This is a genomic window from Serratia sp. LTN-2, assembly GCF_059740205.1.
In genome coordinates this window covers 115,458-229,523 of record NZ_JCAXDO010000003.1, presented here as the reverse complement: position 1 = coordinate 229,523, position 114,066 = coordinate 115,458, and the positions used below count along the sequence as shown (strand labels likewise).

Genomic DNA, 114,066 nt, shown 5'->3' with positions numbered 1-114,066 from the left:
GGCGACCAGCCAGGCCGGATCGACGCTGAAGGTGCGCGAGTAGCAGCCGGTGGGGTTGTCTTCCGGCACGCGTGGCGGATCGACCGGGAATGGATAGCGCACGTTGGTGTAGATCGGCGCGTCGTAGCCGGCGAGCTGCCAGTTGCCCGGCACCGCCAGCGGGGCGGCGTCCGGCAGATCCTGCTGCAGCCAGTCTTCCGGCGCCGCCTGCGGGCGCGGGAAATAGCTGAAGCGCCATTCGCCGTTCAGCGACTTGCGGCTGGCGCTGGGGGCATCGTCGCGCGCGTCCTCCACCGTGCGCCAGCTGGCGAACGGCGGGTGGGCGTCCAGCCGGCGGTAGTGGGTGCAGGCCGGGTTTTGCCAGTCACGGCGGGCGAGGATCTCGGTCAGGGAAGCAAGGGGCGCAGCAGGCATCGGCGATCGTCCAGTTGGCTAGGTGATGCTCACCAAGATGCTGACCGGCGCATAAAAAGTAAAGCGGTTACACGCAACCTTGCAAGGGCGATCAAATAACCGTTAATGCGGCTCGCCGGCGCGATAGATCCGCTGTGGGCGGCCCACCTTGCCGTAAATGATCTCGGCGCGCAGCTGCTGCGCGGCGGTGCAAAATTCCAGATAACGGCGCGCGGTGGTGCGGCTGAGCCCCATCTTTTGCGCAACGCTTTCAGCGGTGTGGCGCGCGGCGGGTTCGGCGAACAGCGCACGGATCTTGCCCAGCGTCAGCTCGTCGATGCCGGCGGGCAGCGCCGCCTGCTGTTCGCCGCGGGCATAGGTGTTGAACATCTCGTCAATGCGGCGTTGGTTGAGGCGCGCCTTGTCCTTCAGCGCTTCGCGGCGTTGGCTGAAGCGCTGAAGGGTTTGGCTCAGCCGGTCATAGGCCAGCGGTTTGATCAGGTAGTCGAACACGCCGTAACGCAAAGCCTCGGCCACGGTGGCCATGTCGCTGGCGGCGGTGATGAACACGATGCCGCCGCGATAGCCGCTCAGCGTCAGTTCGCGCAGCAGGGTGATGCCCTGGCCGTCGGGCAGAAAGTTGTCCAGCAAGATCAGGTCCGGCTTGAAGCGTTCGGTCATGGCGCGGGCCTGCGCCAGCGTACCGGCCAGCCAAATCTGGCGGCAGCCGCCGTTCTGGCGGATAAACTCCGCATGCATCTCCGCCAGCGGCGTTTCGTCTTCAACGATCAGGATGTTCAGCCATTCCATAATGAAACCTACTATTGCAATCAAGATGCTAAATGAATGTAAGTAAATTGCGGCGTCAAATAAAGATTATCTCAATAATAAACACCATAAGATTAATTAAGTAAATAAAGAACATTAAATAACTTATTAACCGGGGACGGTTTGTGAAATAGGTCAATAATCCGCGTTTTTTTTCTGTTTACCATTGGTTTATCGAGTGCGATGTCGTGTTTATCTTCATGGTTTTTAAGGTTTTAATTAACCTTGTCAATGTTAATTAAAAAGCCTTTTTGTATTTAACTTGTTGTTTGTCAGTTAACCCAGAGAGCGTGTTATGTTAGGCGATGCCGTATTTAATCGGGTAAAGCGATCGGATCATAAAGCGATTTCGGAAATAAGCGCCTTCTTGCGCAGTAACGATCTGAATATCGACACTACGGTTGAAATATTTATTACCGTTACCCAGCACGACAAATTGGTCGCCTGCGGCGGCATCGCCGACAATATTATCAAATGCGTCGCCATCAGTCCGCTGATGCGCGGCGAAGGGTTGGCGCTGGCGCTGGCGACCGAGCTGGTGAACCTGGCCTACGAGCGGCACCATACCCAGCTGTTTATCTACACCAAGGTGCAGAACGAGCCGCTGTTCCGCCAGTGCGGTTTCTACCCGATCGCCACCGTGCCAGGCATCGTGGTGCTGATGGAAAACAGCCCGTGCCGCCTGAAGCGCTATGCCGCCCAACTGGCGAGCCAGCGCCGGCCGGGCGACACCATCGGCAGCATCGTGATGAACGCCAACCCCTTCACCCGCGGGCATCAGTATCTGGTGCGTCAGGCGGCCAAGCGCTGCGACTGGCTGCACCTGTTTCTGGTGAAGGAAAACACCTCGCGCTTCAGCTATGAAGACCGCCGCCGACTGGTGTTGGCCGGCACCGCCGATATCCCCAACCTCAGGGTACACGAAGGCTCGCAGTACGTGATCTCGCGCGCCACCTTCCCCTGTTACTTCATCAAGGACCAGGGCGTGGCCGACGACTGTTACACCGAAATCGATCTGAAGATCTTCCGCCAGTATCTGGCGCCCGCGCTGGGCATTACGCACCGCTTCGTCGGCAACGAGCCGTTCTGCGCGGTGACCGCGAAATACAACCGCGACATGCGCTACTGGCTGGAAACGCCGGCGCTGCCCAGCCCGCCGATCGCGCTGGTGGAAATCGAGCGTTTGCAATATCAGGGCACGGCGATCTCCGCCTCCTGGGTGCGCAAGCTGCTGGCGGCGGGGGACTTCCACGCCGCCGCGCCGCTGGTGCCGCCGGACACCCTGTACTACCTGCAGGATCTGCAAACGCAGCGCCGGGCCAAGGCGGCCCCGCATCCTTTTGAGTCCGCACAATCAGGTGAATGATGAAAATTATCCGAGAAGCAATGGCCGGCACGCTGGAATCCAGCGATGTCATGGTGCGCATCGCGCCCGCCGAAGGGCCGCAGCACGATCTGCTGATCGCCAGCAGCGTGGAAAAACAGTTCGGCGCGGCGATCCGCCACACCCTGTTGGAGGTGCTGCAGCGCTATGAGGTGGAGCCGGTGCAGGTGATCGTTGACGACAAAGGCGCGCTGGACTGCGTGCTGCGCGCCCGGCTGGAAACCGCGCTGATGCGCGCCTGCGAGGGCGGCCAACTGCCGTGGGAGGCGAAAGATGAAAACGCTGAATAAAACCCGGCTGCGCCGCAGCATGCTGTTCGTTCCCGGCGCCAACGCGGCGATGGTCAGCAACGCCTTTATCTACCAGGCCGACGCGCTGATGTTCGATCTGGAAGACTCGGTGATCCTGCGTGAAAAAGACGCGGCGCGCCGGCTGGTGTACCACGCGCTGCAGCACCCGCTGTACCAGGAGGTGGAAACCATCGTGCGCGTCAATGCGCTCGACTCCGCCTACGGCCTGGCGGACCTGCAGGCGGTGGTGCGCGGCGGCGCAGACATCGTGCGTCTGCCTAAGACCGACAGCGCGCAGGACGTTATCGACATGGAGCGCGAGATTGCCGCCATCGAAGCGGCCTGCGGCCGGCCGGTCGGCAGCACCGGGCTGTTGGCGGCGATCGAATCGGCGCAGGGCATCACCAACGCGGTGGCGATCGCGCACGCTTCGCCGCGTCTTATCGGCATCGCGCTGGGGGCGGAAGACTATGTACGCAACCTGCGCACCGAACGCTCGCCGGAAGGCATCGAGCTGCTGTTCGCCCGTTGCTCGCTGCTGCAGGCGGCGCGCGCCGCCGGCATTCAGGCGTTCGACACCGTCTACTCCGACGCCAACAACGAGGCCGGTTTCCTGCAGGAGGCGGCGCTGATCAAACAGCTCGGCTTCGACGGCAAATCGCTGATCAACCCGCGCCAGATTGAGCTGCTGCACAACCTGTACGCGCCGACCGCCAAAGAGGTGGCGCACGCGCAGCGGGTGGTGGACGCCGCCGAAGCGGCGGAGCGGGAAGGACGCGGCGTGGTGTCGCTCAACGGAAAAATGGTCGACAGCCCGGTGATTGAACGCGCCCGGCTGGTGCTGGAGCGCGCCGCGCTGTCCGGCTTACGGGAAGAACCGGCGCAGCACGGGGAGGAAGCATGATGAACCGCCAACAACGATTGATGACCTTCGCCAACCCGGCGGATCTGCCGGGCTATCAGGACGTCTCCAAGGCCAATCTGCAGGCGCGCAAACCGCGCGATCTCAAGCTGTGCGATTCCTTGCAAGAGGCGGTGCGCCGCAGCGGATTGCAGGACGGCATGACTATCTCCTTCCACCATGCGTTTCGCGGCGGCGATTTGACCCTCAACCAGGTGATGGAGACGCTGGCGGCGATGGGGTTCCGCAACCTGACGCTGGCCTCCAGTTCGCTGACCGATTGCCACGCGCCGTTGGTTGAACACATTCGCCACGGCGTGGTGAGCCGCATTTACACTTCCGGGTTGCGTGGCCCGCTGGCGGACGCCGTTTCGCGCGGGCTGCTGGCGGAGCCGGTGCAAATTCATTCGCACGGCGGCCGGGTCAACCTGATCGAATCCGGCGAGCTGAAGATAGACGTGGCCTTCCTCGGCGTGCCGGCCTGCGATGAGTTCGGCAACGCCAACGGCTACAGCGGTGAAGCCTGCTGCGGCTCGCTCGGCTATGCGCGGGTGGACGCCGAGGCGGCGGGCACCGTGGTGCTGTTGACCGAGCAACTGGTGCCGTATCCGCATCATCCCGCCAGCCTGGCGCAGGATCGGGTGGACCTGATCGTGCAGCTGGAGCGGGTGGGGGACGCCGACAAGATCGGCGCCGACGCCACGCGCATGACCTCGAACCCGCGTGAGCTGCTGATCGCCCGCCGCGCCGCCGAGGTGATCGCTGGCTCCGGCTACTTCACCGAAGGCTTCTCGCTGCAAACCGGCACCGGCGGTGCCTCGTTGGCGGTGACCCGGTTCCTGGAGGACAAGATGCGCGCCCGCGGCATTCGCGCCGCGTTCGCCCTCGGCGGCATCACCTCGACCATGGTGGATCTGCACGAGAAAGGGCTAATCGGCAAGCTGCTGGACGTGCAGAGCTTCGATCGGGCGGCGGCGACCTCGCTGGCGCGCAACCCGCGCCATATCGAAATCAGCGCCAACCAGTACGCCAACTTCAGCTCCAAGGGGGCGTCGGTCGATCGGCTCGACGTGGTGGTGCTGAGCGCGCTCGAGATCGATACCGGTTTCAACGTTAACGTGCTGACCGGCTCCGACGGCGTGCTGCGCGGCGCGTCCGGCGGCCACTGCGACACCGCCGCCGCCGCGCGGCTGGCGATCATCGTCGCGCCGCTGGTGCGTGGGCGCATTCCGACGCTGGTGGAGCAGGTGACCACCTGCGTCACGCCGGGCTCCAGCATCGACATTCTGGTGACCGACCACGGCATCGCCGTCAACCCGGCGCGGCCGGAGCTGGCGCAGCGCCTGCGGGAGGCTGGGCTCGAGGTGGTGAGCATCGACTGGCTGCGCGCCCGCGCGCTGCAGCTGACCGGCGAACCGCAGCCGATCGCCTTTACCGACAAGGTGGTGGCGGTGGTGCGTTACCGCGACGGCTCGGTGATCGACGTGGTGCATCAGGTGGCGGAGTAACCGATGGCCGCCGTCGATCCCCAACTGGCCGCCGAACGCGCGGTCAGCCTGCCGGAGCTGCTCACCAGCCGCGAATGCCGCCAGGCGCGCCAGCAAGCGTGGCTGGCGCAGCACCAGTGCACGCTGCTGGTGCTGACGCTGGTGGTGCCCGGCCCGGTGAAGGACAGCGCGCTGACGCGCGGCATCTTCAACCTGGGGTGGGCGGCGCTGCTGCGGCTGTGCGCCGAACAGGGCTGGCCCAGCCCGCAGGCCGAAGCGCTGGCGCTCTCCACCGGCTGCGAAGGGTTTGTGGCACTGCGCACCGATGCCCAGCGGGTGAAGGACTGCGCCATGCAGCTGGAGGTGAGCCGCCCGATCGGCCGGCTGTGGGACATCGACGTGCTGGATACGCAGGGGCGCATTTTGTCGCGCCGCGATATCGGCCTGCCGGAACGGCGCTGTTTGCTGTGCGGCCAACCGGCCAAGATCTGCGCCCGCCAGCGGCGGCATAGCAGCGAGCAACTGCTGCATGAAATGGAAAGGATGTTCAACGATGCGATCTCTGCCGATTAATCTGCCCGCCCGCCGTGCCGAACCGGCCTGCGACTTCGCCCGCGCCGCCTTTCGCGCGCTGCTGGTGGAAGTCAACCTCACGCCCAAGCCGGGGCTGGTGGATCGCCATAACACCGGCGCCCACCGCGACATGGATCTCGGGCATTTTTACCGCAGCGCCCGCGCCATCGGCGTGTGGCTGCCGCGCTTTATCCAACGCGGGCGCGAAGACGCGGCTCTGCCGGCAGAGCAGCAGCTGGCGCGGCTGCGGCCGCTGGGCCTGGCCTGCGAAAACCAGATGTTTCGCGCCACCGGCGGCATTAACACCCACAAAGGCAGCGTGTTCTCGCTCGGGTTGCTGTGCGCCGCCTTCGGCCGTCTGCAGCAGCAGGGGCGCGCCATCGGCGCAGCGGCGCTGTGCGCCGAAACGGCGGCGATGTGTCGGGGGCTGGTGGAGCGCGAGCTGCGACGCAACAACGCCGGGCAGACCGCCGGCCAGCGGCTGTTCGCTGCCTACGGCCTCAGCGGCGCGCGCGGCGAGGCGGAAGCCGGTTTTCGGCTGGTGCTGGACGGCGCGCTGCCGCTGTATCGGCAACGGTTGGCCGCTGACGGCGACGAGCAGCGGGCGCTGCTGGACAGTCTGCTGTGGCTGATGGCCCACAACGGTGACACCAACGTCGCCTCGCGCGGCGGCATGCTCGGACTGCGCTGGCTACGGCGCCGGGCGGCGTTGCTGCTGGCGCAGGGTGGCTCGGCCGGGGAGGCTGGCCTGGCGCGCCTGCGGCGCTTCGATGCCGACTGCATTGCCCGCAACCTCAGCCCCGGCGGCAGCGCCGACTTGTTGATAGTGACCTGGCTGCTGGCGCAGCTGGGTGCCCAAGAATAATAACCAAGCCTTCAGGAGAGTCCCCATGTCCCAAACCCAGGAAAAGATCTGGAAAGCGATAGCGCCGCTGGCGGTGCTCGCGATCCTGTTATTGATACCGGTGCCCGACGGCATGCCGCCGCAGGCGTGGCACTACTTCGCCATCTTCGTGGCGATGATCGTCGGCATGATTCTGGAGCCGATCCCGGCCACCGCCATCAGCTTTATCGCGGTGACCGTCAGCGTGCTCAGCGCCAACTGGGTGCTGTTCGGCGCGCAGGAACTGGCGGAGCCGGGCTTCAAGGCCGGCAAAGAGGCGCTGAAATGGGGGCTGGCGGGTTTCTCCAGCACCACCGTCTGGCTGGTGTTCGGCGCCTTTATCTTCGCGCTGGGCTACGAGGCCACCGGGCTGGGGCGGCGCATCGCGCTGTTCCTGGTGAAGTTCATGGGCAAGCGCACGCTGACGCTGGGCTATGCGGTGGTGATCATCGATATCCTGCTGGCGCCGTTCACGCCGTCCAACACCGCGCGCACCGGCGGCACCGTGTTCCCGGTGGTGAAAAACCTGCCGCCGCTGTTCGACTCTTTCCCTAACGATCCCTCCTCGCGCCGCATCGGTGGTTACCTGATGTGGATGATGGTGGTCGGCACCAGCATCAGCTCCTCGATGTTCGTCACCGGCGCTGCGCCGAACGTGCTGGGCATCGAGTTCGTCGGCAAGATCGCCGGGGTGCACATCAGCTGGATGCAGTGGTTCCTGGCGTTCCTGCCGGTCGGTCTGCTGTTGCTGATCATCGCGCCGCTGATTTCCTATTACCTGTACAAACCGGGCGTGACCCACAGCAGCGAAGTGGCCGCCTGGGCGGATACCGCGCTGGGGGAAATGGGCAAGCTGACGCGCAAGGAATACACCCTGATCGGCCTGGTGCTGCTCAGCCTGTGCCTGTGGGTGTTTGGCGGCAAAATGCTGGACGCCACCGCGGTGTGTCTGCTGGCGGTGTCGCTGATGCTGGCGCTGCACGTGGTGTCGTGGAAAGAGATCACCAAATATTCCAGCGCCTGGAACACGCTGGTTAACCTGGCGACGCTGGTGGTGATGGCCAACGGCCTGACGCGCTCCGGCTTTATCGACTGGTTCGCTCAGACCATGAGCACCCATCTGGACGGCTTCTCGCCGAACATGACGGTGGTGGCGCTGGTGCTGGTGTTCTACTTTGCCCACTATCTGTTCGCCAGCCTGTCGGCGCACACCGCCACCATGCTGCCGGTGATCCTGGCGGTCGGGAAAGGGCTGCCGGGCGTGCCGATGGAGCAACTGTCGATGCTGCTGGTGCTGTCGATCGGCATCATGGGCGTGCTGACGCCGTACGCCACCGGGCCGGGGGTTATCATCTACGGCTGCGGCTACGTGAAATCGAAAGACTACTGGCGTCTGGGCGGCATTCTCGGCGTGGTGTACATCGCCGCGCTGCTGCTGATCGGCTGGCCGATCATGAGCCTGTGGTACTGAGTTGAACTACAGCGGCCGCCGCCCGGTGGCCGCTGGTACGATCTTTTCCCGTGAACCCTGTCACACACTTGTCACACTAACCCCGCCATCATACTCAGGCAAACGCTAACACCTTAAAAATAATCATTTTCCGGGAGCCTCTGCGGATGAGAAAAAAAACGTTATTGCTGTGCCTGCCTTTGTTATTCACCGGGAACGCGCTGGCGGAAGCCGGCGGTTATCAACTGGAACAGGTGCTGGTGATGAGCCGCCATAACCTGCGTGCGCCGCTGGCCAATAACGGCAGCGTGCTGGCGCAGTCTACGCCGAAGGCCTGGCCGGCCTGGGAAACGCCGGGCGGCCAGCTGACCACCAAGGGCGGGGTGCTGGAAGTGTACATGGGGCACTACTTCAATGCCTGGCTGAAGCAGACCGGCCTGTTGCCGCAAGAGGGCTGCCCGGCCGCCGGTAGCGTGTATGTCTATGCCAACAGTCTGCAGCGCACAGTGGCCACCGCGCAGTTCTTCAGCAACGGCGCGTTCCCGGGCTGCGACGTCAGCGTGCACCATCAGGACAAGATGGGCGAGATGGATCCGACCTTCAACCCGATCATTACCGACACCAGCGAAGCCTTCAACCAGCAGGCGCTGGCGGCGATGAACGCCGCGCTGGGATCGCTGAAGCTGGACGCCTCTTACCAACAGCTGGCGAAGATCATCGATTACAAGGATTCCGCCGCCTGCAAGACCGACAAACACTGCGATCTGACCAAAGAAGCCAGCGTGATGAGCGCGGTGCCGGGCAAAGAGCCGGGCGTCTCCGGCCCGCTGCGGGTGGGCAACTCGCTGGTGGACGCCTTTATGCTGCAGTACTACGAAGGTTTCCCGATGAAAGAGGTGGCCTGGGGCAAAATCGCCACCCCGCATCAGTGGAAACAGCTGGCGCAGCTGAAAGACGGCTATCAGGATTCGCTGTTCACCTCGCCGGTGGTGGCGCAAAACGTCGCCAAACCGCTGCTGACTTATATCAACAACGCGCTGCTCGGCGAGCGCAAACCGGACGCGCCGAAGCTGACGGTGCTGGTCGGCCACGACTCCAATATCGCTTCGCTGCTGTCGGCCATGCAGTTCCAGCCGTATCAGCTGCCGCAGCAGTATGAGAAAACGCCGATCGGCGGCAAGCTGGTGTTCCAACGCTGGCGCGACGCGCAGAACGACCGTGAATTGCTGAAGATCGAGTACGTCTATCAGTCCACCGAACAGCTGCGCAAGGCGACGCCGCTGACGCTGCAAACCCCGCCGCAGCGCGTAACGCTGGCGCTGAAAGGTTGCCCGATCGACAAGGACGGTTTCTGCGCCTGGAGCGATTTCGAAAAGACCATGAAGGGCATCTTGTAATGCCCAGCCTCTCTCCCGACCGCGGGGGAGAGGCCTCTTCCCATCCCGGCTAACGCGCCGCCGTGCCGGCCTTAACGCCATTTATTTTGCCCAGAGTCATTGTTGCAGGCCGTTTCGGGGGCTAACATCATCAGCCTGCCTGCTTATCATGGATACTGCCGTTGCCCACTTTTATCCGCAATATCGACTTTTTCACGCCGGACGGTTATCCGGGCCAGGTGGCGCGCTGCCAGTTTGCGTTGGCGGAGTATCACGACGACAGTTTTTCTGCATTGGGCTTTACGCTGCCGGATCATCTGGCGCGCGCGGTGCCGAAGCGCCGTGCGGAGTATCTGGCCGGACGCGTTCTGGCGCGGCAGCTGTTGGCGCCGCTCGGTTTCGTCGATTTCACTCTGGCGCGCGGCGAAGATCGCGCGCCGCAGTGGCCGGCTGGCATCGCCGGTGCGCTGAGCCATAATTCGAATACCGCGCTGTGCGCCGTGCACCGCGAGAGCGGGCTGGGCGGCGTTGGGCTGGATGTGGAGACGCTGCTGTCTGACGAGCGGGCGGAGGAGCTGTGGGGGGCGATCGTTTCGCCGACGGAGCGCGAGGCGTTGCTGCGCGAGGCGCTGCCGTTCAACGCGCTGCTGACTCTGACGTTTTCCGCCAAAGAGAGCCTGTTCAAGACGCTTTATCCGCAGGTGCGCTGTTACTTTGACTTTCTTGATGCGCGCATGACGGCCGTGGACGTGCAGCGGCAGACGTTCGTATTAGAGCTGCTTAAGACATTGACGCCGCATTGCCCCGCCGGGCGCCGGTTCAGCGGGCGTTTTTGGCGTGAAGGTGACGACGTCACGACCTTTATTTTTTGCTAAAACACAATAATAACAGTGTGTTATTTATTTCTGTGCCGTAACGCGGATTTGCCGCGGCGCGCCGAAAGATTCATTCACCGGTGATTGACCCACGGTGGGGATCCGGTGTAATTTACCATCCTTTTTATGGCTAATGATAATTATTCGCATAAACATTATCATTGGTGAGGCGCAACAAAGGAGTGGTCTTGTGGCGACACTGACGACAGAAAACCAAACCTTCCCCGGGTTTGTGTACGCCGAGCAATCGACCTTTTTGTACCGGTCCGAATTCCGTTCCCTTTCCGCCGACGGCGTGTTCGAGCGCATTGAGACGCCGGCGTTCGGCGGCGAACAGGAAGGCAGCGCGCTGGCGCAGCATATCCGCGAGGCGCTGGCGCGCGCCAAAGCCGCCGGCCAGGCGGCACCGGTGGTGGTGGGTGCCATTCCGTTCGATACGCGCCGGCCTTCCTGCCTGTATGTGCCTGAAAACTGCCAGTTTGTCGCCAACGACAGCTTTACCCACGCCGCGCGCCCGATGCTGCAACAGCCGCATCGTCTTGCTGCCTGCACCAGCATTCCGGACGAGCCGCGCTTCAAGCATGCGGTGGCGGAAGCGGTAAGCCGCTTTAAACAAGGCAAGCTGGACAAGGCGGTGCTGTCGCGCATCCTCGACATCGAGCTGGAGCAGCCGGTGGCGGGCCACCAGATCTTCAATAACCTGATGGTGCAGAACCCGACCGGTTATCACTTTTCCCTGCCGTTGGCCGATGGCGGCGTGCTGATCGGCGCCAGCCCGGAACTGCTGATCCGCAAGCAGGGCGGCGAGATCCACACCAATCCGCTGGCGGGCTCGGCGCGCCGTCAGGACGATGCGCAGCAGGATCGCCTCGGTAGCGAGCGCCTGATGCGCTCGACCAAAGACAAATACGAACACAAGCTGGTGATAGAGGATATTCGCCGGCATCTGGCACCGCTGTGCGCCAGCCTGAGCGTGCCCAGCGGCCCGTCGCTGCTCAGCACCGGCACCATGTGGCACCTGTCCACCCGCATTCGCGGCGAGTTGCTGAACCCGACGCTCAACGTGATGCAGCTGGCTTGTCTGCTGCATCCGACACCGGCGCTGTGCGGTTTCCCGACCGAGAGCGCCCGCCAGCTGATCGCCGATTTGGAGCCGCACGATCGTGGCCTGTTCAGCGGCATCGTCGGCTGGTGCGACGCCAACGGCGACGGCGAGTGGGCGATCGTCATCCGCAGCGGTCTGCTGCACGGTAACCGGGTGCGGCTGTTCGCCGGCGCGGGCATCGTCGCCGCTTCGACGCCGCAGTCCGAGTGGATGGAAACCGCCGCCAAACTGGGCACCATGCTCAACGCTTTCGGCCTGAACAGCGGCGCGCTGTAGGGCCTCTTTGCGGCGCAGTGTGCGCCGCGCCATACGCTTTCGCAGGAGACAACGATGAACAACAACATGACCCGGCTGTGCGCCCGGATGGCGGTGTGCGCATGAGCATTCAGATGGATTTCACCGGCAAACGGGTGTGGGTGACCGGCGCGGCGCGCGGCATCGGCGAGCAGATCGCCCGGCACTTTTTGGCTCAGGGTGCTGAGGTGGTGGGATTTGACCGCGAATTCGCCAACCCGGATCTGCCTTACCCTTGCGTGACGCTGGACATCAGCCGGCCGGAACAGGTGGAGGCGGTGTGCCGCCAACAGCTGGGGGAGAACCCGCGACTGGACGTGTTGGTCAACGCCGCCGGCATTTTGCGCATGGGCAATACCGAAGATCTGAGCGTGGATGACTGGCATCAGTGCATCAACGTCAACGCCTCGGGGGCGTTTTACCTGTTCCGCGCGCTGCTGCCGCACTTCAAGGCGCAGCGCAGTGGGGCGATCGTCAGCGTCGGCTCCAACGCTGCGCACGTGCCGCGCGCGCAGATGGCGGCCTACTGCGCCTCCAAGGCGGCGCTGACCAGCCTGAACCACTGCGTGGGGCTGGAGATGGCGCCGTTCGGCGTGCGCTGCAATCTGGTGTCGCCGGGCTCGACCGACACGCCGATGCAGCGCGGCATGTGGCAGACCGACGATGCGCAGCAGCGCACTATTGCCGGCCTCCCCGAGATGTTCAAACTGGGGATCCCGCTGGGTAAAATCGCCCGCCCGGACGAGATCGCCAACGCGGTGTTGTTCCTGGCCTCCGACTTGGCCAGCCACATCACCATGCAGGATATCGTGATCGACGGCGGCGCCACGCTGGCCGCCTGAGTCAGACCCGCTGGCGGCGCAGCAGGTGCTGCGCGCCTTCCGCCGCCAGCAGCAGCACCGCCAGCCAGATCGCCAGATAGGTCGGCCATTCGCTTTGGCTGATGCTCTCGCCGAGCAGCAGCGCGACGATCACCAGCAGCACCGGTTCCACATAGCTCAGCAGGCCGAACAGACTGAACGGCAGCAGGCGGCTGGCGAGGATGTAACACACCAGCGCCACGGCGCTGATGACGCCGAGCAACGGAATGCGCCAATACAGCTCGGCATTGACCTGCAGTGCCGCCGCGCCGTGGTCGCCGAAAGCGAACCAGGCCGCCGCCGGCAGCATCAGCGCCAGCTCGCACCACAGTCCGCCGAGGTTGTCGGTGCCGAAACGGCGCCGCAAAATAAAGTAGAGCGGATAGCCCAGCGCCACCACCAGCGTCGGCCATGAGACGCCGCCCGCCTGATACAGCTCATTGCCTACCCCTACCATAGCGCACGCCACCGCCAGTTTTTGCAGCAGCGACAGCCGATCGCGATAGATCAGGCGCCCCGCCAGCACCATGGTCAGCGGCAGCAGAAAATAGCCGAGCGACACGTCTAGCGCCTTGCCGTGCAGCGGCGCCCACAGGAACAGCCACAGCTGCACCCCCAGCAGCGCCGAGGTGAGCAGCAGGCCCAGCAGCCGCAGCGGCCGTTGGCCGATCCAGCCCAGCGTGTCGGCCACCTTGCGCCAATCGCCGGACAACGCCATGAATAGCGTCAGGAACGGCAGCGTCAGCAGCGTGCGCCAGCCGTAAACCTGTTCGCCGTTCAGCGGGGTGAGGGTAGAGGTGAAGTAATACATCGCGCCGAACAAGATGGAGGCGACGACCGAAAGAGTGATGCCCTTAATCACACGCATTCCTGGTGAGTGATTGATTTTATGGCGGCTACTGTAGAGAAATTTGCCGCCAACGACAATGGCGTTGCCGGGCGCTGGACAATCGACGGCAGCGGGTTACAATTAATACTGTGTATTCATACAGGCTTTGACGATGACAATCGATCTTTTTGAAGACGCACTGCCGCCGCCGTGGCGGGAAGAGATCGCTCCTGGCGCGGTGGTGATGCACGGCTTCGTGCGCGATCACGGGCCGGAACTGCTGGCGGCGGTGCAGGGCGTGGTGGCTCAGGTGCCATGGCGGCATTTGACCACCCCTGGCGGGCATGTGATGTCGGTGGCGATGAGCTGGTGCGGCAACGGCTGGACCAGCGACAGCCGTGGCTATCGCTATTCGGAGCGCGACGCGCGCAGCGGCAAGCGCTGGCCGGCTATTCCCCCCATCCTGATGGCGCTGGCCGACGAGGCCGCACAGCAGGCGGGCTTCGGCCCCTTCGTGCCGGACTCTTGCCTGATGAACCGCTACGATCCGGGCAGCAAGCTGTCGCTGCATCAGGATAAGGACGAACATGACTTCGGGGCGCCGATCGTCTCGGTTTCGCTCGGGCTGCCGGCGGTGTTTCAGTTCGGCGGCTTGCAGCGCAGCGACCGGGCGCGGCGCATCCCGTTGGCGCACGGCGACGTGGTGGTATGGGGCGGCCCGGCGCGGCTCTGCTTCCACGGCATCCTGCCGGTCAAAGAAGGCTACCACTCGCTGGTGGGGCCGCACCGCATCAACATTACGCTACGCAAGGCGCTGTAGCTGCGGTTCCTGCGCCAGGCAGGCGACGAGATAGTCGATGAATACCCGCAGTTTGGGCGGCAAATGCTGGTTGGGCACGTACAGCAACCACAGGCCGCCGTGATAGCTGCTGAGAAAATCCCATTCCGGCAACACTTGCACGATCTCGCCGTCTTCGAGCGCCTGGCGGGCGGTAAAGTACGGCAGGCTGCCGATGCCGATATGCTGTTTCACTGCGTCCAGCCGCACGCCGGTGTGGTTGGCGGCGTAGCGGCCGCGCACGTTGACCGTCACCGTTTTGCCGCTGCGGCGGAATTTCCATTGCGCATCGCTCGGCGTCTCTCCCAGATAGATGCAGCTGTGTGCCGTCAGATCGTGCGGGTGCTGCGGCGTGCCGTGCTGCGCCAGATAATCCGGCGTGGCGCACAGCAGATGGTCTATTCTCATCAACTGGCGGCCGATCAAACCGGGCGACGGGCGATCGGTAATGCGCAGCGCCAGATCGACCCGATCGTCGATAAGATCCATATAGCGATCTTCCAGCCGCAGCCTGACGTCTACCTTCGGGTAGCGCCGCAGAAACGCCGGCATGTGCGGATGTAGCACGAAACGACCCACCGCCTTGGGGACGCTGATGCTGACCAACCCTTCGGGCTCCGCGGCGCCGCGCCCGCCGATCGCCATCGCCGCCTCGGCCGCCGCCAGCATGGCGCGGCAGTGTTGAAACACCTCTTCGCCGCTTTCGCTAAGCCGCAGCTTGCGGGTGGTGCGGTGCAACAGCTGCAGCGCCAGCGCCTGCTCGAGTTTCGCCACGCTGCGGCTGACGGCGGAAGGCGAAGCACCCAGCTTACGGGCGGCGGCGGAAAAGCTGCCGCTCTCCACCACCTGGACGAAAACGGCCATTTCGGCCAACAGGGCGTAAGAAAGATTTGTGCTCATGACGCAAAGGTCCATTGTGATGGCGACGGATTATCCTCTGATTATGACATGAATATAATGGCTTCCTGAATCGAGGAGAAAAATGATGACCGAACGACGTTATTACTACAGCGACGAGTTACAGGGCCAGGCACAGGTGTTGAGCTGCGCGCCGGCCGAGGCGGGCGCTTACGCCGTAGAGCTCGACGCCACGCTATTTCACCCGCAGGGCGGCGGCCAGCCCTCCGACGTGGGAACGTTGGACAACGTCGCCGTCGTGCGGGTGCAGCAGCAGGGGGATAAGGTGGTGCACTTTACCGCCGCGCCGCTGCCGATCGGGCCGGTTACGATGCGCATCGATGAAGCGCAACGCCGGCTGCATGCCCGTTGGCACTCCGGCGGACATCTGATCGGCTGGCTGGGCGAAGGCCGGGGGTGGCGGCCAGTCAAGGCGCATCATTGGCCGGGGGAAGGCCGCATCACGTTTACGCCGGGGGCAGACGCGCAGACGATCGAGGCGGATGTTTTACAAGCGGAGCTGGCGCATCTGATCGCCGCCGATCTGCCGCGTCGCCAACAGGCGGTGGACGGCATGCGCCAGGTGGGTTTCGGCGAGCTGCCCGCTTACGGCTGCGGTGGCACCCATGTCGCCACGCTGGCCGAGATAGGGGCGGTGATCGTCACCGGCGTCAAAATGAAGAAAGGGCAGCTGATCGTGCAGTATGAGCTGGGTTGAATAAACTTGATTGTCGTACCCTGTACGAGTAGCCTGGAGGGAAAGATCGCAGGAGGCGACGATAATGGACTATCTGGAGTTTATCGAAACGACCGTTTTCAGCAGAAAGCGGGCCGAATTGATGAAGGATGATGACTTTCAGGCTTTCCAAAGCTGAATCACCATGACGGGGATACGATCAGCCACACGGGCGGATGCAAAAAGATACGCTGGGGGTTGGAAGGAAAGGGAAAACGCGGTGGCGTTAGAGTGATCTATTATCTGACGGCCGCCAGCGGCCGAGTGTACTTGTTATTGATATATCGTAAAAATGAAAAGGATGATTTATCCGAACAGGAAAAGGCGATATTGAGATCCATCGTTCAACAACTTGATTAGCGATGGCGAAACTGCGTGACGAAGGAATCAGGGCATTATGAAAAAAGAACTTTTCGACGATTTGGTCAGCAGCATGAGCGAAATGGTGGCGATCGAAAAGGGTAAGATGACGCCAAAGTCCGAGCATGTCCATCGTCATGCCATTCCGGACGTTAAGTTGCTGCGTAAATCCAGTGGAATGAAACAGGCCGAGTTTGCCAAAGCGGTGGGGGCCAGCGTGGGATTGGTGCAAAGCTGGGAGCAGGAACGCCGTATTCCCTCGGGCTCGGCCTTGAAGCTTCTGCTGCTGATTGAGCGGAATCCCGCTTTGCTTGATGAATTGCTGGTGATTTAAATCATGTTCAGCGCCCGGCCTGCCGCAGCTGGGTGCAGAACGTGCATTGGCATCCCGCCACTGGCACCGCCGCGCAGCTGCCGATGTTCACCGCCTGGGCGTCCATGGCGTGAAAGCCGTAAAACAGATTTTCGATGTTTTGCTCCGCCGCGCGCGCCTGCTCGGGACGCGGCTCGGGCACCTTCGACTGAAACGCCGCGGCCTTGCCGGCCAACAGGCTGAGAAACAGCAGCGACAGCTGGATTTTCATCGTCGTCTTCCCTTCGTTAATTTCTGATACATTATAACAGAATAAATGCCCTGCCAAGCGGCACCCGGAAACAAGGTAACGAAGAGAGGACAGGGCGCCGTCGCCTGCGCCGGGAGAGGAAAACGGCGTCATATCGCCGGCTTTTTTGTTGCACGACGGCGGTTTTTCGGCGGCAATCGTACCCCGCAGGGCCGTGATTGCCGCCAGACCGAGGCTCATCGGTTTGAGAGGATGCGTCTTTTGCGCATCGGTTCAGACACTGTCTTCAGAGATCAGCACTTCGGTAATATCAATTCGATGCAGCAGCTTTCTCAGCTTTTCATGGCTGATTTTTTTCATGCGGCGCAATCGATACAGTTCTTCCCTTTCTGCGTGCAAAGAAGCCAGGTACAGCTGCCTTTCGAGCCGTTTCAGCGCCACGATGTTTTTAATATCGTCCTTGGTCAGGATTTTTCGCTGCAGCACGTCCAACATCCGGCGCGTCGTTTCTTCAATCAACTCTGGCGTTGCGTCGTCCGGTGGAGTATCGATCAGCTTTTCCTTCGTTTCATTAACCGCTTTGATGGCGGCACTCGCCAGCGCCTCTGAGACTGAAAACGCTTCTTCCTGATCCTCTTCAGGCGGCGGGTTGCCGCGCAATAGCAAAGGCAAGGTGAGTATGCCGACGACGATCGACAGCAAGATGACGCCAGAAGCGATAAATACCAGCTGATAGCGCCCCGGGAATGGCGAACCGTCGAGCAAGAACAACGGGATCGACAACACGCCTGCCAACGTGACGGCCCCACGAACCCCGGCGAAGGACGCCACGAACAGATCGCGCGTGCTGAATTTCGAAAATAACAGCGGATCTTTGCGCATCAGCTTCGCGCTGCCGAATTTCATCAACCACAGCCAGATCAAACGTACCGCGATCAAACTGAAATAGATGATGGCCACGTAACCCAGCAGTTTCTCCAGACTGACGGAATGATCCATATCGGTTTGCGCCAGGGTGAAGTTCAGGATGCCCGGCAGCTGCAGCCCGAGCAAAATGAACACCATGCCGTTAAAGATAAACTCGAGCATTTCCCATATGTTATTGGTGCGCAAACGCACCAGCGGCATATTGTGATTCACTTTGGATTGGCCAATCATCATGCCGGCGCTGACGGCAGCCAGAATGCCGGAGACGCCGATCTTTTCCGCTATCAGGTAACAAGAAAAGGGGAGCAGCAAAGAGAAGACAATCTGCGTAGCCGAGTCGTTGTACATCCATCTGTGGATGAATTTAACCATTTGATTATATAAAACGACGATAACAATGCCGCAGAGCACCCCGCCAATAGAGACCTGCAGAAAGGTCAGAAAGGCGCTTTCCCAGGTGAAGGCCAATGCGCCGAGCGCAACGGCGATGGAAAAGTTAAGGGAAACCAAACCGGAAGCGTCGTTCATGAGCGCCTCGCCTTCGATCACGCGCATGACCGGCTTGGGCATGCGCCCTTTGCCGACGATGCCGGAAAGCGCGACGGCATCGGTAGGCGACAGGACGGCGGCCAGGGCAAACGCGGCCGCGAGAGGGATAGACGGAAGCAGCAAGTGAATCAGATAGCCCACCCCCACCACCGTGATGATCACCAGCACCAAAGCCAGGCTCAGTATTTCTCTGCCGTAATGAATAAACTCTTGCGCCGGCGTTTTCCATCCGTCGGCAAACAGCAGAGGAGGGATAAACAGCATCAAGAAAAGTTCGGGGTTGAAGTCGATGTGCAGGCCAAATTGCGGCCAGGCCAAAACGGCGCCGACGATGATTTGCACCAGCGGCAAGGGAATTTGGAATGGAAATATTCTCGTCACGATGCCGGACAACGAGACGGTGAGTAATAAGATTAATATGGTGAAGAATGTTTCCATCGTGAACCTTTGGTTGGTTAATTTTTCTCGCCGTTTTCAGGCGCTGCCTGCCTGGTGGCTGCCGCCCCGACAGGCCCGTCCTTCTGCAGGCGGATAAGCTATGTATGGCTCCAGGGCGGCCATCGATAGCGGCCGTCAGAGTATCGTGTAGTGTCCCCCGGCAGATTCGATCGGCCGGGGGAACGGGGTCAGGATTCAGGAAGCGCAAACGCCATGACGTAATCGCCGGTTTCTTGCGAGTGCGCCGCGCCGCCGACCACAATCACGATGTATTGCCGGCCGGTTTTCGGCGAAACATAGCTCATCGGCGTGGCGCTCGCGCCGACCGGCAGCGCGTACTTCCAGACCTCCTTACCGGTGCTGCTGTTGTAGGCCCGCAGATAGTAGTCCTGGAAGCCGGCGAAGAAGACCAGGCCGCCGGCTGTCGTCATGGTGCCCGCATAGGTGGGCATGCCGACGGGCATTGGCAGGTGTGACCTGATGCCCAACGGCCCCATTTTTTCGGCGGTGCCGGCAGGGATTTGCCAGGCAATTTTCTTGTTTTTGTAATCGACGGCGGTGATGGTGCCGTAAGGGGGCTGGTTACAAGGCACCTCGAGCGGCGACATCCACATCAGCGTGATCATACCGTATGGCGTGCCAATCATGGGCGATGGCCCATGGCCGTCGATCACTTTCTGCGGATACTGTTTCGCGACGCGCTCATAGTTATCGCGCGCCACTAACCAGAACACATTCGGGATCCGCACATCGTTCATGTAAGCCATGTGGTTCACCGGATCAATCGACATGCTGCCCCAGTTGAGACCGCCTATATTGCCGGGCTGCTCGAGCGTGGGCCGCGTGCTGATTGGGGTCATGGCCCCCTGATAATTCATCCGTTTGAACAAGATGCGGCATGCCATTTGATCAAACAGGGTGGTGCCCCACATTTTCTCTTCGGTAAGGTGTTCGGCGCCGATGGTCGGCATGCCGACAGAAAACGGCTGGGTCGGTGAGAGTTTTTCTTCCGGAACGGCGCCTTGGGTCGGTACGGCTTGCTCTTCAACCTGCGCCAGCGGCTGGCCTGTCTCACGGTTCAGGTAGAAAATCTGCCCGCGTTTAGTGCCCAACAGGAGGACGGGCACCGGATTATGCCGATCGTCGAAGCCGTCCACCAGGGCGGGCTGGGAGGCGAGATCGTAATCCCAGATATCGTGGTGGGTCGTTTGGAATTTCCAGCGCTCGCGGCCCGTTTCAATATCGATGGCGACAATGGATGAGTTGTAGTCGTCCGAGTTTTTAGGGCGGTTCATGCCGTAATAGTCGGGTGTCGCGTTGCCGAGCGGTGCGTACAACAAACCCAATTTGTCATCATAGGCGGCGGTGGTCCACATATTCGGGGTGCCGCGGGTATAGGTGCTTCCGGGCGGCGGCGTTTTGGCGATCGCCGGATTGCCTAAGTCCCACGCCCAGTCCAACTCGCCGGTTTTGGCGTCAAACGCTCTGATGACGCCGGAAGGCTCCCCTTTCATCACATTATCGATGACCCAACCGCCGACGATAATTTTCCCCCGGGCGATAGTTGGCGCTGACGTCTGGAAGTAAAATCCAGGTTCGATTTTCCCCATATGCTGGCCGAGGTTAACCTCGCCGTTTTGACCGAATGAGGGGCATTTCTGGCCTGTTTTGGCATCCAGCGCAATGATGCGGGCGTCGATTGTGGTATGAATGATCGTTTTTTCGCACACAGAGCCTGGCGCCGCATCCTCATTCTGGTAGTAACCCAGCCCGCGACAGCGCTGCCAGACCGGGGATGTGGAATGCGAGTCAAACTGCCAACGCGCTTTGCCCGTATCGGCATCGATGGCGGTAATCAGCCCGTTGGGCGTGCAGTTATAGACCAAATCATCAATGGCCAGCGGGGTGTTCTGATCGACGCCCGGCCTGAAATCGCCGGTCCGGTAAACCCAGGCGAGCTTGAGATCTTTGACTGTGGAACGGTTCACTTGATTAAACGGCGCATAGCGCGTTCCTTCCGTCGTGCGGCCATAGGCGCTCCAATCCGCAGGGGCATTATCGCTTTTGCTCTCGATAAAGGTTGCGTTGTCAGCAGGCGTTATCGCTCCATGGGGGAAAAAGGCGCCGCTAAAGAAAGCAACGAATGCAACGGATAAAACCGTACCGGCAACGTAAGCCTGTTTTTTTCCCTTAGCGCTGTACAGATGCGAGGGAAGTAAAAATGCGGCGATGATAGAAAGGCCCGCGGGAACCAGCAGACGAGGGAACAGCGCCCAGTAGTTGAGCCCGGATTCCCAAAGCGCCCACAGCGTCGTGATGAAGAACAGCGCAATGGTTAAGTGATAACCCTGTTTGTTGCGTTTAAACACCAGTATCGCGGCTGCGGCATAACCTATCCCTGCAATGGCATAGTAAAACGAGCCGCCGAGGGCAATGAGCCAAACGCCGCCCACGGTCAACGCAACGCCCGAAAAAACCAGCAAGCAAAAGAACGTGATTATTAAAGCTCTCTTTACAACCGATGTTCTAATCATATGTTTTCCTTTGACCTGTCAATCCCATTGGGATCATCATTCCATCGCTCTCAATACGCGAAAATGCCGGCATGAAAGGCACTTTCATCGCCTTGAGACGGTTCACTAACGCTTTATGGCTGTTAAGGTCTTGTTTCGTTTTCCATTTCATGGCGCAGAATGGCGGCCTGGATCCGCCGCCCGAGCGAGATAAAGGTTTTATTGAGCAATGAGGGCGCGTACGTGATTAACGTATGGCTTATCGCATCATTTAATACCGGGTTGAAAACCGTTGCTGAACGGCGCGGCTTTCAGTATTACGGCGAATTTAATACTCTGTTAGACGATATGTGCGCCTGATGAAAGGGCCTCTTTGGGCTAATTATTTAGAGTGATGCGCAATGCAGTGCTATTTTAAATAACAGGCTTTTACCGATTTTCATAACTCGATAAATTCAGTGTGAAACTTCATTCTTTATCAAGCCGGTGTCGATAAAAACGGCGAAAAAAATGATTCAACGCCATTCTCTCACCATCGACATAGACAATATAACCTTTCCCGCGGTCGCCGATAGTCACTTTTTCCACATTAACATCGGGGTAGTGTTTTTTTAAATTTTTTGACCATGCGTGAGTGCTCATAATTCTATTTTCCTGACGGGGTTTACTCTTGTTTAAGGCATGTTAATAGCACCGGTGAATACAGGCATCGTGGAAATAAAATATCTTCCCTGTTTAGGGATGTCTACAAGAGGGGGGAGCGGGGTAAAGCGGACGTCAGGCGGTATGATGCGATCGGGGTTTTTCAATAAATCCAATTAAAACAATAAGTTGTAACTCAGCCCGCACGAAAGGTAAATTAATATAACTCATTGATATATAAGGTATTGGTATGTTAGTCACATTGCGGTGATTTATCCGCAGATAAACGTTCAGCCATTACCATGGCCACAAGATAGAGACCGGGCTCGGTTTGCAAAATGATGTTGATGGGCTTTCCAATTGGATAAGTCCTAAAGTTTGCTCTGTTTTAACGTGCGCGCGTGATGCCGCTCGCAAGCTCAATATGATTTTTACTGATTGATATAGATTGCATTAGTAAAGCCTGAGGTCGACATTGACGTGCCGGTTATTCTGGCATTTTCGCTCCATTTATTTCTCTTTTCCTGGCAGGGAATAAAATAGGGATATAGGTCTTCATCGCTATTTCGCCATTGCCTATTGGACTAAGGATTTCGATGAGGAAGCGATCGACCATGCCCACTTTATTTATCGGGAATGATTTGGTGTAAATGCTTTGCGTGAACTGTTGCGCTTCATCGCTCGCGCCTTTAAAAGTGAATTCGGCAAACAGTTGCATATCCTTTTTTTCCTGAGCCTCGGCCAGCGAGGCAAGAACGCTGCTGATATCAGCGCCTTCAGGAACATAGGTCGTCTTCAAATAGATGCTAACGTGGTTCTCTTTGTTGGCACTTGCACCGAAGTTAAAAAAATTAATCATGCCGCCGTCTGTTGCTTGCATTTTATCAATTGCCGCCAATCGCAGCGCCGAAACCGCGGGGTGGAAGTGATAGATCTCAGCATCGATACAATCCCCTGATTCATCAAAAAATTTTGGCAGGTGGACATAGTGATGTTCGGGTATGCCATCGAGAAACAGCAAGGGGATGGCGGAGGAGACGTCCCAGGATTTGCTCTTGCGGTACTGCATCGGCGACGTTCTGAACTGCTTGCGAAACGCTCGGCCAAATGATTGATATGACTGAAATTTCAACTCATTAACGATATGGGAAATGGAGAGGTTTGTCGCTTTCAGCATAAATGCGGCGCGAATGAGTTTTCTGCCCCTCACATAGTTGCCGAAAGTCATTCCCGTTTCATCTTTAAAGGCTTTCTGGATATGCCCACGTGAGTATCCGCTTTTTTCTGAAAGCATCTCAACAGTGAGCTTCTCATTGAACCCACTTTCCTCGACCCAGGCGAGCAGCTCCTCAATGACTTTGGTTATAAACATGCGGGAGCTTCCTTTTAGTTATCTGCCTAATGGTTGCGTCAGGTAAAATAACGCTTTATCGGTAATCAGCGACAGCGGCCTGATTCATTCGCTTTTTTAGGCAATATCCTGAGTATAGAACGCACGCAATATTAACGCGGCAAACTGAGAAAAATGTACTCAAAAGTGTCATTTGGCAACTAACTGGGTAGGGCGAGAGACGGCAGATGGCGTGACTCAGATAGTGTGATTTTATAATTAATTGATTTTTATTTGTTTTTTGTCGTTGCGTCCGATCCTGACAGGATAGGGTACGGGGAGCAGAAGCGCACTTTTTATTCATTGATAGATAAAAACTCTATATGTCTGCCAATTTATTGACAGTAACATCTTTTACAATCGAAATAATTAACTATGCTATGTTTAAGGGTGAGTGGTTAAGGAGTAAATAGGCCTAAGGCTGCGCTGTAAAATAATATCTAATCCAAATTGGGTATCACGGAGGTAATTCCATAACGTGTTTTTGTCTTGATGCCATTATTGGCGTTATTAGATGCGACTTGCCTGAGAATTTCAACTTGCGCGAAAGGTGAATGGCCATCCTATGGTCATGGACAGGTTGTTCGCGCCGTCTGACGCATGGATATATTTGAACAAGTATGGGGATGCCATTTTTCAATAGGAAGCAAACTTAACGGTTTTCTGATGCTAAAAAAAGAGAAATGCATTCAATAATAAATATAGCAAGATGACAGGCTTTACTATGGATTGTTCTAACGAGTTCAGACGCAATATTTTAGACGAAATAATCTGCATCATTGAAAAGGCGATAGATACTCAAAGCCATGTTTCAATTAGAGCGTTATCCGTCAAGTCAGGATATTCCATTGGGCATTTGCAGCGGATGTTCTATTTATATCAAGGGATGAAGATAGGGACTTACATCAGAAAACGCAGGCTGAGCCGCTCGACGTTGCTGTTGAAACGTACGGATATGAAGATCTATGAAATTGCCTTACTGTCTGGATTTAGTTCTCAACAATCATTTAGCCGCGCCTTTTCAAATCAATTCGGTTGTCCGCCGCGAACATTTAGAACCATGAGCCACTGGCCTTTTGTCAATTATCAACCGATTATTGCTTTCGACAAAGAGCCCTTTCCCAGCAGTATCGTGCACTTGAATTTGCACGAGTATTACGAGAAAAAAAGGCAGGTGCAACTGTTGTCTCCGGTCATGATCCGGGGACAGATGAAGATAAACTACAAGGACCCAATAACCTGTGGTCTGTACAACTCATCGGCAAGGTACCTTGCAATCCGGCGTAATGAGCACAAGATGAGTGAAAGCGAGTTCATCCTGTCTGCCTATGAAGGTGTTCTGGCCTCATTGGATATCTCCATTACCGAGAGCGTCATCTTTAAAATCCACGATCATTGCCCGGGTGAAAAGGATGACATCAGCATGTGGTATTTCATACCGATTAAATGATCCGGGCTTGTTGCTCGGGCCGAAGCGCGCTGTCTGATTTTTGCCTTGATATCATTGACAATTTTTTTCAGGCCTCCCAATGCCCTATTGGGATGGCATGCGCGTAGCCTGGTGCTCAGGCTGCGGTGGGGAGAGCGAAAAAAAACCGACCGCGAGGGTCGGTAAGCATGGGGTATTCAATAGGTATGACAAACTACGGGTGAAATAGTAGCGCGCGTTGCCGTTTTTTCTTTACCGAAAAGTGTTCTCTGTTATCAACAAATAGGTAAAACGTGCTAATCCGGCTCCGCTGGAGATAGTGCTGAGGTCTGGCAAGGTAGTGATGAAATAAAAAAAGCCGGCGATAACGCCGGCGAATGAAACATCGATAATCTCTCTGGGATGCATGACCTACACACGGAAAATAAGGGCATGCACTGCGTATCTAACCTTATCGCTTCGGCATTTTCTTACCAAAAAACGGTATTTATGGTGGCGAACAAGGCGGATGAAATAAAAAAGCCGATCTTTACGATCGGCGAATGCGAAATAACAGGGTAACGTTGGTTGAAAGTGCACATAAAATGATAGCGAGTTAATCCTATCACCGTCGGTGGCTGCCTATTTTACCTAAAAATGTGTTTATCGCGCCTCCTGGCCAGGCGCTCTTGTTCAGGTAGGTTTTTAGTCGATATGCTATCCGTCCTCTGTGAACCTGCCGAGACAGCCGCAGGATAATGATCATGGCGTAAACCGCCGCCTAAGCGACGGGAGAATGGTGAGCTTTGGTTTTATTTTATATTTACTCGCTGAAACATTTTTTCATCTAATTAACGTCTGGACATATCTCTTGGCAATGCGTTGACGAATAATTCAAATTACAAAAATTGCCTCATTGAGCGAATATTCAGATACTCGCTGTACGGCCTGGCCAGCGCTGACACGTTATTAAATTCTGAGCATACAGAAAGATGCCCCTGTAGGTATCGTCACGCACTCTGGATAGGACATTGCCACCATGGGCTCTTTTTTTAAGCAGGTCTATCGCTATTCCCACCCTCGTCCTTATCGGCACAATGAAAATCTCTGGCCTTACATGAAGATCGTCCGCGCCCCCAGCGGGGAGATCGCCGAACTGTGGTATAAAAAGCGGCCGGTGCCGCTCGTTCCGCTCAGTGAGTTACGCGGCAGCTGCCAGGGCGACGTCTTGTTGACGGCGACCGGTCCTTCCATCAATGCCTTGCCTTTCGATGCGCTGCCCGCGATGCCCGCTATCGGCGTCAACGGCGCCTATTTTCTGCATCAACAGGTGGCATTCCGTTTTTACGTTATCGTCGACATGGGGTTTATCGACCAGCGGTCAGATATCGTGCGTGATATTGTACAAACGGCGGGATTAACGTTATTCACCACGGCGCACGGCGTGGCCCGAATTATCGATCGATTTACGCTTGCCGGGATCCGCTGCCGGCTGTCAGTGCTTGAAGATGCCGCGTTTAAAATATATTGCCCCCGCATTGCGCCTGAGGCGCTGTGGGATCACTATCGCCGCGAAGGGAGCATGTGCTTTTCTGCCGCCGATCGCCGGGTGGGCTTCAGCCAGGATATTCGCCGCGGCGTGTTTGATGCCGGTACGGTGAGCTACTGGGCGCTGCAGATTATTGCGTTTCTCGGTTTTAATCAGCTGTTTATCGCCGGGCTGGACATGAACAATTTTCACTTGCCGCGCTTTTATGAAACCAAAGACAACATGCAGCCGACTTATTTGCCGGAACAGGTCGATTCCATCGTGATGCCCGCTTTCCGCTTCGCCAGCGAAATCATGCGTAGCAAAGCCATGTCGATAAAAAACCTGTCGCCTACTAGTGCTATCAGCGGCGAGATCTTCGAAAAGGTCGATTGCCAGGCCTATTTTATGCCGGGTTAAGCCTCGTCGCTCAACACCGTGAGCGCCCGTTCCAACACCTGTTCAGCGTCGATGATGCTGAGCGGCTGGGCGAGCTGAGCCGGGTTCATTGGCTGTGTCTCGGCTGAAAAAGCGATAATCTGATGTAATTCGCGGTTTTGGTATGGCCCGCTGTAACGTGGGTTGGCGGTGACGAACAGGCTGATGGTGGGCGTTTTCAACGCGATGGCCAAATGCAGCGGCCCGGTGTCGCCGGTGATCAGCAGCCGCATGTCGGCGATAACCGCCAACAGTTGCAACAGGGTGGTGTTGCCGACATGGCTCACCACGCGCTGCCGCTGTTCCTCGCTTAAGCCAGCCATAAATTCATGTGCGATCGCCCGCTCTGCCGCGCTGCCAATAAGGGCTATTTGCACCGTTGCCGACTGCGCCAACAGCCGTTGCGCCAGCTGAACAAAACGCTCCACCGGCCAGCAGCGCAGCGTTTCGGAAGCCCCCATCTGGAAGCCAACGATCGGCTGGCCCGGCGGCGTTTCCCGTGGCGGGAAAGCGACGGGGATGAACATCTCGGGATTGTCGGTGCGGCAGCCCAGCTGGCCCACCATATCCAGCTTGCGCTGAATCAGGTGGCCGCCGGTGCTGTGGCTGACGCCGGTTAACCAGCGTTCCATGCCGCTCGGCTTGTTGCCATACAGGTCTTTGAACAGGTATTGGCAGCCGGCGGCGATGGCGGCGATGACGTCATAGGGCGCTTTCGAATGCAGGATGACCGCCAACTGCGGCCGGTTTTTGCGCAGCCGGCGGATCACGCTCAGTATGTCTTTGGCCTTGTGATCCCAATAAATCACGTCATAAAACCAGGGGCTGCCTGCAACCAGCGGTCGGTTCTTATGGCTGGAGACCAGCGTGATTTGCGCAGCGGGATACCGTTCACGCAGCGCGCGAATAGCGGGCGTATTGAGCATCAGATCGCCGAGCGCGGTAGTGGAGAAAATCACGATGCGCTCAAAGGAGTGCTGCGGATCGAAGCTCGCTGCTGGCCGGAAATTGCCCGCGATGCGGGTATAGAGACGTAAACCGGCGTTGGCCGCCGCTATTTTCCACTGTTTCGACATTGCAGTTCACTTCCGATTGAGAAAGGCGGCCACCGTCTGGCGCCGCGTCGTATCATACAAGCGCGGCAATGGCGGGCCAATGGCCCGCAACAGATTGCGACAGATGCTAACGTTATGCTTGCAATTGCTGCGCCGCGCCTACTCCTCCCAGACCTGCGTGCTGCGCGGGCTGTCCATCTGATAATCCGAGTAGGGGCGGGTGAAGATCTCGCGCCCCAGCGCGCGGGCGGCCTGCAGCGGGTTGCGCGGATCGCGGGCGATTTCGCCGCGTTGGTTGCCGGCGCCGTGCACCAGCCCGACGAATTCAGAGTGGGTGTAGCGGCTGAACTCCTGAAGTTGATGCACGATACCCAGCGCCGCGCCGGGGTAGGTCTCTTCCGATGCCACCGCCAGCCCAATGCGCTTGCCGCTCATGCGTTGATGCACCTCCGCCGCCTGAGGGTAGGCGTTGGAATAGAAACTGAACGAGCGATCGAAAAAGGCCTTGGTTTGTGCCGACATGCCGTACCAGTAAATCGGCGTGCAAAACACCGCGCCGTCGGCCGGCAGGAAGTGTTCCAGAAACAGCTCGGCGTAGCGATCGGCCGGCGCCGGCGTATGCCGCTCGTCGCTCAGAAAACCGCTCAGGTAATCATCGAGAAAATGCAGGCTGGCGGACGTGCCGGCTTCGGCGGCGCCCGCCACGATCGCCTGCGCCAGCGTGGCGCTGTTGCCATCGCGGCGCGGGCTGCCGACCAACACCACCAGACGCTTGGGTTGATGAGTTGTATTCATGTCATGTTCCTTTTTGTTAAGCGAGTTCAGCCTTACTCTAGAAACTAACGTCGGAAGACGACAAATGACGGCTTTTCTGCCAGGATGAATTCAATTCACCTGTAGGGGTTTCACCATGTTCGCCACGCTGCCCGTCAACGCACTGCGCACTTTTGAATCCGCCGCTCGTCTGCACAGCTTCAAGCTGGCGGCGGCCGAGCTGGCGGTAACGCCAACGGCGATTTCACACCAGATAAAAGCGCTGGAACAGCAGCTGGGATTTGCGCTGTTTCAGCGGCTACCGCGCGGCGTGCAGCTGACGGCGAAAGGGGAAACGCTGTTTGCCGGAGTGCACGGCGCGCTGCTGGACGTCGCCGCTACGCTCGAGGGCCTGCGGCCGCAGCCCAGCAGCGGATCGCTGTGCGTCTCGGTGACGCACTCTTTCGCTGCGCTGTGGCTGGTGCCGCGCCTGGGCCGTTTCTACCAGGCGCATCCGCACTATCTGGTGCGCCTGGAGGCCTGCGCCGAGGTGATCGATCTGCATCAGGACGCCAGCGTGGACGTGGCGGTGCGCTACAGCCGCGCGCATTATCCCGCGCTGCATCAGACGGCGCGCCTGGAGGAAAGCTTTGGCGTCTATGCCGCGCCGGGGCTGGCCGCCGCTCCGCCGGAAAATCCGGTGTTGATCACCGTCAAGTGGGGGGATTCTGCGCTGTACGACAGCGGCTGGCATGACTGGTGCCGAGCAGCGGACGTAGACTGGTGGCAGCGCCATGCGGCGATGCGCAGTTATCACGAGGAGCATTATGCCCTGCAGGCGGCGGTGGCCGGGCAGGGGCTGGTGCTCGCCAGTTCGGTGATGGTGTCCGATATGGTGGACAACGGTCTGTTGGTGGCGTATCGGCCGGAGGTGAGCGTACCGGGCGCCGCGTACAGCGTGTTGTGCGCGCCGGGGCGCGAACGGCATCCGCCGGTCAGGGCATTCCTCGCCTGGCTGCAGCAGGAACTGCCGCAGGGCAATGGCACGAAATAAAAGTTTTATCGTCCTAAGCTGTGGGAATATCAGCGAACTTTTGTTTTTACTTCACTGCGAGAACCTACCATGAGCCAGCCAAGAACTTCCGATTACCCGATTGATGCACAATTTATTGAACGCTGGTCGCCGCGTGCCATGGCCAACGACGCCATCGACGATCAGACGCTGCTCAGCTTCTTTGAAGCGGCGCGCTGGTCGCCTTCGGCCTACAACATTCAGCCGTGGCGCTTCGCCTACAGCAAGCACGGTTCCGACAGCTGGGAGAACTATCTGGAGTTTCTGATCGACTTCAACCGCGGCTGGGCGCAGCACGCCTCGGCGCTGGTGGTGATCGTCTCCAAAACCACCAGCCTGAACAGCGAGCGGCTGGTGGACAATCCGACTCATGCGTTTGATACCGGCGCCGCCTGGGCCAACCTGGCGCATCAGGCGCACCTGAAAGGCTGGCTGACCCACTGCATGAGCGGCATCCACCACGATAAGATCAAAGCGGCGCTGCAGCTGCCGGACGACTATGCGGTGCACGCCATGGTGGCGATCGGCAAACCGGGCGACAAAGCTCGCCTGCCGGATTTTCTGCAGGAAAAAGAAACGCCGTCGGGCCGTCTGCCGATCGGCAAGACCGTCAGCGAAGGGCTGAACTTCACGCTGTGATCGCTTGCGCTCGCCGAGGCCCGCCTGGCGGGCCTTTTTTATGCAGCGAGTAAAACTTTGGGAGTATATTCTCGCTCGCCTATTCGCTGTATATTTTGTTATATAGCGATTGCATAATGAGGAGGAAACCGTGGGGGATCATTTTGGCAAAGGGCTGTTGGCGGGGTTAAAGGCGGAGAATCTGCAGCCGGAGGCGGAGCTGTCGCGCTTTTGCTCCGACTACAAGCGCGGTTTCGTGCTCGGCTATGCGCACCATTTGGCGCAGCGCTGCGGCGACGAGAACCGGGCGGCGTTTGAGGCCGGGCAGCTCAGCCGCGCCTATGGCCTCGGCAGCGAGCCGATGAGCGAGTTCTTCTCTGGCGGCGATAACCGGCTGGCGGAGAAGTTTTTCCGCGCCGGCTATAACCGACCGATGCAAAGTTAACGCAGGCAAGCCGTCAGGCGGCGCTCAGCACCGCCACCATATACACGCACGGTTGGTCGCTACGGTTTTCAAAGCGGCAGTCCGCCGGTGGGCCGAGCTCCAGGCAGTCTCCCTCGGCCATTTGGTGGCGCGCCTCACCCTCGACAAACAGCAGCTCACCGGATAACACCCAGATTAGCTGACGCTTGAACGCATACACCGAGGCCGGCATCGGGATCGCCGCGCCGGCCGGCAGTTCGATGCGCACCAGATCGAGCGGCAGATCGGTGCGCGGCGAAACGTGGCGCCGCACGTAGCCACTCTCCGGATCGACCCACATCGGTTGTTCTTCCCGGCGCAGCAGTCGGCCTTCCTGCGTTTCCGCCCGAGCGATCAGCTTGGACATGCTGAGACCGAACGCGCCCGCCAGTCTGCCCAGCAGCATTGCCGTCGGGCTGCTCTCGCCGCGTTCGATCTTATGAACCATCGCCCGCGATACGCCCGCCCGTTCGGCCAGATCGGACAGCGACCAGTGGCGCGCCTCGCGTTCAATGCGAATGCGCGCGCCGATCAGCTGATTTAGATTGTCTAATTTAATATTCATATCGTAGTATTATAGTGGACAATTGGCCGGGGTAAACCATGATTATACGAAATGCGACGCTCAACGATAGCGCGGCGATTGCCGCTATCTATAACGACGCGGTGTTGAACAGCACCGCCATCTGGAATGAACAAACCGTGGATGCGGCCAACCGCGCAACCTGGATCGGCGAACGCCAGGCGGCGGGCTACCCGGTGCTGGTGGCGGTGAACGGTGCGGACGAGGCGATCGGCTATGCGTCGTTCGGTGATTGGCGCGCCTGGGACGGCTATCGGCATACCGTGGAACATTCGGTGTATGTCCATCAGGCGCATCGCGGAGAGGGGATTGGCAAAGCGCTGTTGATCGCCCTGATCGCACGGGCGCGGGAGATCGGCAAGCACGTGATGGTGGCCGGCATTGAATCAGGTAACCAGGCCTCCATCAAACTGCATTTGGCGCAGGGATTCCATGAGGTGGGGCGTATGGAGCAGGTGGGTGCCAAATTCGGCCAATGGCTGGATCTGACCTTCCTGCAGTTGAAACTGGACGAGCGGGCCACGCCGCCCGCGCGCTGATCCCGGGAGACAGAGCGATGAATATGCTGTTGCTGCTGGTGGCGGCGGGAATGGGGCTGGTGGTGCAGAATCTGCTGATGGTGCGCATTACCGAAAGCGTCTCGACCATCCTTATCACGCTGGTGATCAACTCCAGCGTCGGTTTGCTGCTGCTGATGGGGCTACTGCTGGCCAAAAACGGTCTCGGCGCGGTGGCGGAAGTGACCGGCGCCGCCAGGTGGTGGATGCTGTTGCCGGGGCTGTTGGGATCGCTGTTCGTGTTCGCCGGCATTTTGGGTTACCAAAAGCTGGGGGCGGCAGCGACCATCTCGATCCTGGTCGCCAGCCAGCTGTGCATGGGGCTGTTGGCCGATGCCTATCGCGCCGGTCCGGCGGCGCTGCGCGAGAATCTGCCGGCGTTGTTCGGCGCCTTGTTGCTGGTGGCGGGCGCTTATCTGGTGGCGAAACGCAGCTTTTGAGCGCGCCGTTTGCTGCCGCGCCTTGAGTGACGTTGCCTATTGTCGGGGGAGATTATTCCCCCGATAACAATCTAGTAAACATAGTCATACTTTATTTCTGCAACGTGGTTGTAGACGTTATCCCGGTTTTTCTTCACGTCTTTAATCAAAATTGAAATGTTTTGCTGAGCATTAATGCATCTTCCAAATTTATCCCAGCTTTTACAGGTGGTTGTGGTCGTTTCTGTGGTGAAGGACTTCATCACTTCTTTGCTGGTTAACTCTCTATCGTCGTTATCATAAGTAAAATCTTCAGTTGTTGCTCCCGAGATCATTCTTGTTAAACGATTTTTAGCGTCATAACTATAAACGGTGTTGCTACTGTCATTTCCTAACGTGCTAACCCGGCTTGAACCGGAGAGCCTGCCTGCATCATCCGTTGAGAATGTGGTTATTGCCTTGCCTGATTGATGATTTTTTCCAGCTGAAATATCGGATGTGTCCTCAGAGCGGATTATTTTGCCATTGAGGTCTGTCAGAAATGTCCCGCTCATTTTTTGTGTCATCAGTTCATGTTTGTCCGCTCCATTTTCAATCATTGACATCTTAAAAGTCATGTCGTAATCCCAGTTGTTATGATTTTTATCTATCGAACCCTGGAGTTGAGTTAGCAAAACGTTGTTATTAATCCGTGACTTGATGGTTTTGCTGCTGCGTGAACTTAACAACGCGCCGCATTCATCGAACTCCATCTGCGTATCAGCCTTTATATAATCATCTTTGCTTTCTATATGCATGCTGACTTTTTTGGGAATCTTCCTGGCTGAGGCGTCTTGCGTCAATATCATGTTATTGAAAGCATTAATGGCGGTGAGATGTTCAGGGCAGATCTTTTCATTTGCATAGACATTACACGAATAAATAATCGGCAGGCATAAACACAATAATTTTTTCACAGCGAACACTCCATGTAATAACGCATTATCGGTCAATAATTATACCTAAGCCCGATATCTGGCTGCAACGTTCAACCCGTGATGCATGCAGGGAAGGTGGAAAAATACGGTTATGGCGAGAAATTATTGTCCGGGCCGAATATTCAGCACCGTCGGCTTAGGGTATTGGCGGATAAAACCATTCTACCCGCAGGTGAGGGTTTCGCGTTTTTTGTGGATGAGGTGAACCTGAGGCGGGAGGGCAGCGGTACAGATGCAAAAAGCCCGCTCGGGTTTCCCTGAGCGGGCTTCTCTAAATATGGCTCCTCTGACTGGACTCGAACCAGTGACATACGGATTAACAGTCCGCCGTTCTACCGACTGAACTACAGAGGAATCGTGTGAACGGGGCGAATAATAGCGGGGCGGTTGCGGCTTGTAAAGCCTGAAAGCGCCCGATGCGTTCGTTTGCTGCAAGATTGCCCAACCTGCTGCTTTTTCTCGCTTTTGTCGCTTATCCCGCGCGCAGTGCCGGCGGATTGCCCGTTGTTTAAGGCCGTTGCCTGCCGATGGTGCAACGCCTGCCCTGCGTTGTGGCGCGTGCTGCCCGGCGAACGGCCGTTTGCCGCCGCGTATCCCGCTTCTCGGGGCATTTGCCGACTCTGGCCCGGATCTTGCTGCGATTGAATAACCGGATTTCGGCATTCTCAATTTAGCGGCTCGCTGGAGGCACTATGAATTTCAGACGTCTGAAGTACTTCGTGAAAATCGTCGATATTGGCAGCCTGACCCAGGCGGCGGAGGTGTTGCACATCGCCCAGCCGGCGCTCAGCCAGCAATTGGCAACGTTGGAAGGGGAGTTGAAGCAGCAGCTGCTGATCCGCACCAAGCGCGGTGTGCAGCCGACCGAGGCCGGCAATATTCTCTATGCCCACGCGCAGACCATTCTGCGCCAGTGCGAACAGGCGCAGAGTGCGGTCAACAGCGCCGGGCAGGCGATGAGCGGCCAGGTGTCTCTCGGGTTGGCGTCGGGCAGCACTGCGGCGCAGCTGGCGCTGCCGCTGCTGCAGACCCTGCGCGATCAGCAGCCGGGCATTCTGCTCAGCCTGCATGAAAACAGCGGCGCGGCATTGGCCGGGCAGGTAGCCAATCAGACGCTGGATATGGCGATGATCTACGGCGCCAAAATGCCCGCCGGTCAGCACGCCATTGCGCTGATGCGGGAAGATCTCTATCTGGTGGCGACGCGCGCGGTGCCGCATCCCGGCAACAGCGTCGAGCTGCTGGACGTGGCGCGGCTGAACCTGTTCCTGCCGCGCGAGGGGGATGCGGTGCGCAACCAGCTGGAAGAGGCGATGGCGCTGCGCAAGCTGGCGATCAACGTGGTGGGAGAGATTGAATCCTCAGGCGCGCTGAGCGCCGCGATCGCCAGCGGGTTGGGGGCGACCGTGCTGCCGGAATCGGTGGCGCGCGCGATGATCGGCCCGGCCAAGGCCTGGATGGCGCGCATCAATGCGCCGACGATGTCGGTGCCGCTGTCGCTGTGCATGTCGGGACAACAGGCGCTGTCCGCCCCGGCATTGCTGGTGAAAGACCTGCTGCTGTCGATCGCCGGCGGCCGCAGCCAGGAGAAGCGCGCGCTGGCGCTGGTGCGTTGAGGAAAAAACGGCCCGCCGCAGCGGGCCTGTGCACCGTTAGCGGAACGGCGGTTCGTTGAAGGTGCGCAGCTTGCGCGAATGCAGGCGATCGCCCTCGGCGCGCAGCAGATCGATGGCGCAGATGCCAATCTGCAGGTGCTCGGAGATCGCCCCTTCGTAGAAGCGGTTGGCCTGGCCCGGCAGTTTGATCTCGCCGTGCAGCGGTTTGTCGGAGACGCACAGCAGCGTGCCGTACGGCACCCGGAAGCGGTAACCCTGGGCGGCGATAGTGGCGCTCTCCATGTCGACCGCCACCGCGCGGCTGAGGTTGAAGCGGCGCGCCGAAGCGGAGTAGCGCAACTCCCAGTTGCGGTCGTCGGTGGTGACCACGGTGCCGGTGCGCAGGCGCTGTTTGACCTCTTCGCCGGGCATGCCGCTGACCATTTTGGTGGCGTCATACAGGGCGCGCTGCACTTCGGCGATGCTCGGGATCGGGATATCCGGCGGCAGCACCGCGTCCAGCACGTGATCGTCGCGCAGATAGGCGTGGGCCAGCACATAGTCGCCGATCGCCTGGCTTTCGCGCAGGCCGCCGCAGTGGCCGATCATCAGCCAGGCGCTCGGGCGCAGCACCGCCAGGTGATCGCAGATGGTCTTGGCGTTGGACGGGCCGACGCCGATGTTGATCAGCGTGATGCCCTGACCGGTGCGCGAGATCAGGTGATAGGCCGGCATCTGGTTGTTTTTCCAGGCCAGATCGGACACCGTCTGCTCGGGCGCGCTGGTTTCGGGCGTGATGTAGGCGCCGCCGGCGCTGGAGAGCGCGATATATGGGCTGGCCGGATCGGCGATCTGCGCGCAGGCCCAGCGCACGAACTCGTCCACATAGCGGGTGTAGTTGGTGAACAGCACGAACGGCTGGAAATGCTCCACCGGCGTGCCGGTGTAGTGCCGCAGGCGCGCCAGCGAGAAGTCCGCGCGCAGCGCATCGAAATGCGACAGCGGGAAATGATTGTCGGTGGCGTGGTACAGGCCATCGGCGGTTTCGTCACCGATCTGCGCCAGCTCGGTGGTCGGGAAATGCTGGGCGATGCCGGCGCTCATTGAGCGGTCGAGCGCCAGGCTGGAGCCGTCGATGACATAAGGGAACGGGATCTCCTGCTGCGACGGCGCCACTTCGATATGGGCGGCGTAATCGTGTTCCAGCATCGCCAGCTGCTCGGCCAGATAGTGGCGGAACAGCTGCGGCCGGGTCACGGTGGTACTGTAGCTGCCGGGATGGGTAAAGCGGCCGAAGGCGCGGGTTTTGCTCGGGCCGGATGGCTGCCCGTCCCAGCTGACGCGCAGCTCGGGGTACACGAACAGCCCGGCGGCGCGCGCCTGCGGATCCGGCAGCGTGCCGTGGCTGATAAAGTCGCTGACCGCCTGACGCAGCGCGTCTACCGCGGCGTCATACAGGGCTTCCAGTTGATCGAGTGCCTGATCGGCGCTGAGGCCACTGCGAGGTGGGGCATAGCTCATACTTTCTCCTTGGATGTCCCGGCTCTGTGGCGGGGCTGCGGCGTTTCACCGTCACAGGTTAGCCGAAGAAAGGCGTAAAAGCTTGGTCGAAATGACGGGCGCGGCAAAGAAAATACCGCGCCCGCGGCGCAGGGGGATCAGGAAGCGGGGTCGGCCGCTTCGACCTTCAGCGACACCAGCCCGATGCCCAGCTTCTTCGGCGTGAAGCCGCCGCTGGCGCTCTCTTTCGGCTCGGTCGGCGCCGGCGGCGTAATGCTGATGTTTTGCGCGCCGCGCGGGTTATCGAAGCGCAGGGTGACGGTGCTGTCCTGTTCGCCGAGCGACACGAAACGCTCTTCGTCGCCGACGCGCACCGAAATCGGTTCGCCGACGTTGTTGCCGTAGGCGCGGGCGCGCAGCACCAGATCGAAGGTTTTAGGCAGCGGATCGACGTAATCGATGTTCACCGCCGGCGCCAGATTGGCGTCGGACCAGCGGCCCCATTCCTCGACGGCGGAGACGCCGGTGATGGCCTTCACCTGTTCCGGCATGCCGGGCAGCATGAACTCGATGGCGTCCGCCCGGTATTTCACTGCCGCGTCGTCCACCTGCAGGCGGGCGACGGCGTTTTGGTAGTCGGCGACGTTGTCCGCCGTCGGGGCACCAAAGTTTACCTTGCCGCGAAAGCGCTCGCCGCTGGCCTGCGCGATCTGCGGCGGCGAGGCCAGGGTACCTGAGGCCACGCAGATGTCGGTGCTCAGCGCCAACTGCGGCGCCCAGACCCGGCCGATCTCGTAGCATTTATCGACCCAGACGAATTTCTCCCCCGCCCCCAGCCCGGCCAGCTGCTTGCGCAGCGGGGTGGAGAGATAGACGTTGAACATCGGTTCGATGCGGTTATCGCCCACCCGCAGGATGAACGGCACCTTATAGGTGACGCCGGAGAAGCTGAAGCTGCGCTGGCGTGTATCCACGCTGTAGTCGCTGATGCGGTTCGGCAGGCCCCACTGGTTGATCACCGCCGGTTTCCAGCCGTTGATCTTCTCTTCGATGTTCAGGAACACCGTAGACAGCGACGGCGCCGACAGGCTGCTGCGGCCGAGGCCGATATAGTTGTCGCCGCCCATCACGTCCAGCACCGTGGCGCCGTTATCCAGCGTGCTGCGCTTTTCGTGGCGCTGCTCCGCCTGCGGCCGGGTGCCGTCGATGATGAAGAACAGGTTGCGGCGCTTCTGCTTGGTCAGAATGTCGTAGGCGGTGTTGTTCATCGCCAGGTGGTCGGAAGACACCACGATCACGGTATTGCTGAAGTACGGCGAGCGTTTGATCTTGTCGATCAGCGCGGCGATGTGCTGCTGACTGCAGGCCACCGCGCTCAGCGAGCGGTTGTCCTTATTCTGCCAGGCGTAACTTTGCTTGCTGCAGCCGGCGGAGATAAAACCGTCCGGGTGATGGGTGTCGACGGTCAGGGTAAACAGCGAGAACGGTTGGCGCTGTTCGGACAGTTCGACAAACTTGCCGTACACCACGTCCAGCACGGTGTCGTCGTACCAGCCCCAGTCGTTTTTATAGCTTGGATCGGCGACCCGATCGCGCAGCTCTTTGAAGCCGTAAACGTGATCGAAGCCGTGGGATTTCAGGAAGGTGTCTTTACCGGCGAACGCCAGCTCGGCGCCCTGGTAGAAATAGTTGCTGTAGCCGGCGGCCTTCAGCACGTCGCCCAGGCAGACGTTCTCCGGGTAGAAGGTGGAGACCGCGCTGGAGGCGTTACCGTCGAAGGGCGCGAACAGCGGAATGCCGCACTGCGAGGCGACCATGCCGGCGATGGTGTAACCGGTACCCGGCAGCTGCTGGGTGTTGCTGAAGTCGATGCTGTCGGCGCGCAGGGCATTCAGTTCGTCGGCCAAACCGGGAAACAGCTCGGTGTCGAAGTAGGTGCGCTCCAGGCTCTCGGCATAGATATACACCAGGTTCGGCCGCTTGCCCTGCACGGTCTTTTTCGGCGCCTTGTAGTAGGTGGTGAAATCGGCGGTATCGCCGACGATCTGGCTCTTGACCAACAGCGAAATGTCCTGAAACGCCGGGGTGGTGCCGACCGAAAACAGCGCCAGCAGCACGGCGACGACGCTGTAGGCCACGCTGCTGCCTTTAGCCTTGCGGCGCAGCAGGCTGCGGGCCAGCACGGCGAAAATTCCCCCCAGCGCCGCCAGCAGGCCGATAAACGGCAGCACGTATTTGCTGACGCCGGCGCCCTTGAGGCTACTGGTGACGGTGTAGATCACCGCATCGGTGATGCCGTCGCCGGTAAAGTAGTTGCTGGCGATCAGGATGACGTTCAGCACCAGATAGCTGCCGAGCAGCGTCAGCAAAATGGCGAACCACCAGCGGTTGGCGGCGGCCCGGGTGCGATAAATCAAAATCGACGCCAAAAAGAGAACAAACGAAACGACTGCTAAAACCATCCGCCAAACCCTGTCTGATTGGAAAAAACGTTGCTGCCCTGGTCTGCGCCGCCGGCCGTGCCGCGGCGCGAAAAGTGAAGGGTATAGCCTATTGCCGGCGGCGGAACAACGCGCGATCTCCCGCTACGGCCGACGAGCGGCGGCTATTGTACATTTTTATGACGATAGTGTGACGTTAATCACGCCAGCGGCGGCCACGGCGGCGAAAGCTTGCTGGTCGGAGGTTTCGCTCTACGCTTAATGAGCGCCACGACGGCGCGCCCATCAGCCATTCAGGAGGAAGTATGCAGACGATTTCCGCAGCGGTACTCGAGGATTTGGCCCCGCAAGGCGTGTTGCGCGCGGCGATCAACTACGGTAATCCGGTGCTGGCGCAGGCGGGGGCCGGCGGCAAACCGCAGGGGGCTTCGGTGGAGCTGGCCACCGCGCTGGCTCAGGAACTGGGCGTGACGCTCGAGCTGGTGACCTATGACGCGGCGGGCAAGGTGTTCGCCGATCTGGACAGCGGCGCCTGGAACCTGGCGTTTATGGCCATCGAGCCGGTGCGCGCGGCGCAGATTGCGTTCAGCGAACCCTACGTGATCATTGAGGGGACTTACCTGGTGGTGAACGACGCGCCTTACTTTGAGGTGGCGCAGCTCGACAGGCCGGAAGTGCGCATTGCGGTCGGCCAGGGGGCGGCGTATGACCTGTTTTTATCGCGCACGCTGCAGCAGGCGCAACTGGTGCGGGCGGCAACCTCTGCCGAGGCGATCGCGCTGTTTTTCGAACGGGGGCTGGAGGCGGCGGCCGGCGTGCGTCAGCCGCTGCTGGCCGCCGCGGCCGCCCATCCGGGCTACCGGGTGCTGGAGGGGCATTTCACCGCCATCCGTCAGGCGATGGCGGTGCCGCGGCAAAAAACGCAGGGCGCCGCCTATGTGAACGGCTTTATTGAACGCTGCAAGGCCAACGGGCTGGTGAAGGCGGCATTGCAGCGCAGCGGCCAGGGTGAGGTGACGGTGGCGCCGCCGGCCGCCTCGACTACCTGAACGCGTCGGGATCGTTGCCGACATTGAGGCCGCGATCCAGTTTGTTTATTGCCGAAAGTTCGGATGTCGATAGGTTAAAGTCGAAGATATCAATATTTTCCCGTATTCTTTGCGGCGTGCTGGACTTCGGCAGCGCAATGATTTGGTTTTCATACAGCCAGCGTAATACGATCTGGGCCGGCGTTTTATGCTGCTGTTCGGCAATTTTCAAGATGACGGGGTGGGTCAATATATTCTGGTTGCCGTGGCCGAGCGGGCTCCAGGCTTGAGTAACAATCCCGTGGGCGTGTAACCAATCAACGCATTCTCGTTGCTGATTAAACGGGTGAATTTGCAGTTGATTGACGGCAGGCAGAACACCGGTTTCAGTTTCCAGGCGGCATATCTGCTCGATGGAAAAGTTGCTTACCCCGATATTTTTAACTCGCCCGCTGTCACGGAGTTTTATCATGGCATTCCAGGCAGAAACGAACAGGTTTTGCCCGGATACCGGCCAGTGAATCAAATACAGATCGACATAGTCGCAACCGAGCTTGGTCAAGCTTTCGTTGAAAGCGTTCTCAACGTCATCATGCCGATCGTTCCATAACTTGGTGGTGACGAAGATATCCTCCCGGCGCACGTCTGCAGCTTTTATTGCGGTGCCCACTTCAGATTCGTTGCCATAGATTGCGGCCGTATCGACGAGGCGGTAGCCCGCATCAAGCGCGCATTGAACGGCGCCGATCAATTCATCTCCTCGCGACTGCCAGACGCCGAATCCGATGGCAGGTATCGCGTTACCGTCATTGGTGAACAGGTGTTGTGAATTACGCATATTCATTACCCAATATGGCTGATGAATTTTAAATGTTCATGAGCAGGATTAATAAAGTGCACGTCAGAGGCTTCCCGACGAGGTGTATCGATAGATAAAAAATAAACGGGCTTGCCGTTAAAAGGTTTGATGCTGTGAACGGTGTTTCGCTTAAATATCACCATTTGGTTTTCGGCTAAAACTCTTTTTGCATCGTTGCCGGCCTGAAACTCCAGCGCACCTTCCACGATGATCAAGATTTCATCACATTGTTTGTGGTAGTGTGCGGGAACCTCGGCATAGACGCGGAACAGGCGGACGCTGCCCTGTGGCGAATCTTCAAGGTACATATCGACGATCAGAGAGTCGGCGGTGTCAGGAAAGTGTTTTTTCCTTTCTTCCAGATCAAAATATAATGCGTTCATACGGCACTCACTGTAAATGATGGGCGTGATTAACCGGTCACTGAAATAAAACATTCATGGCTCAAGCGGTGGTGTGGCTATGTTTTATCCCAGGCAGGATAATATTGCATGCGGACGAACACCATTATTCCGACGTTCCCGCACATCACTGACAGAATACTATACAATGCGTTGAATGTTTTTTGACGGAGCGTTGAGTCGATATCAACCAAGGGAGCGATGCTGCGCTTTTATCAGCGCAATCAAAGGCCGCAATCCAGGTTGCAACTGGCGACGGCTGGGGTAGTACATCATAAAGGGGGCGCTGAGATGTGACCAATGGGGCATGACGCATTGCAATTCACCAGTGCGCAAGTGTTCATCGATTTGCATTTCCAGACAGTAGGCCAACCCCAGCCCGGCGAGCGCCGCTTTGATGATCATTGAGGTTTCACTGAAAGTATATTGCCCGTTCACCGACAACCGGCAATACGTTTCATCGTTGCCCAATTCCCATTGATAAACCGCACCGTCTCCCAATCGCATATTGATGCAACTGTGATCTTTCAACTCCGACGGCGAACCTGGCGCGCCATGCTTTGCCAGATAGGCCGGCGCTGCGGCGACAACCCATTTCAGACTGCCGGTCAAAGGAACGGCAATCATGTCCTTGGGGATGATCTCGCCATACCTGATGCCGGCGTCGAAACCTTCTTTGATGATGTCTACCTGATGGTTATTGACGGCCACTTCCAGCGCTATTTTAGGATGTGTTTGGGCGTAGCTTTCCATGACAGGGGCGATGAGCAAATCGAGCGCATCATGCGGAATATTCAAGCGAAGGTGGCCAATGGGTTCATCGCGATACTGTTCCAGCGTCGATAGGGCGGATTTGATGTAGTCGAATCCCCGATCGAGTTCGGTTACCAGTGCCATGCCTGCCGGGGTAGGGACGACCGAGCGGTTGGTTCTGTTCAACAGCTTTACGCCGAGGCGCTCTTCAAGCGAACGCATGGTGTGGCTGAGCGCCGAAGTGCTGACGCCGAGTTCCGCTGCCGCCAGCCGGAAACTTTTCTTTCGGCAAATGGTAGAGAACACATTGAGTTCGGCGAGTTCTGCCCGGGTGAACGTGGCCATTTTCGTCCCACTGTTTCTGTTCGAAAGGGTTTGATGATAAGCCCGGCGTACAGGGTATCGCAACCGAAGCGAACAGCCGCAGCATGCCAGCAGCGGCTGTTGCTGCTCGTTAGTCCAGCTCCACCGCGTACTGTTCTACCGGGGTGATTTTCTTGATCAGCTTGTTGTCGAACAGGAACTGCTCGTAAGCCTGGTAGCGCGCGCGATCCAGCTTGGCCGGATCGCGCGCAAACAGCGGCAGGCTGGCTTGCCAGGCCTGCTTGTTCAGCTCGGTATTCAGCTCCGGGTGCGCCTTGGCAAACGCCAGCCAGGTGTCCTGCGGGTGCGCGTGCAGGTAGTCGCTGCCTTGCTTCAGCGCGGCGAGGAATTTGCGAATTTTCGGCTCGTTCACCGCATCGCGGTTGGCGACGATGATCAGCTCGTCGTAGGCCGGCACGCCGTAATCTTCGACGTTGAACACCACCGGTTCTTTACCCTGCAGCTTGAGCTCCAGCGCTTCGATGTTGCGGTAGCCGCCGATCACCGCATCGACCTGGCCCGCCAGCAGGGCGCTGGTCAGCTGGAAGTTGACGTTGATGAGCTTGATATCCTGCGGTTTGAGATGCTCGTGTTCAACCATGGTGGCCAGCGTCGCCTGTTCGATGCCGCTTACCGAGTAACCCACCGTTTTGCCCTTGAGATCCGCCGGCGAGGCGATGTTCTTGTCCAGCGCGATCACCGTATTCAGCGGCGTGTTGATCAGCGTGCCGACGCGCATCAGCGGCAGGCCCTGATCGGCGAAGAAGTGCAGTTGCGGCTGATAGGTGATGGCGAGATCGGCCTGTTTAGCGGCCACCAGCCGCGGCGGCAGCGCCGGATCGGACGGCGGCACGATCTTGACGTCCAGCCCTGCGGCCTTGAAGGCGCCGATCTGCTCGGCCACCATAATCGGCGCGTGATCGGGGTTGATGTACCAGTCGAGCACCAGCGTCAATTTCTCGGCCGCGCCGGCCTGGCCGGTGATGGCGGCGCCGAGCAACAGCCCGCAGAGGGTATGTTTAATCATGGTCGTTCCTTTATCCCTGGTTATGGTTGCAATCATCAGTCGTTTTCCGGCGCCCAGACGATCAGGCGCCGCAGCAGCGCATCCACCGCGGCCCACAGCAACACGGTCATCAGCACTAGAATAAACAGCGCGGCGAAGCAGACGTCGGTCTGCATGCGCGCGTTGGCGTTCAGCATCACGTAGCCCAGCCCTTCGGCCGAGCCGACCCATTCGCCGATGATGGCGCCGATCGGCGCGACTGCAGCGGCCATGCGCAGGCCGGAGCCGAAAGCCGGCAGCGCCGCCATCAGCCGCACGTGCCGCAGTTGCGCCCAGCGCGAAGCGCGCATCGTGCGTGCCAGATCGAGATAGTCGTTGTTGACTCGGCGCAGCCCGTCGAAGAAGGCCGACACCACCGGGAAGAAGATCACCAGCACCGCCATCGCCACCTTGGCGCTCATGCCGAAGCCGAACCACAGCACCAGCAGCGGGGCCAGGGCAAACACCGGTATCGCCTGGCTGGTGAGCACCAGCGGCATCAGCCAGCGCTGCAGGCGCGGTGAGAAGATCATGCACAGCGCCAGCGCCGCGCCGAGCAACACGCCCAGAACCAGCCCGCTGACGATCTCCGAAGCGGTGACCAGCGTGTGCCAGGCGAGGTAGCCGCGCCCGTCCCACAGCGCCTGCGCCACCGCGCCCGGCGTGGGCAGCAGAAAGGCCGGGATGCCGCTTTGCCCTGCCAGCCACCACAGCAGCAGGCCGGCGAACACCGTCAGCCCGCGCCGCAGGCGGGTAAGCCCGCGTTCTTTGGCGATATTCATTGCGCCGCCCTCACCATCTGCTGCAGCAACTCGGCCTGGCTTTTCAGCAGGTCGGCGTCATCCGGCGCGCGCGGCGGCTGCCCTTTGATGCAGTGGCTATCGTCGAGACCGAGCGGCCAGGGTGACAGCACCAGCAGGCGGTGGCTCAGGCGGCAGGCCTCCATCGGATCGTGGGTGATCAGCAGCACGGTGTTTTGCGCCAGCAGCTCGGCGGCCAGGCTCTGGATTTCGGCGCGGGTAATGGCGTCCAGCGCGGAAAAGGGTTCGTCCATCAGTACGATCGGCTGGCGTTCGTAGAGCGTGCGGGCGATGGCGGCGCGCTGGCGCATGCCGCCGGACAGCGCGGCGGGCAGGCTGCGGCCATGCGCGGCCAGGCCCACGCGTTCAAGCAGGTGCGCCGCCCACGCCCGATCCGGCGCTTCGCCGCGCAGCCGCGAGCCGAGGGCGACGTTCTCCTCGATAGTCAGCCAGGGGTAGAGCAGGTCTTTCTGCCCCATGTAGGCGATGCGCCCGGCGATCGGCAGGCCGTCGCTGCCGCTCACCGTGCCTGAGCTGGCCTGCGCCAGCCCGGCGATGATCTTCAGCAAACTGGTTTTGCCGGCGCCGCTGGCGCCGAGCAGAGCGACGAAGCTGCCGCCGGCGATGTCGAAGCTCAGCCGGTCGAAGACGATTTGCTGACCGAAACGCAGGCTGAGATCCCGCACCTGGATGCCGGGCGGGAGAAGCGGGGAGGTCATGAGGCGTTCAGCCCCATTTGCCAAAATGCCGATTCCAGCTGGGTGGCGGTGGTGAAAATCTGCGCCAGCTCGGTGAGGCGGCTCTGCGCCCCGCGCTGATGGCCGATGGTCTCCAGCAGTTCGATGGCGGCGCGCACGCCGGCCAGATAGCCCTCGTCGCCGTAGTTGCGGATCCAGGAGGCGTAAGGATTCCCCTCCATTTTGGTGGCGGGATCGTGCAGCAGCCGCAGGCCGATTTCGGCATAACCGGCCACGCAGGGCAGCAGGCCGGCCAGCAGATCGAGGGCGTCGCCGGCATGGCCGATATCCAGTACGTAGCGGGTGTAGTTCATGGTCTCCGCCGCTTCCGGCTGGGCGGCGATCTGCGCTTCGTTCAACCCCCATTCGGCGCAGTAGGCCACGTGCAGCGGCAGTTCGGCGACGATACCGTTGAGCGAGGCGGTGGCGGCGCGCATCTCCGGCAGGGTGCGCAGCTTGCTGACCAGCAGCGCGTAGGCGCGGGCGAAGTGCAGCAGGAACAGATAGTCCTGGGTCAGGTAGCGACGAAAAGCGCGTTCGGGCAAGGTACCGGCGGCCAGCTGCTGCAGAAACGGGTGATCGACGTAGTCCTGCCAGTGGCTGCCGGCTTGTTGCCGCAGCCGGCCGTAAAGACCGCTTTCGAACAGGGTGGTGATGGACATGGGACCTCCTTGAGTCAGTGGAGATCCGGGCACGCTGAGGTATGAACAGGCAACGGGTGATTGCGTTGTTGCCTAACCGTCCCTTCGCTGGCATGACCCAGATCAGGTTCAAAGGGTTCGGCTTACGCCATCTCAGCCCGTAACAGGACACCCCTCGGAGCTGCTTGTTATACGACATTTGTTTTTTGATTACAATCGTCGGGCGGCGGCGCGGCAATCGGTTCGTTTAGTGCGATCGGGGGCGATTTTGCTGGCGCAGAGCGCGCGGTTTTTGTCACTGTAGGCCTATGTTTTGCCTTTGAGGACGATTCCCGATGAAAAAGATTGGTTTTCTCTCGTTTGGCCACTGGTCGCCTTCCGCTCAGTCCGGCACCCGTTCAGCGGCGGATGCGCTGCTGCAGTCTATCGATCTGGCGGTCGCCGCCGAAGATCTGGGGGCGGACGGCGCCTATTTTCGTGTGCACCACTTCGCGCGCCAGCTGGGATCGCCATTCCCGTTGCTGGCCGCCATCGGCGCCAAAACCCAACGCATCGAGATCGGCACCGGCGTGATCGACATGCGCTATGAAAACCCGCTGTATATGGTGGAGGACGCCGGCGCGGCGGATCTGATCGCCGGCGGGCGTTTGCAGCTCGGCATCAGCCGCGGCTCGCCGGAGCAGGTGATCGACGGCTGGCGCTATTTCGGCTATGCCCCGGCCGAGGGGGAAACCGACGCGGACATGGCCCGTCGCCATACCGAAGTCTTTCTGGAAGCGCTGCGCGGCGAAGGGTTCGCTGAACCCAATCCGCAGCCGATGTTCCCCAATCCGCCCGGGCTGCTGCGGCCGGAGCCGTTTTCCGCCGGGCTGCGCGATCGCATCTGGTGGGGTGCCGGTTCGAACGCGACCGCCGTCTGGGCGGCGAAGCTGGGTATGAACCTGCAAAGCTCGACGCTCAAGAACGACGAGACCGGCGAACCCTTCCATATCCAGCAGGCCAAGCAGATCCGCGCCTATCGCGCCGCCTGGCAAGAGGCCGGCCATGCGCGCGAGCCGCGGGTTTCCGTGAGCCGCAGCATCTTTGCGCTGGTGGATCAGCGGGATCGCAATTACTTCGGCGGCGGCGGCAAAGAGGGCGATCAGCTGGGGTATATCGACGCGCAGACCCGGGCGATCTTCGGCCGCAGCTATGCCGCCGAGCCGGACGCGCTGATCGAGCAGTTGGCGCAGGACGAGGCCATCGCCGAAGCGGATACGCTGCTGCTGACCGTGCCTAACCAGCTGGGCGTGGATTACAACGCCCACGTTATCGAATCGATTTTAACCCATGTCGCGCCGGCGCTCGGCTGGCGCTAAACGGAGGACTGGCATGTCACGTATTTTCATTACCGGCTCGGTGGACGGGCTGGGCCGCGCCGCCGCGCAAACGCTGTTGGACGAAGGGCATCAGGTTATCCTGCATGCACGCGCCCCCGGCCGTCTGGAGGCGGTGCGCGATCTGCTGGATCGGGGCGCGCAGGCGGTGATTGGCGACCTGTCCGAGGTGCAGCAGATCCGGCAGGTCGCCGAGCAGGTGAATCGCCTCGGCCGCCCGAATGCGGTGATCCACAACGCCGGCATGTTCACCGGGCCGCAGGTGATGCCGGTGAACGTGATAGCGCCCTATCTGCTGACGGCCCTGATCGAACGCCCCGATCGCATCGTCTACCTGAGTAGCAGCATGCACTTTGACGGCGTGGCGGAACTGAACGGCGTGGACTGGCTTGGCGGCGCAGCCGGCTCCTATTCGGACAGCAAGCTGTTCGTCACCGCGCTGGCCGCCGCCGTGGCGCGCCTGTGGCCCGGCGTCATCAGCAGCGCAGTCGATCCCGGCTGGGTGCCGACCAAAATGGGCGGCGCGGACGCGCCCGACGATCTGGCGCTGGGACACGTGACGCAGGCGTGGCTGGTGAGCAGCGATGAGCCGCAGGCCCTGGTTTCCGGCGGTTATTGGCACCATCAGCAGCGGTTGGATCCTCATGCGGCGGTGCACGACGAGGCGTTTCAAACGGCGCTGCTGGCGCAGTTGGCGCGCGTGAGCGAGGTGAGTTTGCCTCAGGCCTGATGGCCGCGTTCTCCTGGCCCGTCGGTGGTTATCGGCGGGCTTTTTTATGCCCGCAGGGTGAACCGACGGGGCTTTTCTTATACAGTGGTTGCCTGGCCTGTTTTGATTGTTATTTATATTATCGCCATGCACACATTTCTGATTATCGTCCCCGAAGGGGGCATGCTGTTCGAAGCGGCGGGCATCGCCGATATTCTGATGCAGGCCAATCGCCTGAGCCCTGCCGAGGCGCCGCTGTATCAGATCGCGGTCGCCACCACGCAATCCCATCGGGTGGTACACGGCCTGTCCGGTCTGAGCCTGCTGGCCGATCATCGCCTGGCGGATCTCGATCCGGCCCTGCCGCGCGATACCGTCATCGTCGCCGGCAAAGGGGCGACCGAAGAAGAGGGCGCCCTGGTGGCGGATTGGCTGCGCCGCGCGGCCCCGCAGGCGCGCCGTATCGCCTCGGTCTGCGGCGGGGCTCTGCTGCTGGCCGAGGCCGGCTTGCTGGACGGACGACGGGCGACCACCCACTGGCGGCTGGCGGAAACGCTGCAGGCGCGCTTCCCGCAGGTGCAGGTCGAAAACGGCCCGATCTACGTGCAGGACGGGCCGATTTGGACCTCCGGCGGCGTCAGTTCCGGCTTCGATCTGACGCTGGCGCTGGTGGAGGACGACTATGGCTTCGTACAGGCCCGCGAAGTGGCACAGGACCTGGTGATGTTTCTACGCCGCCCCGGCGGGCAGGCGCAGTTCAGCCGCTACCCGCTCAACCAGGCCAAATCGCCGGGCCCGATCCGCGACCTGCAGTCCTGGATCCTGGAGAATCTCGCCGACGATCTCAGCGTCGATCGGTTGGCCGAGCGCGTGGCGATGAGCCCGCGCAACTTTACCCGGGTGTTCACCCGCGAGACGGGCATTTCTCCCGCCAAATTCGTCGAAGAGGGGCGGTTGCATACCGCCAGGCAGCGCCTCGAGCAGAGTGCGGAAGGCATCGAACAGGTCGCCCTGGCCACCGGCTTCGGCAACGGCCTTAACCTGCGGCGCGTGTTTGAACGCAAACTGCAGTTGACCCCAAGCGAATACCGTGAGCGCTTCCATGCGCGCAATTTGGCGTAAATTGATTGGTAAACGTCATTTACGCCGCCTCGGGGCAGGGCTAGATTTGAGGCAAAGCCCAAAACGAGGAGATCATCATGGTGAGAGTTGGCATTAATGGCTTCGGCAGGATCGGACGCAACGTGCTGCGCGCGGCGCTGGGGCGCAGCGATTTCGAAGTGGTGGCGATCAACGATCTGACGGACAGCAAAACGCTGGCGCACCTGCTGAAATACGACACGCTTTCCGGCACGCTGGCGGCCAGGGTGGAAGCCGGCGACAACCAGCTGCTGCTGGACGGCCGGCCGATTCAGGTATTTTCGCAGCGCGATCCCGCCGAGATCCCCTGGAGCAGCGTGGGTGTGGACGTGGTTATCGAAGCGACGGGCTTCTTTACCGACAAGACCAAAGCGGAAGTGCACATTACGCACGGCGGCGCCAAGCGGGTGATTATCTCGGCGCCGGCCAAGAACGACGACATCACCATCGTCATGGGCGTTAACGACTCGCTCTACGATCCGGCGCTGCATAAGGTGGTCAGCAACGGTAGCTGCACCACCAACGGGCTGGCGCCCGCCGCGCAGGTGCTGCATCAGGCGTTCGGTATCGAATACGGGCTGATGAACACCACTCATGCCTATACCAACAGCCAGGCGCTGCACGATCAGCCGGAAAAAGATCTGCGCGGCGCGCGGGCGGCGGCGGAATCGATCGTGCCTTATTCCAGCGGTGCGGCCAAGGCGCTCGGCAAGGTGATCCCGGATCTGGACGGCCGGTTGACCGGTTACTCGCTGCGGGTGCCGGTGCCGGTGGTTTCGATCGTCGATCTGACGGTGACGCTGAAACGCCCGGCGACGGTGGAGGAGATCAACGCCGCTTTCCGCGCGGCGGCGGCGTCCGGCCCGTTGCAAGGGATCCTGGGGTACAGCGATGAACCGCTGGTGTCGAGTGACTACCGGGGCGATGCGCGCTCATCGATTATCGATGGTTTGTCCACGCTGGTCATCGGCGGCAACCTGGTGAAAGTGCTCGCCTGGTATGACAACGAGTGGGGCTTCTCCAATCGGTTGGTCGATCTGGCGCTGCTGATGGAAAAACGCGGGCTGTAAACGTCCAATAGCAAAAAGCCCGCTTAAGTTTCCTTAAGCGGGCTTCTCTAAATATGGCTCCTCTGACTGGACTCGAACCAGTGACATACGGATTAACAGTCCGCCGTTCTACCGACTGAACTACAGAGGAATCGTGTGAACGGGGCGCATGATATCCAGCAGCCCCGGGTGTGTCAACGCTAAATTGCCTTGAGCGGTTCGACTGCTCGGTATCTGAGCAATGCGCCCGTCAATCAGCCCATTACGCGTCGTTTTCCGCCTGGCCGCGCAGCAGACGCGCCAGCGGATCCTGGCGGTAGAAGCGGCAAAAGTGCTGATACAGCGCCGGGAAACGTTCGGCCAGCAGCTCGGGGGCGCTGAAAAAATACTCCGACAGCACGGCGAAGCACTCGGCCGCATCGGTGGCGGCGTAGGCGTCCATGCTGGCGGCCTCTTCGCCGACCATGTCGATCTCGTCCTGCAGGCTTTCCATCGCGGCGTGCAGATCGTGTTCCCAGGCAGCCACCTCGCGCAGCGGGATCGGCGGCACGCCTGTGGCGACGCCGCCGTTGCGCATATCCAGCTTGTGCACCGCTTCGTGGATCACCAGGTTAAAACCGGAAAGATCGAAAGAGTCCTGCACGTCTTGCCAATTGAGCACGATCGGCCCCTGTTCCCAGCTTTGGCCAGACTGCACCACCGGCCCCGAGTGCACCAGGCCGATCTCGTCCTGCCATTCGTCTTCCACCACGAACGGAGTGGGGTAGAGCAGGATTTCGTTGAAGCCGTCGAGGCACTCCGCGCCGAGCTCCAGCACCGGCAAGGCGAACAGCAGGGCGATGCGCGCCTGCATTTGTGAAGTGAGCTGCAGCCCCTGCAGCGGCACGATGCGCTTTTGCTGCAAAATCTGCCCGGCGACGGCCACCAGCCGCTGCCGCTCCTGCTCATCCAGCGGCGAGAGCAGCGGGATCGCCAGTGCGTCCTGCCACTGGGCCTGAATGTCTGCCTGGGGTTGAGAGGGTTGAGTCGCTTTCCACGGCCATTTAATCATCAGGTTGCTCGTAAAGTCATCACTTGAACGTTCGGCTGCATGCTAGTGCTGTAAAAATGCCGCAAAAGCGGGCATGATAGCAAGCGTTGTCAGGAGAGATGCCGGAGCGGCTGAACGGACCAGTCTCGAAAACTGGAGTAGGGGCAACTCTACCGGGGGTTCAAATCCCCCTCTCTCCGCCACTTCCCCCCCCCCCCCCCCGCGTTATTACCCATCGATTCAAATTCCTTTTCATTTTCTTCTGTCTAATGCGCTGTAACCGTTCGATTTGCAACGTGTTTGCGTTGGTCGGCATCCCGTTTCGCATTATAACCCGTGCATTATCAACGAATAGCATTTTACGATTATGTTCTTCATTTTGTGAGCTATGTTGCGCTCAAATACGATGCGGCGCTTGAGACAAGAACGTGGCTGCGGCCTGTCAATCAGGCTGAGCGTATGAAACGGCTACGGTGATCATGCCTGCCGGCCAAAGCCAGTCTACTAACAGGTCCAATCTTGCCAAAATGGCGTTTATTTACACGCGATTTCTCGCGCGCTAATATGTGTGCACATGCACATAAATGATCAGTCTCCTGCCCGAAACGAGGGCGACAGAAGGGACTGACCGCCTGGAGACTGGAGGACTTGACATGAGTTTGCTCGATTGCGCACTGGATTTTCGCCACTTCATTGAGGAGCTGCGTCGCCGAAAAGATTTGGTCGACGTGCATCAGGAAGTCTCCGCCGATCTGGAGATAGCGGCTGTCTGCCGCCGGGCTTACGAGCAACGGCTCTCGGCTCCGCTATTTCATCATGTGGCGGGCGCGATGCCGGGAGCCCGCATCCTCGGCGCGCCGGCCGGCATGCTCGCTTCGCCGGAATACGCCTATTCTCGTCTAGCCCTGCATTTCGGGCTGCCGCCGGAGAGCACTCCGCGGGATATCGTGGCGGCGATTCGCCGGGCGGTGAAGGCGGAACCGCTAGCCCCCGATTACTGCTCGACCGGGCCGGTGAAAGAGAATATTTGGCGAGGCGACAAGGTTGATCTGGAACGCTTCCCGGTACCGCTGCTGCATGAACGGGATGGCGGGCGCTACTTCGGCACTTACGGATTCCATGTCGTGCAATCCCCGGACGGGCAGTGGCACAGTTGGGGCGTCGGCAGGCTCATGATGCTCGATCGCAATCGTCTCACCGGCCCGGCAATCCCCACCCAACACATCGGCATGATCCGTGAAATGTGGCGCCGAGAGGGGAAACCTACGCCGTGGGCGATGGTGCTCGGGGCGCCGCCTGCCGCGGTGGCGGTGGCGGGGATGCCGTTGCCGGCCGGCGTCAGTGAGCCGGACTATGTCGGCGCGCTGCTCGGTAAAAGCGTCACGCTCACCCAAGCGGAAACCAACGATCTCTGGGTGCCGGCCAATGCGGAAATTGTGCTGGAAGGTGAAATCAGCCTGACGGAGACGGCGTTGGAAGGGCCGATGGGGGAGTATCACGGCTATCAACATCAGCAAGGCCACGAACAGCCGGTGTTCCATGTGCACGCGGTGACATTTCGCGATGACCCCATTTTGCCTATTTGCGTCGCAGGCACGCCGCCGGAGGAAAATCATACGATCTGGGGCACCATGATCTCGGCTCAGCTGCTGGAGACCCTGCAGAGCGCGGCATTGCCCGTCGACTTTGTCTGGTGTTCCTATGAGGCGGCAACCTGTTGGGCGGTGCTCTCCATCGATATTGAAAAACTGGCCGGCATGAAGACCAACGCTGCTGATTTTGCCGATAAGGTCGCGGAGATCGTCTTCGGTTCGCATGCGGGCTACCTGATCCCCAAACTGATTCTGGTCGGCAATGACATTGATATTGTCGATATCGATCAGGTGGTTTGGGCGCTGGCCACGCGTTCACATCCGGCGCGCGATCATTTTCTTTTCCCGGGCGTGCGCGAGTTCCCGATGGTGCCGTACCTGACGGAAGAGGACAAGGCGCGCGGCAGCGGCGGCAAAGCCATCATCAACTGTCTGTTCCCTGAGCAGTTCAGCGGAGTAACGCGTGCGGGCACGGCCTCTTTCAGACATGCTTATCCGGAACAGGTCAGGGCAAAAGTCGAAGCTAATTGGAAACAGTATGGATTCTGAAAAGAAAGGCGTACATAGTGGCCGACGGGGGATGGGATTGCCCAACGGCGCGCTTTATAAGATGACGGAAGTGGTGCGTCACCGTGAAAAACGGCTGTCTGCGTTACTGGCTTTACAAGGGCTCAGCCTCCATGAGTGGCGCGCGTTGCGCATTCTCTACAGCTTTCCGGGCGATGTGTCCATGAGCGATGTGATAGCGCATTCGCAGACCGATCGCACTGCGCTTGGACGCACGCTCACCCAACTGGTTAACCGGGGATGGGTTGCGCGTTTCCCCGATCCGGAAGATAAGCGGGCGGTATATCTGCGCGTGATGCCGGCGTCTCGCCCTATTTTTGACCAGGCGAGACAGCGGGTGGCGGATTATGACGCACAGCTGATGGCCTGTCTGGATGACGTCGGGCTCAGTGCCCTGGATGACGCACTGCAACGCATGATGCTGTTCATCGAGAGCGCGTAGTCCGTTCCGACGAAGCCAGCGCCGTATTTCCCGAGTGACCTCATCACGGTGTTGTACTGTTGCCCGCGGGTAAGGTAATTTGCTGATGGCAATGACGACTGACGCAGGGGCCAACGGACATGAATGAAAGGATCGACTACCACATCGAGAAATACCACTTCGCGCCGCTGGATGAAACCCCGCGGCTTGCGCACCAGTGGAGCGAGGTGCTGAACGAGTGTCGCCAGACGCAGGCTGGGGCGGAAGAGCGCCTGCGCATTGCGCTGCTCAACGTGGACTATGTGACCAGTTTTGAATTGCCTTTCCGTTTATTGCTGGTCAGGGCGCCGCAGCTGATCGCCGGCCTGCGTGATGAGCTGGCGCTCAGTCAAAAAAATGTGGTGTTCAACGGCAAACGCTTTGGTTGCGTTTACAGCTTAAAAAGCGATTTAAGCGGCGTGCCCGAGGCCTTCCAATACGGCCTGTCGACCCGTATTCATCGAACCTCTGCGTCGGGCGTGGACGCGCTGCCTTACCGGGAAATCGCCAAAACGCTCAAGGCGCCGCGTGAGCGGCTCAAGCTGGCGCTGGATCAAGGCCTGCAGGTCACGGCGCTGGACGGCCTGTTCTGGTTCGGCATACAGCGCATCGCCGCCGAAGTGCGCAGGCTAAGAAAAGCCGGCATGGCGATCGCGACGGCGGAAACGGAGATCTTCGATACCCTGACCGGTACGACGCGCAAGGTGCCGGTGTACCGGTTGGCCGATCGTTAAGCGCCGTTTCCGCACAGAAGAAGTGAAAACCAAGAACCTCCTTATTGATTGCACGGCTTATCGATAGGCTTCATTCCGCGCGATCGCGTATTTCCCGCTGCCCAGCAGCAGGATGGCGAGCCCGCCCATAAAGAACACCAGTTCGTTTTCAATCCCCCAGGCACCGACGTCGGTGACGGTGAATACCTTGCCGGTGCCCACCATCAGAAATGCCACCACCAGCGTAAAGGCGTAAACCAGCGCGGCGGGGCGGGTAAACAGCCCCAGGATGATCAGGATCGGCGCCAGGATCTCGCCGACATACACGCCATAAGCGATGAAGGCGGGCAGCCCTTGCTCCTGCAACGCGCCGGCGATCCAGCCGACGCCGTGCTGAACTTTCGCCACGCCGTGAAACAGCATCAGCCCGCCGAAGGTCAGTCTGAGCGCCAGTTTGCCCGCATCCGGGCGATCAAAAAGACGAGTGAATGCCGCATTCAGTGACTTAACCATGGCCTTTTCTCCTGAATAGGAATGATTTTCAATCAATATATCAATTGGGGGAATGCGAAAGATGTTCTGGATCAGTAAAAGGGTGGGCTTCGCATCGAATTTGCGCCTGGAAGCCAGGGGGAAAGGAGGGAGGCCATCCCGGCGTGCGCCTTGCTTAAGGGGACGAGGGCGGCTGTTGCGTTCAGGTTTATTACACGGAATAACATTTTCACACAGGCTGAACGTGGGGTAAAAAAAGTCTCTGCGCCGTTTCCGGTATCACCTTATTATGATGCTGCGCATTCCTTTCATATCCTTTTTTGCCCTCAGGAGTGACGCCTGCGCCAATGCGCGAGGATAGCCGACAACATAAAGATTAATAAGGTTTTTCTTCATGAATAAACGGCTTTGGCGTGCACTCGATATAACTCTATAGGGTTAATCATGCTTTTATTTTGAACGACTAACTAATTAGCGGTTCTTTTTCGCAATTTTATTGGGAATTATCTTGCTTATTTTGTTTTGCGAAAGTTGATTCTGTGGGGTGAAATGCTTCGCGCTGAGTTTATTTCTGGATTTTTTCTTTTTTTTTGATGGGAATTCAACGCTGAAGAGAATCCGACTGATTCCATGATTGGCATTATGAGCGGCTGTAAACTTTGGTGAACTATTTTTATCAGCCTAAAAATAATAGAATTACCATTTTTTTAAGTTATTGAATTGTTTAATTAATGTATATTAATTTGTTAATTTTTTATTAAAAAAATAATATTTTCCCTTGATATTGGTTTCGGCTTTGCTAGTATCAAATTAGTGGTCTTATCAGTTGGGAAAACATCTCTTGAGCATGGAGCGGATCACGGGTCTTAACAGAAGTGTCGCCGTTGCAAGGGCTGGGTGGTTATTTAGCTGTCAGGTTAAATGACATTGTTTATACCACTTTAGCAAAGTAGGCGCTTTTATCGCGTGATGCTTCGGTGTTGGCCTGCTGCAAAAGAACATGCAGGTGAAAGAGCATTGAATCTTAAGTTGCTCTGATCATTACCGTGGGTTAACTATAAAAAATGTTGCTTTATCAACCCCGCTGTTTGCGTGCTAAAACCGTGTTCGGTGCGCCACGGCGTAATGTTAACCTTGTACCAAAGCGTTAAAATTAATAATCAAAACTCTCGCCAAATTGTTTATTTTCACACCAGGTTTCGTATGGGTAAGTACTGAGTGCTGGAAATGAAAGTCACACTGTCATCGTCTTCTGCTGATCATTGCGTGCTGCTCGATCGCAAGAAACGAATGGCTGTCATGGTTTTATGAAAAAATTTCACTATTTACTGTGGTTATCATTTGTTTATTAAATTATTTGTATTCTGGTGTTTTATTGGAATTGTCCTACCAACAGGGATACGTTGTTTTTAGGGCATTTTTTGATTTTTTTCCTATTATTAGCTTGCATAATTATTGATTGCAACTTATTGATTTTAAAATGAAAAAATAAATATGTAAATGTAAAATAGTTTAAACCGATCACTGAGTTTTTATTGATAGGTTTAATCTATTATTGTTGTTAATATTAATACATCTAAACAATTTGCGGGCTTGGTGACGACTAATTAGGCTAAAAGGACTCTGGGAAAGACTGGCGAATGTAAAAGCCCATTTTTATAGGCTTTATGTTTGTAGTGCTGATGAAAAGGATATCAGGCCATGAATGAAGTCATCTCAACAGCAGTTAACGGCGTCGAATTTGACCCTCGATACAGTGAAATTGAATTTACGTTATCGGAATTCGACAGCCAAACCGATCCGCTGAATGCCGTGGACAATGCACGCGATATCAATTGGCATGCTATTCGCGAGCAATCTGCCGCCTTGCTTGAGCAGTGCTTCGATTTGCATGTCGTGCTGTGGTTTATGCGCGCCAATCTTCATATCGATGGTTTTTCGGCTGTCTATCAGGGCATCACCACTATCGACGGCAAATATGCCGAAGAGGGGAGCACCATTTTCCCTCAGGCCGATATGGAGCCGGCGACGGACAGCTTTCATGCGGCCGCATTAGGCTGGCTCGCTACCTCGTCCTGCCTGCACGAAATCAAGAACAGCAAGATTTTCCCCGACACGCCGTTAACCACTGATGAACTGCTCAATATGCGAATTGACGAGCAGGAAGGCAAAAGCCTGCATTTCTCGGAAGTGGTGAAAGTGTTGGGGCAGGCTGACAGCTATTTTGCCGGCAGAAACATGCCGCCATTAAAGGAACAGCTGTCTCGGGGAATAGATGCCCTGGAGCGCGTGGAAAACTACGCCAACCTGCAGGCCGAAGATTATCGGCTGGACTGCCGGCAGGTGCGTGACTATTTGACGCTGTTCAGCCGTCAATTGCTTTCTCTTGAACAGCAGGAGTTGCCGGAGGATATCGGCGCTGCGCCGGCCGACGCGGAAGCGGCGGAGACGCCGGCCACCCTGCCTGGCAAATATATCCGTTCCCGGCAGGATGTCATCTTGCTGTTGGATCAGGTTTTGGACTACTTCCAAAACTATGAGCCCAGCCATCCGGCCCCCATTCTTATTCGACGTTCGCAAAAAATGATCGGTATGGACTTCGCGACGATTGTTGAGGAGCTTTTGCCGGAATCTCTGGCCTCGTTAAATCAATTGTCCGGGAAGTAATTTTTCTCACAAAGGAGTTTTCCAATGGCTAAGGACTCAAGCTCTCAGAAATTTATCGGTAAAAATAACGCGCCCCGCGTGCAAATTGAATATGACGTAGAGCTCTACGGTTCGCAAAAGAAAGTAGAGTTACCTTTCGTCACGGGGGTCATGTCCGATCTCTCTGGGCATCGGAAAAAACCTTTGCTGCCGATCGAAGAGCGGAAATTCCTGACGTTCGATCAGGACAATTTCAACGATCGCATGCGCGCCATTAAACCTCGTCTTCAATTTTACGTGGAGAATACCCTGAGCGAAGACGATGCGCTGCTGGATGTGGAATTAGAGTTTGAATCGATGGAGGATTTTACGCCTGGCGCCATCGCCAAACGGGTTCCGCAAATGCAACGTCTGCTGGAAGCCAGGGAACATCTCACGGAGCTCATCACGTATATGGATGGTAAATCCAGCGCGGAAGAGGTGGTGAAGAATCTGCTGGAGAAGCCCGATTTTCTGCATCGCTTGGTGACGGATGCACGCAAAACGGTCGCGGATGCGGAACAGGATGTGCAGGATTCGGGCAATAAAGGAGATGAGGAATGAGAGCGAGGCAACGACGCTATTCAGCTAAACAGCAGGCAACGGCGGTCGCTGAAGTTGAGACGCAGGAAACGGAAAATGAGCTTGACGGTTTGCTCAAGCGTTCATTCCGGCCGAGAACGAACGAGGCCTCAGAAGCGGTTCGTCGGGCCATCGGCACGCTGTCCGAATATGCCAACCAAGGCAAGGTAAAGGTCAGCCAGGATGTCGTATTGACCATTGAATCGTTGATCGCCCAGATCGATGAGCAGCTGTCGCAGCAGATGAACAATATCTTGCACCATAAGGAGTTCCAGAAGCTGGAGTCCGCCTGGCAAGGTCTGAGTTATCTGGTCGATAACACCAACGTCAGCGAAACGCTGAAGATTCGGGTATTGAATATCAGCCAGGATGAATTGACGCGCAATCTGCGGCGCTATCGAGGATCGGCCTGGGATCAAAGCCCGGTGTTCAAACAAATTTACGAACAAGAGTATGGTCAGTTCGGTGGCGAACCCTTCGGTTGCATCATCGGCGATTTTGAGTTCGATCACAGCCCGATGAGCGTGACGCTGCTGACGGAGCTGGCGAAAATTTCCGCCGCCTCGCACTGTCCGTTTATTTCCGCCGCTTCGCCGTCGCTGTTGCAGATGAGCAAGTGGAACGAACTGGGCAACCCGCGGGATATCGGCAAGATTTTCACCACGCCGGAGTATGCCTCCTGGCGCCGCCTGCGCGAAAGCAACGATTCGCGTTATCTGGTGCTGACCATGCCGCGCTTCCTGTCGCGTTTGCCTTACGGTGCCAAGACCAACCCGATCGAAGAGTTCGCTTTCGAGGAGGCCGTCCGGCCGGATATGGATGATGATTTCTCCTGGGCCAACTCGGCGTATGCGATGGGCGTGAACATCAACCGCGCCTTCCATGAGTACGGTTGGTGCTCGAAAATCCGCGGCATCGAATCCGGCGGCTCGGTAGAAGAACTGCCCGCCTACGCGTTTCCTTCTGATGAGGGCGGTTATGAGTTGACGTGTCCGACGGAGGTCGCCATTTCCGATCGGCGTGAACAGGAGCTGTCAGACGCCGGGTTCTTGCCTTTGGTTTATCGCAAGCATTCTGATTTCGCTGCCTTTATCGGTTCTTGCACCATGCATGCCCCGGCGAAATACGAAGATCCGGATGCGACGGCCAACGCCAAGCTTTCCTCCCGGCTGCCGTACATTTTCGCCACGTGCCGCTTTGCGCACTATTTGAAATGCATCGTACGCGACAAAATCGGTTCTTTCCGTTCCAGAGACGATATGCAGCTGTGGCTGAATGACTGGCTGATGAATTACGTCGATGGCGATCCTTCCGTGTCGACGGAGGCGACGAAAGCGCGTCGTCCATTGGCCGCCGCCGAAGTTCGCGTTGAGGATGTTGAAGACGATCCGGGTTATTACCGCGCACATTTCTATTTGCGCCCGCATTACCAGTTGGAAGGCATGACCGTGTCCTTGCGACTTGTATCAAAACTTCCGTCAGCCAAAAAAGATGGGAGCAGATAAGTTACGGCTGGTCATTGGTTTGGATATTGCCGACGCCTATTATTAAATGGCGTGAGTGTGAATTGATATTTCGTTGAAATTTAGCGGCGTTATTCTCTGCGTCATGGCTATTTATTGATGGCTGATGGATTCCCATTTCCGCTATTTCAATGATTGCGTTGGCAATATAACGACTTATCTGAGTGGATATTTCAATTAACGTAGTAGGACCTATCAGTCAAGGAGACAAAAATGAGCACTAAAGCATTAGTAGACTATTTTTTGAAGATTGAGGGTGTAGACGGCGAATCCCCTGACCAAACCTATCCGGGATGGATTCAGCTGCAAGCCTGGCAATGGGCGGAGGAAAATGCCGGGCGCTGGGGATTCGGCAGCGGCGGTGGGTCCGGCAAAGTCGAAATGAAAGACTTTGAGTTTCGCATGGTAAGTAATAAGGCCTCGCCCAAGCTGTTTCTGATGTGCGCCACCGGCGAACATATTCCTCAGGCAAAACTTGTTTGCCGTAAATCAGGCCAGGGTCAGCAAGATTTTATTGCCGTGACCTTCAGTAACTGCCTGGTTTCCTCATTCAAGACCGTGGGCAATATGCCGCTGAACTCCACCATCGGTACTGAAATCGATACCGTGCTGCCAACCGATGTTATCAAGCTGAATTTCGCACGTATCGAAGTTGAGTACAAAGAGCAAAACAACGATGGCTCCATGGGTGCGGTGATTAAGACGGGGTATGACCTCAAGCTTAATGCCCGTATCTGATCATTGATGTCATAACACTTATTGCAGGCCGTCTGCCCGCAGAACCTTGCGGGCAGACACAATCATTACCGCGAGGTGTTAAATGAAAGCGTCATTGCCCATGCTATTCGATAAGCTCAGCGTGAGAAATCAAAGCGGCAGCGCCGATAATTGGCGGCGCGTCCTGGTGCGTGATATCGAATTTTTACTGAATGACGCATCGCGCAGCGCAGATTTAAAACTTCACGATTATGCGCATAGCGAAAGCTCGGTATTGAATTATGGTCTGCCGTCGCTGAGCCAACGAATACCCATTAATACCGATCCGCTAACGTTGGCGAGACATATACAAAGAATTATTACTTCTTTTGAGCCGAGATTGGATCCGAAAACGATTCGCGTGGTGCCGGTCGTGAATGAGCGTCAATCGTATGTATTGGCAATCTTATTTGATATCTATGGCACTTGCTCATTACCGGGCGACGAAATGCTGGTTAATTTGCGCATAGCTCTTGATTATTCCTGTGGCGCCGTACACGTATTTGATTAATAGAGGTGACTATGTTCAGTGAGCGCTTTCTCCAATTATATAATGATGAGCTGCGTTATTTTCGCGAGGCCGGTCGTCAATTTGCCTCTTCTCATCCTCAGGTCGCTCAGCATTTGGGCATGCATATCGACGGCGTGCTGGATCCTTTCGTCGAGCGTCTGTTGGAGGGCTCCGCTTTTCTTTGCACCCGCATCCAGGAAAAACTGAACAACGAGCAGCCAGAATTTGCCTTGCAAATGCTTTCTCGCCTGGCGCCCTTGTGGTACACGCCCGTTCCCGCGATCGCCACCGTCGCGATTAAGCCCGATCTCTCTTTCCCCCAGTGGCACAGCCAGGTCGATCTGCCGCGGGGAAGCCGAATGACCCTCAACGATATCTCGCTGAACAACAAACCCGCCACCTTCACCACGGCGCGGCATATTAAAGTGCAGCCCGTTGAGATTTCATTGGCGGAATGTGAAATTTTGCCGCCTCACCATCTGCCTGACGGCGCCGCCAGGCATATGCAAGATTGTTCAGCCTACGTCAGAATCGGCCTGACCACGCACGGCGTGTTGCCCGTCTCGGAACTGGACCTCGAACCCTTGCACCTGACGTTGGCGGAAGATACGGTGCGGGCCAATCAGCTGATGGCCGCGCTGCTTAATCGCACCTTGCGCATCGTGCTATGGGCGAAAAACGATGACCGGCCGATCGTCAAAGTCCTGCAACCGGAAAGCCTGCGCCTGGGCGGCGTCGGCGACGAAGAGGCATTGTTGCCCACCGCGGTAGGGGAATTGCCCGGCAACCGGCTGATGCGCGAATACTTTGCGGCACCGAGCCGCTTCTTCAGCCTCGAGCTGCATGGCGTACAGGATTTTCTGCGTCAATGCGAACGCGTCCATGAGTTCGAGATCTTGTTTGCTCTTGAGCAACGCCCACTGACTCTGATCGGTCGCGTCAACGCCAGGGATTTTCATCTGTTCGCGACCCCGGTCATCAACCTGTATCGCCGTCATTGCTCGCCGGTGCTGTTGACGGGTGAGCGCACAGAGCACCAGCTGGTGGTCGACCGTTTGAACACTTCGCTGTATGAGATACATAGCGTTAAACAGGTAAAAGGCATGTTGCCGGACGGCAACCCGGTGATTTTCTCTTCGCTGCAGGCCGACGTGCATTACGACTGTGAACGGGAGCCGGCGGGTTATACGCTGCAGCGTCGTCGCGAGCCGTCGCCATCCAAATACAACAACCCGCACCTGCCCAACGAAGATACTTTCATCGCCATTTCGCCGGGCAAAAGCGGTATCGACATCGACGACATCACGTCGCTCAGCGTCGAGGCGCTGGTCTGCGAACGGCATCTGGTGCCTGCGCACCTTCAGCAACCACATTTCCAACTGGAAACGGCGATGCCGATCCACCAGGTGGAGATCGTCCGCTATCCGAGCAACCCTGTCGCGGTGCCCAACATCAGCCAGGCGTGGCAAGCGATTCAGATGCTGGCCTCCAATCCTTTGCGCCATGCGCGTCCGGACGTTCAGGATTGTTCGGCGCTGTTGCGCGATTGGCTGTCGTTGTTCTGCCATCAGGATGACTCCAGCCAGCGCAAACGCATCGCCAGCATCAAAAATGCCTGGGTGGAGCACCACTTCGAACGCAATCAGGGGCCGGGGCCGCTCGCCTGGATCCGCGGGGCCGAGATCGCCGTCAACTTGAGCGCCAACCATCATGCCGACCACGGCGCCTATCTGTTCGGCAAAATATTGCACCACGCGCTCAGCCAATACGGCGATTTGAACCAAACGTTGAGCATGAAGCTGTTGCTGGATGGGGAAACCCACGCCGACTGGGGGGCGCTCTACTATGGCTGATATGTCGTTGATGCGCGAAACGGCGCTGTCGTTGGAGCCGGCGACGGGGGCGCAAGGCGAGAGCCTGGGCCAGGCCGAAATCCGCGGGCTGTCCAATCGGCAGGATTTTTTCGAGTTGCTGCGGCGTATCGAACGCGCGCAGCCGGATGCGCCGCGGCTCGGCGTCTCCAACGATCGCAGCCGCGAAAGGCTCTGCATCACCCAGCCGGCGGATATGGCGTTTGCCTCGCGCGAAATCGCCTCCATCGTGCAACGCCCGACGCAGGTGCTGATTCAGGCGCGGCATTTCGGCATGTTCGCCCCTTACGGCCCGCTGCCGATCCATGTGACCGAGCACGCGCGCACCGAAGTCATCGCCCGGCGCAATCAGGCGTTCCAGCAGTTCGTCGGCATCGTCAGCCAGCGCTTCGCCGTCTTGCACTACCGGGCCTGGGCGCAGTTGAAGGCGATGATCGGCCATGATCACGACGATGACAAAAACCCGTTCTTGCATCATTTGCGTCAGACGGTGGGCGTCGATACGGCGTTGACGGTAAACCCGCATATCCAGCGCCTGCGCGAAGCCTATCCCGGCACTTATCTGCCGGGGCGTCGCTCGCTGCGGCAGTTGACCAAGATGCTGACGGCCTATTTCGCCGTTCCCATCACCATTACGCCGCGCTACGCCAAGTGGATCGACGACGGCAAAAAAAGCGGCAGTCAAAAGCTGGGCAAGTTGGGTCGCACGCGCATCGGCAGCCGCTTTTTCGATGCCCAATACGGCGCGCATATTCAAATCGGGCCGCTGGGGGCCCCGCATTACCAGCAGTATCAGCGCGGCAGCCGGCGGCTGCAGGCGCTGGTGAGTATCTGTCATGACTTCACGAGCCATCAGCTGATGCTGGACGTCAGCCTGCTGATCGCCACGGAGCCGGGCATGGCGGCGCAGCTGGGCGGCAAGTCGCTGAGTAAAGACAGCTGGCTGAAACCTAAGACAGGGACGTTTAGGCAGCTGGTTTATCAATCAACAACTTAATATAAGGAAATTTAAGGTGTATCAACGAGAACGTCTTTTTTCGCGATTGGGCCACTTTGCTTATCAGTCCTTCGTTGAAGCGACCAAGCTGTGCCGGACCTTCAGGCACGAATACGTGGAGCTTGAACACTGGCTGAAAGTCCTGGTGGACAAGGAGCGCGGCGACCTGCCGCTGATCCTGGCGCACTACGCCATCAATAGTCAGCGCATCAGCGATGCGTTGGATCGCATTCTGCATACCTTGCCGAACCGCACGAATGCGGTGGTGGATCTGTCGACGCAATTGGAAACGGTGGTGGAAAGGGGCCTGCTGATGAGCCAGCTCGCCGAAACGCCGTCCGGCGGCGTGCGCACCATCCATATCCTGGTCGGCATTCTGCAGGATCCCACGCTGCAGCGCAGTCTGTACCGGCTGAGCGACGAATTCAAAAAACTGCCGATCCCGCAGCTGTTCGACGATTATCCGGCGATTCTGGCGGAGTCCGTCGAGCATGAGGAAGAAGAAGAGGAAGTCTACAGCGCCCACGGCGATGCGCCGGATGCGTCCGAGACGGTCGAGATACTCGATAAATGGTGCGCCGACCTGACTCGCCAGGCGCGCGACGGTGAAATCGATCCGGTGATTGGCCGCGAGGCGGAGCTGCGTCAGGTGATCGACATTTTGCTGCGCCGTCGGCAGAACAACCCGATTTTGGTGGGCGAAGCCGGGGTCGGCAAAACGGCGGTGGCGGAAGCGCTGGCCTGCAAGATAGCGCAAGGACAGGTGCCGCCGCTGCTGCAGGGCGCCCGGCTGCTGTCTTTGGATCTGGGGCGCATGCAGGCCGGGGCGAGCATGCGCGGGGAGTTCGAATCACGTCTGAAAGCGCTGATCGACGCCATTGCGCATTCGGCCGTGCCGGTGATCCTGTTCTGCGATGAGGCGCATACGCTGGTGGGCGCCGGCGGGCAGGCTGGCACCGGCGACGCCGTCAACCTGCTGAAACCCATGCTGGCCAGGGGGGCGCTGCGCATGGTGGCGGCGACCACCTGGTCGGAATACAAACAGTTCATCGAGCCGGATGCCGCGTTGACGCGCCGCTTCCAGTACGTGTTGGTTTCAGAGCCGGACGAAGAGAATGCGGTGAACATGATGCGCGCCATCGCCCCGCATTTCGCACAGCACCACAGCGTTAAAATCCGCGAATCGGCGCTGCAGGCGGCGGTGCATTTGTCGCTGCGCCATCTGCCGTCGCGGCAGCTTCCGGACAAGGCCATCAGCCTGTTGGATACCGCCTGCGCGCGGGTGGCGCTGAGCCAGCATGCGCAGCCTGAAAAAATCGAGTCGCTCGAGGCCGGGCTGGCGGTGAAGCGCACCGAATTGAACGGCCTGCAGGAAGAAAGCCGATTCGACAGTCTGGCGCCCACTCGCATCAGCGAATTGCAGCAGACGCTCAGCGAGATGGAGGGAGAGCTGGACGCCCTGCGTCGGCGACAAGCACAGGAGCAGCAGGCGGTTACCACCTTGCTCGAGGCGGAGCGGCAGTCGCCGGAGCGTCTGCCGCAGCTGGCCACCGAGTTGGGCGAGCTGCAAGACGGCGGCCTGCCGTTGGTGTATCCGTGGGTGGACGATCGCGTCGTGGCGGAGGTGCTGTCGGATTGGACCGGCATTCCCACCGGCCGCATGCTGCAAAGCGATCTGGACAATGCGCTCAACCTTAACCAACTGCTGAGCCGCCAGATTTTCGGCCAGCAGACGGCGATCGATGAAATCGCGCAGGCGGTGAGGATCTCCCGCGCCGGCATTCAGGCGCACGATCGGCCATTGGGCGTTTTCATGCTGTCCGGCCCGAGCGGTGTCGGTAAAACGGAGACCGCGTTCGCCCTGGCGGAGGCGATGTACGGCGGCGCGCACAACCTGATCGTCTTCAATATGAGCGAATTTCAGGAATCGCACACCGTCTCCACGCTGAAGGGGGCACCGCCGGGCTATGTCGGCTACGGCAAGGGCGGCAAATTGACGGAGGCGGTGCGCCGCAAGCCTTATTCCATCGTGCTGCTCGACGAATTCGACAAGGCACATCCCGACATTCATGAGGCGTTCTATCAAGTCTTTGACAAGGGCGTGATGGAGGACGGCGAAGGCCGCATGATCAGCTTCCGCCAGTGCTTTATTTTGATGACGAGCAACATCGGCGCCGGCGAAATAGAAGCGACGCTGGCGGAAACGCCGGAGCTGAAAACCGAGGCGCTGCGCCCGATGCTGCACGATGTCCTGGCGCGCTTTTTCCCGGCGGCGCTGTTGGCGCGCATGAACGTCATTCCTTACGTGCCGCTTTCCACCGAAGCGATAACCCATATCGCCACCAAACAGATTTCACGTTTACAGCAACGTTTGCACAAAGAAGTGGGCGTGTCGCTGGTGCTGGAGGGCGACATTCCCGGCTGGATAGCCAAACGCATCAGCGCCCATCCTTCGCGCGGCAGAGCGGTCGAGTCGCTGCTGCAGCAGGCGATTTTGCCGCCCATCAGCAATGAAGTGCTGCAGCGCAAACGGGCGGGACAGGAACTGCAGAATATCCAACTCATGGTCGAGAACGATAGTTTAAGTGTTTATTTCGACTGATTTTTAATTTACCGCCGGCCCGCAAACGCGGGGCGGGGTTCGATATCGGATCAGAGAGGTTGTTATGCCTTTAATCGAAATTGATAACCCGGTGTTAGCCGAATTAAATGCGTTTCCACTCAGCTTTACCACCAAAGAAGGGTTGTCGAGCAACTCGCAATATTCGCTCGAATTCGAATGCGCTCAGGCGGATGTGGATTATGAGTCTTTGCTGGGTGAAGGGATCAGCATTCAAATAGAAAGGCCGGATTTCGGCTCGCGGCCTTTTTACGCTTACGTGATCGGCGCCTCCGATGCGGGGCAGCACCAGGATAAGTTCGTTTATAAGCTGGAGCTGAGCACCTGGCTGTGGTTTTTGATGCAGAACCGCAACAGCCGTATATTCCAGGATCTGAACGTGCTCGACATCATCGAGCAAATCTTCTCTCGCTACGGCTTTGCCGACTACCGTCTGGATATTCAAGGCACCTATCCGACGCGTGAGTATTGTGTGCAATTTTCCGAAACGGATTTCGCGTTTATCAGCCGCCTGCTGGAAGACGAAGGCATCTGGTATTACTTCGATCACGCCGAGGATAAGCACACGCTGGTGATCACCGACCGGCAGAACTTCGACGATCTGGATTTCGGTTACGCCGTGTTGCCGTTCATGCCGGACAGCGAAGAAAATCGCGCTATTCGCGAAGGGATCCAGCGCATCCAGCGTTCCCGCAAAGTGCGTCCGAATGAAATCGTGCTGCGCGACTTCGACTTCCAGAACCCGCGCAAGAACCTGCAAACCAAGGTGGAAGAGAGCCGCCTCGGCCTGCAGAACACGCCGCTGGAATGGTACGACTACGCGGCGGGTTATATCGATACCGAGCGCGGTGAGAACCTGGCGCGGTTGCGCCTGGAAGAAATGCAAAGCGACGGTCACCTGCTGTTTGGCGAGAGCAACGCCGTCGGGCTGATGGCCGGTAAGGACTTCTCCTTGATTTTGCACCCGGACGCCAACCGCAACCGCCGCTTCAAATTGACCCGTTGCGACTATGTGTTCGTGCAAGACGGCCCCGACAGCAGCAGCGACGGCCGCAACGTGACCTGCCGTTTCAATGCGCTGAACGACGATGTGGCGTTCCGCCCGCTGCGCGAAACGCCCAAGCCGCAGATGCCGGGCATTCAGAGCGCCACCGTGGTCGGCGCGCCCAATTCCGAAGTGCATACCGACAAGTTTGCGCGCATTCGCGTGCATTTCCACTGGGATCGCTACAAAACCACCGAGGAGGACAGCTCTTGCTGGATCCGCGTCGTGCAGGCCTGGGCGGGGAAAGGCTGGGGCGTGATCGCCATGCCGCGCGTCGGCCAGGAAGTGCTGGTGACCTATGTCGACGGCGATCTCGACCGTCCGATGGTGACCGGGATTGTGTATAACGGCGATAACCCGCCGCCTTACCAACTGCCTGAATACATCAACTACTCGGGGATGGTGTCGCGTTCGCTGCGCTTCGGCAAGCCGCAGCACGCCAGCCAGTTGACCTTCGATGACAACCGCAACAACGAACGCGTCATGCTGCACGCCGAGCGCGATCTGCAAACCACGGTGGAGCGCAATCAGGCCACCGAGGTGGGGATGGACAAGTTCGACATCATCCGCCGCACCTTTACGGACTGGTTCACCAACCACGTCTCTTACAAGGATTACGTTTTCAGCATTACCGGGTTTGACGCGTCGATCAAAGGCGTCAGCGCCTCGATGACCGGCGTCAGCCTTACCGCCACCGGGGTCAGCACCTCGTTTACCGGCGTGAGCACCTCGTTCACCGGCGTGAGCACGTCGTTTACCGGCGTCAGCACCTCGTTCACCGGGTTGAGCACGTCGTTTACCGGGCAGAGCACCAGCTGCACCGGCGTCTCGAACTCGATGACCGGCGAAAGCAACTCCTTCACCAGCATCAGCAACAGCATGACTGGCGAGAGCAACAGCTACACCACGGTCAGCACCAGCCAGACCGGCAGCAGCACCAGCTTTACCGGCGTGAGCGTGAGCACCACCGGCTCATCGACCAGCACCACCGGCTGCAGTATCAGCACCACCGGTTCGTCGACCAGCACCACCGGTTGCAGCATCAGCACCACCGGCAGCAGCGTGAGCACCACCGGCAGCAGCGTCGGCACCACCGGCAGCAGCGTCAGCAGCACCGGCAGCAGCGTCAGCAATACCGGTAGCAGCGTCAGCAATACCGGCAGCAGCACCAGCACGACGGGGGTGTCCATCAGCTACACCGGCGCGTCACTGTCCGAGACCGGCGTCGATTTGAAAAAAGTCGGGATGCAAAGCAAAAACTAACGAGGCGCGGCAATGAGAATCATACGGCCACAGCAATTGGTGGCGATTAAAGGAAGTTACCAGATCGGCACAGACAGCCGGCTCGGCATCAGCGTCGTGGCCGGATGCTACCTGTCCCGACCGGAACACTTCGTGAACGAAGCCGAAATCTGGGAGGCGTGGAAACGCGCGCCGCTCAGCCTGCCGGTGCTGGATGTGGCCGAGCCGAAGCCGTTCGCCGAATACCTGATCGCCGGCCATGCCGGCATTGGTCAGCCGGTAAAAACGCTGGACGTCAGCGCCGACATCGGCGGGCTTAAGCGCCGTTGGCGGGTCGAGGGCGAGGGCCGACGCGGCGCGATGGGGGCGGAACCTTTCCTCAGCGTGCCGCTGGATCACACCTCGGCCTGGGGCGGGAAAGACAACAAGGAGAATCCGTTGGGGCGCGGTGGCAATGATGGACTGCGGCCGCTGCTGATGACCTTGTCCGCCGAGGGCTCAGCACAGGAACGCTCCCCGCTGGCGGCGCCGGCGCCGGTGCCGCACGAGTTTTTGCTGCGTAAGGCGCACATCGACAAGGTAGCGGGCCAGATCGCCAGCAAAGCGTATCTGGAAACGGCTTTCCCCGGATTGCCGGCCGATATCGATCGGCGCTACTACCAGATGGCGTCGCCGGCGCAGTGGCTGCCGGAAGCGGCGTGGCCGGATAGGGTGCCCTTTGAACTGCAGGGCGTCGGCGCGCAAAGCCAGGCGATACGCGGCGAGCTGCCGGCGGTGCGTGGGCGGGCGTTCATACGCCGCCACGATAGCGAGAGCCTCGAGGAAATTGCACTGCTGCGCAAAACGCTGTGGTTCCTGCCCGACAGCGACATCGCGCTGATCGTGTTCACCGGCGATGCGCCGCTGACGCATCTTCTGGACGAGTCCATCGAGTCCCTGATGCTGGCGTTGGATCGCTGCGATGCGCCGCGGCCGTTCGATTATTTCCGGCAGGTGCATCACAAGCGCAGCGACGATGAGGCTTCCCCCTTTGAGTTCCTGTTCGATCCGGATCTGATGCCGGCGGAGATGGGCCTGAATGTCATCCAGGCGGTGTCGGATCACCCCAGCGATTTGCGTTATGACCCGTCGCCCACCTCGTTGGGCGACTCCGCCGTTTTCTATCAACGCATCCGCGAGGCGATTGCCTTGCACCAGCAACAGACGACGGCGGATCCCGCTTCCGTGACGCTGCCCGATTTGCCGGATCTGCCCGCCGAAGACGGCAATGATGCGTTTTTTCCCGCTAGCGCAACCGTGGAAGGGAAGACTTTCAGCGGATTGCGCAGCCATGCGCTGTCAGACAAGCATTTTCTGCAATGCCGCTTTGAGCGCTGCGATTTTTCCCAGGCGATCCTGGAGAACTGCACCTTCGAAAACTGTGTTTTTGATGCGGTCGACCTGACGCAGGCGACGCTGCGTCGGATCCGCATGGTTTCGTGCACCTTGCAAAAGCCGTCGATGGCGGAAAGCGCGTGGCAGGAGGCGGTCCTCGAACGGGTAACGCTGGAGGCACCGCAGGGGCAAGGCATGCGGGCCGAGGGGGTGAAGCTGGATTACTGCGTCTTCGAGCGGGGGGATTTCACGGCGATGCGCTTTGAGCGCGGGGCGATTGGCAACGGCATGTTCAACGGCTCGACGCTGATCCGCGCGCAATTTCTGCAAGGGGAACTGGATGCCTGCGTGTTCAACCGCTGCCTGGCCGAAGGTGCGGTGGCGCTGGATATGACGTTAACCAAAAACTCGTTCCTCGGCGGCAATTGGCGCGGCGTGCGCTTTGAACGCTGCGGCGTCGAGAGCTTGACGGCGGGCATGCAGGTGAATTTTTCCCACGGCGTGTTCAGCGATTGCTGTTTCACCAAAGTGGGGCTGAAAGCGGCGCGCCTGGAGAGGTGCCAACTGCTGTACAGCGTTTTCACCGAATGCAATTTCGACGAGGCCGATTTGACGGCTAGCACCATCGCCGGCTGCGACATGGCCGGCGTGCGGTTCAAAGACAGCGTGCTGACGCACGCTCGCTGGCAAAACAGCAGCGCCCAGCAAGGACTGTTTTACAACGCCGACTTGCGCGATGCGGGATTTGACCAGTGCAACCTGGCGGCGGCGAATCTGGCGATGAGCTGGCAGGACGCCGGTACCCGTTTCAGCGGGTGTTTGCTTGAACGGGCGTGCTGGGTGCCGCGCAGAATTATTCAGGGGGACTATGCGCATGAAAACTGAGAGCCGCGTCATCCAACAGGCCCTGCCTGACCGAGAGGCGATCGAACTGGAGGTCGCTCAGGCGGTGGCGCAGACGCCGGCCATGCCGCGCACCTTCAAAAAGCGACGTTTCCACGATCGTGAGCTGAAAGGGTTGACGCTGAGCGACTGTTTTTTCATCGACTGCCATTTCGAACGCGTCACGTTTGAAGGATGCGATTTGCGAGCGGTGCGCTTTGAGGGCTGCACCCTGCAGCAGGTCAACGTGGTCGGCGGCAGCTTGATGCGCCTGGCGTTCAACGAATGCCGGTTTGACAACCTGACGTTGCAACAGGGGCTGCTGTGCAATGTGGCGTGCAATGACACCACGCTGCAGGGGTGCTACGTCGGCGATTGTCTGCTGGACGACTGCAGTTTGATCCGGTGCGAGGTCAACGGGGCGGAAGTTGAACGCAGCAGCCTGGGGCATCTGGCCGTGCAGACCAGCACCCTGACCAACCTGATGTTTCACCAGGACGTGATACAGGACGCCAACTGGTATGCCTGCCAACTCACACAGTGCCTGTGGCAGGCGTCGACCCTCGAGCGCCACATCATGGGGGGCTGTCAGTTGGAGAAGTGCAGCTGGCAAACGATCGCCGGACAGGCGCGCATCTGGTTCACCTGCCGCCTGTCGGACTGCAATTTGGCGCAGCTGCAACTGCAGGGCGCCAGTTTTCACCGCAGCGAGCTGGAGGGGTGTTCGTTCGCCGACAGCGATCTGACATCGGCGATCTTCGCCGAAGTGCAGGCGCTGCGCTGCGATTTCGAGCGCGCGACGCTGACCCTGGCGCAGGGGCAAAAAGCCCGGTTCAGCGAGTGCGCGATGGGCGGTGCCAACTGGGGGCGCGCCATGCTGATGCAAGCGGAATTCAGGGCGTGCGATCTGGCGCTGGCCAATCTGGAGCAGGCCGAGCTGCGGGAAGCGAATCTGATCGAACAGCCGTTGACCGCCGCCCAGCAACAGAGCGCTCGTCTGCATGGCGCACAGCGTCATCGCGCCGAAAATGTGCCGCTTACCGCCGATCCGTTCTTGAGTGCGATCGACGCCTGGTATGCGCATCAACAACCGGGACCGCGGCAACCGTCGTATCAACGGCCAACAGGAGTAAGCAGATATGTATAAGTCCAGAAGAGAGCATCAGAAGGTCTATGCCAACGCCAAGGTGACGCCTTTGCAGTTGGTGCGCAGCGCTCCGCTTGCCGAACAAGGGGGGCGCAAGGTGGTGACGCTGGCGGCCGACGCCAATGGCGGCCTGTATGTCGACGGCATGCGCGCCCATTGTCTGGCGGTCGCCACCAGCTGCCTGGTTCAGCCGCTGGCGGGCGATCGCGTTTGCGTCATCGTCGACGGCGACAAATTGGTCATTACCGAGATCCTGTCGCGGCAACAGGCGCACGCCGTCATGACGCTGGACAGCCGCAGCGCCAACTTGCGCATCGTGGCGCCGGAGATCGAACTGCAGGGCGGCAAGCGGCTGACGTTGCGCAGCCCGCACTTCACGCTGCTGACGCGCAGCAGCCGTTGGGTGGCCGAAACGCTGCACCAAATCTCTCAACGCCTGTTTGTGCGCAGCAAGCACGCAAGCCGGCGGGTGGAGGAAACCGACGAGGTATTGGCGAAACACATCATTCAGGATGCGCGGCAATCCCTGGTCATCAACAGTGAAATTGGTTCCCTGAAGTCTTCGGCGGTGCTGAAGATCGACGGCGGCCAGATACATATGGGGTAACCACCATGACTGCAGCCAATACCAACATGGGCGGGATCGGCTTGGCCGGCTGTGACCCGATGATACCGGCGCCGGGCCCGAATACTTCGCCCAACAACACCGGCATACCGAACGTGCCTAACTGTTTCATTTGCGGCGGCAATGAACAGAACCTCGGCACCATTCGCGTGGCCACCATCGATTCGGGCGGGGTGATCGGCGCCGCCTCGGGAACGCATTCGGCCCAGGCGCAGCCGGTGCAGGGATCGGGCAAGTATTTCTCCGGCGGCATGCCGGTCACGCGATTAGGTGATTCCAGCACGACGAACAACAACAACATGGTCGCTACTCAGGTCGCGCCCAGCCAGACCAAATGTTTCGTTAATGCATAGGAGTTCAGCATGGTGAAAACGCTCCGGGGGATCGCGGCAGGGGCTCTGTTGGCGGTGGGGACGCTGAGCGGATGCAGCTGGTTTTCTCACGACGAAGCGGCGGATGCGGGGCGTCGGTTGCGGTTTATCGACGTCGAAGTGACCGCCAACGACAACGTGAACCCGAATGCGGCCGGGGAGGCGCAGCCGGTCAAGGTGTGCGTCATAGAAACCAATCGCTCGGGGTGGATGCCCGACGGGATTGGCGATGGCGCCCCTTGCCGCGAGACGGCGCCGTCGGAAGGGGCGCTGAGCCGGCACCAGAGCATTTTGCAACCGAGGGAAACGCTGCGTTATCGCTTCGAGGTGCCGGCAGGGCAAGAGCGGTGGGTCGTCGTCGGGGCGGAATTTCAGCAAATCAGCGGCGTCTTGCCGCTCGCCGAGAAAAAGTCCCCCGCGCAGGCTGATTCGCAAATGAAGGTGATGGTGGGGATGACGTCACTCAGCATAGTGACTAACGACAAAATGGATGAATGACATGTTACCTAAACAACGCGTCGCCTGGGTAGAAGGCATGTTGATGGAACCGCAGCATTTCCAGCAGCAGGAACGTTTTTTCGAGCACTTGATTGAAGCGCGCTTGCGCAGCGTCGAAACCTTCACCTGGGGGTTCCTGGCGCTGGAGATCGACAACGGGCTATTGGAGCAGGGCAAGTTTGCGCTGAAGAAAGCCAAGGGCGTTTTCCCCGACGGCACGGCGTTCAGCATGCCTGAGGATATTCCGCTGCCGCCGCCGCTGGTGCTGGGAGAAGGCTGCCAGGGGAAAGTGGTGTGCCTGTCCGTGCTGATGGACATTGCCGGCAATGCCCAGATCGATCTTATCCAGGATGAGCGGAAAAGCAGCCGCTTTCGCACCATGGACGCCGATGTGCCGGATCGCAACCACGGCGTCAGTCTGGAAGGGACACCGCGCGTATGCACGATGCAGCTGGGGAGCCTGGTGACGCGGCTAAGCCTGGAGGATGCGGTCAGCAGCGCAGAAAGCGTTTTGCCGGTCGGCTTCGTGCGCGAGCTCACCAGCGATCGTCGGGTGCTGCTGGATGAGCGCGCCTTGCCGCCGATGCTGGATTTCCGCGCCATCGGCTGGCTGCCCGCGTTCACCACCGAACTGCTTGGGCTGATCAGCCAACGTCTGGAATCGGTCTTCCGTCCGGACGTGCACATGACGATCGGCGGGCTTTCCGAGCTGCTGGAGTTGCTGTTGCTGCAAACCTTGAGCGAGTTCAATTTGCGCATCAGCCAACTGTTGGCCAGCCCGCAGGTGCACCCTGAAACCCTGTTCGACACGCTGCTGAGCCTGTTGGGGCGGCTCAGCATCATTCCCGGCGGCGAACGTCTCTGGGATCGCGCCGATTTGGTGTATCTGCACGATGAGCCGCACAACTGCTATTTCCAGCTGTTCGCCTCGATCCGTCGCGCGCTGTCGCTGGTGATCGAAGCGCCGGCGGTGGCGCTGCCGTTTATCGATCGCGGCGACAGCATTTATCTGTGCCCGAACGACTCGCAGCTGCGTCTGGAAAAACTGGTGTTTGCCGTCAGCTGCGGGTTGTCCATCGAGCATCTGCGCTCGTATTTCCCCGCGCAGGTCAAACTGGGGCCGGTCGAGAAAATCATTCAGCTGATCGATCTTCAATTACCGGGCGCTCGCTTGCTGCCTATGGCTTCGCCGCCGCGGCACATACCGTATTACCCGAACAGCATCTATTTCGAGGTTGATCATGCTGACCCGATTTACAAGGAGATGATGGGCGGCTCGGCGATGGCGCTCAGCATCGTGGGGGATTTCCCGGACCTGCGCTTTGACGTCTGGGGATTAAGGCAAGGGAGGGTGGGATGAACGAATTCGAGAGAAAAATACGCGAGGCGATGGCGGTAACGCGCAACAACGCGACGCCGCGCCTCCCCGCGTCCGGCACGGTAGGCAAAACGACGGCGGAAATCGCCGCGTTGTCCTTCGGCGCGCGGGCGTTGGCCGCCAAGCTGCGGCCGGGGAACGCCGGGGTGGCGGCGCCCACCGAACCCAAGCCTTATGAAGCGGAAAGCGCCGCGCCGGAAAACAGCGATCCCGCCCCTGGCGACCGCCAGGGGGACACGGCGACGGCCTCGAACGGCTTGTTTGGCCGCGCCGCGCTGAGCAAGCCCGGGGTGATGATGGGCCACTGGGACAATCCACTGATCGCCGCCGCCATTCCGGTCTTGCTGCAGGTGGAGCGGGTACGCGATCAGAAACAGCTGAATCCGGGCGCGGTGCGCGCGCAGATCGTGCGCGAGATCCAACAGTTCCAGCAGACGCTGTTGGCGGATCACGTCGCGCCGAGCGATGTCGACAAGCTGGCCTATCTGTTGTGCTCCTACGTGGATGAGTGCTGCATGGGCACGCTGGAGTCGGGCGAACTGAATCTCAGCCTGCTGGTGGAGTTTTATCGCGACGCCTGGGGCGGGGAAAAGTGCTTCGAGCACCTGCAAGAGTATCTGGCCGCCTCGCCGCGCAATAAGGAGATCCTGGCGTTCTACGATCTGATCCTGTCGCTGGGCTTCGAAGGGCAATACCACGTGATGGAGCGCGGCGCGGTGCTGCTGGCCGACGTGCGCAACCGTCTTGACGGTTATCTGTACAGCCAGAACCCGACGCAGACGCTGGCCGATGCCGAACCGAGCAGCGTGGTGCGCAAGGCCACCCGCATCACGCCGCTCAAGCTGCTGTGCTACGGCCTGGCGATAGCGCTGCTGGCGTACGCCTCGGCCGCCTGGTATCTGCACGATCAGTCACGCGCGCTGCGCAACGCCATTCTGGCCTGGACGCCACCGCAGCCGCGCAAAATCAACATCATGGAGACGCTGCCGCAGCCGCTGCCGCAAATCCTCAGCGAAGGGTGGTTGGAGGTGCGCGCCGATCCGCGCGGCTGGCTGTTGATCTTCACCTCCGACGGCGCTTTCGCCACCGGGCAGTCGAAGCTGTCGGAAGAGTTTAAAAAGAAACGCAACATTGAGCGTTTGGGGGAGGCGCTGGCGCCGTGGCCGGGCGATCTGGAGGTGATCGGGCATACCGACAACAAACCGTATCGCAACACCTCCAACAACTCCAACCTGAAACTCTCGGAAGCTCGCGCGCAGACGGTGGCCGACAAGCTGCGGGAATCATTGGCCAACAGTAAATACAACCGCACCGTGACATCGGTCGGCAAGGGCGATCAGGAGCCGCTGGACGACAACGCGACGGAAGAAGGGCGCCGCCGCAACCGCCGGGTGGACATCCTTTGGAAAATCGGCGAGAGGGAGATGGCTTCACCGTCTGCCACGTTGAATCAGGCAGGGGTAGCCGCCGAGGTCCCCGAGGATAACTAAGACATCCGTCGGCGTAGAGATAATAAGGAAATTATATGATACGTAGATCATTCATATTGGTGATTGCCTTGCTGCTGTGTGCGGTGGTGTGGTGGATTGGGCCGCTGATCGCCATCGGCACCTACCGCCCGCTGCTGTCGGTCTGGGTCAGAGGCATCATTATCGCTCTGATCCTGTGCTGGGCGCTGTGGCCGTTCGTGGCGACGTTTTTGTCCTGGGTGTTCCGCCACGCGCGGGCCCCCGCCCCGGCCAAAAGAAAAACCGCGCAGCGAGATCGCGTCACCTCGCGTTTTTACGACGCCTTGCGCACCTTGCAGTACGTCGGCACGTCGAAGCAGCGCACCCCCTGGCAGCGCTTCAAGTACCGCCTGACGCGCCGTTACATCAGCGAAAAACCCTGGTTTTTGGTCATCGGGCCGCCGGGCAGCGGCAAAACCTCGTTGATCGGCGAAAGCGGCGAACGCTTCTTGCTGGCCGAACACTATGGGCTGCAACAGACGGTGGATGTCGGGCCAACCCAGGATTGCAACTGGTGGCTGGCGGAGAATTCGGTGTATGTGGACACCTCCGGTGAATGGCTGCAGCTGAACGGCCTCGGCGATGAGGGTGCCAGGGCGCGTGATACCCTGTTCAAGCTGATCAGGCGCCACCGCCGCCATCCGGGCATCGACGGCATCATGCTGTGTCTGGATGCGCGTTGGTTGCTGCACGCTTCGCTGACCGAAAGAAAGTCGGTCGCCGACGCGCTGCGCGTGCGTCTGCTGGAAATGGCTTCGTGGTTCCGCAGCGAGCTGCCGGTCTATCTCACCATCAGCCACCTCGATCAGCTGGTCGGCGGCGAAACCTTCCTGTCCATGCTGGGCGACGATCTGCTGCAAAACGGGATGGGGTTCAGCCTGAACCGCGCCGCACAGGGCGAAACGCCCTTCGAACAGTATGAAACCCTCTACCGGGAGATGGTGGCGCGCGTCAGCCATCATGTGCTCGAACTGCTGCACGATGCGCCGGACGGGCAAAACCGCCAACAGCTGCTGTTCTTCACCGAGTCGCTGGGATCGCTGGGCAACCCGCTGTATTCCCTGTTAGAGCAGATCTTCCCGCAAACGCCAGTGGGCTACGCCTGCCATTTGCAGCAGGTCTGGCTGGGCAGCACCATCGCCCTGCCGCCGCAGGGCGCGATTTACAACGCGGAAGCGGCGGATATCTATGAAGCTCGCCCGACCGGGCGCATTTATCACCCGGAGCTGAATTACGCCCGGCAAGAGCGTGGGGTGATGCAGCAGTCTTCTCACGCCAGGCCGCTCGGCAGCCGCATGAGCTCCCTGGGCCGCTATGTGCTGGTGCTCATTCTGTTGGCGGTCTCTTTTAACCTGCTGGCGATGCGTTACCTGTGGGAGAGTGATTACATCTCCTACATTGCGGCGCGCTTTGACGAAACGAAGCGCATCGTGCGTGAAATACCGGTCACTAACCGCGTCAGCGACGATGTCATTTCCGCCTATGAGCAGTTGGGCTATATGAACGCGCAGCTGGGCGGTGAGGTTTCACCGGTGCCGAATCCCTATTTCGAGCACAAGCTGATCAACAGCGCGGCGCAAAAGACTTATCAGCGCCATTTGCTGCAGATCTTCTGGCCGGCGGTGGAAAACTATATTGCGGACGAACTCAAGAATGACGTATCGGCGTCCAACAAGGACGTCTACGGCACGCTGAAAGTGTATCTGATGATGGGCGAGCCTTCGCACCGTTCCGCCGAGGCGCTGGTCGACTGGTTCATGACGCGTTGGGATAGCTTCATGCCGCAAGGTTACACCGACATGAACAAAGGCATCTTCGCTTACCACCTGCGGGAAATGTTTTCCCTGCCGAATGCGCCGGTCATGAAAATGAACGGCGACTTGCTGCGCCTGGCGCGGGTGAAAGCGATGAATATTCCGATGCAGGTGCGGGTGGTGCGCCGCATCGAAGAGAAACCGCTGCCGGCGGCGATCAACGACATATCGCTGGCCGACGCCGCCGGGCCGAACGTGTCCTTGATGCTGCGCCGCAAGAGCCAGGCGACGGTGACCGATACCGCCGTGCCGGGGTTCTATACCCGCGCCAGCTACCGCGATGTCTTCCTGGCGCAGCTCGATGACGCCGCCAGGGATATGATCGAAGAAGAGTCCTGGGTGCTGCGCGACAGCCCGGAAGGCAAAAACAAAGTGAACTCATTGGCCTCCGCACAAAAGTTGGCCGATGAAGCGAGAAAGCTTTATCTCATCGAATACGCGGACAAATGGGATGCGTTCATGCGCGACGTGCGCGCCCGGCCGGTCAACGGGCTGGAGGATGCGGCGATATTGGCGCGTCAGCTGTCCGATCCTTCGTCTCCGTTGGCCAACCTGGTGCGTTTCGCCGCGCGTGAAACCAGCATGACCGGCACCAACCAGGGCGATGCGGCGAGCTGGTTCGATCGCCAGCGCAATCGCCTCGAACAGCAACGGCGTGACATCCTCGGCGAGATCTCCGGCGAACGTGCGCGTTTTCGTCTTACGCCGGAACGCGCGGTGGAAGATCGTTTCGAGTTGCTTCGCCGCTTGGGGTATCAGCTGTTGCAGACCACCAATGCCAGCAACGATCCGCTGAGCCGCAGTTTCGAAGCGCTGTACAGCCAGCTGACCACGCTGTCCACCTCATTGCGCGGTGGCCAGGTGGTACCGGCCGGCGGCACGCTGAAACGGCTGCAGTTGGATGCGGCGCGTCAGCCGGAACCGGTGCGCAGCGTCATGATGGATCTGTTGCAGGTTGGGGACAGTCAAACGATCCAGCAGAGCCAGAAGAACCTGAGCAAAGGGGCTTCGTCGCTGGCTTCCGGGTTGTGCAAGGGCAGCATCAGCGGGCGCTATCCGTTCTCGCGCAACGCCAGAGCGGAGGTCGGCATCGAGGACTTCTCGCGCATGTTTGGGCAGAACGGCGCAATGCAGCAGTTCTTCGATGAAAACCTGGCCGCTTACGTGGATGTCAACGCGCAGAAATGGAATGCCAAACCGGGGTCGGAGGGGATCGTCAATGCGAGCACGCTGGGCGCGTTTGAAAATGCCCGCTTGATTCGCGATACCTTCTTCAGCGCCGGCGACAAACTTTCATTCTCCATGTTCATCAGACCGCTGTCTCTGACCCCGACCATCACCGAAGCGACCCTGGACATCGATGGGCAGGTGATTAACTACAGCCATGGTTATAGCCAGCCTACCCGCATCGATTGGCCGGGCCCGAAAGGCGGCAGCTATGTTCGACTGACCTTCCGCACCGGCACCGGCCAGATCCAGGTCGCCAGTTTCGACGGGCCCTGGGCCTTATTCCGGATGTTCGACGCCAGCAATCCGGTGCCGCTCGCCAGCGACAGGCGAGAGCTGACGATGTCGATGTCGTCGGTGGTTGGCGTGCTCAAACTGGAGTTGCGCTCGACGATGAAAGATTTCCCACTTTGGTCACGGGCGTTGCGAGGATTCTCGTGCCCGAAAGCGATGTAAACACAACCGTAACGAGGTGATAAACATGTTAGATCCAGCCAAAATTTTAGAAACCATGAAAGCCGGCGGCAATTTGGGCACCAACTCCCAATCGTCGCTGAGCCAACCCTTTATGCAAGGCGTCAGCAATATTCAAATGTCGGGGCCCGACGCGGCCAAGTCGGTCATGAGTAACGTGACAAAATCTTGCGATGATATGTTCGGTAATATGAAGGGCATTTTTAATGGTCTGCAATCGAATGTGAACGCACACCAAAAAATGCAAACGGGCGAGCAGCCGAAAGATTTTAATGTTTCCATGGACGATCTTCGTCCGGCGATTGCGAAAGGGTTCCCGCACGAAATGGCGGACTTCTTTTCCAAAGTGCCGAAACTGTAATCAACAACTCGATGGATAAAATACCGGGAGGTGGAAATGCCTCCTGGTATTCACAAGGAGTGGTGCGATGATCTATGACTGGATGCTTAAAAACGCCAATAAACGCATGGGTTTTTTCATTATGGTGATACCCAGCTTGTTTTTCTGGATAATGGTTTTTCTGACCTTTTATATTTTTTGATTCTTTGATGTAAAAAAAAGCACCCGCAAAGGTGCTTAAAATGAAACGAATTAAAAAAAATAGTAAGGGATGATTATGAGTTTTTATTACAGTTTCGAGATGATCTGCAACCCGCTGGAAATCAGCGCATCGACGGCCAGACCAATACCTTTACCGATGGTGCCGACAACGGTTTTTGCATCCGGATTAACACCGGCAATCGCGGAAATGGTATCAATACCGGTTCCCACTGCACTGCCAATCAGTGTACCTACGTCACCAAAAAAACCAGCACCGTTAACTTGTTCAATTTCAATTGCGGATAGTTCTTTCATGATTGAAACTCCTTTTTCAGTTAGCCCTTTACTTCAGGCAATTTCATTATTGCAAATCAGGTCTTTTTTTCAACAAAAGTGTTGTCATTTTTTATACTATTCTGTTGTTTGTTATTTTAATTTGGCATCGTTAAATTATATGTTATTGGATCCTGATTTTTCATATCGCATTTACCCTCAGCGTTCACTGCGCAATAACGCTTGTTATTTAAAAATCTGAATGACATCTACCCGAAGGGAGACCGTATGAAGATATTGACGACGCCGGAAAGACCTTTCCGCTATGATGAGCTTGCGGAAAAAATTGTCGTAGAGGCCAGAAGCCGCTTGGGGTGCGCCGCTCTGCGGTTTTTAGACTGCATGATCCAGGGGTATGGCCCGCCGGTGATTGTATTTGATATCTATAATAATCACGGTAAGTTGCAAACGGTTAAAGTCATTCTGCCCATTGGCAGTCATAAACAGTTAAAAAAAGATCACCTCGGGCTGATTGCCTGTCTGGAGGCTAAAAAACTGACGCGATTAAAAAAAATATAAAAATTACTCAGATCGACACTATTTATTACCTCTGTTTGCTCTGCGTCACGCCGGTAAAAACGCTTTCCCAGCCTGGTCGTTCTTGCTCCGGCCGCCGATGAGTTCATCTTTTCTCAATCAATCGCCATGAAAGTTTTGCAGTCACTTGCAACCGTAAAGTGTAGCTTTTTTTTATGCATTTTTTTTACAATAAGATTAATATGGTTATAGACAGTTTTTTTATATGGCTTGCCAGGGGAACGGCACGCCTCGAGATAAAGCATTATCCCGCCTTTCTTCTAAGTAAAATCCTAATACATAATCGGATGCTCTTAACAATCAATTCAGCGCCGCGTTATGTTCCATATTATGTTTTTTTTCGATATTTATCTGGATATATTGCGCTCTTGGAGTAAAATTAACTTATCGAAGAAAATTCTTGGTACCGTACCACGGATGGCAATGATGCACTATAAATATATCTTACGGTAACCCTTTACCTTGTAAAACGCGGTGCTTCCCCGCGTCTTGCTTTTGCGTACTCTCCAGGGCTGATGAGCTTATATCGTTATATATAAAATACACCTTTTGCGAGGCGAAGACGTTTCCGTATCGCATATAACGCTTTTTTATTAAAAAGCATCTCAAAAATAAAAAATAATCACAGCAAGCATATTGCAGTAAGGAGAGTGGGCAAGCGCAGTCAAAAGGGAGGTTTGTTAATGGAGCGCGTCAATATTGCTATCGTCGATCAAAATCAATTTTTCAAGCTTGGGTTAGGTCTGGCCTTGCAAGAAGGTTTTCTCACGAATGGTGTCAAGGCCAGGATCACGGGAGAGGAAAGGGCCAACATTATATTCAGGGCGCCGGATAAACGGGTGTCTATCAACTTTTGCCATACCCAGCTTTTGCAGGGCAATTTTTCTTCTATTCCGCTCTATTTTTCAATATTGGAGCATAAAACGATTTTTCCGAAAATTCATTGCAATTTAGAGGCCGGAAGCATTACGCGCAAAGACGGCGTGGCGGCGATCGTGGATAAGGTCATGTTGAGCTATCGCAAGAAAAACAGTTTAGTTTCAAGCTATTGCCCACGTTGCCGTACCCAACTGACCTTTAGCGAGGGAAAAGTGTGCCGCCTGATTCACCTGGGATATTCGCAAAATCAAACGGCGATGTTGCTCGGCATCAGCCCGAAAACGGTCAGCATCCATAAGCGCTCAGCGATGAGAAAACTAAACATCGATAATAATATTGAATTCTTGCGCTGGTTAAAAATGCACAGCGACTCTTGTTAATAGGATCGAGGGCAGAGACAGTCTGATTCCGTATTTTATACCGGAGCGGGGTGGCAATCGTTCATTGATTGCCGCCTGGCATGGAATAGGTTTTATAGGGAGATAAAACATGGCTGATTTCGTGAGGGAAACGGTTTCCCATAATCATTTCAAATTATTGCAAGAGCTTTACGGCAGAGATTTGGGCGGGGAGCGTTTCCTGCACTGGAAGCATCTGCTCGATCCGCATTGTGGGGCCCCAATGGAAAAAACTGGCATATTCTACAAGGAGCAGGAACGCTACCTCGGGATGTTCGTATCCAGCCTTTATCCCTTTAAAATCAATGGTGTTTCTTTCAATGTCAATATGCTTGGCGATCTTGGGATCCATCATCAGGTAAAATCCTCCACCGTATTGAAAGACTTTTTCCTGCAGGCCAGGCGGTCGGATGTGGCGGCGGATATCTGCTTTTCCGATGACCGTAAGATCAGGGTTTATGAAAAGATTTTTAGAAAGTATTTAACGTCCAATACGCGAATCTATCCCTATGTCGAATTAACCTTAAAGCCTGATAAGTTTATGGCCTTTCGTTTCGCTGAGGGGGGGCTCGCTCAACAGGCAAACTTTATCAATAATTTAGGGCGAGAAAAGGATCATCACGCATTTGAGTATATTGAAAAGCATCCCCTGTATCATAAAATTCATTATATAAATAAAGGGAGCCTTTACGCCGTGATCGGGTGTTCTGGCGAGTGCGCCGAACTATTGGATATTTCCAATCCTTCCAGGGAGTGCTTTTCCTGGGCGATCGGGGTTTGTCGGCACCTGCATAGCCGTTGCAAAGTGATGGTGCCCATCGCTTTTTATAAGTCGGTTTGCGCTCAGGCGGCGGAGGTGATTTCAGAAAAGCGCATCAACATGTTGATCGGCTATTACTCACAAAAGATAAGCGAGCTGATGCCGAAAGACGTTTGGGTATGCCGCATGGATCGCCGTTAAGCAGGGCACGTGTATTTTAAATGGAGTGTTTGTCATGGAAGAGATTCCTGTATCACCCTATTCAAACGTTTTTATCGATGAATATGACCGCCATCCAGAGGGCTGCAACTACAACGTATTGGTGCTGCAGCGTATTGAGGGCGTGCTGGATCCCATCAGATTGCAAGCCGCGCTGAATGCGTTGGTGCAAGATCATGTATTGCTGAACAGCCATATTCATGAACAGGATGGCGAGCTGTATTGGCGTCGCAATGACGCAATCTATCCTCTGCAGCATTACACGGACCGCACGCTGTTGACGCAAGTGATTCGCCAGCCTTTCGATATTTACCGCGGGCCTCTTTATCGTTGGGCGCTCTTCGCCGAGGGAGAAGGGCGCTATACCCTGGCGTTGGTCGGCCACCATCTGGTGATTGACGGCGCGTCTTCCGACGAGTTTTTCTCATTGGTAAGCCAGTACTATCGCCAACAGCGGCTGACGACGCGCATAGAAGCGGCCGAGATCGCCGTCATTAACCGGCAATTGCACCGGGAGGTGGAACAACTGGCCTCCGCGGGGGCGCTGGCGCACTGGCATGCCGAAGCGGCCAATTTGAGCACGCTTGAGGTGCCGTTTGAGCGAAGCGGCGCCGGGCGCGTGGATGTGGATGAAGCGGGCGAGTTGCGTTTCCAATTTCCCAAAGCGCAATGGAAAGCGCTGAAACAGGCCTCGGGGATACGGCGAATTAATGACTTTCTGGCGCTGCTGGTGTTGTGGGGGATCTTGATGGCGCGCAGCGGCAATCAGGAAACTGTCTATATCAGCTATCCGGTGTCGATAAAGAAGGGGCAAAAATTTGCGCTCGGCGGGCATGTGAACACCAGCGTGCTCCCCGTTTCTTTACGCGATGGCGCGGGTTTTTCCGATGTTTATCGACGCGCTTTGGCATTTATTACCGCCGCGGCGCCGCAATCGCGCCATCGATTTAATCAGCTGCCCACGCAAGAGGTGGTGCGAGCGTTGGGTATTCGCTCATTGCCGATTTCCTTCGCCCAGACCAACTTGCGCGACGAGGCATTGTCGCTGGCCGATTGCGTCACCTCGCCGCTATTCGAAGCCAACCATGATATGGCCAGTGCGACGCTCTCTCTGGAGTACGAGGATCGGGCCGATGGCGACGCGTTGCAGTTTCGTTTGCGCTTTCGCCAGGGCCTGTTTGACGAGGAAGAGATGCGTGACTGCGCGGCGCATTTTATTCGCCTGATGCAACAGGCGATGAGCGCACCTGATGCCCCTTTAAGCCACATCGCCTGCTATCCCGCCGCCGAGCGGTTGCCGCAGAATGACGAAAGCCCCGTGCAACCGAGGGAAACCCTCAGTGCCCGTTTTGAAGCGATCGCGCAGCGGTATCCGGAAAATATCGCGCTGGAGTATGAGGGGCTGCGCGTCAGTTACCGTGAGTTGAACGGCCTGGCGAATAGCCTGGCGAGAGAAATCGTGCTTCGCTATACGTCGCTGACCGGGGCCGCGCCCCAGGCGGACACGCCGATCGCCTTGTACAGCGAGAAAAGCCTGGAAATGGTCGTGGCGCTGCTGGCGGTGCTGAAAACCGGCGCGGCCTACGTGCCGATCTCTTGCCATTATCCTCAGGCGCGCATTCGGCATATTCTTGAGGAAACCCGCTCGGCGTTGCTCATCGCCGGGCAAACTATGCAGACCTCGGCGCAGGCGTTGGCCGCGATGCTGCCGCATCCCCCGTCCGTGCTGACATTGGGCGACCTGAGCCGCCTGCCGCATGAACGGCATAACCTGCCGGTTATCACCGCCGCCGAACGGCTTGGCGCTGTCATTTATACCTCGGGTTCGACGGGAACGCCGAAAGGCGTGATGCTCGAACAACATGCGATGTGCCAATTGGCGACCGCGTCCGGCATCGCGATTACGCCCGAAGATGTGTTGTTGTTCCTGTCCAGCCCCGCGTTTGACGCGGCGACGTTCGAAGTGTGGGGCGCATTGCTCAACGGCGCCAAACTGGTGGTCATCCGTGATACGGAGGATATCGCCGGGGATGTGCCGCAGCTGGAGGCCTTGTTGCGTCGGCAACAGGTGTCGATTCTCTGGGCGACGCGCAGCCTGTTCGATCACCTTTATCTCAGCAATGCCGACCTGTTTTCCGGGCTGCGCTGTTTGCTGGTGGGCGGAGAGGCGCTGACCGCCACGCTGATGCAGCGCCTGGTGCGGCAAACCAACCGACCACAGCAGGTCATCAACGGCTACGGCCCAACCGAATGCACCACGTTCACCACCCTGTATGCCATCGCGGCGGACGAAACCCGCAGCAGTATTCCCATCGGCAGAGCGATACCGGGGCGCGAGCTTTATGTGCTGGATCGCTGGCTGCAGCCGCTGCCGCCGGGCTTGGCCGGCGAGCTGTATATCGGCGGTTCGGCGCTGGCGCGCGGCTATCTCAATCAGCCGCAACAAACCCAGACGAGTTTCATCGAACTGAATGGCCGGCGCTTGTATAAAACCGGCGATCGGGTGCGTTGGCTGCGCGACGGTAATCTGGAATATCTCGGCAGAAATGATTGCCAGGTGAAAATCCGCGGATTCAGGATTGAACTCAGCGAGATAGAAAGCGCGATCAATGCCCTGGAGGGCGTCGAGAAATGCGTCGTGGTGGATGTCGTCCATCGGGACAGCAAGCGTCTTGCCGCCTACTTGCTGGTGACGCGGGGCGTGGCCCTGGATCCTGCCGAGTTCCGCTCACGGCTCGAGCGCGATTTGCCGGATTATATGGTGCCGTCCAGCTATGTCGAGATCGAGGAGATCCCACTGACGGTTAACGGCAAGTTGGATCGCTCGGCCTTGCCCACGCCGCAATTCGCGCAAAACGAGCGTTATGCCGCGCCGGAGAACCCGCTGGAGGCGCTGATTTGCTCGCTGTGGTCGAGCATTCTCGGCGTGGAGACCGTGGGGGTCGACGACGACTTCTTTCGGTTGGGGGGCGATTCGATCCAAAGCATTGTGTTCACCAGCGAATTGAGCAAGTCGGGTTACCACAGCAACTCGCGCGCGGTGTTCGAAACCAGAAATGCGCGGGCCCTGGCCAAGCGCATTCTGCGGCAGCAAGATGCGGTGACGACGCTAGACGAACAAGGCGAGCTGCAGGGCGAATTCGAACTGCAGCCGATTCAGCGTTGGTACAGTGAGCTGGCGCCGAAGCGCGACGCCTTCTTCAACCAGACATTTTTGGTGCGGGTACCGCCGATGTCCGCCGAGCAGGTCGCCGATCTGGTGGCCGCGCTGGCGGAGCAGCATGACATGTTGCGCGCGCGTTTTAGCGTCGATGACAACGGCGTTATCGTGTCGCAGCGCTACCTTTCGGCGGCCGATGGCGGCCCTTCATGGGGCTACTATGACCTGGCGCTGTGTCGTCAAAGCCGCGCCGAGCTGCTGCGGCAATGGCAATCGGGGTTTGATCCGGCAGAAGGGCCGATGTGCCGTTTCGTTTATATCTTTGACAGCAGCGCGCCCGGCTATGCCCTGATGTTCTGCGCGTTTCATCATCTGATCGTCGATGTGGTGTCCTGGCGCATCATCGTCAGCGACATGCAGCGGTTGCACCTGGGGGAATCGCTGTCGGCAAAAGGCACCAGCTACCGCCAATGGGGAGAGCGGTTACGGCAATACGCGGCAACGCAGAAAGACCAATGCGCTTACTGGCTGGCGATGATCGCCGGGCAGCCCGATTATGCCCGGCTCGGCAGCGCGGCGCAGCCCCCCGAATTTTGCCGATTCGAGTGCGACGCGGCGTTGACAACGCTGCTGGTGGACACTTGCCATCAGGCCTACAACACCTCGATCCGCGAAGTGCTGTTAGCGGCTCTGGCGCCGGTGCTGCAGGCTTGGCACGGCAGCGCGGACAGTTACCTCACGCTGGAACACCATGGCCGCGATATCAATGACGATAGGGTCCGGCTTGAGGGCACCGTCGGCTGGTTCACCGCCCTGGCGCCGTTGCGCATCACCGCGCACGAGTGCCAAAAAACCACGTTGCGCGCCATCAAGGACACGTTGCGAAAGATGCCCGATCACGGCATCGGTTACTCGGCGCTGAAATACGCTTCAGCGTCGGGCGATGAGGCGCTGGCTTGCCTGCGGCGGCACCGCCTGCCGGCCATTTCATTCAATTATCTCGGGGTGTTCAACGAGCAGGCCGACGACGCGTTATGGGCATTGATCGACCAAACGGCGGATTTGGAAAATGGCGCGATGCCGGTGAGCGGCAACGTATTGGATCTGGTGCTTTATGTTCACGACGATCGGTTGAGCATCGTCATGTCGGGTTTGCTACCGCATGAAACGCTGTCGCGGATCGGCTCGCACTATGTCGACAGCCTGTCGGCGCTGGTCGAGCACTGTTGCCACGAGGCGAGTAACGGCGTTTGCCTCGCCAGCCCTGGGGACTTCCCCCATGCCGATGTCAGCCTCGCCGAACTGGATCGCTGGCAGCAGAAGCATCGCCTCGCCGCCGTTTTCGAAGCCACGGTGACCCAGCGGGAGCTGATGTATTTCAACCGGCTCAACCGCGAGTATCAGATTGATCAGGCGGTTTATGAGATCGCGGGGCCGTTGCAACCGGAGGTGCTGAATCAGGCGTGGGCGCTGGCGCTGCAGCGGTTTGAAATGCTGCGCGCCGGATTTGGCGATCAAACCTGCCGCGGCCGGCCCAACGTCTTCATCTGCGAGACGCTGCAGGCGCCGATCGCGATGGACGATTGGTCGAATGCATCACCGCCCTCTCTGGAAGAAAGGATGGAGGCGCTGTTGGCCCGGGAGCGGGAAACCGCGTTTGAGCTGGATGCACCGCCGTTGATTCGCTGGTGCCTCATCAGGCTGAACGCGGATGAGCATTATCTGGTGCAGACCTTTAACCATATTTTGTTTGACGGCTGGTCGCTGGGGGTGTTGTTCGGCCAGTGGTTCAATGATTACCTCGCCTTGTTGGCGGGCAGGGTGCCGGCGCTGGAGATTAACCGCTTCGAACCTTTTGCCGCCTATGTGCGAACGCACGGCAATGATCCCGAAGCGCGGGCCTTCTGGGCGGACTATCTGCAGGGTGCACCGGTCAATCAACGCTTGCCGTTGGCTGCCGCACCGGCTATCGCGCCGCAGGGGCGCCGGATGCGTCAGCATTGCGATGAATTCTCCAGCGCGCAGATGGCGCGCCTCACCGCATTTTGTCGGCGGCAGGGGATCACCGTCAACCAACTGACGCAGCTGGCCTGGATGCTGGCGCTGGCCGAAGCGTTGGCTTGCGATGACATCGCGATCGGCACGACCATGAGCGAGCGCCCTGCCGACATTGAGCAGGTGCAGACGCTGTTTGGCCTGTGCGTCGCGAGCCCGGTGCTGCGGCTGCAGGCGATCCGTCAACGGCCGATTTATGCACTGCTGGATGACATCGCGGATTCACAAACTTTCAGGCAGAAGTACGCCTTTTCCGAACTGAATCGTTACGACGAGAATTGGGTGCCTACCCCGCCGTTCGGCAGCCTGTTCGTGTTTGAAAACATGCCGAAACCGGCGTTGGATCCGCGGCTGCCGTTTCACTGTCGCGTGATGGACATCGTCAGCGGCAGCAATCACCAAACGGTGCTGTGCCTGTTCCCCGAGGCGGAACGGCTCGCCATTTCACTGTTTTATGATTCCCACGAGATCGCTCGGGAAACCATCGACGAATTAGGCCGACGTTTTCTGATTATCGCGCTCGCAATCGCCAATCTTCCGCCCGACAGCGACATCAGCGCTGAGGACGGGATTATCCAGGCTGAGGAGGCATGATATGTGGCTGGCCATCGACGGCAAAATTAAATACCGGGCGATCGTGAGCGATCTTGACGGCACTTTGCTCGATCCTTCGGGAAATTTATCCGATCTGACGGTGGAAACGCTCAACATTTTACACCGCCGGGGGCTGGAAATCGTCATCGCGACGGGGCGCTGCGATGCCGATGCGCGTGGGATCGTGGACGGGTTGGGGTTCTCGCCGGTGATTGTTTCCTGCAACGGCGCGATGGTCAACATCGAAGGACAGACGGTGGCGGATAAAAACTATTTTTTGCCGGTGGAGCTGCAAGCGGGGTTGATTGACTTTTTATTCGCCAGCCCGTTCCACGTGACCCTGTTCACCCGGGAGGGGTGGATGATGGCCGAAGAGAACCCGCTTTTTTCTGACTATGTCAAAACGTCGGGCGTCGCCTGCCGCTATGTCGAGCCTGCGGCCATGAAGCGGCAGCAGATATTAAAAGTGCTGGTGCATGGCGATGCGGCGCAGATTGAGGCGCTGTTCGACGAGGTCAGTCTGGCGTTTGGAAAAACGCTGTCCATCTGTAAGTCCTCCACGGAAACGATAGACATCATGGATAAGCATGTTTCCAAGGCCAGAAGCGTGGCCGACTATTTGAATTCCAAACAGATAGCGATGCGCGATTGCCTGTCTTTCGGCGATGCCATGAACGATCTGGATATGCTGCGCTGGGCCGGGACGGGCGTGGTGATGGGCAATGCCATGAGCGAATTGAAACACGCTCTGCCGTTGAATCCGGTTGCGCTGCCCAACAGTCGCAATGGCGTCGCAGATTATCTCTGTCGTGAATTCGGTCTGTTCTGACGTTTTCACCGGGTGCGTTTTATTGGCGGAAAAAAGGAGGTGAACAGACAGTGAGGGTCTCATTTTCTTAAAACGGAACACTTTCGATTAATGCAAAGGAGCAAGTATGAAAGAACTGACTGAAGCAGAAGTCATGGCGGTTTCCGGTGCGGGCATCGCTTCCGACGCCGGCAAAATCCTGGGTACCGGCATTGGCACCATCGTGGATGCCGGCACCGGTCTTTTCGGTATCCATGCGGATGCGGCAAACGCCGGTGCAAAACTCGGTGAAGGCATTGGCGCCGTCATCGATGCCGGGATTAGCGCGTTCTCGCAGTTGTTCGGCCGCAAATCCTCTTAAGCCTCTAATGAAAAGTGCCCGCAAGGGCACTTTTAAATCAACCGCGAGCGCGGCATAGAGAACGGGGCGGGAGGATGAATGGCGAATAAAATCATGCTGATTATGGTAATCAACCTTTTTGTGGCGGTGGCATTGGCGGTGTTTAACGTCATCTATATCCAAAAGAAGATGGATATCCGCTACCCCAGTGACACTACTCCCTTTCAGGTCGCGGAGAAAGCGCAGGCCAGAATCGTCTCCATGAGACAGACCTCGGTATTCTTAAACAACAATCCCGTGGTGGCGTTCACGTTGGAAATCAATGCCAGGAGCAGGCAGTTCACCTTGACGGATCATCGCGAGGTGGTGCTCTACGTCGCCATGAGTCGTTATCAGGAAAACAGCATTTACAGCGTGCTGTTGGGAGAAAACGAGAAAGACGTGGCGTTCGAAAAGGACAGCTTCGGCTATCCGATATTATTTCATCGTGCTTCATGAGGCCGCTGATGCCTGTTTGCCGCTTCGCCAGCCTGAAGGGGCGAAGCAACGTCAACCATCGTGAGGGAAACATGTTAAAAATATCCGCTTACATGATCTTGGTTTGGTTGGCGCTGGCTGTCTGCCGGTATGCTGCGGCCAACGAGGAAGACATCTGCTTTGTGGGTGAGTCCCCATCGCTACAGACGGTCATACCTTGCTATAACCAGCAGTTGGCCACGCTGCCTCTGTCATTTTCATTAAAAAGCGTGGATAGCGGTCATGACACGGAAATTCGTCATTATCGGCTGATGTCGCAATCTTGGTCGCCGCAAGACGCCATCCGGCCGACGCAATGGTGGCACGACGTGGACATTTATATTCCCAACGGCGCTCTCAGCCGCAAAGCGCTGCTGGTGATGGACGATGACTGTGCGTGCAGCGCTGCCGGACCGAAAGCGACAGGCAATCAGAAAGCGGCGTTTTCCGCCGAGGCGTTGGCGGCGCAGAGCAAAACGGTGGTGGTGGTGGTCAATCGGCTGCCTTACCCGTACCTGGAATACCAGAATGAGGGGCGCCGCCGTTCAGGAGAGGAGAGCCGAGCCAGAGGGTGGCGATTGTTCCTGGACGATGCGGATGAATATTTGATGATGCCGCTGCATATCCCGATGACGGCGGCGCTGTCGCAAGCCATGACGCTGGCGCAGCGCGAGTTGCGCCAATGGGGGATCGACAAATTTATCGTCGCGGGCGTGGCTGACGGAGGAACCGCGGCCATGCTGGCGGCGCGTTCAGATCAACGCATCGATGCTGTGGTTGCCATTTTCCCTGATGGGATCGCGGCGCGGCAGGTGATGAAGCATACCTATCGCACGTATGGCGGGCGTTGGCCTTTGGCGTTCCATCCTTATTATCAACTTGGCATCGATCGGCGCATAGAGACCCCGGCGTTTGACAAGCTGATGCAAATTGAGGATCCCACCGCATACCCCTTGCCGGTTGGGCGCGAGCGGCCGCCGGTGCCGAAGTACCTCATCATCGCCGGCGGCGACGAGCGTTATCCGCCCGACAGCACGCGATTTTATTTGCATAAACTGCCGGGGGAAATCTCGCTGCGAGCCATCGCCGACGGCGATCGCGCGGTAAGCCGGCAGGCCGCCGAACGCGCTGTTCTGGCTCTGGTGAATCGTCGACAGCGTGATATTGCGTTACCGACGATCGATGTGCAGAGCAGCCCCTCAGAGGCTGCATTGCGCACGCTGCGCTTTTCCGAACCGCCGGTCAGGGTGTCGCGTTGGACGGCGCATAACCGCGCGGCCCGAGATTTTCGTTACTCGTGCGGCGTGCGTTTTACTTCGGCGCCGCTGGCGGCCGCGGGGGAGAACCGCGGCGAATTTCGGCTGGTCACCCCTGCGCAGGGATGGGCGGCCACCTTTATCGAAGCCGAGTTCAGCGATGGCTATATCGCGACCTCGCCGGTATTTATCACGCCTGACGATCGCTATCCGATCGCCGCGCCGGCAGGCGATGGCCTGGCGTGTGAAACCTTACCGGGCAGAGGGCTCGGCGAGGATTATCGCCATGACGATTAATCACGCTAAAAAATAAGGTGGAGAGGGGCATATTATGCGTTGAGCCTGGAACGTGCGGATATGCCGCTTAATTAGCCTACATCAGAGGGGAACCGTTTTCTATTGCCGGTGCCTTCTGTTTGCATCATTATTGCGCTGATTTTATCGTCAGCGTTTTTCTATTTTATGAAGTGCCGGTAAATGCCCGTTCTCATGGCACCACATCTTCTTATCTTTGCTTTTCTGCTGCCGAAATTTGCTCTGTCGCCGAAGCGTGAACCCCTTTGCAAGATACAAATTCCGCTGGCATCTGGCCTGTTTGGGATATTTTTACTTTTTATGACGGCGCCTATTATTTTCGCTTGTCGTCTGAGGTGAAAATGAGTGGATTAGCTCGTGCGATAGCGTAAAGGTTGGGCGAAAATAATTCTCTGTTCGCCCAGGTTAATGAGTCGAGAAACATCGTTTTTTTGGTTTTTTTAAAATAAAAATAAGAATGATGCCAATTCGATTTGGGGTAATTGTCTTTTCTCATTCTTACATTGATTTTATGTATTGCCAAAGAGGGAAAGCCAAGCATAATTAACTGTGAAAGGGGCGGAGCTCCTATTCTCCTTGTCACGGGTTAGCCGTGATGGGGATATTTTGCAGTTTATCTAATCAAAAGGAGAAGTACCCATGATGGAAAAAAAAGTGATTGTGTTGGCATTGGTTGCGGCGACTTTTTCGAGTGCTCTACCGGCCCTGGCGGCAGACGGGCAGGTTAATTTTACCGGGAATATTGTTGATGCCGCATGCAAGGTCACAAATGACTTGAGTAATCCATTAAATGTTGTTCTGGGCGACGTGGCCCGAACGGCATTTGCGGGTGGCAAGGGATCCACGTCCTCGGCGACTAAATTTACGCTGGAAGTGACGGATTGTCCTGATACGGTGAAAAGCGCTACCGTTAAGTTCGACGGTGCGGCCGACAATGGCGACAGCAACGTATTGCAGCTGACCCAGGAAACGGATGTCGCCACGGGTGTTGGCATCCAGCTGTCTGATATTTCTAACAATGTTCTTCCGCTTTACACCGCCTCAACGGCCTATCCGCTGGCCTCCGGCAGCGGCGTGAAAAACAACCTTGATTTTACCGCGCGTTATATTTCTACGCTTGCGGATGTGACTGCCGGTAAAGCCAACGGTGTCGCCACCTTCACGCTGAATTACAACTGATAATATTTTCTTGCCCGCTGGTTTCCAGCGGGCCGTATTGCCTCGGAGATAATATTATGCGGTTTAGTCGCTGCAGTGCCCTGGCGGGCTTCGTTTTCTTATTGTTTTTTTCCACGGCTCAGGCCGGTGTGGTTGTCGGCGGAACGCGAGTGATTTTCAACGGCGAAAAAAAAGAGGCGTCAATCAGCGTCGATAACCCGGACAGCGAGCCTTATTTGATTCAGTCCTGGTTGGATAATCAACAGAGCGGCGTCGATAAGATTGCATTTATCATTACGCCGCCTTTATTCCGCCTGGATGGTCACCAGGAGAATATGTTGCGCATCGTGCGTGTTGGTGATGACTTGCCGAAGGATAAAGAGAGCCTGTATTGGATGAATATAAAATCCATTCCTTCGACAGAACATACGGCCAAATCTAACACGTTGCAGATCGCGGTGAAAACGCGCATCAAACTTATTTATCGCCCCGCGGCGTTGCTCAAACAGGTTCCCGAGGATGTGGCTCAACAGTTGACGTGGCAACGCGTCGGCAAGGAATTAAAACTGACCAATCCCACGCCTTATTATATGAACTTTCATTATGTTCGCATCGGTGGGCATGAAATGAAAGAGGTGACCTATATCGCGCCGATGAGCAGCGAAATGTTTTCAGTGCCGGTTTCCGGCGCATCGTCGGTCAGCTGGAAATTAATTAATGACTATGGCGGCACCGGTAAGGAGCATCAGTCAGGTATTTAACCGCCTGGGGAAGGGCCACAGCAGGAAATAACAAATTCAATAATGGAGCTAATGAATGATAACGCACAAGCGTATGTTAGCGAAGCGGGATGCTTGGCTGAAACGCGTAGTCTTATTCACGGCAACCACGGCGGTATGCGGCAATATGGCCAATCCTGCCTTTTCTCGTGACTACTTTAATCCGGCGTTGCTGGAAACGGGGCGTTCGGGCCAACAGCATATCGACCTGACGGTTTTTGAAAACGGCAACCAGGTGCCCGGCAAGTACCGGGTGGATATTTGGGTGAATGACATGCTGATGGAGACGCGTGAAGTTCGTTTTGTCATCAAGCCCGGCGGCGGCGATAAAGCGGGTTTGCAGCCTTGCCTGACGAAGGAGGATCTGCAGCGGCTCGGCGTGAAAGTCGAGCGATTTCCCGCGTTGAACCGCGCTGAAGAGTGCGTGAATTTGGCCGCTATTCCGCAGGCCACGGCGCAATTTCAATTTAACCGCCAGCGGTTGATGCTGAGCATTCCCCAGGCGGCGTTGGAAAATCGGATACGCGGCTATGTGCCGCCCGAACTGTGGGACGAAGGGATGCCGGCGATGCTGCTCAACTATGGCTTCACCGGCAGCAACAGCAAGGGGCGCGATCGTTTTACCCAGAGCGCCAGCAGCTACTACCTCAACCTGCGGCCAGGCTTCAATCTGGGCGCCTGGCGGGTGCGAAATTATACCACCTGGAGCTACAACAGCGGCGGCGGAGGGCAGCCGTCTGAAGATCGCTGGGATACCGTCTATACCTACGCCCAGCGCAATATCATCAGGCTGAAGAGTTTGCTGACGCTCGGTGAAAGCAGCAGCCCGTCCGATGTGTTCGACAGCGTGTCGTTTCGCGGTGCGCAGTTGGCGTCCGATGACGATATGTTGCCGGAAAGCCTGCGCGGCTATGCGCCGGTGGTGCGCGGCATCGCACGCAGCAACGCGCAAGTGGTGATTCGCCAAAACGGCTATGTCATCTACCAGAGCTACGTCGCGCCGGGTGCGTTCGAGATTTCCGACATGTATCCGACCGGTGGCAGCGGCGATTTGGACGTGACTATCAAAGAGGCGGACGGCAGCGAACAGCATATGACCGTTCCCTTTGCCAGCTTGCCGGTATTGCAACGCGAAGGACGCCTGAAATACTCGCTGACGTCGGGCCAATACCGCACCTACGATCACAGCGTGGAGAAAAAGATCTTCACGCAGGCCAGCCTGATTTATGGCTTGCCGGCCGGCTTCACGCTCTATGGCGGTGGACAATTCGCCGGTCCGTACCAATCGCTGGCATTGGGAGCAGGTAAAAACCTGGGGGAGTTCGGCGCCCTGTCGGTGGACGTGACTCAGGCCTGGGCAAAACAGGAACACCAAGCCAAAAGCGATGGCCAGTCGTGGCGCGTGCGCTACAGCAAAAACATCGTTGAAACCGGCACCAACTTCGCCATTGCCGGCTATCGCTATTCGACCAGCGGATATTACGGGCTGCAGGAAGTGCTGGATACCTATCGCGGCGGCAACCGCTACGCCCCGATAGATCGCCGCAAGAACCGCGCCGAGATTACACTCAGCCAGAATTTATGGCAGGGGGCCGGTTCGCTGTCACTCAGCGCGGTCAGCGAAGATTACTGGAACTCCGAGCGCAGCATGCAGTCGCTGGGGGCGGGTTACAACAATAGCTGGAATGGCATCAGCTACGGCTTTAACTACAGCTACAACCGCAATTCTCAGGCTATTTACGGTGATTCAAACCGAGGGCAGCGGCGTATTTACGATCGCGACCAGCTGTTTGCCTTCAATATCAGCGTGCCATTGGAGAAATGGCTGAGCAATACCTACGCCACTTACAGCCTCAATACCAGCCAAAAGGGCAACACCAGCCATACGGCGGGGCTCAACGGCACGGCGCTGGCCGGCAATAACCTCAACTGGAGCGTGCAGGAAGGGTATGGCAATCAGGGCCAGGGCAACAGCGGCAATGCGAATCTTGACTGGCGCGCGACTTACGGCGAAGTCGTCGCGGGGTACGCCTACGATCGCAGCCAGCAGCGCGTCAACTATGGGGTGAAAGGCGGGGTGATCGCTCACGAAGACGGCGTCACCTTTGGCCAGCCTTTTGGCGAGACGGCGGCGCTGGTGACGGCGGCCGGCGCCAGCGATGTGGCGGTCGGCAACCAGGTCGGGGTGAAAACCGACTGGCGCGGCTACGCGATCGTTCCTTACGCCACGCCTTATCGCAACAACTCGATTCGTCTTGATGTGGAAAGTTTACCGGATGATGTCGATCTGGCGTTGACCAATCAGTCGGTCATTCCGACCCGCGGTGCGGTGAGCCGGGCGAACTTCAAGGCTAACGTCGGCAACAGGATCTTGATGAGAGTCACGGATCCGCATGGGGTTCCTCTCCCTCTGGGCGCCAGCGTACGCGATGCCGGGCATTCGGCGCAGCCGTTCCTGATTGGCGGCGATGGGTTGGTTTATTTGTCCGGCATGGCGGAGCAAGGCCGGCTCATCGTGCAGTGGGGGAGAAATGCCGAGCATCAATGCCGCATCAGTTATCAACTGCCGGCGGAGAAACCCGCAGCAGGGATCCAAACCCTCAATGGAGTTTGCCAATAAGTCTCGCTCGGTATCCATCATGACTTGTTAAGTGAGAGTGAAAATGAACGTTTTTCTCAGGATATTCCGTTACGGCGCCCTGCTGTGGCTGGCAACGCTAACGACGTTGGCCTATGCCGGCACCTGTAGCACAAATGCAAAAACCATCCGCATGGGGTTGCTGACCCTGGCCGTGGATCCGCGTATTGAAATCGGCGAGCAGTTGGCTGTCCGTACGGAAAACAGCATCAGCGGCACCACGTTTTCTTTTCTTTGCTCGGGCTCGGTCGCCTATCGCTCCATGTCGCCGCTGGCGCCGAGTGCGCTGCCCGGCGTGTTTGAAACGGGCATTGACGGCGTAGGGGTGACGATTTCAGACCTGTGGCAGAGCAATAAGAACGTGCCTTTCAATACGGCGATTTCGCCCAATCTGCTGACGCCGTGGATCAACCGCAACGATGTCAGGCTGACGTTCATCAAAACCGGCCCGATAAAAACCGGCGGCGATATGGGGGGGAAGATTATCGCCAGATATTATCTGGACTCGACCTCGGTATTGGATTTGAGCATTTCCGGCATGAAGGTCATTCAGAAAAGTTGCCTGGTTGATTTGAATTATAAAAATCAAACGGTGAATTTAGGCAGCCCAAAACGCAGCGAGTTTAACGGGATCGGCAGCAGCGCGGTTTCTTCGGAACGCAACTTCTTCGTGGTCTTGCAATGCCAGGAAGACAATATTCCGGTGCAGGTGACGTTTGAAGCGGCGGGAAGTTCTCCGGGCGTAGGCATGATCGATATTGCCGACGGCTCCGATGCGGCAAAGGGCGTTGCTGTAGAAGTCTTGGACGAGAACCGTAATCCGATCGCTTTTTCCCGGCCGATTAACTATCACACCGCTGCAGAAAAAGAGATCAGAATTCCCTTAATGGCGCGATATAAGCAAACGGGAGACATTAGCCCCGGACAGGCCGATGCGGTGATGACATTCACGATTACGCAGAATTAAGGGAGCCTCATCAAAATATAATGTCGTTTTTTCCCGCGACATTATTGGTGGCATCCGGCGCTGCAGGCCGATGCCAATGCAATGACAACACGCATGTATGGCGGTGTTTGTCCGTTTAAATATGGAGATTAACCTATGAAAGAACTGTCTGTTATCGAAATGAATGAAGTGTCAGGCGCCTACTCCTGGGATATGAGCAATGGACTGGCCGGCCTGATTGGCAGCGCCGTCGCGAATGCCGCGGAAGCCGTTTCGTCGGTCGCTTTGGGCGCCTCCGTCGGCAGCATGGCGGGCGCCGTTATCGGCGGTAAGCACGGCGGTGACGGCGGCGGCCTGCTGGGCGTCGGTTCCATTGGCCAGGGCGTCGGCATGGTGGCCGGCGGCATCCTGGGCGGGGTAGCCAGCGGCGTAGCCGCCGCCGTTATCGGCTGGGATACCACCCTGGAATACTCCAAAAAAGGCCTCGATGGGCTGATTAACGGCACCATCAGCTAAATCAATATCGTTGTCCAAGGCCGCAGCGTCTTCGCTGCGGCTGTCTCTCGGTCAGGCATGCGCAGGCTCTTCCTATGAGTGAAAATAAGAGCAGAAATATTTTCCGCCAGGAGGCGGTTAATTATCAACGTCAAAGATGGACCGGCAGAGCGCTGTTAATTTCCGGTGCGTCGAGCTATGTGATTGCCGTTACGTGCTTTATTTTTATTCTTATTTTAGCGGGCGCGCTCTATTTCTGTGAGTATACGCGCAGGGTCGATGTCGAGGGCGAGGTGATCAGCATTCCGCATTCGACCAACGTTTTCTCCTCTCAATATGGCTACGTGAATCGATCTTTTCATCAGGCCGGTGATGTGGTGGAAAAAGACGAACCGCTATACGTCATTGATGTGTCGCGCAGCACGGCATCAGGCAATGTCAGCCATATCGCCGCCAGTGAAATCAACAAACAGATTGGCAATCTGGATTCGATTATCAGCAAGCTGAATAAAAACAAAGACGCCATGCTGGATAACCTGAGAAAACAGATCAATAGCTATGAGTTAGCGTATAAAGAAACGGAAAAACTTAATCTCAATGCCCGAGACGGCATGGAAAAAATGAGGGAGAGTTTAAAAAACTATGAGCATTACCTGACCAAAGGATTGATTACCAAGGATCAGTTGAACTATCAGCGTTCGCTCTTTCAGCAACAGCAGAGCTCCTATCAGGCGCTCAACAGCCAAAAGATTCAGCAGAATATCCAGCTGTCGCAGTTGCGCAGCGATCTGCTTATTCGCGCCGCCGATTACGACAATCAAATTTCGCAAAGCGAATCGCAACGCAGCGAATTGCAACGTCAATTGGCGGAATCCAATGCTGGCGACCAGGTGATCATCAAAGCGCCCCTGAAAGGGAAAATCGAGTCTCTGAGCGTGACCGCCGGGCAGGTGGTCGAGAGCGGCAGCAGCCTGGCGCAGATCAAGCCGATTGAAAACATCAAATATTACCTGGTGTTGTGGCTGCCGAATAACAGTTTGCCCTACGTAAAAATCGGCGATGGCATCAACATTCGCTACGAAGCTTTTCCCTCGGACAAATTCGGTCAGTTCCCGGGGCGAATTGAGTCGATCTCCTCTGTTCCGGCTTCGCCGCAGGAGATGTCGGAATACAGCAGCGGCAATAAAAGGGAGAGGAACGCCTACTACAAAGTGTTGGCGTCCATAAGCGATACGCAATTCAGCGACAAAGGAAAATATCTGGAAATCAGCAGCGGGCTGCAGGCCAGAGTGATTGTCTTTCTGGATAAGAAACCGCTTTATCAATGGGCGGTAGCGCCTTTGTATGACATAAAAAACAGCGTGGTGGGGAGAGTCGATGAAGGATCATAATCTCTTTGAACGGATCAACGAGAAGTTAATCTTCTCTCTGCGCAAACGGGTGCCGAGCATCTTGCAGTCGGAGTCATCTGAATGCGGCCTGGCGTGCCTCGCCATGATTTCATCCTATTACGGGTTTAATGTGGATATGCTGAGCCTGCGGCAGCGATTCGGCATCTCCACCCAAGGCGCGACCCTGGGTACCATTTCACAAATCGCCTCGCAGATTCAGCTCAAGACGCGCGCGCTGTCATTGGACATCGATGAAGTCAACCAGTTGAAAACGCCCTGCGTATTGCATTGGAACATGAACCATTTCGTGGTGCTGGTGAAGGTTCGCCGCGCCAGCTTTGTGATCCACGATCCCGCCTTCGGGCGCAGAGTCATCGGCCTGCAAGAGATGTCGAATCATTTTACCGGCATTGCGCTGGAGCTGTGGCCCGACAGGGCGTTTCAGAAAGAGACGCTAAAGACCCGCTTGCGCCTGCTGGATTTGATGAAAAACATCGAGGGGCTGCCGGGGACGCTGCTCAAGATTTTTGCGTTATCTATCGTCATTGAGTCGGTCAACCTGCTGCTGCCCGTGGGGACCCAACTGGTGACCGACCATGTCATTCAGGCGCACGACTACAGTTTGCTGACGGTCATTTGTTTGGGGTTGATCTTCTTCACCCTGTTTCGCGCCGTGGTCAGTATTGCCAGAGCCTGGATTTCCATCGTACTGGGGACGCTGACCGACATTCAGTGGAAGACAACGCTGTTCGAGCATCTGTTAAAGCTGCCGCTGGATTTTTTCGAGAAACGGCACCTGGGGGATATTCAATCGCGATTTTCCTCGTTGGATGCGATCAGAACCACCTTTACCAATAATATCGTCAGCGGGATCATCGACGGCATCATGACGGTTGGCCTGTTCGTGATGATGATGGTCTACGGCGGATGGCTGGTCTGGGTCGTGTCAGGCTTCACCCTGGTCTATATCCTCATCAGGATGATGACTTACCGAACCTACCGCCAATTCTCGGAAGAACAAATCGTCAAGGCGGCCAAGGCCAATTCCCATTTCATGGAGACGCTGTACGGCGTCTCTACGGTCAAAGCGCTCGGCATCAAGGACACGCGCTCCAGCTATTGGCTCAATTTGAACGTCGATGCGGCCAATACCAATATCAAAATCACCCGATTCAATATGATGTTCGGCGGGATCAACACCTTCATCACCACGCTCGATCAGGTGGCGATACTTTGGCTCGGTGCCATGATGGTCATCGACAACTCGATGACGCTCGGCATGTTTATGGCGTTCAACGCCTACCGCGGCCAGTTCTCGCAGCGGGCTTCCAACCTGATCGATCTGGCGATCGGGCTGCGCATGCTGTCGCTGCATAATGAGAGGATATCCGACATTGTGTTTACCGATGCGGAGCCGGAATCCGCGCCGCGGCAGATATTTCAACCGGGCAAGGGCGTTGCCGTCGAGGTTAAAAACCTCACCTATCAATATGACGCGCTGTCCCGGCCGATATTTAAAGATCTGGACATGTGCATTGCGGCCGGTGAAAGCGTGGCCGTGGTGGGGGTCTCCGGCGCCGGGAAGACCACGTTGCTGAAGGTGATGTGCGGCTTGCTCAGCCCGACCTCAGGCCAAATATTGGCCGACTCTATGGATATCCATAAAGTGGGGGTGAATAACTACCGTAATGCAATCGCCTGCGTGCTGCAGGACGACCGGCTGTTCTCCGGCTCCATCGCGGAAAACATCAGCGGTTTCGAAGTCAATGCCGATAAGGCGTTGATTGTCGCTTGTGCGGTGCACAGCAACATTCACGATGAAATCATGCAGATGCCGATGGGCTACGAAACCCTGATTGGCGAGTTGGGGAACGGCATCTCCGGCGGGCAAAAACAACGCTTGTTTATTGCGCGTGCGCTCTACCGGCGGCCGAGCGTGCTGTTTATGGATGAAGCGACCAGCCATCTGGACGTTGAGAATGAATTGGCGATCAACCGGGCGATATCTTCATTGAATATCACGCGCGTGATTGTCGCCCACAGAAAGTCGACGATCGACTCGGCAGATAGGGTAGTGGTGCTGGGGGCGGCGAGCGGTGACCCGGCGAGCAACGGCTGACCTACGCAGGGCAACGCAGGCTGTCCCCGCGGCCGAAATCGCGGTAAAATGCAGCAGTTGATCTTATCGCACGCCATCAGGCCGTTGTATCCGTTATGAAAATGCGTAAACCGCGCCGTCCGCCCGGGCGGTGGATCTATTACATCCTGCATGAAGACATGCTGTGGCCCTGCCCGGTCAAATGGGAGTGGGAGAGCGGCTATAACGCCTGGCTGCCGTTTTACTATTCCCCCACGCTGGAATTCGTTGCCGGCAACCCCGCCCGCGCCACCAAGGTCAGCAACGGTCGGCGCTGAGCGTGCCGCTCGCCTTGCCGCCCGGCATCTGCTCGCCTAAGATCATCACATCATCTACCGCTTTTCCGGGGGCTTTCATGTCTACTCTGTTTCGCACTTCTCTTTGCGGCGCGGTGGCGTTGCTGCTGCTTGCGGGTTGCCAGCAGACGGCGCATAAGCCGGCGCCACCGCTGCAGGCGCAGTTGGATCATATCGCTTCGATGCTCGCCGGCGGGCACTTTCTGCGTGTGGACTGCGGGCGCAGCGAGGTGCCGGACGACGTGAAACTGCAGCGCACCGCGATGCGTGCGGCGCAGCATCGCGGCTGGGATACGCATGCGGCCGGGTATCGGCAGTTACCGGCGCTCACTCAGGCGCGTTACCTGACCCTGCAACAGGATAATCAATTGCTGACGGAAAAATGCGCCGCGCTCAGCCGCAGCACGGCGCGCTTTATCGCGGCGGCGCAGGCCGATCAGGAAGACTACATGGAGTAGCGTTGCCGTCCCCCTTTCGGGCGCTCGTCATGGGCGCCCAAAAATTCTTTGCAGGATAACGATTTATCGCTCATCATTTGAAATGATGTTTCACTTTTACCCATCGAGCCCATCTTGAACCTGTATGCCGCCCTGCGTCAGCGCGTGGAAAATACGCCCTGGTATGCCAAACGGAAAAGTTACCGCGTACTGTTTTGGCGCGAGATCACGCCGCTGGCGGTGCCGATCTTTCTGGAAAACGCCTGTGTTTTGCTGATGGGGGTGCTGAGCACCTTTCTGGTGAGCTGGCTCGGTAAAGAGGCGATGGCCGGGGTGGGGCTGGCAGACAGCTTCAACATGGTGATCATCGCCTTTTTTGCTGCGGTGGATCTCGGCACTACCGTGGTGGTGGCCTTCAGCCTCGGCAAGCGCGATCGCCGGCGGGCGCGGGCCGCGGCGCGCCAGTCGCTGGTGCTGATGACCGCCGTGGCGCTGTTGCTGGCGGCGGGCATTCATCTGGCGGGCGAGCAGATCATCGATGTGATCGCCGGTGCGGCCTCGCCGGAAGTGAAAGCGTTGGCGCTCTCTTACCTGCAAACCACGGTGTGGAGCTACCCGGCGGCGGCGATTGCGCTGATCGGCAGCGGCGCGCTGCGCGGCGCGGGCAACACCAAGATCCCGCTGCTGATCAACGGCGGCATGAATATCCTCAATATCATCATCAGCAGCATCCTGATCTACGGCATGCTGGGTTGGCACGGTCTGGGCTTCGTCGGCGCCGGGCTGGGGCTAACGATTTCCCGCTATATCGGCGCGATCGCCATCCTCTATGTGCTGGCGATCGGTTTTAACCCGGCGCTGCACATCACGCTGAAAAGCTATTTCACACCGCTGAAAATGAGCATCCTGTGGGAAGTGCTGGGGATCGGCATTCCCGCCAGCGTCGAATCGGTGTTGTTCAACGGCGGCAAGCTGTTGACGCAGATGTTCGTCGCCGGCATGGGCACCAACGTGATCGCCGGTAACTTCATCGCCTTCTCCATCGCTTCACTGATCAACTTGCCGGGCAACGCCCTGGGATCGGCCTCGACCATCATCGTCGGCCGGCGGCTCGGCAAAGGCGAGATAGGTCAGGCGGAGCGGCAGCTGCGCCATATTTTCTGGCTGTCGACCCTCGGGCTGACCGCCATCGCCTGGGGCACGGCGCCGCTGGCCGGGGTGTTCGCCGCGTTTTACACCTCGCAGGATGATGTGAAAACGGTGGTGAAAACCCTGATCTGGCTAAACGCCGCCTTTATGCCGATCTGGGCCGCCTCCTGGGTATTGCCCGCCGGGCTGAAAGGCGCGCGCGACGCCCGCTTCGCCATGTGGGTGACGATGCTCGGCATGTGGGGCTGCCGCGTGGTGGCCGGCTATGCGCTGGGCATTGAGCTGGGCATGGGCGTGGTGGGCGTCTGGTTGGGGATGTTCCTCGATTGGGCGGTGCGCGGCGCCTTATTCTACTGGCGCATGGTCAGCGGGCGCTGGCTGTGGAAATATCCGCGCGTGCGGCGCACGGACGCCGGCTAATCTTGCCTGCGCGCAGCCTGCCGACGCCCTGAGCGGCCGGCAGGCGAAATCGTGTATCAGAGGGAAGGGTACCAGCGCAACGACTTGTTGACCGGCCCCGGCGTGACCAACACTTTGCCTCTGCCGGCCAGGTTCAACAGCAAGTTGCGCGCCTGATAGATGGTGATGTCGTTGGACTCGGCCAGCTGACGAGTGGTGGGCCACTCGCCGGGCGGCGGCGGGGCCGTGCCGTTGGCCGAAGGACAGAGACGGTGCAGCGTCGTTAATAAATGCTGCTGCAGGTTTTGTAATTCTTGTTGTTTTGACGTGCGTTTTATCATGTCAGCCTCCCTTAAACTTCAGCCGAGTTTTGATATAACGATAAGCGTCGCCCGGAAAATAATGCCCTGTCCCGGCAATACCCTTCCTGAACCGGTAGCGAACGCCTGCCTGAACCCGATATTTCCGCTGCTATAAACCTGCGACGTTCATGTATCGGGAGCGGTAATGGGGTGGCTAAATGTTCAGCCTGCTGTATGTAATGGCTGTGCTTCATTGTTTTTCTCCATGGTTTACTGCCCGGTGCTGGTTTTCACCAGACCGAATTGATAAGCCTCCCTTTCCATTTCCGAATCATTATAACGCAAATAGAAAAAAGGCGATCAATAATGTCGCATGATATATATTTTACGAGATAATCGACTGAGGTTATTAATTTTACGATCTGTTGTCTCGAAAAAATATATTTGCCCTGTGGTTTTTGGGCTTATATCTCGTATTTATTGCTTTTGGCGGGAATGGCTTTTCAAATTACGACGGTTTTTGTAACAATATTTGGGCCGAAACAAACGAGTGAGTTGAATCTTAGTTGAATTTTCCGTGGGGCGGTAAATATTCACGGAAGTTCACGGGTTTGATCGTTTTTCTTCCTCATCAGCATGGGTTTCGCTGAGTACCTAAAACGAGTGATGGTGAAATGAAAGTCGCGGTTTAATTATCGCGAGAATTTGTTTCGGCTGCGAATAATACCGTTTTAATTCTGGGCTGTATAAATAACTGTTAAAGGAACGGGAGAGATCCTGCGCTTTTTACATAAATTAAAGGAATAAGTGAATTATGAAACTGAACAAAATCATGCTGACAGCAGTTCTGGCGTTTGGCGTTTCTTCTCTGGCGCATGCTGCCGATCAAGGGCATGGCAAAGTGACGTTTACCGGTTCCATTATTGATGCGCCTTGCTCCATTTCTCCCGAGACCGTGGACCAGACCGTGGATATGGGCCAGGTGTCAAACGTTGCGTTGAAAAATGGCGGCAAATCAGCGCCGCGCCAGTTCGATATTAAGCTGGAACAGTGCGACAACTCGACGCTGAAAACCGTCACCACCACCTTCGAAGGCAAAGCCTCTACCGCCAACAAGGACCTGCTGGGCATCGTCGGCACCGCCAGCGGCGCCAGCATCGCCATCACCGACACCGCCAGCAACCCGATCAAGCTGGGCACCGCAACGGCTCCACAGAACCTGGGTACCGGCACCAACACGCTGCGCTTCGCGGCTTACCTGCAGGGCGACGGCGCTTCCTCCGCCGTGGTTCCGGGCGACTTCACCGCCGTGGCCGATTTCAAGCTGGCTTACCAGTAAGCCCACGCCATTGGCGTGACTTTTTGCATGCGGGAGCCCCCGCATGCATTTTCCCTGGATGGAAGGCAAGTGTCAGGAGGTTCAATGCGCCGGTTTATTCACCCTTTAGTGTCTCCTTGCATATTGATGGCCACGCTGATGAGCCCGGCCGTGTCGGCGGCGTCCGGCTCTCAAGGTTGGGGGCGCGTAAATATGCAAGGAGCCATTATTGATACCGCTTGTGCGATTGCCGCCGGCAGCCGCGAGCAGACTATCGATATGGCCGTGATGCCGACGGGAAATATTATGCGCGATGGCTTAGGGAATACGCACCCATTCACCATCGAATTAATCAACTGCACGCTTGAGCGCCCAAAACCGAATTTACCGGACTGGCGACAGTTTCAGGTGGTTTTCGACGGCGACGCCGACGGCGACTTATTTGGCGTGCACGGTGAGGCGAAAGGCATCGCGCTGCAAATATCCGATGACCTGGGGAATATCGCCGCGCCTGGCCGGCCATTGCCGCTGGGCGATATAACGCCGGGCAACATGTCGCTCAATTACTCCATTAAATTGGTTGCCAATAACCAGCCGATGCGTGCGGGAAGCTATTTTTCCGCCGTGCGGTTCAAGCTGGATTATTACTGAGCGCTGTTATTGCGGCAAGCCGTAACGCCAGAATTATACGATATAAGGTTAGGGATATGATGTTGTCGCCTGCTGGGAAGCTATTTCGTTTTCAGGTGCTGGGATTATGTATCACGCTGGCGCTGGGAAGTTCATCAACGCGGGTCTATGCCGAAGATGGCATTCAGTTTAATGCCGACATTTTGGACGTGAACGATCGCAAAAATATCGACCTAAGCCAATTTTCCCGCAGCGGATACATTATGCCGGGAAGTTACGGCATGGTGGTTCATCTCAATAAAAGCGAGTTGCCCGAGCAGAAAATCGCTTTTTATCCGCCGGACAACGATCCTGCCGGCAGCCGCGCCTGCGTCGCTAAAGCGTTGGTCGATCAGCTTGGGCTGAAATCGGCGGCGATGCAATCGCTCACCTGGTGGCATCAGGGCGAGTGCCTGGATGAGTCCAGCCTGAAAGGCATGGTGTCGCGGGGCGATCTGGCGACGGGGACGCTGTACCTGAGCGTGCCGCAGGCTTACCTGGAATACAGCTCGGATGACTGGGATCCGCCGTCGCGCTGGGATGAGGGCATTCCAGGGCTGCTGTTCGATTACAACGTCAACGCACAAAGCCGGCAGCAGCAGCAGGGCGGCACGCGCGGTTACAGCGTCAGCGGCAACGGCACCGCCGGCGCCAACCTGGGCGCGTGGCGTCTGCGCGCCGACTGGCAGGGGCAGGTCAATCATCAGACCGGCAGCGGGCAATCCACGGAAAAACGCCTGGATTGGAGCCGCTATTACGCCTATCGGGCCGTTTCCGCGCTGCGCTCGCGCCTGACGCTGGGCGAGGACTATCTGGATTCGGGCATTTTCGACAGCTTCCGTTTCTCGGGGGCGAGCCTGGTGTCGGACGACAACATGCTGCCTCCCAACCTGCGCGGCTATGCGCCTGAGGTGGTTGGGGTCGCCAAGACCAACGCCAAGGTGACCATCAGCCAGCAGGGGCGGGTGATCTATGAAACCCAGGTGGCGGCGGGGCCGTTCCGCATTCAGGACATCAACGACGCCGTCACCGGCGAGCTGGACGTGCGGGTGGAGGAACAGGACGGCGGCGTGCAAGCGTTCAAGGTCAATACCGCCAGCATTCCTTACCTGACGCGCCCCGGATCGTGGCGCTTCAAACTGGCCGCCGGCAAACCGTCGGACTGGCAACACCATTCACGCGGGCCGCTGTTCGGCACCGGCGAGTTTTCCTGGGGCGTCAGCAACGGTTGGTCGCTGTATGGCGGCGCGTTGCTGGGCGGCGACTATAACGCGCTGTCATTGGGGGTCGGCCGCGATCTGATGATGTTCGGCGCGCTGTCGTTCGACGCCACCCAGTCGCGGGCGCGGTTGCCACAGCGAGACGAGACGCTCAGCGGCGGCTCTTACCGGGTGAGCTATTCGAAAACGTTCGACGAGCTGGACAGTCAGGTCACCTTCGCCGGCTATCGCTTCTCGGAAGAGGACTTCATGAGCATGAGCGAGTATCTCGACGCGCGCTATTACGGCAGCCGGGTTGGCAACAACAAGGAGATGTACACCATCACCTTCAACAAGCAGTTCCGCGACTGGGGGCTGAGCAGCTACCTCAACTACAGCCACCAGACCTATTGGGATCGCCCGTCCAACGACCGTTACAACCTGACGCTGTCGAGCTACTTCGATCTCGGCGAGATAAAAAACCTGAACCTGTCGCTGTCGGCCTATCGCAACCGTTACAACGACACCAACGACGACGGCGTGTACCTGTCGCTGTCGATGCCGTGGGGCAACGGCGCCACGCTCAGCTACAACAGCACGGTGAACCGTAACGACACCACGAACCGGGTGGGTTACTACCAGCGAGTCGATGAACACAACAATTACCAACTGAGCGCCGGCAGCGCCCGTCATGGTGCCAACCTGAGCGGCTACTACAACCACGAGGGTGATGCGGCGCGCCTGAGCGCCAACGCCAGCTATCAGGAAGGGCGCTACAGCGCCGTGGGGGTGTCCGCGCAGGGCGGCGCGACGCTGACGCCGGAGGGCGGCGCATTGCACCGCGTCGGCATGATCGGCGGCACGCGCCTGCTGCTGGACACCAACGGCGTGGGCGGGGTGCCGGTGCGCGGCTACGGCAGCACCGTTCGCACCAACCGCTTCGGCAAGGCGGTGGTGGCGGACGTCAACAGCTACTACCGCAACAAGGCCAGCATCGATCTGGACAAACTGGGCGACAACGCCGAAGCCACCCGCTCGGTGGTGCAGGCCACCCTGACCGAAGGCGCGATCGGCTACCGCCAGTTTGACGTTATCGCCGGCGAGAAAGCGATGGCGATCGTCAAACTGGCGGACGGCAGCACGCCGCCGTTCGGCGCCACGGTGCTGAACGCCCGCAAACAAGAGACCGGCATCGTCAATGACGGCGGCAGCGTGTACCTGAGCGGCGTCAGAGCCGGTGAGAGCATGACGCTGCACTGGAGCGGCGCGGCGCAGTGCCAGGTGCAGCTGCCGGCAACGCTGCCGGCCGACATGCTGACGCGCACGCTGCTGCTGCCGTGTCGGCCGATCGCCGCGGCGCAATCGGCCCCGGTTGAATAAACCCATCACCCTGAATCTGGAGTTATCGACAACATGCAAATTTTTTCTCTGAAAACCGCAGCGGCGTTCGCGCTGTTGGGCGCCACGGTGTCGCAGCACGCGCAGGCGGCGATCGCGCTCGACCGTACCCGGGTGATCTTCGACGGCGGCCAGAACTCGGTCAGCCTCAATCTCAGCAATCAGAACAAGCAGCTGCCGTACCTGGCGCAGGGGTGGCTGGAGGACGAGCAGGGCAACAAAATCCAAAGCCCGCTGGTGGTCTTGCCGCCGGTGCAGCGCATCGAGCCGGGTAAGCCGAGCCAGATCAAGATTCAGGCGTTGCCGGCGGCCAGACAGCTGCCGCAGGACAGGGAGACGCTGTACTACTTCAACCTGCGCGAGATACCGCCGAAGAGCAACAAGCCCAATACGCTGCAGATCGCGCTGCAGACGCGCATCAAGCTGTTTTATCGCCCGGCGGCGATCGTGCCGAGCCGCACCGACATGGCGACGCCATGGCAGGAGCAGCTGACGCTGACGCGGCAAGGGGAGAGTTACCAGGTCAATAACCCGACGCCGTACTACATCACCATCGTCGATGCGGGCAGCAAAAAGGGCGGTGAGGGCGTGAAAGGGTTTGAGCCCTTCATGATCGCGCCGAAGAGCCAGGCGCGCCTGACCGTAGGCGCTGCGGGGCTGGGCGGCAGCCCGGTGCTGACCTATATCAACGATTACGGCGGCCGGCCGCAGCTGAGCTTCAGCTGCAGCGGCGCGAGCTGCAAGGTGGTGCCGGAAAAACGGGCGGCGTCATGACCCACCGTGAGCGGGCGGTGTCGACGGGAGAGCCATTCAGGGGAAAAGGATGAAACGAGAACGGAGAAAGGTCGGCGAGCGCGCGTTGATGCTGGCGCTCAGCCTGGGCGTGGTCGCGATGCCTTCGGCGCAGGCCGACGTGGTGGACAACTGGCAGGTGGAGGGCGCCCATGGCGTGCTGCAGGTGTACGGCGCGCTGACGGAGAGCGCCTGTCGACTGGAGATGAGCAGCGCGCGGCAGGAGATCTGGCTGGGTGAGACCGGCACCGCGCGCATGCGCCAGGCCGGCGATCGCGGGCGGCCGGTGGCGTTCGAGCTGCGTTTGATGGACTGCCTGCGCACCCCGGGCGGCCAGCGCGATGCGCGCACCGGCGCGCTGGTTTGGGCGCCGAATCAGCCGGCGGTGACGGTCAGCTTCGCCTCGGTGGCGGACAGCGACAACCCGCAGCTGGTGAAGGCGCAGGGCGTTTCCGGGGTGGGGCTGCGCCTGCGTGATGGCCGCGGCCGCGACGTTCGGCTGGGGAGCCGCGGCGAGCCGCTGCTGTTGACGCCGGGGCAAGACGCGCTGAGCTACAGCGTGGCGCCGGAGCGGACTGCGGCGCCGTTGATGGCCGGCGCTTATCGGGCGACGGTAGACTTTAGGCTGAACTATGACTGAGGCGAGGACATGGTGCTGAGGATAACACGGGGCCGGGCGCTGATTGGGTTGGCGGGGCTGCTGGCGCTGGGCCTTCCGCCGGCTCAGGCGACCACGGTGAACGTGCGGGTCACCGTGCTTTCTCCACCCTGCATCATCAATGGCGGGCGGCCGATCGAAGTGGATTTTGGCGACGAAGTGATGACCACCCGCATCGATGGCGTCAACTATCGGCGGGCGGTGAGTTACACGCTGACGTGCAGCGGGCAGAGCAGTAACGGGCTCAAGCTGCAGGTACAGGGGACGGCGAGCGGTTTCGACGGCCAGCTGCTGCGCACCAGTAAAGACGGGTTGGGCATTGCGTTGATGAGCGGTGGCCGCCGTTGGCCGATCAACCAGTGGTTGAACTTTACCTACCCGACCGCGCCGACGCTTGAAGCGGTGCCGGTGAAGTCGGCCACAGCCAAACTGGCGGCGGGCGAGTTCACCGCGGGCGCCACCATGAAGGTGGATTACCAGTAACGCGGGAGCGAGAGCATGAAACTACGTTTTACGGCGAGCGTGCTGCTGTGCGCCGGGATGGCGTGCCATTTCGCCTGGGCGGAGAAAACGGTCGATATGCAGTTTCGCGGCACGCTGATCGAACCGCCGCCCTGCACCATTAACGATGACGGGATCATCGACGTGAACTTCGGCGATCGCGTCGGTATTAACAAGGTTGATGGCGTGAACTATCGGCAAAATATCGGTTACCGCATTCGCTGCGAACCGGGGATCGGCAAATGGGACATGCTGTTGAGTCTGACCGGCACCGCCGCGACGTTTGACGAAGCGGCGGTGCAAACCGACCGGCGCTATCTGGGCATCCGCATTTACCAGAACGCACAGCCGTTCAAAGTGGGCAGCGCGCTGCCTGTCGATCCGGCCAAGCCGCCGGTGCTGGAGGCGGTACCGGTCGGCAAATCGGGTGAAACCCTGACGGAAGGCGCGTTCGAGGCCACGGCGACGCTGCGGGCCGAGTATCAATGAAGGAGGAGGCGAGCGTGAAAACAACGCAAGGCGGCCGGGGCGTTATCGGCCTGGTGCTGTTGGCGCTGGGCGTGAACGGGGCCGCGCAGGCCGCAGACAATCTGCGCATGCGCGGTGCGCTGGTGGCGGAACCCTGCGTTATTCAGCCGGGTGACGAGGACATCGAGCTGGATTTCGGCACGCTGGTCGACAAGTACCTGTACCTGAACCAGCGCACGCAGGGTCAACCTTTCGAGCTGCGGTTGGCGCAGTGCGATCTCAGCCTGGGCAAGACGGTGTCGATCACCTTCAAAGGAACGGAGAATGCGCAGCTGCCGGGGCTGCTGGCGCTGGCGGCGAGCAGCCAGGCGCGTGGGATCGCCATCGGTATGGAGACGCTGCAGGGGCAGCCTTTGCCGCTCAACAGCGCCGGCGGCAAGTACCCGTTGCAGGACGGCGGCACGGTGATTGGCATACAGGCCTATGTGCGCGGCGAACCGGAAGCGTTGGCAAAGCGAACCCTTGGCCGCGGCGCTTTCAGCGCTATTGCGACTTTCAGTCTGGATTACCAATGAGCGCCGGGTTCCGGCAAAACAGAATAAGGATATGACGCGATGCAGCGTGTTCACTTCAGCGCGATGTACTTACTGCTCGGCCTGCTGCCGGGGCTGTGCTCGGCGCAAATTTACTCCTACGTGACCAAAAGCAGCGGTTCCCCCAGTGACGCCAAGTATGAGTATGTGCTTGAGAGCTGGGATACGGATGATCCGTCGCCAAACCCGTGCTATCAGCAAAGCCAGTGCGCGATCGGGATCAACCACCGCCACACCAGCGCCAACACCGGCGGCAGCACCGATGTGACGCCATCGGCTTCGGTTGTCGGTTCCTCCGTACATCCGCAGATCACCAAACTGAAGACGATGGGGGAACTCAGCAGCTATTACCAGCGCTATTACCCGTTGCCGATTAGCGGCAAAACCTCACATGTGGGCGATCCCATCACTCAGGAGTGCGTGGGGCTGTTTTATACCACCAGTTCCGGTTCCGCCGTTGTGGGGTCCAGCGCACGGCTGATGCCGAGCAGCGTCTGCGGCATCGCGCCGCCGCCGGTCGGGGTGTGCGGCATCGATGAGCAACAGCTCGATCTGAACCACGGCGTATTGCCGGATACCGAATTGGCGGGCAACACGGCGCGCGGCAGCCTGCGCGTGGTTTGCTCGCAGAAGATGAACATCGTCATGTATATCCGCGTCGGCAGCAATGGCCGCCTGGATCTGGGGAGCTCCGGCGTCTACAGCACGCTGCGCATCAACGGCGCCCTGGGCAACCTGGGGTATCAGTTCACTGCGGATACGCGCGGAGTCACGGTGCCGATCACCTCCACGCTCGGCGTGACGGGCACCATCAAGGCCGGCAATTACTCGGGGCAATCGGTCGCCATTTTAGCGCTGCCGTAGCCGCATTATCCCGCCGCGCGCCGCCACGATACGGCGCTGTGTCATGGCGGCGCCCGTCATCCGGGAGGATGACTCACGCCCGGCGGCGGCCGGGAAGGATTATTTCAAAGGGAGCGTGCCGATGGAAAGCACCATCACTCTGGCGTTTATCGATAATGACCGTTTCTTTATTGATGGTTTGCAGCAACTGCTGCTGCCGTATTTCGCGCGTCGCGGCATACGGGTGCAACTGCTCGACGCCGCCCTGGCGCACCGGGCGGATATGGTGTTTCAGTCCGTGGCGCGGGACTGGCAGGCGCGTTTCTGCCTGCGGTCAGCGAGCGACGGCCGGCCGATGAACTTTGCGTTGCGTGTGCCGGACGATACCCGTTGGCGCGAGAACCCGCGCTGCGCCAGCGAAACGGGCGTCATTTTCCGCAACGACTCGCCGGGCAGCGTATTACGCCAGTTGGAACGGGCACTGACGGCGCGGGCGCATGGCGATGTCGCACACCGTTGCTATTGGTGTGAACGTCAGCGCATTACTCGCCGTGAACGGGATGTGATGCGCTATCTGGCCAGTGAATTACCGCAGGCCACCATCGCGCGCAACCTGCGTCTGAGCGTGAAAACCGTCAGCAACCACAAGCAGGCGGCGATGAGGAAGCTGGGGTTCAAACGCAACGCGGATCTCTACCGCTGGCTGCGCTTGGGCGGATTGAACACCGTAGAGCGGCCGCAAGGGTAAGCGGCCGGGGGGGCGTCAATACAGCAGCGTCATCGCGCTGAAGAACAGCAGGGTCAACGCGATGATGATGACGTTTTGCGTGGCTTTGCGCACCAGCCTGCTGGCGCTCAGCCGGCTGTCGATGACGTAGAGCAGCGGCACCATCAGCAGCACGTAGGCAAACATCAGCATGGCGGTAAAGGGCTGCAGGTTCATTCATGTTCCTCCTGTGCGTCATCATGGCCGATCAAATGTACCAGCACGGCTTGCGTCTGGTGAGGCAAACCGACAAAAGACGGGGTGGAGGGAAAGGCCGGCACGAACGCTACGCCGGCGTGCCGCGTTTTCACCGCCGCTTGCAGGATTTTCTTTCGATGTTTCCGAGTATG

General features: G+C 58.3%; 104 protein-coding genes, 3 tRNA genes, 1 pseudogene and 1 riboswitch (1 of these 109 cut by a window edge). Of the genes and pseudogenes, 78 read left to right on the top strand and 30 right to left on the bottom strand.

Annotation, left to right across the window (positions count from 1 at the left end):
• The coding region (locus AC6BYQ_RS08260) for a sugar-binding domain-containing protein (protein ID WP_498056678.1) at positions 1–414 on the bottom strand (414 nt) is incomplete at its 3' end.
• A gap of 102 nt (positions 415–516) precedes the next feature.
• Positions 517–1,203: a two-component response regulator DpiA gene (dpiA, locus tag AC6BYQ_RS08255; protein ID WP_004940807.1), complete on the bottom strand. Its 687-nt coding sequence runs from the start codon at positions 1,201–1,203 to the stop codon at positions 517–519.
• Positions 1,204–1,516: 313 nt separating this feature from the next.
• On the opposite strand from dpiA, the gene citC reads away from it, so the two are divergent.
• The 11 genes from citC to dhbA all read left to right on the top strand — a co-directional run bounded on the left by citC (position 1,517) and on the right by dhbA (position 12,681).
• Complete coding sequence (gene citC / locus AC6BYQ_RS08250; protein WP_498056677.1) at positions 1,517–2,587, top strand: [citrate (pro-3S)-lyase] ligase; 1,071 nt, start codon at positions 1,517–1,519, stop codon at positions 2,585–2,587.
• Positions 2,587–2,895: a citrate lyase acyl carrier protein gene (citD, locus tag AC6BYQ_RS08245; RefSeq protein WP_019452464.1), complete on the top strand. Its 309-nt coding sequence runs from the start codon at positions 2,587–2,589 to the stop codon at positions 2,893–2,895. The genes citC and citD overlap by 1 nt, the downstream gene beginning before the upstream one ends.
• Positions 2,879–3,799 (top strand): citrate (pro-3S)-lyase subunit beta, encoded by a 921-nt coding sequence (gene citE, locus AC6BYQ_RS08240; protein ID WP_044030873.1) that lies wholly within the window; start codon positions 2,879–2,881, stop codon positions 3,797–3,799. Before citD ends, citE begins: the two co-directional genes overlap by 17 nt.
• Positions 3,799–5,304 (top strand): citrate lyase subunit alpha, encoded by a 1,506-nt coding sequence (gene citF / locus AC6BYQ_RS08235; RefSeq protein ID WP_004940815.1) that lies wholly within the window; start codon positions 3,799–3,801, stop codon positions 5,302–5,304. Before citE ends, citF begins: the two co-directional genes overlap by 1 nt.
• Positions 5,305–5,307: 3 nt before the next feature.
• Positions 5,308–5,856 carry a citrate lyase holo-[acyl-carrier protein] synthase gene (gene citX, locus AC6BYQ_RS08230; RefSeq protein WP_498056676.1) on the top strand — a complete coding sequence of 183 codons (549 nt, stop codon included), beginning with the start codon at positions 5,308–5,310 and terminating at the stop codon, positions 5,854–5,856.
• Positions 5,837–6,721 carry a triphosphoribosyl-dephospho-CoA synthase CitG gene (gene citG, locus AC6BYQ_RS08225; protein ID WP_498056675.1) on the top strand — a complete coding sequence of 295 codons (885 nt, stop codon included), beginning with the start codon at positions 5,837–5,839 and terminating at the stop codon, positions 6,719–6,721. Before citX ends, citG begins: the two co-directional genes overlap by 20 nt.
• 25 nt (positions 6,722–6,746) lie before the next feature.
• On the top strand, positions 6,747–8,210 hold the full coding sequence (locus tag AC6BYQ_RS08220; RefSeq protein WP_004940821.1) for an anion permease: 1,464 nt from the start codon (positions 6,747–6,749) through the stop codon (positions 8,208–8,210).
• A gap of 146 nt (positions 8,211–8,356) precedes the next feature.
• The gene (gene agp, locus AC6BYQ_RS08215; RefSeq protein WP_498056674.1) at positions 8,357–9,586 is read left to right on the top strand and encodes a bifunctional glucose-1-phosphatase/inositol phosphatase; all 1,230 of its coding nucleotides are present in this window, start codon (positions 8,357–8,359) and stop codon (positions 9,584–9,586) included.
• 161 nt (positions 9,587–9,747) lie between these two features.
• The gene (locus AC6BYQ_RS08210; protein ID WP_019452470.1) at positions 9,748–10,440 is read left to right on the top strand and encodes a 4'-phosphopantetheinyl transferase family protein; all 693 of its coding nucleotides are present in this window, start codon (positions 9,748–9,750) and stop codon (positions 10,438–10,440) included.
• 190 nt (positions 10,441–10,630) lie between these two features.
• A complete protein-coding gene (locus AC6BYQ_RS08205; protein ID WP_498056673.1) occupies positions 10,631–11,821 on the top strand; it encodes an isochorismate synthase in 1,191 nt (396 codons plus the stop codon).
• Positions 11,822–11,922: 101 nt separating this feature from the next.
• The gene (gene dhbA / locus AC6BYQ_RS08200) at positions 11,923–12,681 is read left to right on the top strand and encodes a 2,3-dihydro-2,3-dihydroxybenzoate dehydrogenase (RefSeq protein WP_498056672.1); all 759 of its coding nucleotides are present in this window, start codon (positions 11,923–11,925) and stop codon (positions 12,679–12,681) included.
• Position 12,682: 1 nt separating this feature from the next.
• Here the strand turns inward: dhbA and rarD are convergent, their stop codons facing one another.
• Complete coding sequence (rarD, locus tag AC6BYQ_RS08195) at positions 12,683–13,561, bottom strand: EamA family transporter RarD (RefSeq protein WP_498056671.1); 879 nt, start codon at positions 13,559–13,561, stop codon at positions 12,683–12,685.
• Positions 13,562–13,700: 139 nt separating this feature from the next.
• Between rarD and alkB the strand changes: the two genes are divergently transcribed.
• Positions 13,701–14,348, top strand: coding sequence for a DNA oxidative demethylase AlkB (gene alkB / locus AC6BYQ_RS08190; protein ID WP_019452474.1), 648 nt, complete (start codon positions 13,701–13,703; stop codon positions 14,346–14,348).
• Here the strand turns inward: alkB and AC6BYQ_RS08185 are convergent.
• Positions 14,331–15,266 carry a LysR family transcriptional regulator gene (locus AC6BYQ_RS08185; protein ID WP_080494312.1) on the bottom strand — a complete coding sequence of 312 codons (936 nt, stop codon included), beginning with the start codon at positions 15,264–15,266 and terminating at the stop codon, positions 14,331–14,333. The two genes, alkB and AC6BYQ_RS08185, sit on opposite strands and share 18 nt — an antisense overlap.
• Positions 15,267–15,351: 85 nt before the next feature.
• Here AC6BYQ_RS08185 and AC6BYQ_RS08180 point away from each other — a divergent pair, with 85 nt between their 5' ends.
• From AC6BYQ_RS08180 to nadS, 3 genes and pseudogenes are all read left to right on the top strand, one after another.
• Entirely contained in the window at positions 15,352–15,981 is a 630-nt protein-coding gene (locus AC6BYQ_RS08180) for an alanyl-tRNA editing protein (protein WP_063917890.1), read from the top strand.
• A gap of 64 nt (positions 15,982–16,045) precedes the next feature.
• Positions 16,046–16,359, top strand: a pseudogene (locus tag AC6BYQ_RS08175) (type II toxin-antitoxin system RelE/ParE family toxin).
• A 37-nt stretch (positions 16,360–16,396) separates the two neighbouring features.
• Positions 16,397–16,693 (top strand): NadS family protein, encoded by a 297-nt coding sequence (gene nadS, locus AC6BYQ_RS08170; protein WP_154746488.1) that lies wholly within the window; start codon positions 16,397–16,399, stop codon positions 16,691–16,693.
• Between the two features lie 7 nt (positions 16,694–16,700).
• On the opposite strand, the gene AC6BYQ_RS08165 is transcribed toward nadS, so the two are convergent.
• The 5 genes from AC6BYQ_RS08165 to AC6BYQ_RS08145 all read right to left on the bottom strand — a co-directional run bounded on the left by AC6BYQ_RS08165 (position 16,701) and on the right by AC6BYQ_RS08145 (position 23,363).
• Entirely contained in the window at positions 16,701–16,943 is a 243-nt protein-coding gene (locus AC6BYQ_RS08165; protein WP_498056670.1) for a hypothetical protein, read from the bottom strand.
• Between the two features lie 252 nt (positions 16,944–17,195).
• Positions 17,196–18,836 (bottom strand): Na+/H+ antiporter, encoded by a 1,641-nt coding sequence (locus AC6BYQ_RS08160; protein WP_063917892.1) that lies wholly within the window; start codon positions 18,834–18,836, stop codon positions 17,196–17,198.
• Positions 18,837–19,024: 188 nt separating this feature from the next.
• Entirely contained in the window at positions 19,025–21,370 is a 2,346-nt protein-coding gene (locus AC6BYQ_RS08155) for a membrane-bound PQQ-dependent dehydrogenase, glucose/quinate/shikimate family (protein WP_498056669.1), read from the bottom strand.
• Between the two features lie 447 nt (positions 21,371–21,817).
• Positions 21,818–21,991, bottom strand: a complete 174-nt coding sequence (locus AC6BYQ_RS08150) for a hypothetical protein (protein WP_154746484.1) — start codon at positions 21,989–21,991, stop codon at positions 21,818–21,820.
• A gap of 487 nt (positions 21,992–22,478) precedes the next feature.
• The gene (locus tag AC6BYQ_RS08145) at positions 22,479–23,363 is read right to left on the bottom strand and encodes a helix-turn-helix domain-containing protein (RefSeq protein ID WP_498056668.1); all 885 of its coding nucleotides are present in this window, start codon (positions 23,361–23,363) and stop codon (positions 22,479–22,481) included.
• Between the two features lie 742 nt (positions 23,364–24,105).
• On the opposite strand from AC6BYQ_RS08145, the gene AC6BYQ_RS08140 reads away from it, so the two are divergent.
• The gene (locus tag AC6BYQ_RS08140; protein WP_498056667.1) at positions 24,106–24,831 is read left to right on the top strand and encodes a helix-turn-helix domain-containing protein; all 726 of its coding nucleotides are present in this window, start codon (positions 24,106–24,108) and stop codon (positions 24,829–24,831) included.
• Between the two features lie 997 nt (positions 24,832–25,828).
• Complete coding sequence (locus AC6BYQ_RS08135) at positions 25,829–26,737, top strand: WaaZ-like lipopolysaccharide core biosynthesis protein (RefSeq protein ID WP_498056666.1); 909 nt, start codon at positions 25,829–25,831, stop codon at positions 26,735–26,737.
• On the opposite strand, the gene AC6BYQ_RS08130 is transcribed toward AC6BYQ_RS08135, so the two are convergent.
• Both AC6BYQ_RS08130 and AC6BYQ_RS08125 read right to left on the bottom strand, forming a co-directional pair.
• Positions 26,734–27,831, bottom strand: a complete 1,098-nt coding sequence (locus tag AC6BYQ_RS08130) for a glycosyltransferase family 9 protein (protein WP_498056665.1) — start codon at positions 27,829–27,831, stop codon at positions 26,734–26,736. The genes AC6BYQ_RS08135 and AC6BYQ_RS08130 overlap by 4 nt on opposite strands.
• Positions 27,832–27,969: 138 nt before the next feature.
• Positions 27,970–28,605 (bottom strand): flavodoxin family protein, encoded by a 636-nt coding sequence (locus AC6BYQ_RS08125; RefSeq protein WP_019452488.1) that lies wholly within the window; start codon positions 28,603–28,605, stop codon positions 27,970–27,972.
• A gap of 115 nt (positions 28,606–28,720) precedes the next feature.
• Between AC6BYQ_RS08125 and AC6BYQ_RS08120 the strand changes: the two genes are divergently transcribed.
• From AC6BYQ_RS08120 to AC6BYQ_RS08110, 3 genes are all read left to right on the top strand, one after another.
• Positions 28,721–29,617: a LysR substrate-binding domain-containing protein gene (locus tag AC6BYQ_RS08120; RefSeq protein ID WP_498056664.1), complete on the top strand. Its 897-nt coding sequence runs from the start codon at positions 28,721–28,723 to the stop codon at positions 29,615–29,617.
• A gap of 69 nt (positions 29,618–29,686) precedes the next feature.
• Positions 29,687–30,274, top strand: coding sequence for a nitroreductase family protein (locus tag AC6BYQ_RS08115; protein WP_498056663.1), 588 nt, complete (start codon positions 29,687–29,689; stop codon positions 30,272–30,274).
• Between the two features lie 130 nt (positions 30,275–30,404).
• The gene (locus tag AC6BYQ_RS08110; RefSeq protein ID WP_063917902.1) at positions 30,405–30,698 is read left to right on the top strand and encodes a DUF2623 family protein; all 294 of its coding nucleotides are present in this window, start codon (positions 30,405–30,407) and stop codon (positions 30,696–30,698) included.
• 13 nt (positions 30,699–30,711) lie between these two features.
• On the opposite strand, the gene AC6BYQ_RS08105 is transcribed toward AC6BYQ_RS08110, so the two are convergent.
• The gene (locus tag AC6BYQ_RS08105; protein WP_309530460.1) at positions 30,712–31,281 is read right to left on the bottom strand and encodes a helix-turn-helix domain-containing protein; all 570 of its coding nucleotides are present in this window, start codon (positions 31,279–31,281) and stop codon (positions 30,712–30,714) included.
• A gap of 38 nt (positions 31,282–31,319) precedes the next feature.
• On the opposite strand from AC6BYQ_RS08105, the gene AC6BYQ_RS08100 reads away from it, so the two are divergent.
• On the top strand, positions 31,320–31,838 hold the full coding sequence (locus AC6BYQ_RS08100) for a GNAT family N-acetyltransferase (protein WP_074053750.1): 519 nt from the start codon (positions 31,320–31,322) through the stop codon (positions 31,836–31,838).
• Positions 31,839–31,855: 17 nt separating this feature from the next.
• Positions 31,856–32,296, top strand: coding sequence for a DMT family transporter (locus AC6BYQ_RS08095; RefSeq protein WP_019452494.1), 441 nt, complete (start codon positions 31,856–31,858; stop codon positions 32,294–32,296).
• A gap of 71 nt (positions 32,297–32,367) precedes the next feature.
• On the opposite strand, the gene AC6BYQ_RS08090 is transcribed toward AC6BYQ_RS08095, so the two are convergent.
• Together AC6BYQ_RS08090 and AC6BYQ_RS08085 are read right to left on the bottom strand one after the other, a co-directional pair.
• Positions 32,368–33,231, bottom strand: a complete 864-nt coding sequence (locus AC6BYQ_RS08090; protein WP_244889041.1) for a hypothetical protein — start codon at positions 33,229–33,231, stop codon at positions 32,368–32,370.
• Positions 33,232–33,530: 299 nt separating this feature from the next.
• A tRNA-Asn gene (locus AC6BYQ_RS08085) sits at positions 33,531–33,606 on the bottom strand.
• A gap of 338 nt (positions 33,607–33,944) precedes the next feature.
• On the opposite strand from AC6BYQ_RS08085, the gene nac reads away from it, so the two are divergent.
• On the top strand, positions 33,945–34,868 hold the full coding sequence (gene nac, locus AC6BYQ_RS08080) for a nitrogen assimilation transcriptional regulator NAC (RefSeq protein ID WP_019452497.1): 924 nt from the start codon (positions 33,945–33,947) through the stop codon (positions 34,866–34,868).
• 36 nt (positions 34,869–34,904) lie between these two features.
• On the opposite strand, the gene AC6BYQ_RS08075 is transcribed toward nac, so the two are convergent.
• Together AC6BYQ_RS08075 and opgB are read right to left on the bottom strand one after the other, a co-directional pair.
• Complete coding sequence (locus AC6BYQ_RS08075) at positions 34,905–36,368, bottom strand: AMP nucleosidase (RefSeq protein WP_498056662.1); 1,464 nt, start codon at positions 36,366–36,368, stop codon at positions 34,905–34,907.
• Positions 36,369–36,505: 137 nt separating this feature from the next.
• Positions 36,506–38,809 carry a phosphatidylglycerol--membrane-oligosaccharide glycerophosphotransferase gene (gene opgB, locus AC6BYQ_RS08070; protein ID WP_498056661.1) on the bottom strand — a complete coding sequence of 768 codons (2,304 nt, stop codon included), beginning with the start codon at positions 38,807–38,809 and terminating at the stop codon, positions 36,506–36,508.
• Between the two features lie 284 nt (positions 38,810–39,093).
• Between opgB and AC6BYQ_RS08065 the strand changes: the two genes are divergently transcribed.
• On the top strand, positions 39,094–39,837 hold the full coding sequence (locus AC6BYQ_RS08065) for a transporter substrate-binding domain-containing protein (protein ID WP_498056660.1): 744 nt from the start codon (positions 39,094–39,096) through the stop codon (positions 39,835–39,837).
• Here AC6BYQ_RS08065 and AC6BYQ_RS08060 read toward each other — a convergent pair.
• From AC6BYQ_RS08060 to tenA, 7 genes are all read right to left on the bottom strand, one after another.
• Entirely contained in the window at positions 39,830–40,654 is an 825-nt protein-coding gene (locus AC6BYQ_RS08060) for an aldo/keto reductase (RefSeq protein ID WP_498056659.1), read from the bottom strand. The genes AC6BYQ_RS08065 and AC6BYQ_RS08060 overlap by 8 nt on opposite strands.
• A 5-nt stretch (positions 40,655–40,659) precedes the next feature.
• Positions 40,660–41,058, bottom strand: a complete 399-nt coding sequence (locus tag AC6BYQ_RS08055) for a cupin domain-containing protein (protein WP_049242564.1) — start codon at positions 41,056–41,058, stop codon at positions 40,660–40,662.
• Between the two features lie 204 nt (positions 41,059–41,262).
• Positions 41,263–42,174 (bottom strand): LysR family transcriptional regulator, encoded by a 912-nt coding sequence (locus tag AC6BYQ_RS08050; RefSeq protein WP_049242366.1) that lies wholly within the window; start codon positions 42,172–42,174, stop codon positions 41,263–41,265.
• 109 nt (positions 42,175–42,283) lie between these two features.
• Positions 42,284–43,219 carry an ABC transporter substrate-binding protein gene (locus AC6BYQ_RS08045; RefSeq protein ID WP_154746471.1) on the bottom strand — a complete coding sequence of 312 codons (936 nt, stop codon included), beginning with the start codon at positions 43,217–43,219 and terminating at the stop codon, positions 42,284–42,286.
• Between the two features lie 35 nt (positions 43,220–43,254).
• Positions 43,255–44,019, bottom strand: coding sequence for an ABC transporter permease (locus tag AC6BYQ_RS08040; RefSeq protein ID WP_498056658.1), 765 nt, complete (start codon positions 44,017–44,019; stop codon positions 43,255–43,257).
• Entirely contained in the window at positions 44,016–44,756 is a 741-nt protein-coding gene (locus AC6BYQ_RS08035) for an ABC transporter ATP-binding protein (RefSeq protein ID WP_019452503.1), read from the bottom strand. The genes AC6BYQ_RS08040 and AC6BYQ_RS08035 overlap by 4 nt, the downstream gene beginning before the upstream one ends.
• A complete protein-coding gene (gene tenA, locus AC6BYQ_RS08030; protein WP_498056657.1) occupies positions 44,753–45,436 on the bottom strand; it encodes a thiaminase II in 684 nt (227 codons plus the stop codon). Before tenA ends, AC6BYQ_RS08035 begins: the two co-directional genes overlap by 4 nt.
• Before the next feature lie 62 nt (positions 45,437–45,498).
• A riboswitch (TPP riboswitch) is annotated at positions 45,499–45,601 on the bottom strand.
• 149 nt (positions 45,602–45,750) lie between these two features.
• Between tenA and AC6BYQ_RS08025 the strand changes: the two genes are divergently transcribed.
• The 4 genes from AC6BYQ_RS08025 (at position 45,751) to gap (ending at position 49,710) form a co-directional block, all read left to right on the top strand.
• Positions 45,751–46,773: an LLM class flavin-dependent oxidoreductase gene (locus AC6BYQ_RS08025; RefSeq protein ID WP_063917911.1), complete on the top strand. Its 1,023-nt coding sequence runs from the start codon at positions 45,751–45,753 to the stop codon at positions 46,771–46,773.
• 13 nt (positions 46,774–46,786) lie between these two features.
• On the top strand, positions 46,787–47,521 hold the full coding sequence (locus tag AC6BYQ_RS08020; RefSeq protein ID WP_498056656.1) for a Rossmann-fold NAD(P)-binding domain-containing protein: 735 nt from the start codon (positions 46,787–46,789) through the stop codon (positions 47,519–47,521).
• A 126-nt stretch (positions 47,522–47,647) separates the two neighbouring features.
• A complete protein-coding gene (locus tag AC6BYQ_RS08015; protein ID WP_025160319.1) occupies positions 47,648–48,622 on the top strand; it encodes a GlxA family transcriptional regulator in 975 nt (324 codons plus the stop codon).
• A 77-nt stretch (positions 48,623–48,699) separates the two neighbouring features.
• A complete protein-coding gene (gene gap, locus AC6BYQ_RS08010) occupies positions 48,700–49,710 on the top strand; it encodes a type I glyceraldehyde-3-phosphate dehydrogenase (protein ID WP_154746466.1) in 1,011 nt (336 codons plus the stop codon).
• A 54-nt stretch (positions 49,711–49,764) separates the two neighbouring features.
• Here gap and AC6BYQ_RS08005 read toward each other — a convergent pair.
• Positions 49,765–49,840: transfer RNA gene (locus tag AC6BYQ_RS08005), tRNA-Asn, on the bottom strand.
• A gap of 111 nt (positions 49,841–49,951) precedes the next feature.
• Positions 49,952–50,740, bottom strand: coding sequence for a DgsA anti-repressor MtfA (gene mtfA, locus AC6BYQ_RS08000; RefSeq protein WP_063918634.1), 789 nt, complete (start codon positions 50,738–50,740; stop codon positions 49,952–49,954).
• 92 nt (positions 50,741–50,832) lie between these two features.
• On the opposite strand from mtfA, the gene AC6BYQ_RS07995 reads away from it, so the two are divergent.
• The 4 genes from AC6BYQ_RS07995 to AC6BYQ_RS07980 all read left to right on the top strand — a co-directional run bounded on the left by AC6BYQ_RS07995 (position 50,833) and on the right by AC6BYQ_RS07980 (position 54,072).
• A tRNA-Ser gene (locus AC6BYQ_RS07995) sits at positions 50,833–50,922 on the top strand.
• Between the two features lie 450 nt (positions 50,923–51,372).
• A complete protein-coding gene (locus AC6BYQ_RS07990) occupies positions 51,373–52,860 on the top strand; it encodes a UbiD family decarboxylase (RefSeq protein ID WP_498056655.1) in 1,488 nt (495 codons plus the stop codon).
• Positions 52,850–53,320, top strand: coding sequence for a MarR family winged helix-turn-helix transcriptional regulator (locus AC6BYQ_RS07985; RefSeq protein WP_498056654.1), 471 nt, complete (start codon positions 52,850–52,852; stop codon positions 53,318–53,320). The genes AC6BYQ_RS07990 and AC6BYQ_RS07985 overlap by 11 nt, the downstream gene beginning before the upstream one ends.
• A 119-nt stretch (positions 53,321–53,439) precedes the next feature.
• Positions 53,440–54,072 (top strand): ECs1377 family protein, encoded by a 633-nt coding sequence (locus AC6BYQ_RS07980; protein WP_019452512.1) that lies wholly within the window; start codon positions 53,440–53,442, stop codon positions 54,070–54,072.
• 57 nt (positions 54,073–54,129) lie between these two features.
• On the opposite strand, the gene AC6BYQ_RS07975 is transcribed toward AC6BYQ_RS07980, so the two are convergent.
• The gene (locus AC6BYQ_RS07975; protein WP_019452514.1) at positions 54,130–54,564 is read right to left on the bottom strand and encodes a DoxX family protein; all 435 of its coding nucleotides are present in this window, start codon (positions 54,562–54,564) and stop codon (positions 54,130–54,132) included.
• A 1,680-nt stretch (positions 54,565–56,244) separates the two neighbouring features.
• Here AC6BYQ_RS07975 and AC6BYQ_RS07970 point away from each other — a divergent pair.
• The 18 genes from AC6BYQ_RS07970 (at position 56,245) to AC6BYQ_RS07885 (ending at position 80,034) form a co-directional block, all read left to right on the top strand.
• A complete protein-coding gene (locus AC6BYQ_RS07970; RefSeq protein WP_074053768.1) occupies positions 56,245–57,210 on the top strand; it encodes a type VI secretion system protein TssA in 966 nt (321 codons plus the stop codon).
• A gap of 24 nt (positions 57,211–57,234) precedes the next feature.
• Complete coding sequence (gene tssB, locus AC6BYQ_RS07965) at positions 57,235–57,792, top strand: type VI secretion system contractile sheath small subunit (protein WP_019456176.1); 558 nt, start codon at positions 57,235–57,237, stop codon at positions 57,790–57,792.
• A complete protein-coding gene (gene tssC, locus AC6BYQ_RS07960; RefSeq protein ID WP_019456177.1) occupies positions 57,789–59,315 on the top strand; it encodes a type VI secretion system contractile sheath large subunit in 1,527 nt (508 codons plus the stop codon). Before tssB ends, tssC begins: the two co-directional genes overlap by 4 nt.
• Before the next feature lie 231 nt (positions 59,316–59,546).
• The gene (locus tag AC6BYQ_RS07955) at positions 59,547–60,071 is read left to right on the top strand and encodes an Hcp family type VI secretion system effector (protein ID WP_004935369.1); all 525 of its coding nucleotides are present in this window, start codon (positions 59,547–59,549) and stop codon (positions 60,069–60,071) included.
• 82 nt (positions 60,072–60,153) lie between these two features.
• Positions 60,154–60,600, top strand: coding sequence for a type VI secretion system baseplate subunit TssE (locus tag AC6BYQ_RS07950; protein ID WP_071532884.1), 447 nt, complete (start codon positions 60,154–60,156; stop codon positions 60,598–60,600).
• An 11-nt stretch (positions 60,601–60,611) separates the two neighbouring features.
• Positions 60,612–62,453 carry a type VI secretion system baseplate subunit TssF gene (tssF, locus tag AC6BYQ_RS07945; protein WP_025160410.1) on the top strand — a complete coding sequence of 614 codons (1,842 nt, stop codon included), beginning with the start codon at positions 60,612–60,614 and terminating at the stop codon, positions 62,451–62,453.
• Positions 62,446–63,468 carry a type VI secretion system baseplate subunit TssG gene (gene tssG / locus AC6BYQ_RS07940; protein WP_498056653.1) on the top strand — a complete coding sequence of 341 codons (1,023 nt, stop codon included), beginning with the start codon at positions 62,446–62,448 and terminating at the stop codon, positions 63,466–63,468. The genes tssF and tssG overlap by 8 nt, the downstream gene beginning before the upstream one ends.
• A 16-nt stretch (positions 63,469–63,484) precedes the next feature.
• Entirely contained in the window at positions 63,485–66,070 is a 2,586-nt protein-coding gene (gene tssH / locus AC6BYQ_RS07935) for a type VI secretion system ATPase TssH (protein ID WP_211130047.1), read from the top strand.
• A 64-nt stretch (positions 66,071–66,134) separates the two neighbouring features.
• The gene (gene vgrG, locus AC6BYQ_RS07930; RefSeq protein WP_197667795.1) at positions 66,135–68,396 is read left to right on the top strand and encodes a type VI secretion system tip protein VgrG; all 2,262 of its coding nucleotides are present in this window, start codon (positions 66,135–66,137) and stop codon (positions 68,394–68,396) included.
• A 12-nt stretch (positions 68,397–68,408) separates the two neighbouring features.
• Complete coding sequence (locus AC6BYQ_RS07925) at positions 68,409–70,634, top strand: DUF2169 family type VI secretion system accessory protein (RefSeq protein WP_498056652.1); 2,226 nt, start codon at positions 68,409–68,411, stop codon at positions 70,632–70,634.
• On the top strand, positions 70,624–71,778 hold the full coding sequence (locus AC6BYQ_RS07920; protein WP_498056651.1) for a pentapeptide repeat-containing protein: 1,155 nt from the start codon (positions 70,624–70,626) through the stop codon (positions 71,776–71,778). Before AC6BYQ_RS07925 ends, AC6BYQ_RS07920 begins: the two co-directional genes overlap by 11 nt.
• Positions 71,771–72,385: a DUF3540 domain-containing protein gene (locus AC6BYQ_RS07915; protein WP_141967920.1), complete on the top strand. Its 615-nt coding sequence runs from the start codon at positions 71,771–71,773 to the stop codon at positions 72,383–72,385. Before AC6BYQ_RS07920 ends, AC6BYQ_RS07915 begins: the two co-directional genes overlap by 8 nt.
• Before the next feature lie 5 nt (positions 72,386–72,390).
• Positions 72,391–72,756 carry a PAAR-like domain-containing protein gene (locus AC6BYQ_RS07910; protein ID WP_498056650.1) on the top strand — a complete coding sequence of 122 codons (366 nt, stop codon included), beginning with the start codon at positions 72,391–72,393 and terminating at the stop codon, positions 72,754–72,756.
• Positions 72,757–72,765: 9 nt separating this feature from the next.
• Positions 72,766–73,272 carry a type VI secretion lipoprotein TssJ gene (locus AC6BYQ_RS07905; RefSeq protein ID WP_498056649.1) on the top strand — a complete coding sequence of 169 codons (507 nt, stop codon included), beginning with the start codon at positions 72,766–72,768 and terminating at the stop codon, positions 73,270–73,272.
• 1 nt (position 73,273) lies between these two features.
• The gene (gene tssK, locus AC6BYQ_RS07900; protein ID WP_019456423.1) at positions 73,274–74,632 is read left to right on the top strand and encodes a type VI secretion system baseplate subunit TssK; all 1,359 of its coding nucleotides are present in this window, start codon (positions 73,274–73,276) and stop codon (positions 74,630–74,632) included.
• Positions 74,629–76,140 (top strand): type IVB secretion system protein IcmH/DotU, encoded by a 1,512-nt coding sequence (icmH, locus tag AC6BYQ_RS07895; protein WP_498056648.1) that lies wholly within the window; start codon positions 74,629–74,631, stop codon positions 76,138–76,140. The genes tssK and icmH overlap by 4 nt, the downstream gene beginning before the upstream one ends.
• 35 nt (positions 76,141–76,175) lie before the next feature.
• Positions 76,176–79,655 (top strand): type VI secretion system membrane subunit TssM, encoded by a 3,480-nt coding sequence (gene tssM, locus AC6BYQ_RS07890; RefSeq protein WP_025159872.1) that lies wholly within the window; start codon positions 76,176–76,178, stop codon positions 79,653–79,655.
• Positions 79,656–79,680: 25 nt separating this feature from the next.
• Entirely contained in the window at positions 79,681–80,034 is a 354-nt protein-coding gene (locus AC6BYQ_RS07885) for a DUF6277 family protein (protein WP_004935323.1), read from the top strand.
• A 267-nt stretch (positions 80,035–80,301) separates the two neighbouring features.
• On the opposite strand, the gene AC6BYQ_RS07880 is transcribed toward AC6BYQ_RS07885, so the two are convergent.
• On the bottom strand, positions 80,302–80,529 hold the full coding sequence (locus AC6BYQ_RS07880; RefSeq protein ID WP_019453435.1) for a hypothetical protein: 228 nt from the start codon (positions 80,527–80,529) through the stop codon (positions 80,302–80,304).
• Between the two features lie 246 nt (positions 80,530–80,775).
• Here AC6BYQ_RS07880 and AC6BYQ_RS07875 point away from each other — a divergent pair, with 246 nt between their 5' ends.
• From AC6BYQ_RS07875 to AC6BYQ_RS07790, 18 genes are all read left to right on the top strand, one after another.
• The gene (locus tag AC6BYQ_RS07875; protein ID WP_019453436.1) at positions 80,776–81,066 is read left to right on the top strand and encodes a hypothetical protein; all 291 of its coding nucleotides are present in this window, start codon (positions 80,776–80,778) and stop codon (positions 81,064–81,066) included.
• Positions 81,067–81,767: 701 nt separating this feature from the next.
• Positions 81,768–82,343, top strand: a complete 576-nt coding sequence (locus AC6BYQ_RS07870; RefSeq protein WP_019453437.1) for a helix-turn-helix transcriptional regulator — start codon at positions 81,768–81,770, stop codon at positions 82,341–82,343.
• Between the two features lie 109 nt (positions 82,344–82,452).
• Positions 82,453–83,322: a hypothetical protein gene (locus AC6BYQ_RS07865; protein ID WP_498056647.1), complete on the top strand. Its 870-nt coding sequence runs from the start codon at positions 82,453–82,455 to the stop codon at positions 83,320–83,322.
• A gap of 34 nt (positions 83,323–83,356) precedes the next feature.
• Positions 83,357–89,149 carry an amino acid adenylation domain-containing protein gene (locus tag AC6BYQ_RS07860; RefSeq protein ID WP_498056646.1) on the top strand — a complete coding sequence of 1,931 codons (5,793 nt, stop codon included), beginning with the start codon at positions 83,357–83,359 and terminating at the stop codon, positions 89,147–89,149.
• A 1-nt stretch (position 89,150) separates the two neighbouring features.
• Positions 89,151–89,978, top strand: a complete 828-nt coding sequence (locus tag AC6BYQ_RS07855; RefSeq protein ID WP_498056645.1) for an HAD family hydrolase — start codon at positions 89,151–89,153, stop codon at positions 89,976–89,978.
• 106 nt (positions 89,979–90,084) lie between these two features.
• Positions 90,085–90,318, top strand: a complete 234-nt coding sequence (locus AC6BYQ_RS07850; RefSeq protein ID WP_498056644.1) for a hypothetical protein — start codon at positions 90,085–90,087, stop codon at positions 90,316–90,318.
• Positions 90,319–90,396: 78 nt separating this feature from the next.
• Positions 90,397–90,795, top strand: a complete 399-nt coding sequence (locus tag AC6BYQ_RS07845) for a hypothetical protein (RefSeq protein ID WP_019453442.1) — start codon at positions 90,397–90,399, stop codon at positions 90,793–90,795.
• 71 nt (positions 90,796–90,866) lie between these two features.
• A complete protein-coding gene (locus AC6BYQ_RS07840; RefSeq protein ID WP_498056643.1) occupies positions 90,867–92,366 on the top strand; it encodes a PhoPQ-activated protein PqaA family protein in 1,500 nt (499 codons plus the stop codon).
• Between the two features lie 657 nt (positions 92,367–93,023).
• Entirely contained in the window at positions 93,024–93,563 is a 540-nt protein-coding gene (locus tag AC6BYQ_RS07835) for a fimbrial protein (RefSeq protein ID WP_071532816.1), read from the top strand.
• A 56-nt stretch (positions 93,564–93,619) separates the two neighbouring features.
• Positions 93,620–94,303 carry a fimbrial biogenesis chaperone gene (locus AC6BYQ_RS07830; RefSeq protein ID WP_498056642.1) on the top strand — a complete coding sequence of 228 codons (684 nt, stop codon included), beginning with the start codon at positions 93,620–93,622 and terminating at the stop codon, positions 94,301–94,303.
• 55 nt (positions 94,304–94,358) lie between these two features.
• A complete protein-coding gene (locus AC6BYQ_RS07825; protein ID WP_498056641.1) occupies positions 94,359–96,941 on the top strand; it encodes a fimbria/pilus outer membrane usher protein in 2,583 nt (860 codons plus the stop codon).
• A gap of 43 nt (positions 96,942–96,984) precedes the next feature.
• Positions 96,985–97,926, top strand: a complete 942-nt coding sequence (locus AC6BYQ_RS07820; RefSeq protein ID WP_498056640.1) for a fimbrial protein — start codon at positions 96,985–96,987, stop codon at positions 97,924–97,926.
• 135 nt (positions 97,927–98,061) lie between these two features.
• Positions 98,062–98,421 carry a hypothetical protein gene (locus AC6BYQ_RS07815; protein WP_019453448.1) on the top strand — a complete coding sequence of 120 codons (360 nt, stop codon included), beginning with the start codon at positions 98,062–98,064 and terminating at the stop codon, positions 98,419–98,421.
• A gap of 74 nt (positions 98,422–98,495) precedes the next feature.
• Entirely contained in the window at positions 98,496–99,791 is a 1,296-nt protein-coding gene (locus AC6BYQ_RS07810; RefSeq protein WP_019453449.1) for an HlyD family secretion protein, read from the top strand.
• Complete coding sequence (locus tag AC6BYQ_RS07805; RefSeq protein ID WP_019453450.1) at positions 99,778–101,910, top strand: peptidase domain-containing ABC transporter; 2,133 nt, start codon at positions 99,778–99,780, stop codon at positions 101,908–101,910. Before AC6BYQ_RS07810 ends, AC6BYQ_RS07805 begins: the two co-directional genes overlap by 14 nt.
• Before the next feature lie 95 nt (positions 101,911–102,005).
• The gene (locus AC6BYQ_RS07800) at positions 102,006–102,206 is read left to right on the top strand and encodes a hypothetical protein (RefSeq protein WP_019453451.1); all 201 of its coding nucleotides are present in this window, start codon (positions 102,006–102,008) and stop codon (positions 102,204–102,206) included.
• Between the two features lie 77 nt (positions 102,207–102,283).
• On the top strand, positions 102,284–102,682 hold the full coding sequence (gene gspS / locus AC6BYQ_RS07795) for a type II secretion system pilot lipoprotein GspS (RefSeq protein WP_019453453.1): 399 nt from the start codon (positions 102,284–102,286) through the stop codon (positions 102,680–102,682).
• A 114-nt stretch (positions 102,683–102,796) separates the two neighbouring features.
• Positions 102,797–104,230, top strand: coding sequence for an EmmdR/YeeO family multidrug/toxin efflux MATE transporter (locus AC6BYQ_RS07790; RefSeq protein WP_498056639.1), 1,434 nt, complete (start codon positions 102,797–102,799; stop codon positions 104,228–104,230).
• A 56-nt stretch (positions 104,231–104,286) separates the two neighbouring features.
• On the opposite strand, the gene AC6BYQ_RS07785 is transcribed toward AC6BYQ_RS07790, so the two are convergent.
• Positions 104,287–104,550: a FaeA/PapI family transcriptional regulator gene (locus tag AC6BYQ_RS07785; protein ID WP_019453455.1), complete on the bottom strand. Its 264-nt coding sequence runs from the start codon at positions 104,548–104,550 to the stop codon at positions 104,287–104,289.
• A 775-nt stretch (positions 104,551–105,325) separates the two neighbouring features.
• On the opposite strand from AC6BYQ_RS07785, the gene AC6BYQ_RS07780 reads away from it, so the two are divergent.
• From AC6BYQ_RS07780 to AC6BYQ_RS07735, 10 genes are all read left to right on the top strand, one after another.
• Positions 105,326–105,850: a fimbrial protein gene (locus tag AC6BYQ_RS07780; protein WP_019453456.1), complete on the top strand. Its 525-nt coding sequence runs from the start codon at positions 105,326–105,328 to the stop codon at positions 105,848–105,850.
• Positions 105,851–105,934: 84 nt separating this feature from the next.
• Positions 105,935–106,480 (top strand): fimbrial protein, encoded by a 546-nt coding sequence (locus AC6BYQ_RS07775; protein ID WP_025159867.1) that lies wholly within the window; start codon positions 105,935–105,937, stop codon positions 106,478–106,480.
• Between the two features lie 56 nt (positions 106,481–106,536).
• The gene (locus AC6BYQ_RS07770; protein WP_498056638.1) at positions 106,537–109,077 is read left to right on the top strand and encodes an outer membrane usher protein; all 2,541 of its coding nucleotides are present in this window, start codon (positions 106,537–106,539) and stop codon (positions 109,075–109,077) included.
• Positions 109,078–109,110: 33 nt separating this feature from the next.
• Positions 109,111–109,869: a fimbria/pilus periplasmic chaperone gene (locus tag AC6BYQ_RS07765; protein WP_019453459.1), complete on the top strand. Its 759-nt coding sequence runs from the start codon at positions 109,111–109,113 to the stop codon at positions 109,867–109,869.
• A 49-nt stretch (positions 109,870–109,918) separates the two neighbouring features.
• The gene (locus tag AC6BYQ_RS07760; RefSeq protein WP_498056637.1) at positions 109,919–110,527 is read left to right on the top strand and encodes a fimbrial protein; all 609 of its coding nucleotides are present in this window, start codon (positions 109,919–109,921) and stop codon (positions 110,525–110,527) included.
• Positions 110,528–110,536: 9 nt separating this feature from the next.
• A complete protein-coding gene (locus AC6BYQ_RS07755; protein WP_025159864.1) occupies positions 110,537–111,028 on the top strand; it encodes a fimbrial protein in 492 nt (163 codons plus the stop codon).
• Between the two features lie 15 nt (positions 111,029–111,043).
• Complete coding sequence (locus tag AC6BYQ_RS07750; protein ID WP_019453462.1) at positions 111,044–111,535, top strand: fimbrial protein; 492 nt, start codon at positions 111,044–111,046, stop codon at positions 111,533–111,535.
• Positions 111,532–112,089, top strand: a complete 558-nt coding sequence (locus tag AC6BYQ_RS07745) for a fimbrial protein (RefSeq protein ID WP_019453463.1) — start codon at positions 111,532–111,534, stop codon at positions 112,087–112,089. Before AC6BYQ_RS07750 ends, AC6BYQ_RS07745 begins: the two co-directional genes overlap by 4 nt.
• 39 nt (positions 112,090–112,128) lie before the next feature.
• On the top strand, positions 112,129–112,971 hold the full coding sequence (locus tag AC6BYQ_RS07740) for an MrpH family fimbial adhesin (protein ID WP_498056636.1): 843 nt from the start codon (positions 112,129–112,131) through the stop codon (positions 112,969–112,971).
• A 121-nt stretch (positions 112,972–113,092) separates the two neighbouring features.
• On the top strand, positions 113,093–113,698 hold the full coding sequence (locus AC6BYQ_RS07735) for a helix-turn-helix transcriptional regulator (RefSeq protein WP_025159863.1): 606 nt from the start codon (positions 113,093–113,095) through the stop codon (positions 113,696–113,698).
• Between the two features lie 15 nt (positions 113,699–113,713).
• On the opposite strand, the gene AC6BYQ_RS07730 is transcribed toward AC6BYQ_RS07735, so the two are convergent.
• Together AC6BYQ_RS07730 and AC6BYQ_RS07725 are read right to left on the bottom strand one after the other, a co-directional pair.
• Positions 113,714–113,893 carry a hypothetical protein gene (locus AC6BYQ_RS07730; RefSeq protein ID WP_019453466.1) on the bottom strand — a complete coding sequence of 60 codons (180 nt, stop codon included), beginning with the start codon at positions 113,891–113,893 and terminating at the stop codon, positions 113,714–113,716.
• Positions 113,890–114,066, bottom strand: the 3' portion of a protein-coding gene (locus tag AC6BYQ_RS07725) for a hypothetical protein (protein WP_498056635.1). The gene runs 9 nt beyond the window's last position; only the last 177 of its 186 coding nucleotides appear in the window; the start codon falls outside the window, past its right edge — the gene reads right to left on this strand; it ends in the stop codon at positions 113,890–113,892. Before AC6BYQ_RS07725 ends, AC6BYQ_RS07730 begins: the two co-directional genes overlap by 4 nt.

Coding starts and splice junctions, on each gene's coding strand:
- AC6BYQ_RS07855 (WP_498056645.1), top strand. CDS start 89,151: ATGTGGCTGGCCATCGACGGCAAAATTAAATACCGGGCGATCGTGAGC.
- AC6BYQ_RS08040 (WP_498056658.1), bottom strand. CDS start 44,019: ATGAATATCGCCAAAGAACGCGGGCTTACCCGCCTGCGGCGCGGGCTG.
- AC6BYQ_RS07980 (WP_019452512.1), top strand. CDS start 53,440: ATGAATGAAAGGATCGACTACCACATCGAGAAATACCACTTCGCGCCG.
- citE (WP_044030873.1), top strand. CDS start 2,879: ATGAAAACGCTGAATAAAACCCGGCTGCGCCGCAGCATGCTGTTCGTT.
- AC6BYQ_RS07760 (WP_498056637.1), top strand. CDS start 109,919: ATGAAACGAGAACGGAGAAAGGTCGGCGAGCGCGCGTTGATGCTGGCG.
- AC6BYQ_RS08060 (WP_498056659.1), bottom strand. CDS start 40,654: ATGCGTAATTCACAACACCTGTTCACCAATGACGGTAACGCGATACCT.
- AC6BYQ_RS07785 (WP_019453455.1), bottom strand. CDS start 104,550: ATGATAAAACGCACGTCAAAACAACAAGAATTACAAAACCTGCAGCAG.
- tssC (WP_019456177.1), top strand. CDS start 57,789: ATGAGAGCGAGGCAACGACGCTATTCAGCTAAACAGCAGGCAACGGCG.
- citX (WP_498056676.1), top strand. CDS start 5,308: ATGGCCGCCGTCGATCCCCAACTGGCCGCCGAACGCGCGGTCAGCCTG.
- AC6BYQ_RS07905 (WP_498056649.1), top strand. CDS start 72,766: ATGGTGAAAACGCTCCGGGGGATCGCGGCAGGGGCTCTGTTGGCGGTG.
- AC6BYQ_RS07950 (WP_071532884.1), top strand. CDS start 60,154: ATGAAAGCGTCATTGCCCATGCTATTCGATAAGCTCAGCGTGAGAAAT.
- AC6BYQ_RS07985 (WP_498056654.1), top strand. CDS start 52,850: ATGGATTCTGAAAAGAAAGGCGTACATAGTGGCCGACGGGGGATGGGA.
- citG (WP_498056675.1), top strand. CDS start 5,837: ATGCGATCTCTGCCGATTAATCTGCCCGCCCGCCGTGCCGAACCGGCC.
- AC6BYQ_RS07755 (WP_025159864.1), top strand. CDS start 110,537: ATGGTGCTGAGGATAACACGGGGCCGGGCGCTGATTGGGTTGGCGGGG.
- icmH (WP_498056648.1), top strand. CDS start 74,629: ATGAACGAATTCGAGAGAAAAATACGCGAGGCGATGGCGGTAACGCGC.
- AC6BYQ_RS07910 (WP_498056650.1), top strand. CDS start 72,391: ATGACTGCAGCCAATACCAACATGGGCGGGATCGGCTTGGCCGGCTGT.
- AC6BYQ_RS07860 (WP_498056646.1), top strand. CDS start 83,357: ATGGAAGAGATTCCTGTATCACCCTATTCAAACGTTTTTATCGATGAA.
- tssG (WP_498056653.1), top strand. CDS start 62,446: ATGGCTGATATGTCGTTGATGCGCGAAACGGCGCTGTCGTTGGAGCCG.
- AC6BYQ_RS07830 (WP_498056642.1), top strand. CDS start 93,620: ATGCGGTTTAGTCGCTGCAGTGCCCTGGCGGGCTTCGTTTTCTTATTG.
- AC6BYQ_RS07875 (WP_019453436.1), top strand. CDS start 80,776: ATGAAGATATTGACGACGCCGGAAAGACCTTTCCGCTATGATGAGCTT.
- mtfA (WP_063918634.1), bottom strand. CDS start 50,740: ATGATTAAATGGCCGTGGAAAGCGACTCAACCCTCTCAACCCCAGGCA.
- AC6BYQ_RS07955 (WP_004935369.1), top strand. CDS start 59,547: ATGAGCACTAAAGCATTAGTAGACTATTTTTTGAAGATTGAGGGTGTA.
- dhbA (WP_498056672.1), top strand. CDS start 11,923: ATGAGCATTCAGATGGATTTCACCGGCAAACGGGTGTGGGTGACCGGC.
- AC6BYQ_RS07780 (WP_019453456.1), top strand. CDS start 105,326: ATGAAACTGAACAAAATCATGCTGACAGCAGTTCTGGCGTTTGGCGTT.
- AC6BYQ_RS07745 (WP_019453463.1), top strand. CDS start 111,532: ATGAAGGAGGAGGCGAGCGTGAAAACAACGCAAGGCGGCCGGGGCGTT.
- AC6BYQ_RS08095 (WP_019452494.1), top strand. CDS start 31,856: ATGAATATGCTGTTGCTGCTGGTGGCGGCGGGAATGGGGCTGGTGGTG.
- AC6BYQ_RS07975 (WP_019452514.1), bottom strand. CDS start 54,564: ATGGTTAAGTCACTGAATGCGGCATTCACTCGTCTTTTTGATCGCCCG.
- AC6BYQ_RS08015 (WP_025160319.1), top strand. CDS start 47,648: ATGCACACATTTCTGATTATCGTCCCCGAAGGGGGCATGCTGTTCGAA.
- AC6BYQ_RS08115 (WP_498056663.1), top strand. CDS start 29,687: ATGAGCCAGCCAAGAACTTCCGATTACCCGATTGATGCACAATTTATT.
- AC6BYQ_RS08045 (WP_154746471.1), bottom strand. CDS start 43,219: ATGATTAAACATACCCTCTGCGGGCTGTTGCTCGGCGCCGCCATCACC.
- AC6BYQ_RS08185 (WP_080494312.1), bottom strand. CDS start 15,266: ATGAGCACAAATCTTTCTTACGCCCTGTTGGCCGAAATGGCCGTTTTC.
- AC6BYQ_RS08100 (WP_074053750.1), top strand. CDS start 31,320: ATGATTATACGAAATGCGACGCTCAACGATAGCGCGGCGATTGCCGCT.
- tssM (WP_025159872.1), top strand. CDS start 76,176: ATGATACGTAGATCATTCATATTGGTGATTGCCTTGCTGCTGTGTGCG.
- AC6BYQ_RS07990 (WP_498056655.1), top strand. CDS start 51,373: ATGAGTTTGCTCGATTGCGCACTGGATTTTCGCCACTTCATTGAGGAG.
- AC6BYQ_RS08140 (WP_498056667.1), top strand. CDS start 24,106: ATGGATTGTTCTAACGAGTTCAGACGCAATATTTTAGACGAAATAATC.
- AC6BYQ_RS08130 (WP_498056665.1), bottom strand. CDS start 27,831: ATGTCGAAACAGTGGAAAATAGCGGCGGCCAACGCCGGTTTACGTCTC.
- AC6BYQ_RS08025 (WP_063917911.1), top strand. CDS start 45,751: ATGAAAAAGATTGGTTTTCTCTCGTTTGGCCACTGGTCGCCTTCCGCT.
- AC6BYQ_RS07825 (WP_498056641.1), top strand. CDS start 94,359: ATGATAACGCACAAGCGTATGTTAGCGAAGCGGGATGCTTGGCTGAAA.
- alkB (WP_019452474.1), top strand. CDS start 13,701: ATGACAATCGATCTTTTTGAAGACGCACTGCCGCCGCCGTGGCGGGAA.
- AC6BYQ_RS07870 (WP_019453437.1), top strand. CDS start 81,768: ATGGAGCGCGTCAATATTGCTATCGTCGATCAAAATCAATTTTTCAAG.
- AC6BYQ_RS07920 (WP_498056651.1), top strand. CDS start 70,624: ATGAAAACTGAGAGCCGCGTCATCCAACAGGCCCTGCCTGACCGAGAG.
- AC6BYQ_RS08050 (WP_049242366.1), bottom strand. CDS start 42,174: ATGGCCACGTTCACCCGGGCAGAACTCGCCGAACTCAATGTGTTCTCT.
- AC6BYQ_RS08075 (WP_498056662.1), bottom strand. CDS start 36,368: ATGAGCTATGCCCCACCTCGCAGTGGCCTCAGCGCCGATCAGGCACTC.
- AC6BYQ_RS08055 (WP_049242564.1), bottom strand. CDS start 41,058: ATGAACGCATTATATTTTGATCTGGAAGAAAGGAAAAAACACTTTCCT.
- AC6BYQ_RS08120 (WP_498056664.1), top strand. CDS start 28,721: ATGTTCGCCACGCTGCCCGTCAACGCACTGCGCACTTTTGAATCCGCC.
- AC6BYQ_RS07835 (WP_071532816.1), top strand. CDS start 93,024: ATGATGGAAAAAAAAGTGATTGTGTTGGCATTGGTTGCGGCGACTTTT.
- AC6BYQ_RS07925 (WP_498056652.1), top strand. CDS start 68,409: ATGAGAATCATACGGCCACAGCAATTGGTGGCGATTAAAGGAAGTTAC.
- AC6BYQ_RS07730 (WP_019453466.1), bottom strand. CDS start 113,893: ATGAACCTGCAGCCCTTTACCGCCATGCTGATGTTTGCCTACGTGCTG.
- gap (WP_154746466.1), top strand. CDS start 48,700: ATGGTGAGAGTTGGCATTAATGGCTTCGGCAGGATCGGACGCAACGTG.
- AC6BYQ_RS08135 (WP_498056666.1), top strand. CDS start 25,829: ATGGGCTCTTTTTTTAAGCAGGTCTATCGCTATTCCCACCCTCGTCCT.
- AC6BYQ_RS07885 (WP_004935323.1), top strand. CDS start 79,681: ATGTTAGATCCAGCCAAAATTTTAGAAACCATGAAAGCCGGCGGCAAT.
- dpiA (WP_004940807.1), bottom strand. CDS start 1,203: ATGGAATGGCTGAACATCCTGATCGTTGAAGACGAAACGCCGCTGGCG.
- gspS (WP_019453453.1), top strand. CDS start 102,284: ATGTCTACTCTGTTTCGCACTTCTCTTTGCGGCGCGGTGGCGTTGCTG.
- AC6BYQ_RS07865 (WP_498056647.1), top strand. CDS start 82,453: ATGGCTGATTTCGTGAGGGAAACGGTTTCCCATAATCATTTCAAATTA.
- AC6BYQ_RS07820 (WP_498056640.1), top strand. CDS start 96,985: ATGAACGTTTTTCTCAGGATATTCCGTTACGGCGCCCTGCTGTGGCTG.
- AC6BYQ_RS08105 (WP_309530460.1), bottom strand. CDS start 31,281: ATGAATATTAAATTAGACAATCTAAATCAGCTGATCGGCGCGCGCATT.
- tenA (WP_498056657.1), bottom strand. CDS start 45,436: ATGTCCATCACCACCCTGTTCGAAAGCGGTCTTTACGGCCGGCTGCGG.
- AC6BYQ_RS08160 (WP_063917892.1), bottom strand. CDS start 18,836: ATGGAAACATTCTTCACCATATTAATCTTATTACTCACCGTCTCGTTG.
- vgrG (WP_197667795.1), top strand. CDS start 66,135: ATGCCTTTAATCGAAATTGATAACCCGGTGTTAGCCGAATTAAATGCG.
- AC6BYQ_RS07970 (WP_074053768.1), top strand. CDS start 56,245: ATGAATGAAGTCATCTCAACAGCAGTTAACGGCGTCGAATTTGACCCT.
- citC (WP_498056677.1), top strand. CDS start 1,517: ATGTTAGGCGATGCCGTATTTAATCGGGTAAAGCGATCGGATCATAAA.
- AC6BYQ_RS07915 (WP_141967920.1), top strand. CDS start 71,771: ATGTATAAGTCCAGAAGAGAGCATCAGAAGGTCTATGCCAACGCCAAG.
- AC6BYQ_RS07880 (WP_019453435.1), bottom strand. CDS start 80,529: ATGAAAGAACTATCCGCAATTGAAATTGAACAAGTTAACGGTGCTGGT.
- AC6BYQ_RS08180 (WP_063917890.1), top strand. CDS start 15,352: ATGACCGAACGACGTTATTACTACAGCGACGAGTTACAGGGCCAGGCA.
- AC6BYQ_RS08155 (WP_498056669.1), bottom strand. CDS start 21,370: ATGATTAGAACATCGGTTGTAAAGAGAGCTTTAATAATCACGTTCTTT.
- AC6BYQ_RS08145 (WP_498056668.1), bottom strand. CDS start 23,363: ATGTTTATAACCAAAGTCATTGAGGAGCTGCTCGCCTGGGTCGAGGAA.
- AC6BYQ_RS07765 (WP_019453459.1), top strand. CDS start 109,111: ATGCAAATTTTTTCTCTGAAAACCGCAGCGGCGTTCGCGCTGTTGGGC.
- AC6BYQ_RS08150 (WP_154746484.1), bottom strand. CDS start 21,991: ATGAGCACTCACGCATGGTCAAAAAATTTAAAAAAACACTACCCCGAT.
- AC6BYQ_RS07840 (WP_498056643.1), top strand. CDS start 90,867: ATGTTAAAAATATCCGCTTACATGATCTTGGTTTGGTTGGCGCTGGCT.
- AC6BYQ_RS08165 (WP_498056670.1), bottom strand. CDS start 16,943: ATGAAAATCCAGCTGTCGCTGCTGTTTCTCAGCCTGTTGGCCGGCAAG.
- AC6BYQ_RS07775 (WP_025159867.1), top strand. CDS start 105,935: ATGCGCCGGTTTATTCACCCTTTAGTGTCTCCTTGCATATTGATGGCC.
- agp (WP_498056674.1), top strand. CDS start 8,357: ATGAGAAAAAAAACGTTATTGCTGTGCCTGCCTTTGTTATTCACCGGG.
- AC6BYQ_RS07735 (WP_025159863.1), top strand. CDS start 113,093: ATGGAAAGCACCATCACTCTGGCGTTTATCGATAATGACCGTTTCTTT.
- tssB (WP_019456176.1), top strand. CDS start 57,235: ATGGCTAAGGACTCAAGCTCTCAGAAATTTATCGGTAAAAATAACGCG.
- tssK (WP_019456423.1), top strand. CDS start 73,274: ATGTTACCTAAACAACGCGTCGCCTGGGTAGAAGGCATGTTGATGGAA.
- AC6BYQ_RS08065 (WP_498056660.1), top strand. CDS start 39,094: ATGCAGACGATTTCCGCAGCGGTACTCGAGGATTTGGCCCCGCAAGGC.
- AC6BYQ_RS07850 (WP_498056644.1), top strand. CDS start 90,085: ATGAAAGAACTGACTGAAGCAGAAGTCATGGCGGTTTCCGGTGCGGGC.
- AC6BYQ_RS07740 (WP_498056636.1), top strand. CDS start 112,129: ATGCAGCGTGTTCACTTCAGCGCGATGTACTTACTGCTCGGCCTGCTG.
- AC6BYQ_RS07810 (WP_019453449.1), top strand. CDS start 98,496: ATGAGTGAAAATAAGAGCAGAAATATTTTCCGCCAGGAGGCGGTTAAT.
- AC6BYQ_RS07805 (WP_019453450.1), top strand. CDS start 99,778: ATGAAGGATCATAATCTCTTTGAACGGATCAACGAGAAGTTAATCTTC.
- AC6BYQ_RS08220 (WP_004940821.1), top strand. CDS start 6,747: ATGTCCCAAACCCAGGAAAAGATCTGGAAAGCGATAGCGCCGCTGGCG.
- AC6BYQ_RS07800 (WP_019453451.1), top strand. CDS start 102,006: ATGAAAATGCGTAAACCGCGCCGTCCGCCCGGGCGGTGGATCTATTAC.
- citF (WP_004940815.1), top strand. CDS start 3,799: ATGAACCGCCAACAACGATTGATGACCTTCGCCAACCCGGCGGATCTG.
- nac (WP_019452497.1), top strand. CDS start 33,945: ATGAATTTCAGACGTCTGAAGTACTTCGTGAAAATCGTCGATATTGGC.
- AC6BYQ_RS08020 (WP_498056656.1), top strand. CDS start 46,787: ATGTCACGTATTTTCATTACCGGCTCGGTGGACGGGCTGGGCCGCGCC.
- AC6BYQ_RS08035 (WP_019452503.1), bottom strand. CDS start 44,756: ATGACCTCCCCGCTTCTCCCGCCCGGCATCCAGGTGCGGGATCTCAGC.
- AC6BYQ_RS07845 (WP_019453442.1), top strand. CDS start 90,397: ATGGCGAATAAAATCATGCTGATTATGGTAATCAACCTTTTTGTGGCG.
- nadS (WP_154746488.1), top strand. CDS start 16,397: ATGAAAAAAGAACTTTTCGACGATTTGGTCAGCAGCATGAGCGAAATG.
- AC6BYQ_RS07750 (WP_019453462.1), top strand. CDS start 111,044: ATGAAACTACGTTTTACGGCGAGCGTGCTGCTGTGCGCCGGGATGGCG.
- AC6BYQ_RS07770 (WP_498056638.1), top strand. CDS start 106,537: ATGATGTTGTCGCCTGCTGGGAAGCTATTTCGTTTTCAGGTGCTGGGA.
- AC6BYQ_RS07815 (WP_019453448.1), top strand. CDS start 98,062: ATGAAAGAACTGTCTGTTATCGAAATGAATGAAGTGTCAGGCGCCTAC.
- tssF (WP_025160410.1), top strand. CDS start 60,612: ATGTTCAGTGAGCGCTTTCTCCAATTATATAATGATGAGCTGCGTTAT.
- AC6BYQ_RS08125 (WP_019452488.1), bottom strand. CDS start 28,605: ATGAATACAACTCATCAACCCAAGCGTCTGGTGGTGTTGGTCGGCAGC.
- citD (WP_019452464.1), top strand. CDS start 2,587: ATGAAAATTATCCGAGAAGCAATGGCCGGCACGCTGGAATCCAGCGAT.
- opgB (WP_498056661.1), bottom strand. CDS start 38,809: ATGGTTTTAGCAGTCGTTTCGTTTGTTCTCTTTTTGGCGTCGATTTTG.